At 39.6% G+C, this 97,694-nt stretch carries 86 protein-coding genes and 3 pseudogenes; 83 read left to right on the forward strand and 6 right to left on the reverse strand.

The features are described from left to right. The first annotated feature begins 262 nt into the window (after positions 1–262). From bshC to ftsZ, 19 genes and pseudogenes are all read left to right on the forward strand, one after another. The gene (gene bshC / locus BGM26_RS01760; protein WP_217038019.1) at positions 263–1,897 is read left to right on the forward strand and encodes a bacillithiol biosynthesis cysteine-adding enzyme BshC; all 1,635 of its coding nucleotides are present in this window, start codon (positions 263–265) and stop codon (positions 1,895–1,897) included. Positions 1,898–2,287: 390 nt separating this feature from the next. Further along, entirely contained in the window at positions 2,288–2,719 is a 432-nt protein-coding gene (mraZ, locus tag BGM26_RS01765; RefSeq protein ID WP_217038020.1) for a division/cell wall cluster transcriptional repressor MraZ, read from the forward strand. Between the two features lie 134 nt (positions 2,720–2,853). Further along, a complete protein-coding gene (rsmH, locus tag BGM26_RS01770) occupies positions 2,854–3,786 on the forward strand; it encodes a 16S rRNA (cytosine(1402)-N(4))-methyltransferase RsmH (protein ID WP_217038022.1) in 933 nt (310 codons plus the stop codon). Between the two features lie 229 nt (positions 3,787–4,015). After that, positions 4,016–4,381 carry a cell division protein FtsL gene (ftsL, locus tag BGM26_RS01775; RefSeq protein WP_217038023.1) on the forward strand — a complete coding sequence of 122 codons (366 nt, stop codon included), beginning with the start codon at positions 4,016–4,018 and terminating at the stop codon, positions 4,379–4,381. Beyond that, positions 4,381–6,618, forward strand: a complete 2,238-nt coding sequence (locus tag BGM26_RS01780) for a penicillin-binding protein (RefSeq protein ID WP_217038024.1) — start codon at positions 4,381–4,383, stop codon at positions 6,616–6,618. The genes ftsL and BGM26_RS01780 overlap by 1 nt, the downstream gene beginning before the upstream one ends. A gap of 119 nt (positions 6,619–6,737) precedes the next feature. Next, entirely contained in the window at positions 6,738–8,657 is a 1,920-nt protein-coding gene (locus BGM26_RS01785) for a stage V sporulation protein D (protein ID WP_217038026.1), read from the forward strand. A gap of 300 nt (positions 8,658–8,957) precedes the next feature. Then, positions 8,958–10,418, forward strand: coding sequence for a UDP-N-acetylmuramoyl-L-alanyl-D-glutamate--2,6-diaminopimelate ligase (locus BGM26_RS01790; protein WP_217038027.1), 1,461 nt, complete (start codon positions 8,958–8,960; stop codon positions 10,416–10,418). A 1-nt stretch (position 10,419) separates the two neighbouring features. Further along, a complete protein-coding gene (locus tag BGM26_RS01795; protein WP_217038028.1) occupies positions 10,420–10,881 on the forward strand; it encodes a hypothetical protein in 462 nt (153 codons plus the stop codon). Next, complete coding sequence (mraY, locus tag BGM26_RS01800) at positions 10,878–11,852, forward strand: phospho-N-acetylmuramoyl-pentapeptide-transferase (RefSeq protein ID WP_217038030.1); 975 nt, start codon at positions 10,878–10,880, stop codon at positions 11,850–11,852. Before BGM26_RS01795 ends, mraY begins: the two co-directional genes overlap by 4 nt. Beyond that, positions 11,853–13,205: a UDP-N-acetylmuramoyl-L-alanine--D-glutamate ligase gene (murD, locus tag BGM26_RS01805; protein ID WP_217038031.1), complete on the forward strand. Its 1,353-nt coding sequence runs from the start codon at positions 11,853–11,855 to the stop codon at positions 13,203–13,205. Positions 13,206–13,416: 211 nt separating this feature from the next. Continuing rightward, on the forward strand, positions 13,417–14,517 hold the full coding sequence (gene spoVE, locus BGM26_RS01810) for a stage V sporulation protein E (protein ID WP_217038032.1): 1,101 nt from the start codon (positions 13,417–13,419) through the stop codon (positions 14,515–14,517). 298 nt (positions 14,518–14,815) lie between these two features. After that, on the forward strand, positions 14,816–15,919 hold the full coding sequence (murG, locus tag BGM26_RS01815) for an undecaprenyldiphospho-muramoylpentapeptide beta-N-acetylglucosaminyltransferase (protein ID WP_217038034.1): 1,104 nt from the start codon (positions 14,816–14,818) through the stop codon (positions 15,917–15,919). Positions 15,920–15,983: 64 nt separating this feature from the next. After that, the gene (gene murB / locus BGM26_RS01820) at positions 15,984–16,892 is read left to right on the forward strand and encodes a UDP-N-acetylmuramate dehydrogenase (protein ID WP_217038035.1); all 909 of its coding nucleotides are present in this window, start codon (positions 15,984–15,986) and stop codon (positions 16,890–16,892) included. Between the two features lie 441 nt (positions 16,893–17,333). After that, a complete protein-coding gene (locus BGM26_RS01825) occupies positions 17,334–18,125 on the forward strand; it encodes a cell division protein FtsQ/DivIB (RefSeq protein WP_217038036.1) in 792 nt (263 codons plus the stop codon). Continuing rightward, positions 18,073–18,798: a DUF881 domain-containing protein gene (locus BGM26_RS01830; RefSeq protein ID WP_217040597.1), complete on the forward strand. Its 726-nt coding sequence runs from the start codon at positions 18,073–18,075 to the stop codon at positions 18,796–18,798. Before BGM26_RS01825 ends, BGM26_RS01830 begins: the two co-directional genes overlap by 53 nt. A gap of 307 nt (positions 18,799–19,105) precedes the next feature. Beyond that, positions 19,106–19,783, forward strand: a complete 678-nt coding sequence (locus BGM26_RS01835) for a DUF881 domain-containing protein (RefSeq protein ID WP_217040598.1) — start codon at positions 19,106–19,108, stop codon at positions 19,781–19,783. Next, positions 19,783–20,186, forward strand: a pseudogene (locus tag BGM26_RS01840) (small basic family protein). Before BGM26_RS01835 ends, BGM26_RS01840 begins: the two are co-directional and overlap by 1 nt. Before the next feature lie 121 nt (positions 20,187–20,307). Continuing rightward, the gene (ftsA, locus tag BGM26_RS01845) at positions 20,308–21,588 is read left to right on the forward strand and encodes a cell division protein FtsA (RefSeq protein ID WP_217038038.1); all 1,281 of its coding nucleotides are present in this window, start codon (positions 20,308–20,310) and stop codon (positions 21,586–21,588) included. A gap of 89 nt (positions 21,589–21,677) precedes the next feature. Next, complete coding sequence (gene ftsZ, locus BGM26_RS01850) at positions 21,678–22,817, forward strand: cell division protein FtsZ (RefSeq protein WP_217038040.1); 1,140 nt, start codon at positions 21,678–21,680, stop codon at positions 22,815–22,817. Positions 22,818–22,873: 56 nt separating this feature from the next. On the opposite strand, the gene hmpA is transcribed toward ftsZ, so the two are convergent. After that, complete coding sequence (gene hmpA / locus BGM26_RS01855) at positions 22,874–24,103, reverse strand: NO-inducible flavohemoprotein (protein WP_217038042.1); 1,230 nt, start codon at positions 24,101–24,103, stop codon at positions 22,874–22,876. A gap of 339 nt (positions 24,104–24,442) precedes the next feature. Here hmpA and spoIIGA point away from each other — a divergent pair, with 339 nt between their 5' ends. The 24 genes and pseudogenes from spoIIGA (at position 24,443) to pyrE (ending at position 49,378) form a co-directional block, all read left to right on the forward strand. After that, entirely contained in the window at positions 24,443–25,387 is a 945-nt protein-coding gene (spoIIGA, locus tag BGM26_RS01860) for a sigma-E processing peptidase SpoIIGA (protein WP_217038044.1), read from the forward strand. Between the two features lie 81 nt (positions 25,388–25,468). Beyond that, positions 25,469–26,188, forward strand: coding sequence for an RNA polymerase sporulation sigma factor SigE (sigE, locus tag BGM26_RS01865; RefSeq protein ID WP_217038045.1), 720 nt, complete (start codon positions 25,469–25,471; stop codon positions 26,186–26,188). A 340-nt stretch (positions 26,189–26,528) separates the two neighbouring features. After that, the gene (gene sigG / locus BGM26_RS01870; protein WP_057769688.1) at positions 26,529–27,308 is read left to right on the forward strand and encodes an RNA polymerase sporulation sigma factor SigG; all 780 of its coding nucleotides are present in this window, start codon (positions 26,529–26,531) and stop codon (positions 27,306–27,308) included. 378 nt (positions 27,309–27,686) lie between these two features. Then, positions 27,687–27,956 carry a YlmC/YmxH family sporulation protein gene (locus tag BGM26_RS01875; protein WP_217038046.1) on the forward strand — a complete coding sequence of 90 codons (270 nt, stop codon included), beginning with the start codon at positions 27,687–27,689 and terminating at the stop codon, positions 27,954–27,956. A gap of 70 nt (positions 27,957–28,026) precedes the next feature. Further along, positions 28,027–28,854 (forward strand): peptidoglycan editing factor PgeF, encoded by an 828-nt coding sequence (pgeF, locus tag BGM26_RS01880; RefSeq protein WP_217038047.1) that lies wholly within the window; start codon positions 28,027–28,029, stop codon positions 28,852–28,854. Then, positions 28,855–29,532, forward strand: a complete 678-nt coding sequence (locus BGM26_RS01885; protein WP_217038048.1) for a YggS family pyridoxal phosphate-dependent enzyme — start codon at positions 28,855–28,857, stop codon at positions 29,530–29,532. It abuts the gene before it with no gap. A gap of 14 nt (positions 29,533–29,546) precedes the next feature. Continuing rightward, positions 29,547–29,987, forward strand: coding sequence for a cell division protein SepF (locus tag BGM26_RS01890; protein ID WP_217038050.1), 441 nt, complete (start codon positions 29,547–29,549; stop codon positions 29,985–29,987). Between the two features lie 6 nt (positions 29,988–29,993). After that, entirely contained in the window at positions 29,994–30,257 is a 264-nt protein-coding gene (locus BGM26_RS01895; protein ID WP_217038051.1) for a YggT family protein, read from the forward strand. A gap of 55 nt (positions 30,258–30,312) precedes the next feature. Beyond that, complete coding sequence (locus tag BGM26_RS01900) at positions 30,313–31,083, forward strand: YlmH family RNA-binding protein (RefSeq protein WP_217038052.1); 771 nt, start codon at positions 30,313–30,315, stop codon at positions 31,081–31,083. Positions 31,084–31,259: 176 nt separating this feature from the next. Beyond that, positions 31,260–31,775: a DivIVA domain-containing protein gene (locus BGM26_RS01905; protein WP_217038053.1), complete on the forward strand. Its 516-nt coding sequence runs from the start codon at positions 31,260–31,262 to the stop codon at positions 31,773–31,775. Between the two features lie 411 nt (positions 31,776–32,186). Beyond that, a complete protein-coding gene (ileS, locus tag BGM26_RS01910; protein ID WP_217038054.1) occupies positions 32,187–34,958 on the forward strand; it encodes an isoleucine--tRNA ligase in 2,772 nt (923 codons plus the stop codon). Between the two features lie 166 nt (positions 34,959–35,124). Next, a complete protein-coding gene (locus BGM26_RS01915; RefSeq protein WP_217038055.1) occupies positions 35,125–35,412 on the forward strand; it encodes a hypothetical protein in 288 nt (95 codons plus the stop codon). Between the two features lie 372 nt (positions 35,413–35,784). Beyond that, positions 35,785–36,279, forward strand: coding sequence for a signal peptidase II (gene lspA / locus BGM26_RS01920; RefSeq protein WP_217038056.1), 495 nt, complete (start codon positions 35,785–35,787; stop codon positions 36,277–36,279). Next, positions 36,251–37,162, forward strand: coding sequence for an RluA family pseudouridine synthase (locus BGM26_RS01925; RefSeq protein ID WP_217038057.1), 912 nt, complete (start codon positions 36,251–36,253; stop codon positions 37,160–37,162). Before lspA ends, BGM26_RS01925 begins: the two co-directional genes overlap by 29 nt. Positions 37,163–37,607: 445 nt before the next feature. Next, complete coding sequence (gene pyrR, locus BGM26_RS01930) at positions 37,608–38,150, forward strand: bifunctional pyr operon transcriptional regulator/uracil phosphoribosyltransferase PyrR (RefSeq protein ID WP_217040599.1); 543 nt, start codon at positions 37,608–37,610, stop codon at positions 38,148–38,150. A 200-nt stretch (positions 38,151–38,350) separates the two neighbouring features. Continuing rightward, a complete protein-coding gene (locus BGM26_RS01935) occupies positions 38,351–39,661 on the forward strand; it encodes a solute carrier family 23 protein (RefSeq protein ID WP_217038058.1) in 1,311 nt (436 codons plus the stop codon). Positions 39,662–39,874: 213 nt separating this feature from the next. Further along, the gene (locus tag BGM26_RS01940) at positions 39,875–40,774 is read left to right on the forward strand and encodes an aspartate carbamoyltransferase catalytic subunit (protein WP_217038059.1); all 900 of its coding nucleotides are present in this window, start codon (positions 39,875–39,877) and stop codon (positions 40,772–40,774) included. Between the two features lie 3 nt (positions 40,775–40,777). Then, a complete protein-coding gene (locus tag BGM26_RS01945; protein WP_217038060.1) occupies positions 40,778–42,064 on the forward strand; it encodes a dihydroorotase in 1,287 nt (428 codons plus the stop codon). Continuing rightward, positions 42,061–43,167, forward strand: coding sequence for a carbamoyl phosphate synthase small subunit (locus BGM26_RS01950; protein ID WP_217038061.1), 1,107 nt, complete (start codon positions 42,061–42,063; stop codon positions 43,165–43,167). Before BGM26_RS01945 ends, BGM26_RS01950 begins: the two co-directional genes overlap by 4 nt. Then, positions 43,146–46,355 (forward strand): carbamoyl-phosphate synthase large subunit, encoded by a 3,210-nt coding sequence (carB, locus tag BGM26_RS01955; protein ID WP_217038062.1) that lies wholly within the window; start codon positions 43,146–43,148, stop codon positions 46,353–46,355. Before BGM26_RS01950 ends, carB begins: the two co-directional genes overlap by 22 nt. Beyond that, on the forward strand, positions 46,352–47,131 hold the full coding sequence (locus BGM26_RS01960) for a dihydroorotate dehydrogenase electron transfer subunit (RefSeq protein WP_217038064.1): 780 nt from the start codon (positions 46,352–46,354) through the stop codon (positions 47,129–47,131). Before carB ends, BGM26_RS01960 begins: the two co-directional genes overlap by 4 nt. Next, a pseudogene (locus BGM26_RS01965) lies at positions 47,128–48,070 on the forward strand (dihydroorotate dehydrogenase). The gene BGM26_RS01960 and the pseudogene BGM26_RS01965 overlap by 4 nt, the downstream one beginning before the upstream one ends. Further along, a complete protein-coding gene (pyrF, locus tag BGM26_RS01970; RefSeq protein WP_217040600.1) occupies positions 48,042–48,758 on the forward strand; it encodes an orotidine-5'-phosphate decarboxylase in 717 nt (238 codons plus the stop codon). The pseudogene BGM26_RS01965 and the gene pyrF overlap by 29 nt, the downstream one beginning before the upstream one ends. After that, positions 48,755–49,378, forward strand: coding sequence for an orotate phosphoribosyltransferase (gene pyrE, locus BGM26_RS01975; protein WP_217038067.1), 624 nt, complete (start codon positions 48,755–48,757; stop codon positions 49,376–49,378). The genes pyrF and pyrE overlap by 4 nt, the downstream gene beginning before the upstream one ends. Before the next feature lie 639 nt (positions 49,379–50,017). Here pyrE and BGM26_RS01980 read toward each other — a convergent pair. Beyond that, positions 50,018–50,338, reverse strand: coding sequence for a 2Fe-2S iron-sulfur cluster-binding protein (locus BGM26_RS01980; protein ID WP_217038068.1), 321 nt, complete (start codon positions 50,336–50,338; stop codon positions 50,018–50,020). 456 nt (positions 50,339–50,794) lie between these two features. Then, positions 50,795–50,959, reverse strand: a complete 165-nt coding sequence (locus BGM26_RS01985; RefSeq protein WP_217038069.1) for a hypothetical protein — start codon at positions 50,957–50,959, stop codon at positions 50,795–50,797. Positions 50,960–51,255: 296 nt separating this feature from the next. On the opposite strand from BGM26_RS01985, the gene BGM26_RS21320 reads away from it, so the two are divergent. The 6 genes from BGM26_RS21320 to rpiA all read left to right on the forward strand — a co-directional run bounded on the left by BGM26_RS21320 (position 51,256) and on the right by rpiA (position 54,642). Further along, a complete protein-coding gene (locus BGM26_RS21320) occupies positions 51,256–51,624 on the forward strand; it encodes a MarR family winged helix-turn-helix transcriptional regulator (protein ID WP_367949315.1) in 369 nt (122 codons plus the stop codon). Positions 51,625–51,839: 215 nt separating this feature from the next. After that, a complete protein-coding gene (locus tag BGM26_RS01995) occupies positions 51,840–52,436 on the forward strand; it encodes an NADPH-dependent FMN reductase (protein WP_217038071.1) in 597 nt (198 codons plus the stop codon). A 320-nt stretch (positions 52,437–52,756) separates the two neighbouring features. Continuing rightward, positions 52,757–53,269, forward strand: coding sequence for a peroxiredoxin family protein (locus BGM26_RS02000; protein WP_217038072.1), 513 nt, complete (start codon positions 52,757–52,759; stop codon positions 53,267–53,269). A 129-nt stretch (positions 53,270–53,398) separates the two neighbouring features. After that, the gene (locus tag BGM26_RS02005) at positions 53,399–53,488 is read left to right on the forward strand and encodes an NAD(P)H-dependent oxidoreductase (protein ID WP_217038073.1); all 90 of its coding nucleotides are present in this window, start codon (positions 53,399–53,401) and stop codon (positions 53,486–53,488) included. A 107-nt stretch (positions 53,489–53,595) separates the two neighbouring features. Further along, a complete protein-coding gene (locus tag BGM26_RS02010; protein WP_217038074.1) occupies positions 53,596–53,880 on the forward strand; it encodes a hypothetical protein in 285 nt (94 codons plus the stop codon). Positions 53,881–53,955: 75 nt separating this feature from the next. Continuing rightward, positions 53,956–54,642: a ribose-5-phosphate isomerase RpiA gene (rpiA, locus tag BGM26_RS02015; protein WP_217038075.1), complete on the forward strand. Its 687-nt coding sequence runs from the start codon at positions 53,956–53,958 to the stop codon at positions 54,640–54,642. A gap of 137 nt (positions 54,643–54,779) precedes the next feature. Here the strand turns inward: rpiA and BGM26_RS21325 are convergent. Both BGM26_RS21325 and BGM26_RS02020 read right to left on the reverse strand, forming a co-directional pair. Continuing rightward, positions 54,780–54,920, reverse strand: a pseudogene (locus BGM26_RS21325) (winged helix-turn-helix transcriptional regulator); the annotation flags it as partial. Positions 54,921–55,130: 210 nt separating this feature from the next. After that, positions 55,131–56,834: an Rqc2 family fibronectin-binding protein gene (locus tag BGM26_RS02020; protein WP_217038076.1), complete on the reverse strand. Its 1,704-nt coding sequence runs from the start codon at positions 56,832–56,834 to the stop codon at positions 55,131–55,133. A 199-nt stretch (positions 56,835–57,033) separates the two neighbouring features. Between BGM26_RS02020 and BGM26_RS02025 the strand changes: the two genes are divergently transcribed. The 17 genes from BGM26_RS02025 (at position 57,034) to spoVM (ending at position 75,347) form a co-directional block, all read left to right on the forward strand. Beyond that, on the forward strand, positions 57,034–59,712 hold the full coding sequence (locus tag BGM26_RS02025) for a calcium-translocating P-type ATPase, SERCA-type (RefSeq protein ID WP_217038077.1): 2,679 nt from the start codon (positions 57,034–57,036) through the stop codon (positions 59,710–59,712). A 352-nt stretch (positions 59,713–60,064) separates the two neighbouring features. Then, entirely contained in the window at positions 60,065–60,937 is an 873-nt protein-coding gene (locus BGM26_RS02030; RefSeq protein ID WP_217038078.1) for a YicC/YloC family endoribonuclease, read from the forward strand. Positions 60,938–61,003: 66 nt separating this feature from the next. After that, positions 61,004–61,267 carry an extracellular matrix/biofilm regulator RemA gene (remA, locus tag BGM26_RS02035; protein ID WP_217038079.1) on the forward strand — a complete coding sequence of 88 codons (264 nt, stop codon included), beginning with the start codon at positions 61,004–61,006 and terminating at the stop codon, positions 61,265–61,267. A gap of 9 nt (positions 61,268–61,276) precedes the next feature. After that, positions 61,277–61,891, forward strand: coding sequence for a guanylate kinase (gene gmk, locus BGM26_RS02040; protein ID WP_217040602.1), 615 nt, complete (start codon positions 61,277–61,279; stop codon positions 61,889–61,891). A 3-nt stretch (positions 61,892–61,894) separates the two neighbouring features. Continuing rightward, positions 61,895–62,116 (forward strand): DNA-directed RNA polymerase subunit omega, encoded by a 222-nt coding sequence (gene rpoZ, locus BGM26_RS02045; protein ID WP_217038080.1) that lies wholly within the window; start codon positions 61,895–61,897, stop codon positions 62,114–62,116. A gap of 126 nt (positions 62,117–62,242) precedes the next feature. Then, complete coding sequence (gene coaBC / locus BGM26_RS02050) at positions 62,243–63,451, forward strand: bifunctional phosphopantothenoylcysteine decarboxylase/phosphopantothenate--cysteine ligase CoaBC (protein ID WP_217038081.1); 1,209 nt, start codon at positions 62,243–62,245, stop codon at positions 63,449–63,451. After that, a complete protein-coding gene (gene priA, locus BGM26_RS02055; protein WP_217038082.1) occupies positions 63,448–65,862 on the forward strand; it encodes a primosomal protein N' in 2,415 nt (804 codons plus the stop codon). Before coaBC ends, priA begins: the two co-directional genes overlap by 4 nt. A 73-nt stretch (positions 65,863–65,935) precedes the next feature. Beyond that, positions 65,936–66,421 carry a peptide deformylase gene (gene def / locus BGM26_RS02060; RefSeq protein WP_217038083.1) on the forward strand — a complete coding sequence of 162 codons (486 nt, stop codon included), beginning with the start codon at positions 65,936–65,938 and terminating at the stop codon, positions 66,419–66,421. Next, positions 66,418–67,362 (forward strand): methionyl-tRNA formyltransferase, encoded by a 945-nt coding sequence (gene fmt, locus BGM26_RS02065; RefSeq protein ID WP_217038084.1) that lies wholly within the window; start codon positions 66,418–66,420, stop codon positions 67,360–67,362. The genes def and fmt overlap by 4 nt, the downstream gene beginning before the upstream one ends. 2 nt (positions 67,363–67,364) lie before the next feature. Continuing rightward, positions 67,365–68,711: a 16S rRNA (cytosine(967)-C(5))-methyltransferase RsmB gene (rsmB, locus tag BGM26_RS02070; RefSeq protein WP_217038085.1), complete on the forward strand. Its 1,347-nt coding sequence runs from the start codon at positions 67,365–67,367 to the stop codon at positions 68,709–68,711. Positions 68,712–68,714: 3 nt separating this feature from the next. Next, the gene (gene rlmN, locus BGM26_RS02075) at positions 68,715–69,800 is read left to right on the forward strand and encodes a dual-specificity RNA methyltransferase RlmN (protein WP_217038087.1); all 1,086 of its coding nucleotides are present in this window, start codon (positions 68,715–68,717) and stop codon (positions 69,798–69,800) included. A gap of 4 nt (positions 69,801–69,804) precedes the next feature. Next, positions 69,805–70,566: a Stp1/IreP family PP2C-type Ser/Thr phosphatase gene (locus BGM26_RS02080; RefSeq protein ID WP_217038088.1), complete on the forward strand. Its 762-nt coding sequence runs from the start codon at positions 69,805–69,807 to the stop codon at positions 70,564–70,566. After that, positions 70,560–72,515 carry a Stk1 family PASTA domain-containing Ser/Thr kinase gene (pknB, locus tag BGM26_RS02085; protein WP_217038089.1) on the forward strand — a complete coding sequence of 652 codons (1,956 nt, stop codon included), beginning with the start codon at positions 70,560–70,562 and terminating at the stop codon, positions 72,513–72,515. The genes BGM26_RS02080 and pknB overlap by 7 nt, the downstream gene beginning before the upstream one ends. 203 nt (positions 72,516–72,718) lie before the next feature. Beyond that, positions 72,719–73,600 (forward strand): ribosome small subunit-dependent GTPase A, encoded by an 882-nt coding sequence (gene rsgA / locus BGM26_RS02090; RefSeq protein ID WP_217038091.1) that lies wholly within the window; start codon positions 72,719–72,721, stop codon positions 73,598–73,600. Positions 73,601–73,602: 2 nt separating this feature from the next. Next, positions 73,603–74,253, forward strand: a complete 651-nt coding sequence (gene rpe, locus BGM26_RS02095) for a ribulose-phosphate 3-epimerase (protein ID WP_217038092.1) — start codon at positions 73,603–73,605, stop codon at positions 74,251–74,253. A 265-nt stretch (positions 74,254–74,518) separates the two neighbouring features. Continuing rightward, positions 74,519–75,166, forward strand: a complete 648-nt coding sequence (locus BGM26_RS02100) for a thiamine diphosphokinase (protein ID WP_217038093.1) — start codon at positions 74,519–74,521, stop codon at positions 75,164–75,166. Between the two features lie 100 nt (positions 75,167–75,266). Then, positions 75,267–75,347, forward strand: a complete 81-nt coding sequence (gene spoVM / locus BGM26_RS02105; RefSeq protein WP_213128698.1) for a stage V sporulation protein SpoVM — start codon at positions 75,267–75,269, stop codon at positions 75,345–75,347. 104 nt (positions 75,348–75,451) lie between these two features. Here the strand turns inward: spoVM and rpmB are convergent, their stop codons facing one another. Next, positions 75,452–75,640 carry a 50S ribosomal protein L28 gene (gene rpmB / locus BGM26_RS02110; RefSeq protein WP_217038094.1) on the reverse strand — a complete coding sequence of 63 codons (189 nt, stop codon included), beginning with the start codon at positions 75,638–75,640 and terminating at the stop codon, positions 75,452–75,454. 375 nt (positions 75,641–76,015) lie between these two features. Here rpmB and BGM26_RS02115 point away from each other — a divergent pair, with 375 nt between their 5' ends. The 17 genes from BGM26_RS02115 (at position 76,016) to smc (ending at position 97,664) form a co-directional block, all read left to right on the forward strand. Continuing rightward, a complete protein-coding gene (locus tag BGM26_RS02115; protein WP_217038095.1) occupies positions 76,016–76,378 on the forward strand; it encodes an Asp23/Gls24 family envelope stress response protein in 363 nt (120 codons plus the stop codon). Positions 76,379–76,394: 16 nt separating this feature from the next. Then, complete coding sequence (locus BGM26_RS02120; RefSeq protein ID WP_217038096.1) at positions 76,395–78,068, forward strand: DAK2 domain-containing protein; 1,674 nt, start codon at positions 76,395–76,397, stop codon at positions 78,066–78,068. A 201-nt stretch (positions 78,069–78,269) separates the two neighbouring features. Further along, positions 78,270–79,868 carry an ATP-binding protein gene (locus tag BGM26_RS02125; protein ID WP_254118919.1) on the forward strand — a complete coding sequence of 533 codons (1,599 nt, stop codon included), beginning with the start codon at positions 78,270–78,272 and terminating at the stop codon, positions 79,866–79,868. Continuing rightward, complete coding sequence (locus BGM26_RS02130) at positions 79,840–80,508, forward strand: response regulator (RefSeq protein ID WP_217038097.1); 669 nt, start codon at positions 79,840–79,842, stop codon at positions 80,506–80,508. The genes BGM26_RS02125 and BGM26_RS02130 overlap by 29 nt, the downstream gene beginning before the upstream one ends. A 216-nt stretch (positions 80,509–80,724) precedes the next feature. Then, positions 80,725–81,768 carry a DctP family TRAP transporter solute-binding subunit gene (locus tag BGM26_RS02135; protein WP_254118921.1) on the forward strand — a complete coding sequence of 348 codons (1,044 nt, stop codon included), beginning with the start codon at positions 80,725–80,727 and terminating at the stop codon, positions 81,766–81,768. A gap of 108 nt (positions 81,769–81,876) precedes the next feature. Then, on the forward strand, positions 81,877–82,920 hold the full coding sequence (locus BGM26_RS02140; RefSeq protein ID WP_217038098.1) for a DctP family TRAP transporter solute-binding subunit: 1,044 nt from the start codon (positions 81,877–81,879) through the stop codon (positions 82,918–82,920). Positions 82,921–83,017: 97 nt separating this feature from the next. Continuing rightward, a complete protein-coding gene (locus BGM26_RS02145; protein WP_217038099.1) occupies positions 83,018–83,515 on the forward strand; it encodes a TRAP transporter small permease in 498 nt (165 codons plus the stop codon). After that, the gene (locus tag BGM26_RS02150) at positions 83,496–84,767 is read left to right on the forward strand and encodes a TRAP transporter large permease (RefSeq protein ID WP_217038100.1); all 1,272 of its coding nucleotides are present in this window, start codon (positions 83,496–83,498) and stop codon (positions 84,765–84,767) included. Before BGM26_RS02145 ends, BGM26_RS02150 begins: the two co-directional genes overlap by 20 nt. 522 nt (positions 84,768–85,289) lie before the next feature. Continuing rightward, positions 85,290–86,195, forward strand: a complete 906-nt coding sequence (locus tag BGM26_RS02155) for a nuclease-related domain-containing protein (protein ID WP_217038101.1) — start codon at positions 85,290–85,292, stop codon at positions 86,193–86,195. Positions 86,196–86,836: 641 nt separating this feature from the next. Next, positions 86,837–88,885 carry an ATP-dependent DNA helicase RecG gene (gene recG, locus BGM26_RS02160; RefSeq protein ID WP_217040605.1) on the forward strand — a complete coding sequence of 683 codons (2,049 nt, stop codon included), beginning with the start codon at positions 86,837–86,839 and terminating at the stop codon, positions 88,883–88,885. A gap of 116 nt (positions 88,886–89,001) precedes the next feature. Continuing rightward, entirely contained in the window at positions 89,002–89,601 is a 600-nt protein-coding gene (gene fapR, locus BGM26_RS02165; RefSeq protein ID WP_217038102.1) for a transcription factor FapR, read from the forward strand. Beyond that, positions 89,585–90,595, forward strand: coding sequence for a phosphate acyltransferase PlsX (gene plsX / locus BGM26_RS02170; RefSeq protein WP_217038103.1), 1,011 nt, complete (start codon positions 89,585–89,587; stop codon positions 90,593–90,595). Before fapR ends, plsX begins: the two co-directional genes overlap by 17 nt. Before the next feature lie 226 nt (positions 90,596–90,821). Further along, complete coding sequence (gene fabD / locus BGM26_RS02175; RefSeq protein WP_217038104.1) at positions 90,822–91,769, forward strand: ACP S-malonyltransferase; 948 nt, start codon at positions 90,822–90,824, stop codon at positions 91,767–91,769. Beyond that, positions 91,766–92,509: a 3-oxoacyl-[acyl-carrier-protein] reductase gene (gene fabG / locus BGM26_RS02180; protein ID WP_217038105.1), complete on the forward strand. Its 744-nt coding sequence runs from the start codon at positions 91,766–91,768 to the stop codon at positions 92,507–92,509. The genes fabD and fabG overlap by 4 nt, the downstream gene beginning before the upstream one ends. Positions 92,510–92,793: 284 nt before the next feature. Continuing rightward, positions 92,794–93,027: an acyl carrier protein gene (locus BGM26_RS02185; protein ID WP_217038106.1), complete on the forward strand. Its 234-nt coding sequence runs from the start codon at positions 92,794–92,796 to the stop codon at positions 93,025–93,027. Positions 93,028–93,312: 285 nt separating this feature from the next. Beyond that, positions 93,313–94,065 carry a ribonuclease III gene (rnc, locus tag BGM26_RS02190; RefSeq protein ID WP_217038107.1) on the forward strand — a complete coding sequence of 251 codons (753 nt, stop codon included), beginning with the start codon at positions 93,313–93,315 and terminating at the stop codon, positions 94,063–94,065. A gap of 32 nt (positions 94,066–94,097) precedes the next feature. Then, complete coding sequence (gene smc / locus BGM26_RS02195) at positions 94,098–97,664, forward strand: chromosome segregation protein SMC (protein ID WP_217038109.1); 3,567 nt, start codon at positions 94,098–94,100, stop codon at positions 97,662–97,664. Positions 97,665–97,694 lie beyond the last annotated feature (30 nt).

Raw genomic sequence — 97,694 nt, forward strand, 5'->3', positions numbered from 1 at the left:
AGCGGAAATCAACGGGCAAACTTTGAAGGCTAAAAACAACAATATATGCGAAAACAGCCTTTCATTAAATTAATCGACCAAGCTAAGGTGAAAATCTGGGCGCAAATACGCTAATACGAATTTGATTGGTGAGGAAGATAAGCAAAGTTTTTTTCTTTTCATTTCTGACAATGCTATACTCAGATGGTGAAACATAACATGTTGGGGTTATCCATATATCGATTAGTATATGAAAATTGGTGACAAGAAAGGAAGTTCTTAAATGGAGATGTTAAATCTCTCATTGCCGGCAACAAACCGGTTTGCAACAGAATACATGGCACAAACTGAGGACATTCAGCGCTATTTCCATTATCGCTATAATGATATTGTAGAATATAAAAATCGGCTAGATGAATTGAAAGACCGTTCATTCATGAGAAAAGAACTAGCTGCACATATTGAACAGTTTATGGCGGGATTTCCAACTTCTGAGAAAGTTTTAGGATCTCTAGAAAAATTGAAAAAGGAAAATAGTGCCGTTATCATTGGTGGGCAGCAGGCTGGGATATTAACTGGCCCATTGTATACAATCCATAAAATCATTTCCATCATCGCACTTGCAAAACAGAAAGAAGAAGAACTGAATATTCCGGTCGTTCCTGTTTTCTGGATTGCCGGCGAAGATCATGATTATCAAGAAGTGAATCATGTATATATCGAAAAAGATCATAAACTAGAAAAAAGAGTTTATCCGGAAAAGGTTCTTGATAAAAGGATGGTATCAAATGTCCAAATCGACCGTGAGGTATGTTTAAATTGGGCTGAAGAGATTATTGAATCGTTTGGAGAAACCGCACACACGAAGGAATTGCATCAAGTTATGAAGAAGGCAATTTCGGAATCGAAATCATTTGTTGATTTATTTGCTTATATTATCATGTATTTGTTTAAAGATTCCGGGTTGCTGATTATCGATTCTGGTGACGAGAAAATACGCACAATTGAGAAGGAATTTTTTATAAAGCAAATGAAAAGCTTTAAAGAAATTACGAAAGGCGTAAAACGCCAGCAGGATGAACTTGCGCATGCCGGCTATTCAAATACGATTGAAATAAGTGACAAGGCCGTCAATCTTTTTTATTATGATGAAGATAATAAAGAAAGAGTCCTTCTTGAATATGACGATGATAAAAAATTGTTTATTGGAAAGGATGGCTTCTTTCAATTTTCTTGGGAACAAATGTCTGAAATTGCAGGCGAATTTCCCGAAAAACTAAGTAATAATGTTGTGACGAGGCCGTTGATGCAGGAATGGCTTTTTCCAACGCTTGCTTTCATAGCGGGACCAGGGGAAATTGCATACTGGGCTGAACTTAAGCAAGTATTTGAAATGTTTGGGCTTAAAATGCCGCCGATCGTTCCCCGATTAAATATGACTTTTCTGGACCGATCAATTGAAACAGACATGAATGAGCTTGAGCTTAATTTGCAAGAAACGTTAACTTTTGGGACTGAAAAGACAAAGGAAGAGTTTATTCAATCATTAAAAGATCAAAACCTTGAAAGCCTGTTCCGAAAAACAAAGCAGGACCTTTTTCAAAATTACCGTTTGATCGAAGAATATATGAAACAAGAAGACAAAGGGCTTGTTCCTTTATTTGAGAAAAATGAAGAATTATTATTAAAACAAATCGAGTTTTTGAAATCTAAATTAGAAAACTCCGTGCAAATGAAACACGAAGTGGTTATTCGCAAATATGATCGGGTTGGAAATGCCCTTCGGCCAAATGGGGCTCCCCAAGAAAGAATTGCAAACGGCTTATTTTACCTGAATCAATATGGGTTGAATTTTATGAATGAGTTGCTCAAATGTTCTTTTAGCTTTGATGGGACTCATAAGGTAATTAAAATCTAACTTTTTTAAAACGAAGCTGTTTTCGTAAAGTTAGTAGCTTTTATAATGTGAATTTTTATTTTATAATCTGAGTTGATTGGAGCGGAAATCAACGGGCAAACTTTGAAGGCTATAACAACAATATAAACAAAAACAGCCTTAAACAATGAATTTAACTGTGAAATCTCAACAAAAAAAGACTTTATCCTTAATGGGATGAAGTCTTTTTTTGTTGAAGAAAAGAGATGTAATCAACACCATGCTAGCTTTTGTTGGGAAAAGACGAATGAAAAAAAGAAGTTTTTATCCTAAAAGTGAAGGATTTTTAATCCAGTGCGAGAATTAGTAAAAACATGTGGAGGAAAGTGGGGGATTGTGGTACATTGAAGTAGGAAAGTGGGGTTAGTGGGTATGTTCATGGGGGAGTACCATCATAACGTTGATAATAAGGGCCGTTTGATCGTGCCGGCTAAGTTCCGTGACAATTTAGGCGAAAACTTTGTATTGACGCGTGGACTAGATCAATGTTTGTTTGGCTACCCAATGAGTGAGTGGACACTGCTTGAAGAAAAGCTAAAAGGTTTGCCGCTCACGAAAAAAGACGCCCGTGCATTTACCCGATTTTTCTTTTCAGGTGCAACAGAATGTGAAATCGATAAGCAAGGAAGAATAAATATTGCTTCCCCGCTTCAACAATATGCAAAATTGGAAAAAGAGTGTGTCGTCTTAGGTGTTTCGAATCGCATTGAAATCTGGAGCAAACATCTTTGGGAAGATTATTTTGCAGAATCAGAGGGCTCTTTTGCTGATATTGCGGAAAATATGATTGGGTTCGATATTTAAATGAAATGTGGAAAGCATACATTTCAAGGGAGCATCAAGGTGAGAACAAGAAATAGTAATAAAAGGAGTTGGCTATCTCGCCAATTATCTCCAATCTCTCATCACGTCTCCCACCTTTAGAAAGGTGGACAACTATGTTTGAACATACAACAGTATTGTTAAAAGAAACGGTTGATGGCTTGAATATTAATCCTGACGGTGTATATGTAGATTGTACGCTAGGCGGAGCCGGACACAGTGAGTTAATCTTGTCTAGGCTATCGGATAAAGGGAAGCTCTATGCCTTCGATCAAGATGATACAGCGATTGCACATGCAAAAGTAAAGCTTTCACAATATGGAGACAGAATTACAATTATTAAGAGTAATTTTCAATATCTTCAGGAAGAATTGGAAAAATTGGGTGTAAATAAAGTGGATGGCATATTGTATGACTTAGGTGTATCTTCTCCCCAATTAGATACCCCGGAACGCGGCTTTAGTTATCATAATGATGCACCACTTGATATGAGAATGGATACAGAGGCGCACATTTCTGCCTATGATGTCGTGAACAATTGGAGTTTTGCTGATTTAGTGAAAATTTTCTTTCGATATGGGGAAGAAAAGTTCTCCAAGCAAATCGCAAGAAAAATTGAAGCGACGAGAGCTGTTGCTCCAATTGAAACTACAGGTCAGCTTGTTGAACTCATAAAGGAAGTTATTCCGGCCCCTGCAAGAAGAAAGGGCGGTCATCCTGCAAAAAGAGTCTTTCAGGCAATCCGAATTGCGGTAAATGATGAGCTTGGTGTATTCGAGAAATCATTGCAGCAGGCAATTGATATCTTAAATCCTGGCGGAAGAATCAGTGTCATTACTTTCCATTCCCTTGAGGACAGGATATGTAAAGTTGCATTTAAAAAAGCAAGCGAGACACCAAACCTTCCCCATGGCTTGCCTGTTATTCCTGATGAGTACAAACCGATTATTAAATTAATAACGAGGAAGCCAATACTTCCATCTGACAAGGAGCTTGAACATAATAACCGCGCAAGATCCGCAAAATTAAGGGTTGCAGAAAAAATATAAATTAACTTTATTCAGCAGAAGTCTCTAAACGATATAAGTGACGATATGAATACAAACAAGTATCCAATTAAGTGGCGGTTCAAAGCTCGGCTGAATAAAGTTAAGCCTAAGGCGGGCCTTTAGATTTTTCAAAGGAATTTATCGAGCAAGCTAAGGTAAAAATCTGGGCGTAAATACGCCAAGGCGAATTTAATATAAAAGCGAAAACGCAAACACAGGAGGGGTAATGATGGGAAATCTAGCACGGAAGCTACAGCAAGAGCAACAGCACGAACAAAAAAAACAAATGGTTCAAGCACCAAAAAAAGCAACGGAAAGAAATCCTTGGCTTTCTCCTGGGGAAAAACTTATCGGTTTAGTTTTTTCGGGAATGGTTTGTTTCGGAGCCGTTCATATTGTTTCGAACCAAGCAGCTATTTATGAAATGAATAAAGATATTCAGGATACAAAAGTAGCTATTCAGGAGCAGAATAAAGCAAATAGCGATCTTGAAATGCAAGTAAGTGAACTAAGTACATATGAACGTATTTGGGACAAAGCAAGAGCGCTGGGGCTTACATTAAATGAAAATAACGTTAAGGTTGTGCAAGATTAATGTTAAAAAAACAGCCGAATATTAATTTTGGAGCAGCGATATTATTTGTAATATTTTGCCTGCTCTTTTTTGTCTTACTTTTTCGCTTTGTTTCTATCCAAATGACAGGCGAGGTTAAAGGACAAGTTCTCGCTGCAAAAGCTCAGCAAAAGTATGAAAAAGAAAAAGTTATCGAAGCAAAACGGGGAACCATTTATGACCGAAATGGCGAGGTGATTGCTGAGGATACAAACACTTACAAACTCGTTGCTATTTTGGATGAAAAGATGACAAATAACCCCAAAAAGCCAAAGCATGTCGTCGATCCAGAAGAAACTGCAAGGGAACTTGCTAAGGTTATAGATATGAAAGAATCGGAGATTTATAGAAACTTAACGAAGGTAAACCCAGAAAAGAATGAGAAGCCTTTTCAAGTAGAATTTGGTAAAGCGGGGCGGGATCTATCCAATCAAACGAAGCGAGAGATAGAGGAATTGAAGCTGCCAGGAATTACATTTATCAGAGATTCCAAACGGTTTTATCCGAATGGGGTTTTTGCATCCCATTTAGTAGGGTATGTTGAGAAGAAAGAAAATGTGGAAGGTAAAACGGATACTGTTGGCATGCTTGGGCTTGAACAAAGCCTAAACGAGGCACTAACAGGAAAAAACGGAAAGTTCAATTATGAAAGCGATATTTGGGGTTATTTACTATCAGATGGAAAGGAGAAAGTTACCCCTGCAATCAATGGGCAGGAAATTTACTTGACCATCGATAAGAAAATTCAAACATTCCTTGAAGATTCGATGAATAAAGTGGATAAAGAATATCAGCCGGAGAAAATGGTTGCAGTCGTGGCAGATCCGAAAACAGGGGATATTCTTGCAATGGCCCAAAGGCCCTCTTTCCATCCAAAAACGAAGGAAGGGATTGAGCGAACCTGGCATAACGAAGTGATAGAGAACTCCTTTGAACCGGGATCAACAATGAAAATATTCACATTAGCCGCGGCGATTGAAGAAGGTGTCTTTAATCCAAATGAATGGTTCAAGTCGGGGCAATATGCTGTTGATTCAAAGTCGAGACCCGTTCGTGACTGGAACGAAGGCCGGGGATGGGGTTCAATCACCTTTTTAGAAGGAGTCCAGCGTTCATCGAATGTTGCTTTTGCGAAGCTTGTAAAGGAAAAGCTTGGTTTTGATAGCTTTGGAGAATATCTGACAAAATTTAGACTTGACCAGCCAACAGGGATTGAATTACCGCATGAAACGGGTGGCAAAATCGTATATAATTGGCCATTGGAAAAAATCACGACTGGCTTTGGGCAGGGTTCCGCCATTACGCCGATTCAGCAAATCCAAGCAGCCACAGCAATTGCTAATGATGGAAAAATGATGAAACCCCATGTGATCAAAAAAATAGTAGATCCGAATGAAAATGGGTCGGTAAAGATTACAAAACCAGAAGTAGTCAGCAGTCCGATTTCAGCAAATACGGCAAAACAAGTGAGAGATATTTTGGAAACCGTAGTCTCCTCACCAAAGGGGACGGGGCAACATTATAAAATTGAAGGGTATGAAGTGGCAGGGAAAACCGGAACAGCGCAAATTCCTAATCCAAGAGGAGGTTATTTAGTAGGGCGTAATAACTATGTCTTTTCCTTTTTGGGGATGGCTCCAAAGGATGATCCTAAATTAATCATTTATGTAGCTGTTCAACAGCCGAAAATGGATATTCATACAAATGGATCAGATCCGGTTTCGAAAATTTTCAACCCTGTAATGAAGAGTAGTCTTCAATATTTGAATATCGAGCCCATTCAACAAACGAAAGCCCAATTTGGAAAAGTTCCTAATGTCATTGGCATGACTTCGGAGGATGCTATAAAAAAATTAAATAGCGAAGGTTTCAATCCGATCATTGTCGGTCAGGGAAATAAAGTGGCTAGTCAACTCCCAGGGGATAACGCCAGCTTGCTTGCAGGGGAAAGGGTAGTTATTCGAACGGATGGAAAATTAACGATACCTGATATGACTGGATGGTCGTTAAGGGACGTAATGAAGATTGCGAAAGTGGGCAACCTGCAATTAAATTCGGTTGGCAGTGGCTATGTAATCAAACAAAACTTAAAGCCTGGTCCTTCCATTAGTGAAGGAGAATATTTAATTGTTGAATTAGAGGAGCCCGTTCAAAAATTCATAAATGGGGAGGAGCAATTAGAAGACGACCAAGAAGAAGTAATCGAAGTGCAGGATTAGTTTTTTTCTATTGTCTAGCACGTCTCCAATAAGTATGCGAACTCCGCTTTTCTTATTCTATTCAAAAAGGTACAAGCATATATTGAAACGAGCCATAATCTAAGGAGGTTCGTTCGTACATGCGTGTTTCAAATGTAACTGTAAGAAAACGGTTGACGGTAGCTTTAATAGTAGGCATTCTCATTTTTTTTATAATTGATTTTCGACTTGGATATGTCCAATTTTTCTTAGGAACTGCCCTGACCGATGGGGCGAAGGAATTATGGAGCAGGGATATCCCTTTTGAACCTGAAAGAGGGCAAATTGTTGATCGGAATGGTGTTCCACTAGCAACGAATGTCAGCGCCCCTACCGTATATGTCGTGCCAAGACAGATAAAAGATGCTGAAGATGCAGCGGTGAAACTAGCTGCTGTCCTGAATACGTCTAAAGAACAAGTTTACAAGGAGATTACTCAAAAAGAAAAAGATGTAAGGCTAACAAAAGGCAGAAAAATTTCTCATGAAAAGGCGAAGGAAATCAGAGCATTGGAAATAGATGGTGTCTATATTGGTGAAGATTCAAAGCGTCATTATCCCTTCGGTAACTATCTGTCACATGTGCTCGGATTTGCCGGAATTGATAACCAAGGCCTAATGGGACTGGAACTATTTTATGATAAAGAACTAAACGGTAAAAAAGGCTCTGTCAAGTTTTATGCAAATGCAAAAGGTGAGCGGATGAATGATATGGCTGATGATTATGATCCGCCTGAGGATGGGATGGATTTAAAGCTAACAATTGATTCGAAGGTCCAGACCATTATTGAACGTGAAATGGATATTGCCGAAGCAACCTATCATCCAGATGGGATTATTGCGATTGCTATGAACCCCAATAATGGCGAAATTTTAGGGATGTCAAGCAAGCCTGATTTCGATCCCGCCAACTTTAGAAATGTTTCTCCAGATATTTATAATCGGAATCTCCCGATTTGGAGTACGTTCGAACCTGGATCTACGTTTAAAATCATCACATTGGCAGCTGCGCTTGAAGAAGGAAAGGTTGATCTGAAGAAGGATCATTTTCATGACGCTGGATATGTCAAAGTCGGCGGTGCGAGATTAAGATGCTGGAAAAGGGGCGGACATGGGAGTCAGTCATTCCTAGAAGTTGTGCAAAATTCCTGTAACCCGGGTTTCGTTGAACTAGGTGAAAGATTAGGAAAAGAAACCCTATTTAAATACATTCGTGATTTTGGTTTTGGGGAAAAGACAGGTATCGATCTTCAAGGTGAAGCATCAGGGATTTTGTTTAAACTTGATCGTGTCGGCCCTGTTGAACAGGCGACAACTGCTTTTGGCCAGGGAGTTTCTGTGACACCTATTCAACAGGTTGCTGCCCTATCTGCAGCAGTAAATGGCGGAACATTGTATACCCCATATGTCGCAAAGGAACTAATTGATCCTAGAACTGGTGAAATTGTCATGAGAAAAGCACCTACCGCTAAACGGAAAGTTATATCTAAAGAAACATCGGAACAAATTAGATATGCACTCGAAAGTGTCGTTGCTCAAGGAACGGGCGGGAAGGCCTTTATTGACGGTTACCGTGTCGGTGGAAAGACTGGGACAGCACAAAAAGCACAAGGTGGAAGATATCTCGAAAATAACCACGTCGTATCATTTATCGGGTTTGCCCCAGCAGATGATCCACAGCTTGTCGTCTATGTAGCCGTAGATAATCCAAAAGGAACCGTTCAATTTGGGGGAGTTGTTGCTGCACCAATCGTCGGCAATATTATGGAAGACAGCTTGCGGGCAATGGGTGTAAAACCGAGGAAAAACCAAATCGAGAAAAAACTGACTTGGCCGGATGTTCCTATGATTGAAGTTCCTGATTTAGTGGGTATTTCGAAACAGGAACTTGGTGAATTATTTATTAATTTAAAAATTGATGCAAGTGGTAATGGAGATAAAGTGGTAAAGCAAACACCTCAACCGGGAATAAAGTTAAAAGAAGGATCAACAATTAGGCTTTATTTCGATAAAAAGGACTAACGAAGTTAATAAGGTAATTTGCAATATTTTAGTATTGGGCGGCATATTGCAAACGCCGCCCTTCTCATGTTGGTTGAAGTTACCATCGCTGGTGGAGGAAGGCGGACTAAAACCGCGACGTCTGCCCTAGCACGTTCTGTTGTCAAAAAATCCACATTGTGAAAGTTTCGATTTATAAAACAAATGGCGAAAAATCAGCTTTTCATGTAAAATGAAAATCGCGATGAAATTGGCTGTTTCTCTTATTTTGCAAAACGAATGTTTGGGAATAGTTTTGTTTTAATGAAGGGGATGAATGAAATGAAATTACATACGCTATTACATCAACTGCAGCCATACATGGCGTATACCGGGGAAAATCCTGACATCTCTTCAATTGAAAACGATAGTCGCAACGTCCAGCTAGGCAGCTTGTTTATTTGTATAAAAGGCTTTACCGTTGATGGTCATGACTTTGCTGCATCAGCTGTTACCCATGGTGCAGCAGCGGTAATTTCTGAAAAAGAATTGGCATTGCCTGTCCCTGTAATTGTCGTCCAAAATACGAGGCGGGCAATGGCTGTTTTAGCGGATGCTTTTTTCGGACAGCCGAGTCATAAACTCCACCTGATCGGAATTACCGGTACGAATGGAAAAACAACGACAAGCCATTTAATTGAAAAGATTCTCTCTGATGCCGGCAGAAAGACAGGACTGATCGGTACAATGTATACGAAAATTGGCGAAAAAAGCTATGAGGTGAAAAACACAACTCCAGAAAGCTTGACACTTCAGCGCATCTTTAAACAGATGGTCGATGTGGGCGTTGAATCAACGGTAATGGAGGTTTCTTCCCATGCTTTAGATGAAGGAAGGGTTCACGGATGTGATTTCAATCTTGCAGTATTCACTAATTTAACGCAGGATCATTTGGATTATCATAAAACAATGGACGAATATCGAATAGCCAAAGGTCTTTTATTTTCCCAGCTTGGTAGTGCCTTTTCATATACTATGCCGAAATATGCGATCATAAATGTGGATGATTTAGCATCTCAGGCGTATATAAAGGCAACAGCCGTCCATGTCTTAACATACGGAATTGATAATCAAGCGGACCTTCAAGCTATCAATATTCAAATGACAGCGACAGGAACATCCTTTGATTTATTGAGCCCATTCGGCAAATACAAAGTATCGCTGCAGCTGATAGGAAAATTCAGTGTATATAATGTATTGGCTGCAATCGGGGCAGGGATTGCCTCAGGACTCCCGATCGAACAAATCATTCAATCCATTGAAGAAGTGAGGGGTGTTTCCGGCCGGTTTGAAACGGTGGATGCCGGACAGAACTTTTCCGTTATCGTCGATTATTCACATACCCCTGATAGTTTAGAAAATGCGTTAAAGACAGTTAACCAATTTGCGAAAAAGCGTGTTTTCACCATTGTAGGCTGTGGCGGGGACAGAGACCGTTCCAAAAGGCCTCTAATGGCTGAAATTGCCTGCCGGCTTAGCACGGATCCAATTTTCACTTCAGATAATCCAAGAAGTGAAGATCCAATCCAGATTTTAAAAGATATGGAAGATGGCGCTAAAGGAAAAAGCTACAAGATAATTCTTGACCGTAAAGAGGCAATTCATTATGCCGTTAACACAGCCGGTAAAGACGATGTCATTCTAATTGCAGGCAAAGGTCATGAAACATACCAGCTAATCGGGAATCGAATATTTGATTTTGATGACCGTCTTGTTGCAAAAGAGGCGATAGAGGAGCGATAAAATGTTTTTAACGTATGGTGATTTAGCGAAACTGTTTCCGAATGTGAAAGGAATACAGGATCATGAGCTGTTTTTTCATACGGTAGCGACGAATTCAGCTATGCCCCAGCCAAAAGGGATTTTTATTCCTTTCGAAGGGAATTCCGGGGAGATGGAAGAAGCCATAGAAAATGGAGCGATTGCTGCATTGTGGAAGGAAGGGAAGAATATCCCTAGGTATACGCCTAATCATTTCCCAATATTTTTTACAAATGACTTATTGAAAGGCTTAAAGGACATGATGGAACTATATACAGAAAAAATCAATCAAGAAAAAACATTACTAAAAGAAGTGACGAATTTCCTTTTTATAGATGAAATGCGTCTGAAAGAAAATCAATCAACATATGATATTGCTGTGATGGCAGAAAAAATAAACGCGATTTCTGAAAAGCTCCAGCAAGGAAGGGAGGGGGCAAAATGATGGAGAAAGTTATCTTTTTCACAATATTAATGGGTTTTTTAATTACTGTTTTACTTTCTCCTTTATTTATTCCCTTCTTAAGGAGATTGAAATTTGGCCAGAGCATTCGGGAAGAAGGGCCGCAATCACATTTGAAGAAATCCGGTACTCCGACAATGGGGGGAATTATGATCCTTCTATCCATAACGGTTACCACACTCGTTATGACAGGAAAGTTTTCGGAACCGACTGTAAAGACTTATATGCTGCTTTTAGTTACCCTTGGATTTGGATTCCTCGGATTCCTCGATGATTTTATTAAAGTCGCGCTGAAGAGAAATCTAGGGTTAACTTCTATACAAAAGCTGATCGGGCAAGTCATTATTTCTGTTATTTTTTATTTTATTTTCCAGCAAAGTGACTTTTCGACTGAAATTCATATTCCACTGACTTCATATTCCTTTGATTTAGGATGGACGTATGTCTTTTTTATCATTTTTTGGCTTGTTGGGTTTTCAAATGCAGTTAACCTTACCGATGGGTTAGATGGCCTTTTATCGGGAACAGCTGCTATCGCTTTTGGAGCATTTGCTGTATTAGCATGGAATCTGTCACAATTTGAAATATCGATCTTTTCCGTTGCTGTTTCAGGTGCGGTTCTAGGCTTCCTTGTCTTTAATGCCCACCCTGCAAAAGTGTTCATGGGTGATACAGGCTCGCTTGCATTAGGAGGAGCCATTGCTACCATTGCGATTCTTACTAAGCTTGAAATCATATTAATTATTATAGGTGGCGTATTTGTCATCGAAACGCTTTCTGTTATTTTACAGGTGATTTCCTTTAAAACAACGGGAAAAAGAATCTTCCGAATGAGTCCATTACACCACCACTATGAATTAGTAGGCTGGTCGGAATGGCGAGTAGTTGTCACGTTTTGGACGATTGGCTTGCTATGTGCGATTCTTGGAATCTATATCGAGGTGTGGATGTAATTGAAACAGATCAAACACTATCGTCATAAAAAAGTATTAGTATTGGGATTGGCAAAAAGCGGAGTGGGTGCTGCGGCACTCTTACATAAGTTAGATGCATTTGTTACAGTTAATGATTATAAACCCCTGTCGGAAAATCCTGAGGCACAGGGTCTTCTTGAGTCTGGGATCACTGTCATTTGCGGGGAACATCCAATTGAGCTGCTGGATGAAGGTTTTGAATTAATCGTAAAGAATCCTGGAATATCCTACCAAAACCCGATGATTAAAAGGGCAATGGAAAAAGGGATTCCTGTCATAACAGAGGTCGAGCTTGCCTATGAAATATCGGAAGCGCCTTTTATAGCGATTACCGGTACGAACGGAAAAACGACAACAACGACACTAATTTTTGAGATGTTAAGAATCGGCGGGAAGCTGCCTCTTATTGCAGGAAATATCGGTATGGTTGCTTCCGAAGTCGCCCAGGAAGCAACTGAAGAAAACACAATTGTGATTGAACTGTCATCTTTTCAACTAATGGGGATTACTGAATTTAAACCGGGAATAGCAATCTTAACGAATCTTTATGATGCCCATCTTGATTATCATGGGACAAGAAAAGAATACGTTCAAGCGAAAGCAAATATTACAAAAAATCAAACCGAAACTGAATTTTTTATTGTCAATGCTGAGCAAGAGGAAGTGCTGGCGATTGCCAATGCTTCAAATGCGCAGACCATTCCTTTCTCAACGAAAAGGGAACTAGATAGAGGTGCTTTTGTTAAGGACGGCTGGATTTATTTTAATAATGAACAAGTGATTGCGACGAAAGACATCGAATTGCCCGGGTCTCATAATCTGGAAAATATATTATCAGCTGTCGTAGCTGCTAAGCTGTCCGGGGTCGAAAATGATGCAATTTTCAAAGTGCTGAATACATTCACAGGAGTTAAGCATCGTCTTCAGTTCGTGTGTGAGCGCGAAGGTAGAAAGTTTTATAATGATTCGAAAGCAACGAATATATTGGCCACCCAAAATGCCATTACAGCCTTTAAGGAGCCCATTATCTTACTGGCAGGGGGCTTAGATCGCGGGAATGGATTTGATGAGCTTATTCCGTATCTGAATAATGTAAAGGCAGTTGTAACCTTTGGTCAAACAGCCGAAAAAATAGAACAGACAGCCATACGTGCAGGAATAAAAACAATCAAGCGTGTCGATAATGTGGAAATAGCCGTTCCCGCAGCCTTCGAGTTGTCCGAAAAAGGTGACGTCATTTTGTTATCACCTGCTTGTGCCAGCTGGGACCAATATAAAACTTTTGAGGTCAGGGGAGACATTTTTATACAAGCGGTGCATAAGCTTAAGTGAGGGCTTGTCAGGTTTAGATGAAACTGTTTTCGTAAAATATTGTTGCTTTTTAAACATCGTTAACACATCGAGAGTTTTTGTTCAACTTGAGGCGAGAGGTGAGAGGTGGAATTGGAAGCAATCGGCGAGAAGCCGAATCCTAGATTTAAGTTCCACCTGTTCAGCTATAAGCAACTGCAAGCCCTAATTCTTGCATTCGAGGTGTGTTGCTTTGCCGACAAAAAGAACGACTCCCGATCTTATATTAGTAATTATTGTTTTGATGTTGCTTACTGTAGGATTAACAATGGTATACAGTGCAAGCGCTATATGGGCGGAATATAAATTCAATGATTCCTTTTTCTTTGCCAAAAGGCAGATGCTTTTTGCGGCAGTAGGTATTTTCGCCATGTTTTTCATCATGAATATCGATTATTGGACTTGGAAGACATGGGCAAAGGTAATCATCATTATCTGCTTCGTTTTATTGCTGTTAGTACTTATACCTGGAATTGGTAACGTGCGAAACGGGTCTAGGAGCTGGATAGGTGTCGGGGCTTTTTCGATTCAGCCATCAGAATTTATGAAACTTGCAATGATTGCCTTTTTGGCAAAGTTCCTGTCCGAGCGGCAAAAGCTGATCACTTCCTTTAAAAAAGGAGTTGTTCCGTCTTTAGGAATTGTTTTTTTAGCCTTCGGATTAATCATGTGCCAACCGGATTTAGGTACGGGCACTGTTATGGTTGGCACAAGTGTCGTTATGATTTTTATCTCTGGTGCGAGAATTAGACATTTCCTTTTTCTTGGGCTTCTAGGTCTTTTAGGCTTTGCGGCTCTTGTCCTGTCTGCTCCGTACAGGATTAAACGAATTACGTCCTTCTTAGATCCATGGGAAGATCCATTAGGAAGCGGATTTCAAATCATCCAGTCTTTATATGCGATCGGGCCAGGGGGATTATTTGGATTAGGACTCGGTCAAAGCAGACAGAAATTCTTTTATCTTCCTGAGCCGCAAACGGATTTTATTTTTGCTATTTTATCTGAAGAACTTGGGTTTATCGGGGGTTCATTCGTTATTCTTTTGTTTGCGCTTTTACTGTGGAGAGGAATTAGGATTGCTCTAGGTGCGCCGGATCTTTTCGGAAGTTTATTAGCAGTTGGGATCGTTGCCATGATTGCTATTCAGGTAATGATTAATATCGGAGTTGTCACAGGTCTAATGCCTGTTACAGGGATTACACTGCCGTTTATTAGTTATGGAGGTTCCTCCTTAACCCTTATGCTCATGGCAATAGGGGTGCTTCTGAATATTAGCCGTTATTCCCGTTACTAATTTGGCTTTATATAGCCTAGTTCTTTTTTTTCTCCGTCTTTGCCTTCCAAGGCTCGCCAATCGGCGAGTTTTTCTAATTACGGGGTAAAAAAACATCTTTTCGTTCACTAATAGGTAATATTTACAAAAAAAGCAATGATCTTTATTACATTTCCATGTCAATACGTTATCTGTTTCTACTCATTTGTTTTTATATAGTAGAATAGGATAAAGAGTTGAAGTGAATTTTTTCACACCTAATTTCCTTTAAACAAAAACAGAACACAAAAATAATTACACTCTTCTATGAGGTGGAAAAATGAAAATAGTTGTAAGCGGTGGCGGGACCGGCGGCCATATTTATCCGGCCCTTGCCCTTATTAGAGAAATAAAGAAAGAAACAAAGGATGCAGAGTTTTTATACATTGGGACTGAGCAAGGATTGGAAAGTCAAATTGTTACAAGGGAAAACATCCCTTTTAAATCAATACATATTACAGGCTTTAAAAGAAAGCTCTCCTTAGAAAATATAAAAACCGTCTACCGGTTCTTGAAAGGTGTTAATAGAAGTAAAAAAATGCTCAAGGAATTTAAGGCAGATGTTGTCATTGGAACAGGAGGATATGTTTGCGGCCCGGTCGTTTATGCGGCTGCCAAGCTAGGCATCCCTACGATTATCCATGAGCAAAATAGTGTGCCAGGATTGACGAATAAATTTCTTAGTAAATATGTAGACAAGATTGCTGTTTGTTTTGATGAAGCGATTCAATTCTTCCCCGCAGAAAAAGTTGTTTTAACAGGGAATCCCCGAGCTTCTGAAGTTCTTGGACAGGATGGAATAAAAGGCAGATTTTCTGTAGGGTTAAAAACGAATAATCCAGTCGTTTTAATTTTTGGAGGAAGCAGGGGAGCTAAACCCATCAATGAAGCAGTCTTAAAGTCCTTAACCGAATTGGGCGAAAAACCGTACCAAGTTTTATATGTAACAGGGGATGCCCACTATGAAGAAGTTAAGAAAGAAGTGGAATTAATCGGCAGCCCGGGAAATGTCGTAATTAAACCGTTTATTCATAATATGCCTGAAGTCCTTGCAGGAATAGATTTGACTGTGGCTCGTGCAGGTGCGACGACATTAGCCGAATTAACTTCTCTCGGAATTCCGAGCATCCTTATCCCGAGTCCGTATGTGACAAATAACCATCAGGAGAAAAATGCGAGGGCATTAAGTGACCATGGTGCAGCGGAACTTTTATTAGAAAAAGAGTTGACAGGCAAAAAATTGATTGATCAAATGGATCAAATATTAATGGATGAAGATAAATTAACGAAAATGAAAATGGCTGCAAGGGAACTCGGTATTCCAGACGCGGCAAAAAGGCTTTTTCACTTGATGGAAGAACTCGTGAAGACAAAAGGGAAGTAGCCCAATTGAAATAACTGCATAACATAGTAACAACTCTAAATTCATCCTAGAAAGGGAGGTATTTATGAACGAATTAATATTTAAGCTCAGAGAATTAAACATTGGCCAAGTGAAGGAAAATGAACTATTAGCTAATCATACTACTATGAAAATTGGCGGGCCCGCCGATTTGTTTATAGAGCCTTCTTCAATCGAAAATATAAAAAAAACAATGGAGCTTATTCACGAATATAACGTGGAGTGGACAGCGATTGGTAGAGGTTCAAATTTACTTGTTTCAGATAAAGGAATTGCTGGCGCGGTCATCAAACTTGGTTCAGGCTTGTCTGAAGTAGAAGTAAATGGAACAGAAGTAAAAGTTGGGGCAGGTTACTCATTAATAAGCCTTTCCACACAAATAAGCAGAAAAGGATTGTCAGGTCTGGAATTTGCAAGCGGAATCCCTGGTTCCGTAGGCGGTGCTGTTTACATGAATGCCGGCGCACACGGGTCTGACATCTCAAAAATATTAACAAAAGTCCTCGTCTTATTTGAAGATGGAAACGTGGAGTGGCTTTCGAATGAGGAAATGTCATTCTCCTACAGAACGTCCGTGCTTCAAAATAAACGCCCCGGTGTAGTAATCGAAGCTGTTTTTCAGTTAGAGGCTGGCGATAAGGACATTATTTTTGCGGCTATGCAAAAAAACAAGGACTATCGGAAAGAGACACAGCCGTGGAATTTCCCTTGTGCGGGCAGCATATTTAGAAACCCGCTGCCAAATTATGCCGGAAAACTGATTGAGGATGCAGGATTAAAAGGGTATTCCATAGGTGGAGCGAAAATATCTGACATGCATGGAAACTTTATCGTCAATACGGGAAATGCTAAAGCAGAGGATGTCTTAGCATTGATTCAGCATGTCAAGGATACAATTCGTGATCTGTACAACATAAAAATTGAAACAGAAGTGGAAATAATCGGTCGAAAGTAACGGGAAATAATCCTCACTTGATCCATTTGTTGTGATATAATTACTCATTAGAAATGAATAAATCCTTGAAAAAATGATAATAAAAGGCATAAACATACGCTGTTTTGTTTTCTCATTATCCTTTAGGAAATTCCGAAGAATAATGAGTGAGGAAAAATAGAAAAAGCCGGCTTATTTAATCAAAGTATGAAGGGTTTTCTGAAGTTTGAAAGCTTTAACTTTATTCAGCAGAAGTCTTCCACTTTTATAAGTGGCGAGATGAATGTAAAAGGGTATCCAATTCAGTGGGGGTTCAAACTCCGGCGGATGTCTCAGATTTTTTAAAGAAATTTATCGAGCAAGCTAAGGTAAAAATCTGGGCGCAAATACGCCAAGGCGAATTTGATAGGTTCAGGCGCCGATAAGCAGGCGCCTTACGCTTTTCGTGTGAGGTGAATTTGAATGGAAAAAGGAAAGGTCGTCTCCCTAGAGGATCGAATTCCTAAACTAAAACAGCAAAGGCGAAAAAAGGCGAATCGAAGGCTTATTCTTTTGTTGCTTTTCTTTTTCTCGCTTATCGCCTTTGTTATTTATTTTCAATCACCGTTAAGTCATATTAATAAAATTAATGTTACAGGAAACTCTATTTACAGTTATGACGAATTGATTGCAATAAGCGGTCTTAATGAAAAGACGAATGTTTGGAAGGTTGAAGACAAGGCTATCGAGGGGAAGCTTATAAAGTTACCTGAGATAAAAACGGCTAAGGTTCAAATTACCTTGCCGAATACGGTTACCATTACTTTAGAGGAATACAAACGAATAGCCTACATAATGAAAGAGAAAAGTTATTTGCCTGTAATTGAGAACGGAAAAATCCTAAATGATGATAAGATTTCTGGGATTCCTGCGAATGCACCTATCCTTATTGGTTTCTCACAAGGAAATGTCCTTAATGGGATGATTAAGGAACTCGAGATTTTGCGAGAAGAGGTCCTAAATTCAATTTCAGAAATCCACCATACGCCCAAAAACACAGATGCTTTTCATTTAACCCTTTTTATGAATGATGGTTATGAGGTAAGTGCAACGGTTAGAAGTTTTTCAGAAAAAATGGCGCATTATCCTTCAATCGTCAGTCAATTAGATCCCGAAAAAAAGGGAATTATTGACTTGGAAGTCGGCTCTTATTTTAAAGCTTATGAGCAGGAGGGAGCTGATAAGATTGAAGAAGAAAAAGAGAGTGAAGGGTAACCATGTCATTTTTTCACTGGTTTTTCTTGTTCTTGGCTATATGATTGCTTTTTCCTATCATCTTACACAAAGTGAAAAATCAACAGTGACTGGAAAACAGTGGGAAAGGGACTTGGAGCTTCGTAATCAATTAGTTTCACTTGAGGAAAAAAACCGCTTATTACAGAGTGAATTAAATGCCAAACGAGAAAGAGTGCAGGAAATTGAAAAAGAATTGTCCCAGGAAGCGCAAATTTATTTTAATCTTGCTGAAGATGCGGAGAAATTCAGAATGTATCTTGGAAAAATTAAAGTAAAAGGACAAGGTGTAGAAGTGACACTTACTGATGGGGCGTATAATCCCAATGAAAAAAATATTAATAATTATATCGTTCACGAACACCATGTGTTTAAAGTGATAAATGAGCTGTATATCTCGGGGGCGCAAGCGGTAGCAATTAACGGGCAAAGATTATCCCATAATTCGTATATTCTCTGTAACGGGCCAGTGATCGAAGTCGATGGCTATCAGCATCCGGCTCCATTTGTTATCACTGCGATAGGGGATGCGGATGTCTTAGCTGCTGCTCTAAACTTAACAGGCGGTGTCAAGGATTCATTAGTAAATGAAAATATTCAGTTCGCCCTTGAGAAGAAAACTGAAATTTCCATCGATCCTTTACTAGGGAGCTAGTGATAAGTCTAACTTTATTCAGCAGAAGTCTTCACTTCTATATGTGGCGAGATGAATGCAAAAGGGTATCCAACTCAGTGGGGGTTCAACCCCCGGCTGAATAAAGTTAAGCCTCCGGCGGATGCCTCAGATTTTTAAAGGAATTTATCGAGCAAGCTAAGGAAAAAATCTGGGCGCAAATACGCCAAGGCGAATTGATTTCGAACATTTCCTACATCGTCCACTAAGTTTGGAAAGTAAGGTGAAAAACGTGGACAGTAATAAAAAAAATATTAGCTTTACACTTATCACTATCGTTATTGGTTTTATGGTTGCCATTCAATTCCAAACGGTGAAAGAGCCGGTTGTCCGCGATACACGGGATACATGGCAGCTTAGGGAGGATGTCCTAAAAGAAAATGAACTTCAATTAAAATTAATTCGTGAAGTTCGTTCGAATGAAGAGAAGATCGCTAAATATGAAACAGAGCTTAAACAAAGCAAAGAACAGGTTTTGCGGGATACATTGGAGGAGTTGAAAGCAGAAGCGGGGCTAAGTGAAGTGAAGGGATATGGCATTATTTTATCAATTGAGCCTGTTATGGAGGAACTCCTGATTGGAGAATCAGTTTCCTCTGTCTCTCCAGATTTATTAAAAAGACTTGTAAATGAGCTGAATATGTATGATGCACAGCATATATCAATCGATAACCAGCGAATTATTAATACGACCGTTATTCGGGATATAAACAATGTAACAAAAATTGACGGTCATTCTCTTACCCGCTTGCCATTTGAAATAAAGGTCATAGCTGAAAATGGGCAAGAAGCAGAAAAACTTTATAATCGGATGCAAGTGTCGAAATCGGCAGATGAATTTTTTGTGGACAACCTTCGGGTAAATATAATTAAACCGGAGGGAACTATTTCAATTCCCGCCTATCAGAATCCAATCAGGATTCGTGATATGGAGCCTGTGAAACCTGAAAAAGGAGGCAATTCATAATGTGGCTTCCAATATTGGGGTTAATCATAGGAGTTATACTTGGGTTTCTTACGGAAATTAAAGTCCCTGATGAATACTCGAACTATCTGTCAATTGCTGTCCTTGCAGCGCTTGATACACTTTTCGGCGGGATCCGTGCCCAGCTTCAAAATATCTATGATGAAAAAGTCTTTGTATCAGGTTTCTTTTTCAATATTTTACTTGCAGCAAGTTTGGCTTTTCTAGGTGTCCATCTTGGTGTAGACTTATATTTAGCGGCAGTTTTTGCATTTGGGGTTCGACTATTTCAAAATATTGCGGTTATTAGAAGAATCCTTTTGACGAAATGGTCATCAAGCCGTGAAAAAATAGAAAAAAAGTAATTTTTTATAAAGGGAAATTATTAGTTTTGACGAATATTTAATACATCTAATACAAATTAAAATGAATAAAAGAAAAGCTGTAACGCCTGTCGAGTGCTACAGCTAGCTAAAATGGAGTTTTAGTTGATCAAATGAAGGAATTGCTAAAGGAGGTGCCAAAGAATGAACAGCAATGAAATATATGTTAGTCTTGACATCGGTACATCCAGTGTAAAAGTAATCATTGGGGAAATGGTCAACGACTCTTTAAATATTATTGGTGTTGGCAGCGTGAAGTCAGAAGGCTTACGAAAGGGATCGATCGTAGATATAGATGAAACCGTTCATTCAATAAGAAAGGCAATTGAACAGGCTGAAAGAATGATAGGAATGGAAATTACCAATGTGATAGTAGGCATTACTGGCAATCATGTGATGCTGCAACCTTCACATGGTGTTGTAGCCGTTTCTAGCGAAAATAGGGAAATAACGGATGACGATGTTGCAAGAGTCATAGATGCAGCCCAAGTAGTTTCTATCCCGCCGGAAAGAGATATTATCGATGTCATTCCAAAGCAGTTCATTGTCGATGGATTAGATGAAATTAATGATCCTCGTGGGATGATTGGAGTACGTCTTGAAATGGAAGGCACGATTATTACGGGGTCGAAAACCATTCTACATAATACATTACGCTGCGTTGAGCGTGCTGGCCTGGAAATTCTTGATATTACACTGCAGCCGTTAGCTGCTGGTGCTTATGCTTTATCAAAAGATGAAAAAAATCTTGGCGTGGCCCTTATAGACATTGGCGGAGGTTCGACGACAATTGCCTTGTTTGAACAGGGATTTTTGAAAGCAACAAGTGTCCTTCCAGTAGGAGGCGACCATATTACGAAGGATCTTTCGATCGGCCTTCGCACATCCACAGAGGACGCAGAAAAAATTAAAGTAAAATATGGGTATGCTTTTTATGATCATGCCTCTGAAGATGAAGTTTTCAGTGTTCCGATTATCGGGAGTGATCAACATCAGCAGTTCAACCAATTGGAAATATCTGATATTATTGAGGCGCGAATGGAAGAAATCTTTGATCTCATCCAAAATGAGGTGAAACGCCTAGGTGCGCACGACTTGCCTGGTGGCTTTGTCCTTACAGGCGGGGTTGCCAATACACAGGGAATTCTTGAATTAGCCCAGGTGATCTTTCAAAACCGGGTCCGAATCGCAATCCCAGATTACATTGGCGTTCGGGAGCCCCAATTTGCTACAGCTGTCGGGTTAATTAAATTTGCTTACAAAAATGCAAAGATTCAAGGAAGAAAATTACCAGCACCTGTAAGCGTGCCAGAAAAAGAAAAGCGCGTTCAAAAACAACCGCAACCAAAAACAAAGCCGGAAAAACAACCGGAGGAAAAAATAACATCAAGAGTTAAGAAGTTCCTCGGATACTTTTTCGAATAGCTAGGTTTGGAATAGAGGCATTTATATTTTAAAAAGCGAATCGAAATAATGGTGTTCTTTGGAATATCGACGAATTAGGAGGATTTGTCATGTTGGAATTTGATACTAATTTAGATTCATTAGCAACGATAAAAGTCATCGGCGTTGGCGGCGGCGGTAATAACGCGGTAAACCGTATGATTGAGCATGGTGTAAAGGGTGTTGAATTTATTGCAGTCAATACGGATGCACAAGCATTAAACCTTTCTAAAGCAGAGGTGAAAATGCAAATCGGCGGCAAGCTTACTCGCGGACTTGGTGCGGGTGCTAATCCTGAAGTAGGAAAAAAAGCAGCTGAAGAAAGTAAAGAACAGCTTGAAGAAGCATTAAGAGGAGCCGATATGGTGTTTGTCACTGCAGGGATGGGTGGTGGAACCGGAACAGGTGCAGCACCTGTTATTGCCCAGATTGCCCGTGACTTAGGAGCGCTGACTGTTGGCGTTGTTACTCGCCCGTTCACATTTGAAGGCCGGAAACGCGCAACACAGGCTGCAGGCGGGATTTCCTCCATGAAAGAGGCAGTGGATACTTTAATCGTTATCCCTAATGACCGTTTATTAGAAATTGTTGATAAAAGTACACCAATGCTTGAAGCTTTCCGTGAAGCGGACAATGTTCTTCGCCAAGGTGTTCAAGGGATCTCGGATTTAATCGCTGTACCTGGGCTTATCAATCTTGATTTTGCCGATGTAAAAACGATCATGTCTAGTAAAGGTTCAGCACTTATGGGTATAGGGGTAGCTACAGGTGAAAACCGCGCGGCAGAAGCAGCGAAGAAGGCAATCTCCTCTCCACTTTTAGAAACTTCTATTGATGGAGCACAAGGTGTATTAATGAATATTACTGGCGGATCAAACTTGAGCCTGTACGAGGTTCAAGAGGCCGCAGATATTGTAGCAACAGCATCTGATCAAGACGTTAACATGATCTTTGGTTCCGTTATCAATGAGAACTTAAACGATGAAATTGTCGTTACGGTTATTGCGACTGGATTTAATGATGAAGTAGTAGTTCAGCCGAAACCAACCAGACCTGCATTTGGACAACCAAAACCGGCTACAAGTACTATTAAGCGTGAGCAGAAGAGAGAAGAAATTCCACAGGAACCAATGAGAAGCACTCATACACAACAGTCTGAGGATGCATTAGATATACCTACATTTTTACGAAATCGAAATCGCAGACGTTAATATGAAAAAGAAAAAAGCATGCCAGTATAAACTGACATGCTTTTTTCTTTTTCTAGTTAGACAGTTTGCGGTTCATTTAAATCCATTGCTGGACCAAAAAATTCATAACGGATATTTTCTTTTTGAAAGCCTGCTTCTATTAAGGCTTCATACATCACCTGCATAAAGACAACTGGTCCACACATATAAACAATGGAATCTTTATTATTAACGACCTGTTTTAGCCAATCCGCAGTTATATAGCCTTCTTTATCATAGCATTTTCCTTCTTTATCAAGCTCTGTCGGTTTTTCATAACAAATAAAACTGTTGATATATTCGTTATTAGCCTCAATTTGCTTCACCTCTTCTGAAAAAGCGTGAACACTCCCGTTGATGGCTGCATGGATAAATACTGTTTTTTGTTTTTTATCAGCTAGATGATGGAGCATGCTAAGCATCGGCGTAATTCCAACCCCTCCACTGAGTAAGAGTACTGGCTTTTCTGCATTGTTTTCAAAAATAAATTCCCCGGCTGGTGCACTGATTTCAATTGTATCGCCAGCCTTAAGTTGGCTATGCAAATAGGTTGATACAATTCCTGCCGGTTTATTATTTAGACCATCTTCTCGCTTCACGGAGATCCGGTAATATTTTTTATTTGGAGACTCTGACAGGCTGTATTGACGAATATGTGTGTATTGCTCGCCAGGGATATTGTTTAGCTTTATGCTGATATATTGACCAGGAATAAATTCTGCAATCTCTTTTCCATCTGCCGGTGTGAAGTAAAAAGATGTAATTACATCGCTTTCTTCGACAATTTTTTCTACGATGAAACTTCTGAAGTCCTCCCAGCCGCCGGACGTATTTCCTGCTTCCTCATAAAAACTTTTTTCCACATTGATAAAAGCATCAGCAATCATTCCATATGCTTTTGCCCAAGCTTCAATGATTTCGTCAGTTGCTGCATCCTTTAATACGGCTTTAATGGCTAAAAGTAAATGCTCTCCAACGATCGGATAGTGTTCAGGCTTAATTCCTAATGAGCGATGCTTGTGGGCAATTTGCTTAACAACTGGGAGTATCATTTCTAGTTGGTCTATATATTTGGCAGCAGCATAAACAGAGTTCGCTAAAGCTTTTTGCTGTCGGCCTTGTTTTTGGTTTGCATGATTAAAAATATTTAGTAATTCGGGATGATTGTTGAACATTAACTCGTAAAATGTCTTAGTAATTGTTTCTCCATGCTGTTCTAATACGGGAACAGTGCTTTTAATAATCTCAATTGTTTTTTGATCCAACATATCTAAAAACCCCTTTTCTTTATTTTCACTGTAATTATAGGTGATTAATAAAATAGATTTAGTGATATAAATCACACATAGAATAGAGTAGTCACATTTTCAACGTAAAATAAGATAAATATAGACAAAATCCGAAAGGAAAAGTGAAAATTTCTGTAGTTTCTATTACAGGAAGTGACACACTTCATCTAGTGATGTAAGCTATACTTTTTTTAACAGAATGATAGGAGAAAGAATTAATATGAATGAATAAGAAATTAATTAAAGTAATTCAGTAAACAACTTTTCATTTAAAAAAGTGCTTTTGTGACGAGGTCTCATCTAAAGGGAGGAAAATGTTTGGAGGTCTATTTAGATATTATTTGGGCTCTAAATTTTTTATTTGACAGCCTCCTACTTTATTTGACGGCCATTATTTTAAAGAGAGAAATTCGGCTTTGGAGGCTTTTTACAGGGGGCTTGATAGGCTCGGTTATTATATTATTATCGGTTACACCAATTAGTATTTATTCGGGACATCCGATAATCAAATTAGTAATTTCTATTTTGATGGTGATAACAGCATTTGGCTTTAAACGCTTTCGTTATTTTCTGAATGGACTGATGACTTTTTATTTAACGACTTTTTTAATCGGCGGGTCATTGATTGGTGTCCATTATTTTATAAAATTTGATTTTCAGCTTTCTTCTTCTGTTTTTCTAGCGAGTGTGAAAGGGTTTGGTGATCCGATTAGCTGGCTGTTTGTCCTTCTTGGATTCCCGATTGCCTGGCATTTATCGAAACGGAATATGGAAGGAATTGAAATGACGAAAATACAGTATGATTCTCTAATTAATGTCATCGTCGCGATAAATGGAGTGTCTTACCAGTTTAAAGGGCTGATTGATAGCGGAAATCAGCTATATGACCCAATCACAAAAATGCCTGTTATGTTTGTATCAATAAAAAATAGAACAGCAGATTTTCCGGAGGGCTTAGTGAAATTTGCTCAAAGTCCAGAAAAGATTATCCTCGGGAATGAACCGATATCACCTGATTGGGAACATCTCATGCGAGTTATTCCGTGTAAAGTTGTTGGACAAGAACACCAGCTAATCATTGCGATAAAACCTGATCGGATCGTCTTGGAGGGTGATGATGGGCTTTATGAAGTAGAGAGGGGACTCGTATCATTTTCGACCCAGCAGCTTTCTTCAGACGATGCCTTCCAGTGTATTGTTCACCCGAAAATGATGACAGGTACAAGAAAAGCGCAAGCCGCAGGGCAGGTAAAGCATGCATAACATCTCAAACTTTTGATGGGAATTCCAGGTAGCGTGAATTTTACACCATTTGCATAACACTTTTAAGAGGGAGGGCATTTTATGAAAAACTTAAAGCTTCGCTTATCGTACTATTGGTATAAATTATTAATTAAACTAGGGCTTAAAACGGATGAAGTATATTATATCGGTGGAAGCGAAGCGCTGCCTCCTCCTCTTAGTAAAGAAGAAGAGGAGATTTTGTTAGAAAAGCTGCCCAACGGCGACAAGGCAGCAAGATCCATTTTGATTGAAAGAAACTTAAGGTTAGTTGTTTATATTGCCCGAAAGTTCGAAAATACGGGTATCAATATTGAGGATTTGATCAGTATTGGCACAATTGGGCTGATAAAGGCAGTGAATACATTCAATCCCGAGAAGAAAATTAAACTGGCTACATATGCCTCCAGGTGTATTGAGAATGAAATCTTAATGTATTTAAGAAGAAATAACAAAATTCGCTCAGAAGTCTCTTTTGACGAGCCTTTAAATATTGATTGGGATGGCAATGAGTTATTGCTCTCAGACGTACTAGGTACTGAAGAGGATATTATTACAAAGGATCTTGAGGCGAATGTAGATAAGAAGCTGCTTTCCAAAGCTTTGCATCAACTGTCTGAACGAGAAAAGCAGATTATGGAGCTGCGCTTTGGCTTAGGAACAGGAGAAGAAAAAACTCAGAAAGACGTAGCGGATATGCTTGGTATCTCGCAGTCCTATATTTCGCGATTAGAAAAAAGAATAATAAAAAGGCTTCAAAAGGAATTTAATAAAATGGTTTAACATTTCTATTGCAGGAATTGTTTTTGTAACAATGTAAATCATATCGAAAAGGTAAAACGGTCATGGAAGTTGTTTATTCGTGCCCAAAAACGCTTCGAATGGGAGAAGGCGGTCACCATAAGTGGCCCAACTATATATTATTAAGTAACTGTTTTTTAGAAATGAGCCTTTTAAAAAACGTGATTAAAAATTTTTATCAAAAAAAGCAGCCGAAAAAAGCTTGTTTCTATCGTGTTTTTACCTGATTACTTGTCCGAGATAACATTTTGTAAATGCATATTTTTCCCTCTCAAGGAAATACTGTTTTTTGTACAGCAGCTCCTGTGAGGAGGGAAAAGGATTGACTCGAAATAAAGTAGAAATTTGCGGTGTTGATACTTCAAAGCTTCCAGTTTTAAAAAACGAAGAAATGAGAGAGCTCTTCAAGCAAATGCATAAGGGGGATATAACCGCTAGGGAAAAACTCGTCAATGGGAATTTGCGTCTTGTTCTTAGTGTTATTCAACGTTTTAATAACAGGGGCGAATTTGTTGACGACCTATTCCAGGTCGGCTGTATCGGTCTGATGAAATCTATTGATAATTTTGATTTAAGTCAAAACGTGAAGTTTTCCACCTACGCTGTCCCCATGATTATTGGCGAGATAAGAAGATATTTACGTGACAATAACCCGATTCGGGTCTCTCGCTCATTAAGGGATATCGCCTATAAGGCATTGCAAGTGAGAGAACGCTTGATGAGTAAGACATCGAGAGAGCCGACAGCGGCGGAAATCGCTAAAGAACTTGATGTTCCTCATGAAGAAATTGTTTTTGCTTTAGATGCCATTCAGGACCCTGTTTCCTTATTCGAACCCATTTACAATGATGGGGGAGATCCGATTTATGTTATGGATCAATTAAGTGATGAAAAAAATAAAGATATTCAATGGATTGAAGAGATAGCATTAAAAGAGGGAATGAGAAGATTAAATGAGCGGGAGAAGCTGATATTAAGGAAACGCTTTTTCCAGGGGAAAACCCAAATGGAGGTTGCAGAGGAAATTGGTATTTCCCAGGCACAAGTATCTAGACTTGAAAAAGCCGCAATCAAACAAATGAATAAAAATATTCAAAGCTAAAGCCGCCAATTTGGTGGCTTTAGCTTTTTTAAAAAAGGCTGTTTTCGTAATCTTTGTAGCTTTATGGGTTGGATTTATATATAAATCTGAGTTGATTGGAGCGAAGGGCACTTGACTCCTGGGGGAATAGAGGGAGCGGGAGACCCCACAGGCGTTTACGCCGAGGAGGCTCCCGTCCCTCCCCGCGGAAAGCAAGTGCCCGCAGCGGAAATCAACGGGCAAAATATTAAAGCCAAAAACAACAATATATGCGAAAACAGCCTTAAAAAATAATATAACTTCCTAACCTGTCAAAATAAAATAAAGGTATAAGATACCAATATTTCATTCCATTCATTCATATATTTAAGTAGAACCAAATGGCGGGAGGAAGGCATGATGATAAAAATTTCTGAGTTTCAGCTTAAAGATGTTGTAAATGTCGCAAACGGGAAAAAGCTTGGGAATATTGGGGATTTTGATATAAATATTCAGACAGGGAGAATTGATGCGATTGTTATTGGCGGAACAGGAAGGGTTTTAGGCTTTTTTGGCCGTGATGATGATATTGTCATTCCATGGAGAAATATCTTGAAAGTTGGTGAAGATGTTATTCTCGTTCGCCATAATGATTCCAATCTGTTGAAAGATGTCGAGGAAGTAACGTAATTATGCTTTTACCACTGTGAAGAGGCTATTCGTTATGGTAAACTATAGAAAAATGACAAGAGGTTTTTTTATGGAACCATTTATTCTAAAAAATAGCGAGTATTTTGTCATAAAGGAATGGGCTGAGAAGTTCCATGGCTTAACAGCTGGCTTTACAAGTAAGAATGGTGGCTGCAGCCAGGAGCCTTTTTCAACGATGAATGTTGGGTTACATGTGAACGATTCATTTGAGACTGTTAGCCAAAATCGTAAACGAATGGCCAATTTACTGGATTTTCCGCTTGATAGTTGGATTGGAGCCGAACAAACGCATGAGGTTCACATTGAAAAAGTATCATTAGACAGTGCAGGAAAAGGCTCTCTTCTATACGATGAATCTTTTAAAGGAACCGACGGTTTTTTTACATTTGAAAAGGGAATTTTATTAACTCTATGTTATGCTGATTGTGTTCCACTGTTTTTCTGTCATGAGGCGACGGGCGCAATAGGGGCCGCGCATGCTGGCTGGAAGGGAACTGTATATGGGATAGCTAGGGAAATGGTACAGTTATATCAGCGGGAAGGCATGGACGAAAAAGGGATTCACGTCATCATTGGACCCTCGATATGCGAAAAATGTTATATTGTTGATGATCGCGTCATCTCTTTAGTTGAAAATAAACTAGAAGATATCGAAAATAAGCCATATAATCAAGTAGGAGATAATCAATTCCATCTTGATTTAAAACAATTGAATAAAGAAATCCTTTTAAAAGCAGGCATCATGGAAAAAAACATGAAAGTATCAAATTTATGTACCAGCTGCGATACCGATCATTTTTTCTCCCATCGGAGAGATAAGGGGAAGACAGGAAGAATGATGAGTTTTATCGGCTGGAAGGAGGATTTGCAGACTTAAATGAAAGTAGAAAAAAATCTTGAAAAAATTCGAATGCAAATTCGAGAGGCTTGCGAAAAGTCTGATCGAAGCGTTGAAGACATAAAGATTATTGCAGTTACGAAATACGTCACGACAAATCGAGCATTAGAAGCACTTGAAGCAGGCGTTACCCATTTAGGCGAAAATCGTGATGACGGCCTTTTAGAGAAATGGGAAGTATTAAAGGACAAGCCGACATGGCATTTTATCGGTTCGCTACAAACGAGAAAAGTCAAAAATATAATTGATAAGGTTGACTATATCCATTCATTGGACAGGATTTCTCTCGCTAAAGAAATTGATAAACGTGCCGAGAACCCAATAAATTGTTTCATCCAAGTAAATGTTTCCGGGGAAGAATCAAAGCAAGGAATGCCGCCGGAAAAAGTCAGCGAATTTGTATCTAGTCTGGGCGAGTTGTCGAATATAAAGATTGCTGGACTTATGACGATGGCTCCGTATACTTCTGAAGAAAACGTTCTGCGTTCTTGTTTTCGTAAGCTTAATGCTTTACAGAAAGAAATACAGCAAATGGGGCTAGACTATGCTCCGTGCACAGAGCTTTCAATGGGGATGTCGAATGACTTTCGAATTGCGATCGAAGAAGGGGCCACAATGGTGCGGATTGGCACAGCTTTAGTAGGTGAAGAGGAGTAGGAGGTTGAAAAGAAATGAGTTTAAAATCAAAATTTAAAACCTTTTTCTTTCTTGATGATGAAAACGACTATAAGGAAGAGGAAATCATCGAAGAAGAAACAGAGCCAATCAAACAGACACAAAAACAACCGACTCAAAAAAACAATATTGTTAGCCTCCAAAGTATCCAAAAGGCATCCAAAATGGTCTTAGTGGAACCCCGTGTTTATGCTGAGGCTCAAGATATCGCTGATCATCTAAAAAATCGACGTGCTGTCGTCGTGAATCTACAAAGAATTGAAAAGGATCAGGCTAAACGAATTGTCGATTTTTTAAGCGGCACAGTTTATGCTATAGGCGGGGATATTCAAAAAGTCGGGACAGATATATTTCTATGCACGCCCGACAATATTGAGGTATCTGGGAATATTTCGCAAATAATGCAAGAACATGAATTTGAAAATTCGAGGTGGTAACTTTAAATGGATATTTTATTTATCATTTTATTAAAATTAATTTCCTATTACTCATGGGCATTAATTATTTACATACTTTTGTCTTGGTTTCCGAATGCTAGGGGATCGGCCATCGGCCAGTTTTTAGCCCGAATATGTGAGCCATATTTAGAACCGTTCCGAAAAATTATTCCACCCCTTGGTATGATCGATATCTCACCAATTGTTGCCATATTAGTTCTTCGATTTGCATCAGATGGATTAGTGGCGTTGTTCAGATGGATTGCTTAATTTATTTAAAAAACGGGCTTAATATAGGCCCCTTTTTGTTTAAAGGGGATTTATTATGACGATTTATCAGCATTTTCGTCCCGAAGAAAAGGAATTTATTGATCAAGTTCTTAACTGGAAGGACACAGTTGAGGCTACATATGCACCAAAGCTAACCGATTTTTTAGATCCACGGGAACAGGAAATAGTAAAAACGATTATTGGCAATCAAGACGTGAAATTGAAGATGTTTGGCGGTTCTCTTACGGCTGAAAGGCAACGTGCCTTTATTTTTCCAGATTATTATCAATGTGAGGAAGAGGACTTTGGGATTTGCCTTTTTGAAGTAGATTATCCTAAAAAATTTATCACGCTCGAACATCCTCAGGTCCTTGGGAGCTTAATGTCTCTAGGATTAAAAAGAGGAAAATTCGGTGATATCCTATTTCAAGAAGACAGAATTCAGTTTTTCGTTTCACAAGATATTGAAGACTACATAAGTATGCAATTAGAATCAATTGGAAAAGCAACCGTAACGCTTAGAAAACAGCCATTGAAGAATGTTATTCAGGCGGGTGAAATTTGGCAGGAAATGTCGATAACAACGTCAGCCCTTCGCTTGGATACTGTCATTTCGGCGATTTACAATTTGTCGAGGCAAAAATCGCAAGTTTATATTCAACAAGGAATCGTAAAGGCAAACTGGACGATGATTGAAAATCCAGCTTTTGAATGTAAAGAGGGCGACATCATTTCAGTCAGAGGCCATGGCCGTTCGAAAATCATGGCCCTTGAGGGTAAAACTAAAAAAGATAAATGGAAAATAACTGCAGGGAGACAAAAATAATTTGTAATGGTGCAGGATTTTGATGCAAGTTGTCGAATTGTTGTTTATAAGATTTATGAAATTGGAATAGAGGTATTGAATCAGAGTACATAAATAAGGAAATTGGCGGGAAGCCGGTTTCCTCCAATCTGACCTCACACCCCTAGCACTGACACTGATTTTGGGAGGTGGCCACGATGCCATTAACACCGTTAGATATTCATAACAAAGAATTCAGTAAAGGATTCCGCGGCTATGATGAAGATGAAGTAAATGAATTTCTTGACCAAGTAATTAAAGATTATGAGATTATTATTCGTGAGAAAAAAGAATTAGAAGAAAGACTAAATGATCAGAATGAGCGAATTGGCCATTTTACCACCATTGAAGAAACGTTAAATAAGTCCATCGTAGTGGCTCAAGAAGCAGCTGAAGAAGTAAGACGAAATGCGCAAAAAGAAGCGAAGCTCATCGTCAGAGAAGCTGAGAAAAATGCTGATCGTATTGTGAATGAGTCTCTATCCAAGGCAAGAAAAATCGCACTTGAAATCGAAGAGTTAAAAAAGCAGTCTAAAGTGTTCAGAACTCGATTTAAAATGCTGGTTGAGGCACAGCTCGATTTACTGAACAATGATGACTGGGATCATTTGCTAGAATATCAGCTTGATGCAACAGAATTAAAATCTGTACACGAAGAAGATTCATTGGCTTGACGAAAGCCAAGTTAATCGCATATAATTTTAAACAAAGTAAATTTTATGATTATTAACTGTGAGAGGGACAGTACAATTTTTCAAAGCTTATACGCAGTGTGTTTTTTAAAGAACAATCTGCAAGCGAGCCGGGGGCGGTGAAAGCCCGGAATAAGCGGAAAGTTGGAAAATCACCCTTGAGTTCCGTGTCGAACATCCTTCCTGGATTTATAGGCTTCGGCGAATCATTCACGTTACGAATGTTCTAAGCGGATGGAAAGAACATGCTTTCTGTCTACAAGGGTGGTACCGCGGGAGATAAACCTTCTCGTCCCTTTCTGGGATGAGGGGTTTTTTTGTTTTTCGGGTGTTTTAACCCGCACCGAAGTTGGTAATCATGATGCTAATCAATAGTAACGGGAGGAATATGTAATGGATTACAAAGATACTTTATTAATGCCGCAAACGGAATTTCCTATGCGCGGAAACTTACCGAAGCGTGAGCCTGAAATTCAGGAAAAATGGGAAGAAATGAATATTTATGAGAAGGTGCAAGAACGTACGAAAGGACGCCCGATGTTTATTTTGCATGATGGCCCTCCTTATGCAAACGGCGATATTCATATGGGGCATGCGTTAAATAAAATTTTGAAGGACATGATCGTCCGGAGTCGGTCGATGAGCGGCTTCAATTCGCCATATGTTCCTGGCTGGGACACGCACGGCCTTCCAATTGAGCAAGCATTGACGAATAAAGGGGTAAAACGAAAAGAGATGACGGTTGCAGAGTTCCGTAAGTTGTGTGAAGAATATGCTTACGAACAAATTGACAGCCAGCGCTCACAATTTAAACGCCTAGGTGTTCGAGCAGATTGGGAAAATCCTTATGTCACGTTAAAGCCAGAATATGAAGCACAGCAAATTAAAGTCTTTGGTGAAATGGCGAAAAAGGGCTATATTTACAAAGGTTTAAAGCCTGTATATTGGTCCCCATCGTCTGAATCAGCATTAGCTGAAGCAGAAATTGAATATAAAGATAAAAAATCTCCATCCATTTATGTTGGTTTTAAAGTGAAGGACGGAAATGGTGTACTTGAAACAGGGACACAAATTGTCATCTGGACAACAACTCCATGGACAATTCCAGCAAACCTAGGGATTGCTGTTCATCCAGATCTCACTTATGTCGTCGTTGAAGAGAACGGCCGAAAATATCTTGTTGCCGAAGATTTATTGGCTGCAGTGACAAAAGAGGTAGAGTGGAAAAATCCAAGCGTCGTTCAAAAATTAAAAGGGACTGAACTTGAAAGGATTGTTGCAGAACATCCGTTATACGGCCGTGATTCTCTAGTTGTGCTTGGTGAGCATGTTACGACTGACGCGGGTACGGGTTGTGTTCATACAGCTCCAGGACATGGGGAAGACGATTTCTATGTCGGAAATAAATATGGTCTTGGCGTATTATGTCCTGTCGATGACCGTGGTCATATGACAAAAGAGGCAGAAGGGTTTGAAGGTCTTTTCTATGATGCTGCCAATAAGCCGATCACAGAAAAGCTTGAGGAAGCAGGCGCATTATTAAACCTTGCGTTCATCACTCACTCTTACCCGCATGATTGGAGAACAAAGAAACCGGTGATTTACCGTGCGACTGCGCAATGGTTTGCATCGATTAAAGATTTCCGCAATGAGCTATTAGACGCTGTTAAAGAAACAAAATGGATTCCAGCATGGGGTGAAACACGTCTCTTTAATATGGTTCGTGACCGTGGAGACTGGTGTATTTCTCGTCAGCGTGTGTGGGGGGTTCCAATTCCAGTATTTTTTGCTGAAAATGGCGAACCGATTATCACAGACGAAACAATTGATTATGTATCTAATTTGTTCCGTGAACATGGTTCAAACATCTGGTTTGAAAAAGAAGCAAATGAATTGCTTCCAGAAGGCTTCACTCATCCAGGAAGTCCGAATGGCAAGTTTACGAAGGAAACCGATATTATGGACGTTTGGTTTGATTCAGGGTCTTCCCATCAGGCAGTTCTTTTAGAACGCGATGATCTGCAAAGACCGGCTGATCTGTATTTAGAAGGTTCTGACCAATATCGTGGCTGGTTCAACTCTTCACTTTCTACTGCTGTAGCCGTTACTGGGAAAGCTCCATATAAAGGCGTTCTAAGCCACGGTTTTGCTTTAGACGGTGAAGGAAGAAAAATGAGTAAGTCGATCGGAAATGTTGTCGTGCCTGCTAAAGTTATGAACCAGCTAGGAGCAGATATCTTGAGATTATGGGTGGCATCAGTTGACTACCAGGCTGATGTCCGGGTTTCTGATCCGATTCTAAAGCAAGTTGCTGAAGTATACCGGAAAATCCGTAATACATTCCGTTTCTTGCTTGGTAACTTGGCTGATTTCGATCCGGCTTCAGATGCGGTTGCATATGAAAACCTGCGTGAAGTTGATCAGTTTATGCTTGTAAAATTAAATAAATTAATTAAAAATGTCCGTGAAGCATATGATAATTATGAATTTGCTGGCATCTATCATGCAGTAAACAATTTCTGTACTTTAGACTTAAGTGCGTTCTATCTGGATTTTGCAAAAGATGTCCTTTATATTGAAGCAAAAGACAATGCTGAGCGCCGTGCGATCCAAACCGTTCTTTATGAAAGCTTGATTACATTAACAAAATTAGTTGCACCAATTCTTTCGCATACAGCTGATGAAGTTTGGAACTTTATTCCTTCTGTTACGGAAGAAAGTGTACAATTAACGGATTTCCCTGAATACAAGGAACTTCCAAATGCGAAAAAACTTGAAGAAAAATGGACGTCTTTCATGAAGCTGCGTGATGATGTATTAAAAGCATTAGAAGAGGCACGTAATGAAAAGGTTATTGGAAAATCGCTCACTGCGAAAGTAACCATGTATGTAAACGATAATGTGAAAGAACTGCTTGATTCCATCAATGAGAATTTAAAACAGCTCTTTATTATTTCTGGCTTTGAAGTAGCTGGAAAGTATGAGGATGCACCTGAAAATGCAATTAAATTTGAAAATACGGCGATTGTCGTTTCAAAAGCGGAAGGTGAAACTTGTGAACGCTGCTGGATCGTAACTCCAGAAGTTGGTCAGGTTGAAGAATTTGAAACATTATGTCCTCGTTGTGCTGATGTTGTAAATAATCATTACAGCCATCTTGTTTAATCTCGTTTATTAAATGTCTGCCCCCTGTTTTTTAAACAGGGGGATTTATATTTTATAGATACTTCCACCAACGTTAATTGTTGTTCCCTTTGTTAAATCTTTACCTGACTTTTTAAAAAAGCTTGCGGAGATAATAGAAGGAAACAACATGAACGGAGGAGCAGACATGGATGCAATAGAAAAAAAGCTCTATTCAGAACTCCGTAAAACAAGGCAGGAATTATTAGAAAAATTAACAGATGATAACGCCTCGTCTCTCATTAAGCCAATGATTAAAGATGAGTTAGCAGATATTGAATACACGCTAAAAAAAATGGACGAGGGGCTTTTTGGCATATGTGAAATTTCCGGAGAAGTGATGCCCGAGGAACTCTTAAATATTATACCGACTTTAAAATCAATGGATGATTGCAGCAAACTTGATTATTTCTATCGCAAATCGCTTTTTTCGTAAGGTTGTTTTCATAAAGTTTGTTGCTTTTATCATGTGATTTTTATTTAATAATCTGAGTTGATTGGAGCGGAGGGCACTTGACTCCTCGAAAATGCTGTCGCATTTCCTTCGTGCGTGGGCAAATTCAAGGATGTAAGTTCAATGTCCTGCGGGAAAAGAGGGAACGGGAGACCCCGCAGGCGATAACGCCGAGGAGGCTCCCGTCCCTCCCCGCGGAAAGCAAGTGCCCGCAGTGGAAATCAACGGGCAAACTTTGTAGTCCAAAACAACAATATATGTGAAAACAGCCTTTCGTAATAAGCATGACTGTCGTTTTTAAGCAAGATGTGCTAAAATGCAAAGGTAATTAAATGAATTTTGGGGGTTACCTTCGTGTTTTTTTACATAATTGCATTGTTTGTCATTGCTCTTGACCAATTTACGAAGTGGCTGATCATAAAGAACTTTGAATTAGGCGAGAGTGTCAAAGTGATTGAAGATTTTCTTTATATTACTTCCCATCGAAACCGTGGAGCCGCATGGGGAATATTAGAAGGACAAATGTGGTTTTTCTATGTAATCACAGTCATTGTAATCATCGGAATCGTATATTACATTCAAAAAGCGGCGAAAGGAAAATGGCTTTTAGGTGTCTCATTAGGATTGATGCTTGGCGGGGCGATTGGAAACTTTATCGACCGATTATACCGAAAAGAAGTCGTTGATTTTATTAACACATATATTTTTGGCTATGATTTTCCAGTTTTTAATATTGCCGACTCTGCATTAGTCATCGGTGTAGCAATGCTCATGGGGCAAATGCTGCTAGAAGAGAGAGAGACAAAGAAGGAGAAATCTCATGGAGAAAATGGAACACATAATTCTTGAAGATCAAGTAAGTGAACGAATTGACAAGGTTCTATCAACGGTCAATAAAGATTGGTCGAGAACACAGGTCCAGCAGTGGATCAAAGACGGACATGTTCTCGTGAACGGCCAAAAAATAAAAACAAATTATAAATGCAGCACGAACGACAAGATTGAAATCATTATCCCGGAACCAGAGGAATTAGATGTTGTTCCAGAAGAAATGAATTTAGATATTTATTATGAAGATCAGGATGTCCTCGTGGTTAATAAACCAAAAGGGATGGTTGTACACCCTGCACCTGGTCATACGACCGGAACACTCGTTAATGGGTTAATGGCACATTGTAAAGATCTATCTGGAATCAATGGTGTAATGAGACCCGGAATCGTTCATCGCATTGATAAGGATACATCCGGCTTGTTAATGGTAGCGAAAAATGATCTGGCTCATGAAAGCCTTGTTAATCAATTAGTGAATAAAACAGTAACGAGGAAATATCGAGCGGTTGTTCATGGAGTTATTCCACATGATTATGGAACGATTGAGGCGCCGATTGGCCGCGATCAGAAAGATAGGCAAAGCATGACAGTAGCGGATAATGGGAAGCATGCTGTCACCCATTTTCATGTTCTTGACCGGTTTAAAGATTTCACATTTGTCGAATGTCAATTGGAAACAGGGAGAACGCATCAAATCCGTGTGCATATGAAATACATCGGATACCCACTCGCGGGAGACCCGAAATATGGACCAAGAAAAACGCTTGATATTGGTGGGCAAGCTCTACATGCGGGGATTCTCGGATTTGTACATCCGAGAACGGGAGAATACATGGAATTTGAAGCTTCGTTGCCTGCAGATTTTGAGCATTTAATCGAACAGCTAAAAAATAATCATTGACAAGAAATTGCGTGTACGATAAGATTATCTCAGTTGAATAAGTCCTTTAATACAGTCCCGTGAGGCTGAGAAGGAAACGGATAAAGAATCAAGGGGAAAGTATACCCTTATTCTTTAAAGAACGAATCGTTTACCCTCTTGCCTATCGGTGAGAGGGTTTTTTTATAGGCTGTTTGCGTAAAGTTTGTTGCTTTTATAATGTGATTTTTATTTAATAATCTGAGTTGATTGAAGCGGAGGGCACTTGACTCCTACGGGAATAGAGGGAACGGGAGACCCCACAGGCGGTAACGCCGAGGAGGCTCCCGTCACTCCCCGCGGAAAGCAAGTGCCCGCAGCGGAAATCAACGGGCAAACTTTGAAGGCTAAAACAACAATTTTTGCGAAAACAGCCTTTTTAAAAGAAATTATTGCTTTTGACGAAAAATCTGTTGAGGTGATGAAAATGCCGCAAAAAGCAATCGTCCTTGATGAACAGGCTGTCCGAAGAGCGTTGACAAGGATTGCTCATGAAATCATTGAGAAAAATAAAGGAATCGAAGGCTGTATACTCGTAGGAATCCGAACAAGAGGAATATATATAGCTGAACGGCTTGCTGAACGAATTGAACAAATTGAAGGAGCAAAAGTTACGGTTGGAGAGTTGGATATTACATTATATCGGGACGACCTAACAAAAAAAACAATAAATCAAGAGCCGCTTGTAAAAGGGTCAGATATTCCTAAAGACATTACCGACCAAAAGGTAATTTTAGTAGACGATGTTCTTTATACAGGAAGAACGGTAAGAGCAGCCCTTGACGCGCTCATCGATATCGGCAGACCATCTTCCATACAACTGGCAGTCCTTGTTGACCGAGGTCATCGGGAATTGCCGATTAGAGCAGATTTTGTTGGAAAAAACATTCCGACATCAAGCTCAGAGAAAATTGTTGTTGAGCTTAAAGAAGTAGACGAATTAGATCAAGTGAGTATTTTTGAAAAATAAATAAGCCCTTTTAAAAGGAGTCCAGAGAGGCTGCCAAAGGGGGAAGATAGCTAAGCGATTGGTTGCTTTGCTGTGCTCTTATACCCTCTTTGTGCCTTTTAAACGAAGAGGGTATTTTTATTTAACATGTGAAAGAATAAAGAAAGGGAATTGTGCAGCGCCGATCGTTTTGCACCTTTCCTACAGGGGGAGAACTTAGGATGAACAAACCTATATTAGATATTAAAGATGTGCCATCACCAGTTCATTGGGTGACATTGAGTTTACAGCATTTATTCGCCATGTTTGGAGCAACCATTCTAGTCCCATACTTAGTCGGATTAAGCCCGGCGATTGCCTTAATTTCAAGCGGGTTAGGCACTCTCGCTTTTCTCATCATTACTAAATGGCAGGTTCCAGCCTATCTCGGCTCATCATTTGCCTTTATTGCTCCGATTATTGCGGCTAAAGCTGCGGGTGGCCCTGGAGCAGCGATGATCGGAACCTTTATGGCAGGATTAGTGTACGGAATTGTTGCCCTAATCATAAAAAAGGCAGGTTACCGTTGGATCATGAATCTGCTTCCTCCTATCGTTGTTGGTCCTGTCATTATCGTTATCGGACTTGCATTAGCTGGAACTGCAGTGAATATGGCAATGAATTATGACCCAGTAACGAAGGAATACAGTTTATTGCATTTCTCGGTCGCTCTCGTAACGCTGGCGGCAACGATTATCTTCTCGATTTATTTACGAGGAATGCTCGGAATGGTGCCGATACTAGGCGGAATTATTATTGGGTATCTCTATGCATTATTAGTTGGTGTCGTCGATTTTTCAGGTGTGGCAAAGGCCGGATGGATAGAGAAACCGGATTTTCTGATCCCTTTTGTACATTACGATGTGAACGTAACCTTATCTATCGCTCTACTGATGGTTCCAGTAGCGGTTGTAACCTTGTCTGAGCATATCGGTCATCAGCTTGTACTTAGTAAAGTAGTTGGCCGCGATTATATTAAGGAGCCTGGCTTGCACCGCTCAATTCTCGGAGATGGCATGGCAACAATGATTTCTGCATTAATCGGCGGGCCACCGAAAACAACATATGGAGAAAATATCGGTGTTCTAGCGATTACAAGAGTTTATAGTGTATATGTTCTCGCGGGTGCAGCGGTGATCGCAACGATATTCGGATTCATTGGCAAAATCACCGCTTTAATTGGTTCGATTCCTGTTTCGGTAATGGGCGGTGTCTCCATCTTATTGTTCGGAATAATCGCCTCTTCAGGTTTGCGAATGTTAGTAGATAGCAAAATTGATTTTGGCGACAAACGTAATTTAGTCATCTCATCAGTCATCCTTGTCATTGGCGTTGGCGGTGCTTTTATCAAAGTATCAGATGAGTTTCAGTTGCAAGGGATGGCGCTGGCGGCAATTTGCGGCGTGTTATTAAATCTGATATTGCCTGGCAGAGAAGATGTTAAGGATGATTTGTTTGAAATAGAAGCGGACCGGAAAGATGGTGTGGCTTAATTCCTTTTAAAGAAGTCCAGAGAGGCTTGTAAGGGTGTTGAAAGCAAAAGGGTTTAAGGAGAGGTATACTCTTTGCCAAGTTTGCTCTTCAACTCTTCAACACCCTGACAAAAGTCAGGGTGTTTGTTTCGGAAGAAATGAGATCAAAATGAAAGCTATAATATATATGACTAAACATAATTTCATTAGAAAATAAAAAAAGGTGGCTAAAAGATGAACCATTTACTAACTACTTCAGATTTATCCAATGACGAGATAAATAAGATTCTGGCGGATGCCCAACACTTTATTAATGGCGAGACATGGTCACCCGGAAAAAAAGTATTTGTTACAAACCTGTTTTTTGAAAATAGTACGCGGACGAAATGCAGTTTTGAAGTAGCAGAGAGAAGGCTAGGGCTTGATGTTATTCCATTTGAGGTAAGTACTTCAAGTGTATCAAAAGGTGAAACATTATATGACACGGTGAAAACACTTGAAGCAATTGGAGTGGAATCAGTCATTATTCGCCATAACCAAGATCGGTACTTCGATGAACTCGTAGGGAAAGTCGATCTTCCAATTATTAATGCCGGAGATGGCTGTGGTCACCATCCGACGCAATCCTTGCTCGATTTACTAACCATCAAGCAGGAATTCGGTTCCTTTAACGAGCTAAAGGTTGCCATTATCGGCGATATTAAACATAGCCGTGTAGCGAGGTCAAATGCCGCTGCACTAGTCAAACTTGGTGCGAATGTTGTTTTCTCAGGACCGAAAGAGTGGTTTGATGAAGAAAGTTTTGAAAATGGCTCTTATGAAGAGGTTGATTCAGCGATAGAAACAGCTGATGTTGTCATGCTGCTTCGAATTCAGCACGAGCGCCATGACCAAAAGGGAACGCAAACAGTGGAAGAATACCACCAAGCATTTGGTCTGACAGAGGATAGAGAGAAAAAAATGAAGCCTCGAAGCATCATTATGCATCCAGCACCAGTAAATCGAAACGTCGAGATTGCAGACAGCTTAGTTGAATGTGAACGTTCAAGAATTTTTAAACAAATGCAAAATGGAGTTTATATTCGGATGGCAGTATTAAAAAGAGCGTTAGAACAATCAAATGGGGGATGGTAGGAAATGACAATTATTATCAAAAATGGATATATGCTGACAATCGATGGTACACGCAAAAAAGCAGATGTTTATATAAATAACGGGAAAATCGTGGAAATTGCTGAGAATATGACAACTGAAGCAAATGAAACGATCGACGCCAATGGATTGCTTATTGCTCCAGGCTTTATTGATCTCCATATCCATTTGCGCGAGCCAGGCGGCGAAAAGAAAGAAACAATTGAGACAGGAACGTTGTCTGCCGCAAAAGGAGGGTTTACAACCGTTGCGGCTATGCCAAATACGAGACCTGTTCCTGATACAAAAGAACAATTGCAGTGGCTTAATAAACGGATTGAAGAAACAGCTGCTGTCCGCGTTCTCCCATATGCATCCATTACGATTCGCGAATTAGGCGAGGAATTAACAGATTTTACTGCTTTAAAAGAAGCTGGCGCTTTTGCGTTTACAGATGATGGAGTCGGTGTCCAATCAGCGGCGATGATGCTCAAAGCAATGAAGAAAGCAGCTGAAATTAATATGCCGATTGTCGCTCATTGTGAAGAAAACACCCTTATAAACAAAGGATCTGTGCATGAAGGTAATTTTTCAAAAGAGAATGGGCTTAATGGGATTCCCTCTGTTTGTGAGTCCGTTCATATCGCTAGAGATGTACTGTTAGCAGAAGCGGCCGATTGCCATTATCATGTGTGTCATATAAGTACAAAAGAGTCGGTAAGAGTTGTCCGTGATGCAAAGCGAGCAGGAATCAAAGTTACAGCAGAGGTAACTCCCCATCATCTCTTATTATGTGAGGAAGACATCCCTGGGCTTGATGCCAATTATAAGATGAACCCTCCTTTAAGAGGCTCAGCAGATAGGGATGCGCTGATTGAGGGGATTCTTGATGGCACGATCGATTTTATCGCAACAGATCATGCGCCGCATTTAGCCACGGAAAAAGCTGAAGGTATGCAATTGGCTCCATTTGGAATTGTTGGATTGGAAACAGCTTTCCCTCTTCTTTACACTCATTTTGTTGAAAAAGGAATTTTCTCATTAAAACAGTTAATTGACTTTTTAACTATAAAGCCAGCAGAAGCATTCGGTCTCTCTTCTGGGAAAATAGAAGTTGGTGCAGCAGCTGATTTAGTTTTAATAGATTTAAATAAGGAAGAAGAAATTAATCCGGAACAATTTTTATCAAAGGGTAAAAACACGCCATTTGCAGGCTGGGAATGTAAAGGATGGCCAGTCTTAACGATGGTAAATGGAAAAATTGCTTGGAGCAAAGGGAGTGTTCTGGTATGAAAAAACAGTTGATTTTAGAAGACGGGACCATTTTTATCGGGGAAAGCTTCGGTAGTGATACAAATACGATTGGTGAAGTCGTTTTCAATACCGGGATGACCGGATATCAGGAGATTTTAACTGACCCTGCCTGCTGTGGCCAAATCGTCATCATGACATATCCGCTCATTGGAAATTACGGCATTAATAGAGATGATTTTGAATCGATCAATCCAAGCATTGGGGGAATCATCGTCAAGGAAGCGGCTGATTATCCATCTAACTGGAGAAACGAAATGATACTCCATGATTATTGTCAAATTAAAAATATCCCCGGGATTGCGGGGATTGATACGAGGAAACTGACAAGAATGATCCGAAACCATGGAACATTAAAAGGAGCCATTTGCAGTATTGAAGAAGATGTAGAGACAATCGTGGAAAAACTTCGGGCAACGGAGCTTAGAACTGATCAAGTCAAACAAGTGTCAACAAAAAGTGCTTATCCGAGTCCTGGACGGGGAAGAAGAGTGGTTTTAGTAGACTTTGGCATGAAGCATGGTATTTTAAGAGAGTTAAACAATCGTGATTGTGATGTGATTGTTGTTCCTTATCACACTTCTGCACAGGAAATATTGAACTTAAGTCCGGACGGTGTCATGCTTTCGAATGGGCCTGGAGATCCGAAATCCGTACTTGAAGCAGTAGATATGATTAATGGTCTATTAGGAAAAGTGCCAATCTTCGGAATTTGCCTCGGCCAGTTGTTATTCGCCCTTGCATGTGGGGCCGATACAGAAAAAATGAAGTTCGGTCATCGTGGAAACAGCCATCCGGTTAAAGATTTAAAGACAGGCAGGATCGTGCTTACTTCACAAAATCATGGATTTGTAGTTAAAGAGACTTCTATTGATGAAACAAGACTTGAAGTGACACATATTGCTTTAAACGATGGAACAATTGAAGGGTTGAAGCATAAAGATGTTCCTGCATTTTCTGTGCAATTCCACCCCGAGGCTTCTCCAGGTTCTGAAGATGCCAATGGTGTATTAGAACAATTTTTGCAAATGATTGAATCTGAGAAACAGGAAGGTGCTTACAAATGCCAAAGCGTACAGATATAAAAAGTATTTTAGTAATTGGTTCAGGTCCTATTGTCATAGGGCAGGCAGCAGAATTTGATTATGCTGGCACTCAAGCCTGTGTTGCTTTGAAGGAAGAAGGGTATCGTGTTATTCTTATCAACTCCAACCCTGCCACGATTATGACGGATACTGAAATTGCTGATGCCGTATATATTGAGCCTCTCACTTTAGAATTTGTAAGCCGCATCATCCGAAAGGAAAGGCCGGATGCGCTCCTTCCTTCATTAGGCGGACAAACCGGGCTTAACCTCGCTGTTGAGCTAGCTAATTCAGGCGTGCTTGATGAATGTGGGGTTGAAATTTTAGGAACAAAGCTTTCAGCGATTGAACAAGCGGAGGATCGTGATCTCTTCAGAAGCTTAATGAATGAGCTTGGGGAACCAGTACCAGATAGCGAAATTATCCATACGCTCGAAGAAGCTTTTACGTTCGTTAATCGAATAGGCTACCCAGTTATTGTTCGTCCTGCTTTTACACTCGGAGGAACGGGTGGTGGTATTTGTAACAATGAAGAAGAGTTAATTGAGATTGTAAAAAGTGGATTAAAAAGCAGCCCAGTCACCCAATGTTTGTTAGAAAAAAGCATAGCTGGATATAAAGAGATTGAATACGAAGTGATGAGGGACTCTAACGATAATGCGATCGTCGTTTGTCATATGGAAAACGTCGATCCTGTGGGGATTCATACAGGAGATTCGATCGTTGTGGCACCATGTCAGACACTCACTGATCGGGAAGTTCAGATGTTAAGAAATACCTCATTAAAAATCATCCGTGCACTTGAAATCGAAGGCGGATGTAATGTTCAGCTCGCATTGGATCCATACAGCTTCAACTACTACATTATTGAGGTGAACCCTCGGGTAAGCCGTTCATCGGCATTAGCCTCAAAAGCTACAGGCTATCCCATTGCTAAGTTAGCAGCAAAAATAGCTGTCGGATTAACTTTAGATGAAATGATGAATCCTGTCACAGGAAAAACATATGCTTGCATGGAGCCAACAATCGATTATATCGTGACAAAAATCCCGCGCTGGCCATTTGATAAATTTGAATCAGCAAATAGATTACTAGGAACGCAGATGAAAGCAACTGGCGAAGTAATGGCCATGGGCCGTACATTTGAAGAATCGTTATTGAAAGCAGTACGCTCACTTGAAGCAGATGTTTATCATCTAGGTTTCAAAGATGTAGAACATATAGATGCTGAACTGATTGAAAAGAGAATCAGAAAAGCCGGAGATGAGCGTTTATTCTTTATTGGCGAAGCACTTAGACAGGGAATTAGGATTGAGACGATTCATGAATGGAGCCAGATTAACCTGTTTTTCCTTCATAAGATGGAAAAGATCGTTTCGTTTGAAAATGAAATTGCCAAAAATCCATTCCATTATGAAATTGCAAAGAAAGCAAAGGAAATGGGATTTGCCGATATTGTCATTGCTGGCTTCTGGAATACGACAGAAGTAGAAGTGTACAACTGGAGAAAAGAAAATGGCCTTGTGCCAGTTTATAAAATGGTTGATACATGTGCGGCTGAATTCGAGTCAGAAACCCCTTATTACTATGGTACGTATGAAGATGAAAACGAATCAATTGTTTCAGATCGGAAAAGTGTCGTTGTCCTAGGTTCGGGTCCGATCCGAATTGGGCAGGGAGTTGAGTTCGATTATGCGACAGTACACTCTGTCTGGGCGATTAAAGAAGCTGGCTATGAAGCAATTATTATCAACAATAACCCAGAAACGGTATCGACAGATTTCAGCATTTCCGATAAGCTGTATTTCGAACCATTAACAATTGAAGATGTCATGCATATCATTGACCTGGAACAGCCCGAAGGTGTCGTTGTTCAGTTTGGCGGTCAGACAGCAATAAACCTGGCTGACAAACTTGTTGAAAGAGGCGTGAAAATTCTTGGAACTTCGCTCGAAGATCTCGATCGATCAGAAAACAGGGATAAATTTGAACAAGCTTTATCGGAGTTAAATATTCCTCAGCCAAAAGGAAAGACAGCCCTTTCGATTGAGGAAGCTGTAAACATCGCAAACTCAATTGGTTATCCAGTTCTCGTGCGTCCCTCCTATGTCCTTGGCGGCAGAGCGATGGAAATTGTATATAAGGAAGCTGAGCTTCTTCATTATATGAAGAATGCAGTGAAAATTAATCCAGAGCATCCAGTGTTAATTGACCGTTACCTGACTGGAAAAGAAATTGAAGTAGATGCAATCTCTGATGGTGAAACCGTGGTAATCCCTGGCATTATGGAACATATTGAAAGAGCAGGCGTACACTCTGGAGACTCCATCGCTGTCTACCCGCCGCAAAGTATTTCGGCAGCAGTGAAAGAAAAACTGATTGACTACACGGAAAGACTTGCTAAAGGATTGGGCATCATCGGCTTATTAAACATTCAATATGTTGTAGCAAATGAGGAAGTATATGTAATTGAAGTGAATCCGCGTTCAAGTCGGACAGTCCCTTTCTTAAGTAAAATTACAAATATACCGATGGCAAATGTCGCGACAAAGGTCATTTTAGGTCAATCACTGAAGCAGCAAGGCTACTATACAGGTCTTGCACCGGAAAAAAGCGGTGTTTTTGTAAAAGTCCCAGTCTTTTCATTCGCTAAATTAAAGCGCGTTGATATTACTCTAGGGCCGGAAATGAAGTCTACCGGTGAAGTAATGGGAAAAGATACGACTTTAGAAAAAGCATTATATAAAGGACTAGTAGCTTCCGGGATGAAAATCCATAAGTTTGGCACGGTTCTGATGACGGTTGCTGATAAAGATAAGGAAGAAGCAATTCAACTTGCAAAGCGGTTCGTATCAATCGGATACAGATTAATGGCAACAAACGGAACTGCTCAGTTGCTGCAATCAGAAGGTATTCCTGTCAAAGTAGTAGACAAAATTGGTTCAGAAGGGCCCAATCTTTTGGATGACATTCGAAATGGGGAAGCCCAGATTGTCATCAATACATTTTCAAAAGGGAAGCAGCCTGCCAGGGACGGCTTCCGAATTCGTCGGGAATCGGTTGAAAATGGTGTTCCATGCCTGACTTCACTTGATACAGCTGCTGCCATTTTGCAAGTGCTCGAGTCGATGAATTTTTCGGCGGATGCGATGGCTAAAGCTGAAATCCAGGAGGCGGTCCTTTCGTGATCAAAAAGGAATTATGTAAAATTATCTCGCAACAAGAAATTGCTGAACATATTTTTGAGCTCACCCTTCAAGGTGAGCTTGTTCATGAAATGAAAGAACCGGGTCAATTTGTTCATTTAAAGGTTTCCGATAGTCTTGATCCGCTTCTAAGAAGGCCGATTAGTATTGCAAATATTGATAAAGAGCAAAATCAATTTACGATGATTTATCGTGCTGAAGGGAAAGGAACGGCTTTGCTTTCAGAAAAATTGGCCGGCGATTTTGTTGATGTGTTAGGTCCATTGGGAAATGGGTTTCCGGTGGAAGAGGCTAAAAAGGGGGAAACTGCCCTTCTAGTTGGTGGGGGGATTGGTGTACCGCCGTTATACGAATTATCACAGCAACTTATAAAACAAGGAGTAAAGGTGATTCACGTACTTGGCTTCCAATCAGAAAGTGTCGCTTTCTATGAAACGGCTTTTTCACAACTTGGTGAAACCTATGTGGCAACGGTAGATGGTAGTTTTGGTACAAAAGGGTTTGTGACAAATGTGATTGAAAATGAAAAACTTGAATTTGACATCCTTTATACTTGTGGTCCGACACCGATGCTGAAAGCACTTGAAAGTGGATATAAACATAAAAAAGTTTATCTTTCCTTGGAAGAGCGGATGGGCTGCGGCATAGGGGCGTGCTTTGCATGTGTTTGCCATACAGGTGATGATCCAGATGGCTTCACATATAAAAAAGTGTGCAGTGATGGACCAGTCTTTAAAGCGGGGGAGGTCGTATTATGAGTGCATTACAAATAAGTCTGCCTGGATTAGAATTAAAAAATCCGATTATGCCGGCATCAGGCTGTTTTGGCTTTGGGAGAGAATTCAGCCAGCTATTTGATCTTAGCTTACTAGGTGCAATTATGATCAAAGCAACAACATATGAACCGCGGTTTGGAAATCCGACTCCCCGTGTAGCGGAAACTTCTGCAGGGATGTTAAATGCTATTGGGCTGCAAAATCCCGGTTTAGAAAAAGTGGTCAATGAAGAGCTTCGCTGGCTAGAACAATTCGATGTTCCGATAATTGCAAACGTAGCAGGTTCGTTAGAAGAAGATTATGTGGCGGTTGCTAAAGAGATTTCTAAAGCGAAGAACGTACATGCTCTTGAATTAAATATCTCCTGCCCGAATGTTAAGACCGGGGGAATTGCCTTTGGTACAAATCCAGAAGTTGCAAAAAACCTTACGAAACAAGTTAAGGAAGTTTCCAAGGTTCCGGTATATGTAAAATTGTCGCCAAACGTAACCAATATTGTCGAAATGGCAAAAGCGGTAGAAGACGGCGGTGCAGACGGTTTAACAATGATTAACACCCTTCTAGGCATGAGACTCGATTTAAAAACAGCTCAGCCGATTTTAGCTAATAAGACAGGCGGCCTTTCCGGCCCTGCCATTAAGCCGGTTGCCATCCGAATGATCCATGAAGTCAGCCAACAAGTTTCCTTGCCGATTATCGGAATGGGCGGTGTTCAATCAGCGGAAGACGTCATTGAATATTTTTACGCAGGTGCAAGTGCTGTGGCAGTCGGGACAGCGAACTTTGTAGATCCGTTTATTTGCCCGCGAATCATTGACGTATTGCCAGAGTTGTTAAGAAGTTTAGGCTTTGAGCATATTTCTGAATGTACGGGAAGGAGCTGGAAGTAATGGTGAAAAACTCACTCATCATCGCGCTTGATTTTGCCGGAAAAGATGAAGTTATTAAGTTTTTAGATCAATTTAATGATGAAAAGCTTTTCTTGAAGGTAGGAATGGAACTTTTTTATCAGGAAGGCCCCAAAATTATTTATGAAATAAAAGAAAGAGGCCATGATATTTTCCTCGACTTAAAGCTTCATGATATCCCGAACACAGTGAAAAGCGCCATGAAAGGTCTTGCCCGTTTGGAATGCGATCTTGTCAATGTGCATGCCGCTGGAGGAAAAGAAATGATGGCTGCTGCGCTTGAAGGCTTAGAAGCTGGGACATCTTCTGGTAGGACTAGACCTGCTTGTATAGCTGTCACTCAGTTAACAAGCACATCGGAAGAGCAAATGAAATTGGAGCAGCTCATCAACGCTCCATTGAAAGATTCCGTTCTTCATTATGCTTCTTTAGCGAATGCCGCAGGCCTAGATGGTGTTGTGTGTTCAAGTTATGAAGCAAGGGAGATTTGTGATTTACTAGGTGATTCTTTCTTAACTGTCGCACCAGGGATACGGATGAAATCAGATGACGTTCAGGATCAGAAGCGTGTGGCTACTCCTGAATTTGCAAAATCAGAAGGTGTTTCAGCCATTGTTGTCGGGCGTTCGATTACAAGATCTGAAAACCCGGCTGAACAGTATGATAAGTTTTTACAATCATGGGGGGGACTGCATCAATGAATCGTAAAATTGCCGAAAGATTATTAGAAATAAAAGCTGTCGCATTAAAGCCAAATGACCCTTTTACATGGGCATCCGGTATTCGTTCACCGATTTATTGTGATAACCGCCTGACATTGTCATACCCTGTCATCCGAAAAGAGATTGCTAACGGATTAAAGGAAACGATTGAAGAAAAGTTCCCTGGGACAGAAATAATTGCAGGGACAGCTACAGCGGGAATCCCTCACGCTGCTTGGGTAAGTGATTTAATGGGCTTGCCAATGTGTTACGTCCGCTCCAAGCCAAAAGGCCATGGCAAAGGTAATCAAATTGAAGGAAAAGCAGACGCAGGCCAGAAAGTTGTCGTAGTGGAAGACCTAATTTCAACTGGAGGAAGCGCGATAACAGCTGTTGAGGCATTGAGGAAAGCAGGCTGCGAAGTATTAGGTGTCGTAGCAATCTTTACATACCAGCTGGAAAAAGGAAAAGAATTATTGGAGGAAGCTAATATTGCTGCATATTCACTGTCAGATTTTGAAACCCTGTCGCAAATTGCTAAAGAAAAGGGTTATATTAAAGAGGAAGATATGAAAAAGCTTGCCGAATGGAGAATCAATCCGTCTGATTGGGGAAAGTGAAAAATAACATTAAAAAAGATAAGCCAAGTCTACCGGGGGACGACTTAGGTAAAAAGTACATATAAAAACAACAAAATCACCTCGAGATAGCTTGTATATTTGCAACCAGAAAACACCTGCTCAGGTGTTTTTGTTTTAGATTACTTTTTTGGCAATCAAAAACTCACTTACGATAATAGCAGATTGTGGAAACTGTAATCCTAATTGCCAAGCCCCAATTCCTTTTAAACGATAGTCAACGACCAGCCACTCATTAATTAAGAGAGTGGGTTCTTTACACTCATAACTAATATTTAACAATGTTTGAAGCTCAAACATCAAAAGTCGAATAAATACTGGTAGACAAACTTAAAAAGGGGAGGTGTGTCTCCGTGAATCATGTAAATTGCAATTTTTCACCGATGAAGCAAACTTTAAAAGAGGATATACGCCAATTAATAACGACACTACAAAATAACCAATGTTCTTCCTCTTTCAGACGGCAATCCAAGGTCCCTCCCTTTTTGCTGGATTTTTTCCTCTCTTGATAGTGGTATACAAAAAAGGAGGGGAATGATCAGAATCCCCTCCTATCTAAAATGGTTTTTTAGCGAATAGTTATTAATGCACCAATTGTTCAAAGAGGTAAAATCTAAAGTCTTAGTCAGCTGGTCTTGGACCGGCATCGATACCAGAACTTTCGACTGTCATGATCGGACGAACGGTTACGTCTCCATTTACAAGAATTTGGCATGATAAACGTAACTGATCATCAATGCCTTTTTCCGCAAAGGCGTTCTTTTCTTTATTCGTTACCTCATTATAATCACCGGCTAGAACTTCTACTCTGCAGGTTGTACATCTCGCCATCCCTCCGCAGCGATGGAGAATATTTACACCGTTATCTTCTAGGGCTAAAACTAATTTTTTACCCTCTTCTACTTCAAATGTTCCTTCTCCTACAACAGTTACATTTGCCATTTTATTACCTCCTCATTTGATATGATAAAGAAAAAGGTCATTAACATATTATCGCCTTACTAAGCAAATTTTAAAAATCCTCATATTCGATCGAACTTAAGAGAAAAGCAAGCTATTTTCTTTCATTTGATTGCACTCGTAGTTCAAGCAAAAGAGCAATCAGGCTAATAAATCCCAATTGCTCTTTTTTCATATTATTGATTAACCTGTTTAACCAAATTAGCAAGTCAAGTGTTTACCTTAATATTTTACGGATGCTTCTACATCCACTCCATATCGCCTTTTTGGTCAACATTAGTTACAAACGATTTTTCCCGACAAAGTAGCGGATATGTGGAAAATCCTAGCTAAGTCAAAAGTTCATTTTTGAAATAAAGACATGTGCAAAATTGACTAATCCTATTTATAAGACTAATAAGAACCATCACGGTAATAGCCACCATAACCATGATGGTACTAATAGCCACCATAACCATGATGGTACTGATAACCGCCATAACCATGATGGTATGGATAACCGCCATAACCATGATGGTACGGGTAACCTCCGTAACCCATACCGTAACCAGGAAAGCCGCCATAACCCATGCCGTAGCCATAACCTCCAAATTGTCTTTCCATTTTCTATCTCCTCCTCAAATTGTTTCAAAATTAGTGTATGTGTCCATGTTCAAAGATGTATAGGTACTCGCCTATTTGTAAATGTATTATTAGTTCTGATTTTATTTATTGGTAGCAAAGAATTTTCAAGGAGTTGACAATTGAAAATAAATATATTAATATTATCTCGAGTTAGAGATAAATAATTTTATGATATTTTAAATAAAGATAATAAAGGGGGCCTTGTTATAGAAGAGCATTTATCGTTTGATTCTTTTGTCACCTTAATAAAGGCTTCAAAATCTGTACAAGAAAAAATCAAACATGATTTAAGTAAATATAGCCTCAGCCCTACTGAATTTTCTGTGTTAGATGTACTTTATCTAAAAGGAAAGCAAACGGTTCAGCAGATTTGTAATTCCGTTCTGCTAGCTAGTGGTTCCATGACATATGTTATCGATAAATTAGAACAAAAAGGTTTACTGCAGAGATGTGATTGCCGTGAAGATCGAAGAGTTGTCCATGTGGTTATTACAGGTCAGGGAAATCTCTTAATGAATAAGGTTTTTCCAGAGTATCAAAAGCTAATACAAGATATTTTTGAAAATATAAGCGCTGAAGAGAAAAAAACGATGAAAAGCGTCTTAGAAAGAATTGGTCATACCGCAAAAATACTGACTAGATAAGAATATCAATTAACAAGTAAGAACTATTTTTCATTTTAATATCTCATGTTCGAGATTCTCAAAAGACAGATGAATAGTTCATAAAGAATTTTGAAAAGCTAGTAAAAAAACGGAGCTGTCTGTAAATCTGAAGGAATTCACAATTCCAACTTAAAGGAGTTGGTGCATTCATAAAATTTATTAGTAAAGACATAATATTATAGGTGGTGCAGGGAATGGGTTTTTTAAACAGATTATTTGGTGGATCTAATAATAAGGAGGAAAATACAATGACTAAATTAAATATCGGAATTATCTTAGGAAGCACTCGTCAAGGGCGTGTAAGCCCACAAGTAGGAGAATGGGTAAAAGGCATTGCTGACAAACGTGGAGACGCAAATTATGAAATCGTAGATATTGCAGACTTCAATCTGCCATTTTTAGGAACAACGGATGGTCAAGAACCAGGAATTGCAGCCTGGAATGAAAAACTTGCTAACTTAGATGGATTCGTATTCATCGTTCAAGAATACAATCACAGCATTACAGGAGCATTAAAAAATGCACTTGATTTTGCTCGTGAAGCTTGGAACAATAAAGCAGCAGGTATCGTAAGCTATGGTTCAACTGGTGGTGCTCGTGCAGCTGAACATTTACGTGGCATCATGGGAGAATTATTGATTGCTGATGTTCGCACGCATCCAACATTGTCACTATTTACTGATTTTGAAAACATGTCTGTTTTCAAACCAGCTGATTTACACCTTAATAATGTCAATGATATGCTTGACCAAGTTAACTCTTGGAGCGGTGCATTAAAAACTATTCGCTAACAAACATATTAAATGGGAGGGGATGATGATCATGCCCTTCCTTTTTTTATTAGTATTCAAAAATGGTGAAAAACTCGCATTTGCATAGTGCGTATGCTAAAACTCCAGAGCTGTTAGAGACTTCTTAATAAATCTATAAAGGCAAAAAAGCTAATGCTTTTAGAATTCCAGATTTTGTATTTGTAGTTGTAGTTGAATCTTTACAGTAGGTTGGTTATGTAATTTATCTTACATATTTAATTCAAAATACAAAATAATATAAAGGTGTTACTAACCTGTATAAGGGTTAATATGACCTTCAATATTCGAGGAGGATAAGTATGTCTGCATTTAATTTAGGGGACAAAGTACCTGATTTCATTCTTCCAGCAGTTAATGGTAAAGAATTCTCTTTTGTATCACATCAAAACCAGCATAAAAGTTGGCATCTCATTATCTTTTTCAGAGGATCATGGTGCCCTGTTTGTGTTCATGACTTAAATGAGCTTGAAGAAAGCAAAAGTTTTTTTGCAGGTAAGAATGTACATCTTATTACAATCTCAACCGATCAGTTGGAAAATTTAAAGAAGATGGTTGATGATCACAACCTAACTTTTACTGTCTTAGCGGATGAAGATTTAAAGACATTGAAAGCATATGATGTTTTTTATCATGGAGAAGAGGCTCCATATGAGGATCATGGCACGCATGGAGAACCAGCTTATTTCCTCGTTGATGAAAATGGACAGCTTCTATATCAACAAAGACAAACAAGTCCATTTGGGCGCCCATCATCTACTGAACTTCGCAAGATCGTCCAGTATATTAGAAAAAACTTAAAGATAAATCAATAATAATAATAAAAGAGCAGGACACTTGTGTTAAGCCGTTCTCTTTGGATGTGCCCTTAAAGAAATATAAACTATTAAAGCAGTAGGTTTCATAATATCAGATATTTCATAAATATCCAGAGGGCAATATCCATGAAAATCGCAGCAATTATTGGCAGCAAACGTAAAGAATCTTACAATAAAAAGCTTACTGCTTTTATTCTTGGATCGAGTGATGAATAATTTTGTTGAATGGATTGAAAAAAATAAATTGTTATAAAATTACAATCAGCTTGTAGAGAAAGAGGTATTTTTTTCTACAAGCATTTTTTTTATTTGTTAGTGGATATTTGATTATTTCATTCGAATGGATATTGAAAGAAACAGATACTGAAAGCTTATTTGCAATTAAAAATAATGTGGTAAGAGAATCAACGAAAGAACTAATCGGGGACTGGCTCATAGAGACTTATTCCTTTAAACGAGTAATTGCTGAATTATTCGATCAAAATAAAACGGTTTATCAAACAGAAAAAGAGGCTACTGATTGTTTAGGAACTAAGGAGTTCTTAAAAAATTTACTTCTATTGAAAACTGAAGACATACAAAATGCTTCTGTTGAACAGTATAGCTAAAGATGCACCTTTTTCTAGGGAAAAAAGGTGCGGGATAATAAATTTGGTCCAATCTAACAAAAAGTAGGGGTAAGGATGAATGAAAAACAAATCGTAGGTGAAAAGGCTGTTGAGTATGTAAAGGATGGTATGGTGGTGGGGCTCGGAACAGGATCTACTGTTTTTTTCACTATCAAAAAGCTCGGGGAATTAGTGAAAGATGGATTTACAATTAAAGGAATTCCCACTTCGGTTCAAACTGAAAAAATGGCAAAGGAATTTGGTATTCCACTTACTACTTTGGAGAAAGTCGATTACATTGATGTTGCTATTGATGGCGCCGATGAAGTAAATCCTAGTTTGGACTTGATAAAAGGAGGTGGTGGAGCGCTTCTAAGAGAGAAAATAATCGCAGGTGCTGCAGATAAGTTTATTGTCATCGCAGACTCTTCTAAAATGGTTGATAAGTTAGGATCGTTTCGAGTTCCTTTGGAAGTAGTTAGGTTCGGTCATACAACGACCAGAGACCATATTCGTAAACTTGGTGGTACCCCTGAAATTCGTCAAATAGATGGAACACTGTTTATTACAGATAATGGTAATTTTATCTATGATAGTGCTTTTCCAAATATTATTTATCCTGATAAACTGGAACAAAGCCTGAATATGATACCTGGTGTCATCGAAAACGGATTGTTTGTTAGGATGGCAAGCATGGTGATCACTTTTGACCGCAATCTGGGTGTAGTTACTAAAATGAGAAATCAAGATCTAAAAACATGACTTGTATCAAATATTTAAGAGGCGTCCCGAGCAATATGCCTATCACTTTGCTTGGGACGCCCCTTTAGTATGACGAAAAATTCGATATATAAAAAAGAACCTTTTCATAAAATAGCTAAGAAAAGATTCCTCCAATTTTATAACCACTTTTCAGCCCAAATTTCAATTGTTTGAAGTGCTTTGCCCAATTCAGTTCCCTTTTTGGTTTAGGAATATTCTGTCCTGACAGGACGGTCGGTAATAACATTCCGAATCACAATTCCACAATCTTCAAGTTCATATCCTAACAACTGGTGCTGAGGTAGTGAATCAGCGTCCAATTTTTTCTGAATTATACGGAGAACGCTACGTAGACCAAGATGTACTAAAAAGGGGACTACTGGCTAGTTTCTTCGCCGTTGTAGCCCCTTTTTCAAAACCCGTTTTTTCTACCAAAACAAATCAGGCAAGCAAAGGCTGCTCCCCTTGTTCTTTTTGAAAATCCCCTATCATTGTTTAAGTGCGAGGACGGTTTCCTCATTAGGTGTAACATAAACAGTCTGTTGATTGTCATAAATAACAAATCCAGGCTTTGCCCCGCTAGGTTTTTTTACATGCCGGACTTGAGTAAAGTCGACAGGCACAGAGCCGGATGTTCGTGCTTTGCTGAAATAGGCTGCTAGTGTTGCTGCTTCAAGAATGATTTTGTCTGTTGGTTCTTTGCTGCGGATGAGAACGTGGGAACCAGGAATATCCTTCGTGTGAAGCCATATTTCATCTCGTGCTGCGAGTTTATTTGTTAAGTAATCATTTTGTTTATTGTTTTTACCAACCAAAATTTCAGTTCCATCTGAAGCAGTATAACGATCAAGAATCGGCTTGACGTTTTGCGATTTTTTATTTTTTCGTTTTTGCCGCTCTTTTAAGTATTTGCCCTCAATGAGCTCTTCTCTAATTTCTTCAATATCTTTCGGTGAAGCCGTTTCGACCTGCTGGAGTAAAGTTTCAAAATAGGTAAGCTCTTCTTCCGCTTTTCCGATTTGCTCTTTTACAATCTCGACGGCATTTTTTGCTTTTTGATATTTCGTAAAATATTTCTGTGCGTTTTGTGATGGTGTCTTTTGAGGATCTAAAGGAATAGTGACCATCTCACCATTATAATAATTCAAAACTTCGATTTCTTTGAGCCCTTTATGAATGGCGTAAATATTCGATGTAATCAGCTCGCCATTTAGTTGGTGAATATCGGCGTTCTCTGCTTCCCGTAAAGTCGCTTGCAGTTTTGCAATTTTCTTTTCATTTTTTTCTTTTTCATTAATGATAAAGCGTTCCATGTCACTTGATTGCTGTTTTACGCGATCCCGTTCTGCTTTTCCAAAATAAAAGCGGTCAAGCATTTCGCTAAGAGAAGCAAACGCTTTAGCATTACCTTGCAAATGCTCCAATGGGAAGAGATAGAAATTTTCTCTTTGTTCACTAATTGTGATAGATGGACTAATACGATGATTCTTTAATAATTGGATTAAAGATAAAAATGTTTTAGGCAATGTCGTGCGATTGGCCAGACCCGCATGAAAGATGATTTCCTTTGCAAACAGTGGAGAAAGCCCCGCAAATCCCGCTACTAACTGCTTATCAAGCTTCCCGCTGTTAAAATCAATGCGCCTTAATACTTCTTCCTCATCTGCTTCAAACGGATTATTTTTATCCTGCTGGGGAGGCAAAATATATTCCTGTCCCGGTAAAATGGCGCGATGGCTGTTGACGGCGAATGAAACGTGTTTGATGCTGTCTAAGATGATGTTTCTTGATTTATCAACCAATGTTATGTTGCTGTGCCGCCCCATAATTTCTACAATTAATTGTTTATAAGAAATATCACCAATTTCATTTCTTCCTTTAACTTCAAAAATGATAATTCTGTCCAATCCGACCTGCCGAATTTCTTCAAGAAAGAAGCCTTCCAAATGCTTTCTTAACAGCATACAAAACATCGGCGGTTCAGATGGGTTATCATGTGCCTCATTTGTAAGCTGTACTCTTGCATAGCTGGGATGAACGGAGAGCAGCAGCTTATGATTTTTGCCGTTCGCTCGCACGACCAAAATAATTTCATTTTGATAAGGCTGATGGATTTTACTGATTCTTCCCCCTTTTAACGCTTGGGTAAGCTCTTCCGTCATGGCCCTTGTAAATAAACCATCAAATGACATAGGGAACATCCTTTTCTATTTATTAGTAAATGCGTTTTTATCTACATATCATAGCATTTTTTAGGACGAGGCTGAATAAGCTGTCTTTAGAGTGAGATAGGGACAACTATGCTTCACTTTAATTTTAGCATAAGAAGCAGGACGGTTCGCTAATGGCGGATTCTCTTTAAAAGGAAAAAGGAGGAAGTGTGATGTCCGGATGAAATTTCATGAAATGAATACAAAAGAGGTTGAGCAGGCCCTGAATACAGATGTGCAGGCAGGTTTAACTGAAGATGATGTAAAAAAACGCAGAAAACAATATGGCTATAATGAGCTGGAAGAAGGAGAAAAGCAATCGGCTTTACTCTTATTTTTTAGTCAATTTAAAGATTTCATGGTCCTTGTCTTATTAGCGGCAACCCTTCTATCAGGGTTGCTTGGTGAATACATTGATGCTGTTGCGATTATCGCAATTGTGATTATTAACGGTTTACTCGGCTTTTTTCAAGAAAGAAAAGCTGAAAGATCCTTACATGCCTTAAAAGAACTTTCTGCACCGCAAGTAAGTGTTTTAAGAGATGGAGAATGGACAAAAATCCCCTCTAAAGAAGTGGTTGTCGGAGACCTGCTTAAATTCACAAGCGGGGACCGGATTGGTGCCGATGTAAGAATCATCGAATCAAATAGTCTTGAGGTGGAAGAGTCAGCGTTAACAGGTGAATCATTGCCTGTTCAAAAAACAACCGGCTCATTAAAAACAGGAAACATCGGCATTGGCGACATGGAAAATATGGCATTTATGAGTACGTTAGTAACCCGGGGCAGCGGAATGGGTGTCGTAGTTGCAATTGGGATGAAGACAGCGATGGGACAAATCGCCGATTTATTGCAAAATGCTGAAACAATGACCACTCCTTTACAACGCAGACTAGAGCAATTGGGGAAAATTCTCATTTCGGCTGCATTGTTATTAACGATCTTAGTAGTTGTTGTAGGTGTGCTTCAAGGCCATGATATGTATACGATGTTCCTTGCAGGCGTTTCCTTAGCGGTTGCCGCGATCCCGGAAGGATTGCCAGCCATCGTAACTGTCGCTTTGTCTCTTGGTGTCCAAAGAATGATCAAGAAAAAAGCGATTGTTCGTAAGCTGCCTGCGGTTGAAACGCTTGGCTGTGCGTCCGTTATTTGTTCGGACAAAACGGGCACGATGACGCAAAATAAAATGACTGTCACGCATATTTGGAGCGGTGGCAATGAGTGGCAGGTAGACGGGATTGGCTATGAACCGCAAGGTAATTTTTATCAAAATAATAATCGATTCGAACCTTCAAATGATAAGGCCCTACAGCAGCTGCTTATGTTTGGGATGCTTTGCAACCATGCAGAGGTAAAACAAAAAAACAGCGAATTTATTATAGATGGGGATCCAACAGAAGGTGCTCTCCTTGTTGCCGCAATGAAAGCCGGCTTTAAACGCAACAGCCTTCTGAATAAATATCAAATCATTAATGAATTCCCATTTGATTCTGCCAGAAAAATGATGAGTGTCGTCGTCAAGGATCAACATGGGAAGCAATTTATTGTCACGAAAGGGGCGCCAGATGTTTTAGCAGGCGTTTGCTCATCGATTCTATGGGATGGAAGGCGGCAAATATTATCACGAGAAATGGCGGGGCATATTCAAGGAGCCATTGAGGATCTAGCCTCCCAAGCTTTAAGAACAATTGCGATTGGTTTTAAAGAAATACCCGCTAAAACCTTTCTATTAGATGAAAAAGAGGCGGAAAAGGGGCTAACGTTCATTGGTCTTCAAGGAATGATAGATCCTCCTCGACCTGAAGTGAAGGAAGCTGTAAAAGAATGTAAAGAGGCTGGAATCAAAACAATCATGATTACAGGTGATCATGTTATAACAGCAAAAGCAATTGCGAAGCAGCTGGGGATCTTAACAAGTACATCTAAAGTATTGGATGGAAAAGCTCTTTCCGAAATGCAAGTTGATGACCTTGAAGAGGTTGTAGACGATGTATCTGTTTTTGCTCGTGTTTCTCCCGAGGATAAATTAAAAATTGTGAAAGCTTTGCAAAATAAAGGTCATATCGTGGCAATGACCGGGGACGGAGTGAATGATGCCCCGGCGATCAAAGCTGCAGATATTGGCGTAGCGATGGGCATTACAGGAACGGATGTTGCTAAAGAAGCTTCAGCTCTCGTCCTCCTTGATGATAATTTTGCTACGATTAAATCAGCTATCACTGAAGGCAGAAATATTTACGAGAATATTAGAAAGTTTATTAGATATTTGCTTGCATCCAATGTTGGTGAAATTCTCGTGATGCTATTTGCGATGCTGCTTGGCATGCCTCTTCCATTAGTTCCGATCCAAATCCTCTGGGTAAATCTCGTAACTGACGGATTACCTGCCATGGCCCTAGGACTTGATCAGCCTGAGGAAGATGTTATGAAACGGAAGCCAAGGAGTCCAAAGGAGGGCGTATTTGCAAGGGGACTTGGCTGGAAGGTTGTTTCGAGAGGATTTTTAATCGGATTAGTAACTTTGTTAGCGTTTATTTTTGCCTATAAAGCACATCCGGACGAACTTGTTTACGCGCAAACTGTCGCTTTTTCTACTTTAGTAATGGCTCAGCTTATCCATGTGTTTGATTGCCGCAGTGAGAAGTCAGTTTTTGCAAGAAACCCTTTCGGAAACAAGTATTTAGTTTGGGCGGTCATTTCGTCTTTACTGTTATTGTTTGTTGTTATTTATTATCAGCCGCTTCAGCCAATTTTCCATACGGTGCCGGTTGAATTACATGACTGGTTTATGATAACAGGTTTTGCGTCCGTGCCAACTTTTTTACTTGCAGGTTCATTTTTGGCAAGAAAAAGAAAATAATTTATGGTATAATCCAAAAGGTAGTAGAGAAGTGCTCTATTACCTTTTCTTTTTGCATACATTCCCCATCTTTTATGGTAAAATACCAACTAATTGCTTATAATGGAATTTTACATATTTACTTTATTCAGCAGAAGTCTCTAAACGATATAAGTAGCGAGATAATGCAAATAGGTATCCAATTTAGTGGGAGTCAAACCCCGTTGAATAAAGTTAAGCCTTCGGCGGATGCCACAGATTTTTTAAAGGAATTTATCGAGCAGGCTCGATAAAAATATGGGCGCAAATACGCCAAGGCGAATTTGATTAATGTGTTGTAAATGACATTTCTTCATGTTAGGGATGTGTTTGGATGGTCGAAAGTATGACTGGGTTTGGCAGTAGTAAAAAGGAATCTGGATCGTTTTCAGCTTTAGTTGAAATTAGAACGGTGAACCATCGTTTTTCCGAATACCAGATTAGAATGCCAAGGCAGCTTTTACGAATAGAAGATAAAATGAAAAAAAAGCTTGGTCAATATATTCAAAGAGGAAGAATCGAAGTATATGTAACAGTGGAAGGCGAAGGAATGATGAATCGCCAGATCCGTGTTGATTGGGCGCTTTTAGATGAATATGTTCAATCCGTCAAGAGAATAAAAGACAAGTATTCTATCCGAAATGAAATGACCTTCCAAGACGTAATGCGAGAAGAACTTATCGCCATTGAAGAAAAAGAGACCGCTAATGAAGAAATTGAAAGAATTGTCCTTTCTGCTCTTAATGAGGCGTGTGTTCAATTGAAGCAAATGCGAATAATGGAGGGTGGAGAGCTCGAAAAAGATGTAAATCATCATCTTAATCGTTTAAGTATGCGGGCTGCTGAATTAAGAGTTTATGCGAAGGAAGTAGTTCGGCACTATCAAGAACGGCTAACAAAACGAATGACAGATTTTTTGAATGGTCAATTGGATGAAGCGCGGATTCTTACAGAAGTAGCCATTTTTGCAGATAAAGCAGATATTAACGAAGAGCTGACGAGACTTCAAAGCCACATCAAGCAATTTGTTATCACACTTCAAGGAAAAGAACCGATTGGGAGAAAACTAGACTTTTTACTTCAGGAAATGAACCGGGAAGTGAATACAATTGGTTCGAAGGCTAATGATTCAAAAGTAGCATCCGAAGTGGTGGAGATGAAAAGCTTACTGGAGAAAATGAAAGAACAGGTTCAGAATATAGAATAGCAGGGGCAGTAGTTTAGAATAAGGCTTTCGGGGCCAAAATATATAACTGAAGCTTGGAGGACCAAGATGTCAATTAAATTAATTAATATTGGCTTTGGCAATATTGTCTCCGCCAATCGAATCATCTCAATTGTCAGTCCCGAATCAGCACCTATAAAAAGAATTATCCAGGATGCCCGTGACCGCGGTTCGTTAATTGATGCGACATATGGCAGACGGACAAGGGCTGTCATAGTAATGGACAGTGACCATGTTATCCTTTCAGCAGTGCAGCCGGAAACGGTGGCACACCGCCTAAATGACAAGGATGAAATTATTGATGAAGGGTAGGATCGTTTGATGCAGGAAAAAGGCTTATTAATTGTTTTATCCGGCCCTTCCGGTGTTGGTAAAGGGACAGTAAGGAAAGAAATCTTTTCGCAAGCTAATACATCTTTTGAATATTCTATTTCGATGACGACAAGAACTCCGAGAGAAGGAGAAGTTGATGGCATCGATTATTTCTTTAAATCCCGAGAGGAATTCGAAAATTTGATCGAGCAAGATAAACTGCTTGAATACGCCGAATTCGTTGGGAATTACTATGGCACACCTGTAGACTACGTAAAAGAGACACTTGAAAAAGGTAAAGACGTCTTCCTTGAAATTGAAGTTCAAGGGGCTCGCCAAGTAAGGGAAAAGTTTCCTGATGGCTTATTTATTTTCCTTGTACCGCCAAGCCTCTCTGAACTAAAGAACAGGATCGTTACAAGGGGTACTGAAACTGAAGATGTGATTAATAACCGAATGAGTGTGGCTAAGGAAGAAATTGAAATGATGCACTTATACGACTATGTCGTGGAAAATGATCAAATTGAACTTGCCTGCGAAAGAATTAAAGCAATTGTCGTTGCTGAACACTGCCGCAGAGAACGGGTTGAACCAAGATATATTAACATGCTGGAGGTAGATTAACCGATGCTTTATCCTTCTATTGACTCATTAATGACAAAAATTGATTCAAAATATTCCCTTGTTTCAGTTGCTGCAAAACGGGCGCGTAAGATGCAAGAAAACGCCAAGCCACTTATTGATAAATATGTTTCCCATAAGAATGTTGGCAAAGCACTCGAGGAAATCAATGCGGATCATCTTCATTACCGCCTCGGGGAAAAGCAAGGGGAAGATAAGTACGAATAAACCAAAAATAACAACCTTTAAACAGGTTGTTATTTTTGTTTTCATTTCCAGTTTTAATAGATGAAATAATAATATTCTTCTTGCATAATAAAAGATATAATTTCAGAAATGGATGGGGGTCCAATGATGCTGAACGGGAAAAAAATACTATTATGTGTGACAGGTGGAATTGCTGTATATAAAGCAGCGGCGTTAACAAGTAAGCTTACCCAGGCCGGAGCAGATGTGAAGGTGATTTTAAGTGAATCTGCAGGGGAATTTGTTACTCCTTTAACTTTTCAGGCTTTGTCTAGGAATGATGTGTATACTGATACATTTGATGAAAAAGATTCAAAAGTGATTGCCCATATTGACCTCGCGGATTGGGCTGATTTAATTTTAATTGCACCTGCTACCGCCAATGTGATCGGGAAGCTTGCGAACGGAATTGCTGACAATATGATCACAACGACACTATTGGCTGCTACAGGACCTATTTGGATCGCCCCAGCAATGAATGTCCATATGTACAGCCATCCGGCTGTTCTTAAAAACATCGAAACACTTCATGGCTTCGGTTATCAATTTATTGAACCTGGGGAAGGATATCTTGCCTGCGGATATGTTGGGAAAGGCCGTCTTGAGGAGCCAGAAAAAATAACGGAAAATATTGCGGGTTTTTTTAGCCATAGCGGTCCGGAATTATCAGGAAAAAAGGTAGTCATTACTGCCGGCCCAACGAGAGAAAAAATTGACCCTGTCAGATATATTACGAATCATTCTTCAGGGAAAATGGGCTATTCCATTGCGGAGGAAGCGACGCGGAAAGGAGCTGAAGTGATTCTTATTTCAGGTCCGGTTTCTTTGCCGCCGCCTGCGGGAGTCCGTCTCATAAAAGTTGAAAGTGCAGAAGATATGTACAATGCGGTCATGAAGGAATACACGACAGCTGATATCGTCATTAAAACAGCAGCTGTTGCTGATTACCGGCCGAAAGTAAGTTACAGCCATAAGGTGAAAAAACAGCCTGGTGAAGAAGTTTTAGAGCTTGAAAGAACGAAAGACATTTTATATGAACTCGGCAAGAGCAAGAAAGAGCAAATCTTAATTGGTTTTGCAGCTGAAACGGATCATGTCGCTGAGTATGCGAAAGGAAAGCTAATCAAAAAAAATGCCGATATGATTGTCGCTAACAATGTGGGAACAGCTGGCGCTGGATTCGGAACTGATACGAATATCGTTACATTTTTCAAACGTGATGGAACTTCAGTGGAACTGCCGCTAATGTCAAAAAAGGCAGTTGCTTTGAAAATACTTGAAGAAGCTTTTCAATTGTTAAGGGATGAAACAAAATGAACATTGCCAGTATTATTGTAGATGTACCGGCGAAGCAAACGGACCGGGCATTTGATTACTTAATCCCAGATCATTTAATCGGTGTGATCGAACCGGGCATGAGGGTGGTTGTGCCATTTGGACCAAGGAAAATTCAGGGGTTTGTAACAGCGCTAAAAGACAAATCAGATTTTGCTAAATTAAAAGAGCTAATTGAACCAATGGATTTAACGCCAGTGCTGAATCAGGAGCTTCTTTCCCTAGGGAACTGGCTGACAGAAAAAACACTCTGCTATAAAATCTCTGCCTTCCAAGTCATGCTTCCTGCTGCTCTAAAGGCGAAATATGAAAAAAAACTTAAATTAACCGGGATTGTGAATGAAGGGGAAATGCCTGCTGAGATTCAAAGGATGTTCGAAAATCAAGACCTCATTTCCTGGGAAGAAGCGGTGAAGATGGGTTCGATTTCCCTTTTGCAAAAGGAAACGGCTAAAGGGAGCATCGAAATCATTTATGATGTAAAAGAGCGGGTGAAAAAGAAAAAACTAAAACATATTTTTTTAAATATGAGTAAAGAAGAACTGGCTTCACAAAAAGATCAGTTGCCTTCCCAAGCAGCGAAGCAGAAGAAGGTCATTGATTATTTCCTTCAAACAGATAGCCCTGTGGAGCTTCGTCTACTTTTGTCCCATTTGGGTGTTTCATCGTCTGTTATTAATGGATTAATCCAAAAGGGCATCCTAAACCAGAAGGAAATGGAAGTGTACCGTGATCCGTTTGAAGAAAGAAATTTTGCAAGAACTGATCCGCTCCCGCTTACGGAGGAACAAACGAATGCGATAACGCCCGTTCTTCATTCATTGGACGAAAAGAAGCATCAGATCTTTTTGTTGTACGGGGTAACAGGAAGCGGAAAGACGGAAGTCTATCTTCAATCCATTCAAAAAGTCCTCCAAGAAGGAAAAGAAGCGATTGTTCTTGTCCCGGAAATATCATTGACACCGCAAATGGTCAAACGGTTTAAAGGAAGATTCGGGGATCAAGTGGCTGTCATGCATAGCGGTCTTTCTGCAGGCGAAAAATATGATGAATGGCGAAAAATCCAAAGAAAAGAAGTAAAAGTCGTTGTCGGAGCGCGATCGGCTATTTTTGCCCCTTTTGAAAATCTCGGAATTATTATTATTGATGAGGAACATGAGACAAGTTATAAACAAGAGGAGAATCCTCGCTATCATGCGCGCGATGTAGCGATTGAAAGAGCATATCAGCATCGTTGTCCTGTTGTCCTCGGCAGTGCAACCCCGTCTCTTGAATCATTTGCAAGGGCACAAAAAGGCGTATACAAGCTGCTTTCATTGCCGAAAAGGATGAATAATCAGGCCTTGCCTGCAGTCGAAATTGTTGATATGCGGGAAGAATTGCGTGATGGAAATCGCTCAATGTTTTCACGATCACTGCTTGAAAAAATAAAGGATAGATTGGAAAAAAAGGAACAGATCGTTTTATTCCTTAATAAAAGAGGCCATTCGTCCTTTGTCATGTGCAGGGACTGCGGATATGTTGTAAACTGTCCAAATTGTGATATCTCATTGACATACCATCGGTTTAATCAACAAATGAAATGCCATTATTGTGGATACGAAGCTTCGGTTCCAGACAAATGCCCTGAATGTAACAGTGAGCATATTCGCTATTTTGGAACAGGGACACAAAAGGTAGAAGAAGAGATCATCAAAATCCTGCCTGAAGCAAAGGTTATTCGAATGGATGTGGACACGACAAGCCGCAAAGGTTCACATGAAAGGCTACTGGATCAATTCCAGGAAGGAAATGCTGATATCCTCCTCGGGACACAGATGATTGCTAAAGGACTCGATTTTCCGAACATTACCCTTGTGGGGGTATTATCCGCAGACACGATGCTCCATTTACCCGATTTCCGCTCTTCTGAGAAAACGTTCCAATTATTAACCCAAGTAAGCGGGCGAGCAGGCAGACATGAACTGGCAGGAGAGGTCATTATCCAGACGTATACACCCGAACATTATAGTATTGAGCTAGCAGGTGATCAGGACTTTGACCGTTTTTATGAAAGAGAAATGATGATGCGGAAAATTCATAAGTATCCTCCATTTTATTATGTCTCACTCATAACCGTCAGTCATGAAGAATTAATGAAGGCCGTATCAGTTACAGAAAAAATTACAGCCTATATTGGTTCCCGGCTATCAAAGGATGCGATTTGTTTAGGTCCTGTAGCTTCTCCCATTCCTAGGATCAATAATAGATATCGCTATCAATGTTTGATAAAATACAAACGAGAACCAGAACTAGGCCGCTCGTTAAAAAAAATGCTCGATCATTATCAGCAAGAAACAGCATTAGGCGATCTGCAAATTTCGGTGGATGTCAATCCATATATTCTAATGTAGATCAATCTGTTATGAACGTTGAGAATATGGGCGAAAATAGACTAAAGAATAAAGAGAAAGTGGAGGAAATGTTTTGGCAGTTAGAAAAATTATCACTTATCCCGCTGAGATTTTAGAGGTACAGTGTCAGCCTGTTACCTTTTTTGATAAAAAGCTTACTAAACTTTTAAATGATATGTACGATACGATGCTTGAATTTGATGGTGTAGGGCTTGCGGCACCACAGATTGGTCTTGATAAACAAATTGCGATTGTTGATATAGATGATGAAAATGGAACCATCGAATTGATTAATCCTGAAATACTCGAAACGAAGGGCGAACAACTCGGCCCTGAAGGATGTTTAAGTTTTCCTGGTTTGTATGGGGAAGTCATCAGACCTGACTATGTAAAAATAAAAGCCCAGGACAGAAAAGGGAAATATTATACACTTGAAGCAGAGGGCTTTTTAGCAAGAGCGATTTTACATGAAATTGACCATCTGCAAGGTGTTCTTTTTACATCAAAAGTGACGAGATATTTGGACGAAGAAGAGTTAGAAGGGTTGGAAGTTGAATGACGAAAATAGTATTTATGGGGACCCCGGATTTCTCCGTTCCTGTTTTGCAGCAAATCTTAAATGATGGCTATGAAGTGATCGGAGTAGTTACACAACCTGACCGTCCGGTTGGGCGTAAGCGGGTATTAACGCCTCCACCTGTTAAAGTTGAAGCTGAAAAGCACGGGATTCCTGTTTTTCAGCCAGAGAAAATTCGGCAGCCTGAAGAATTAGAGAAAATCCTTGCCTTGAATCCAGAATTAATAGTCACTGCTGCTTTTGGACAAATTTTACCTAATGAATTGCTGGAAGCTCCTAAATACGGATGTATTAATGTGCATGCCTCTTTGCTCCCGGAACTTAGAGGCGGGGCGCCGATCCATTATTCGATCATCCAAGGAAAAGAAAAAACGGGTATTACAATCATGTATATGGCTGAAAAGCTTGATGCAGGAGATATTCTGACCCAGGTGGAAGTTCCAATTGCGGAAACAGATACAGTCGGTACTTTGCATGATAAATTAAGCAAGGCTGGTTCGAATCTTCTATCAGAAACGTTACCAAAACTGTTGAACGGTGAATTGGAGCCTATTCCACAAAAGGATGAGGATGCTACTTTTGCTTCTAATATAAGAAGAGAACAAGAAAAAATCGACTGGACGAAGACCGGAGAGGAAATCTACAACCATATTCGCGGTTTAAATCCATGGCCTGTTGCTTATACAACATTGGACGGAACGGCAGTAAAGGTATGGGAATCAGAAAAAATAAAAACCGTTTTAAAAGAGGCCCCAGGCACAATCATAAATTTGGAGGCTGACGCCCTTGTTGTGTCCACAGGAAACGAAACGGCGATTAAAATAATCGAGCTTCAACCATCTGGAAAGAAAAAAATGACGGCTGAGCAATTTTTAAGAGGGGCTGGATCTCAAATGGAGATCGGCACTCAATTAGGGAGATAGCAATGAGCAAAAAGAAAAACGTCCGGGAAACGGCAATGGACCTACTGGAGTCCGTTGAAAAGAACCAATCGTACAGCAACCTGCTTCTAAATAACGCGATCAACAAAAATAATATTAATCCGAAAGATATCGGTCTGTTGACAGAATTAACATATGGTACACTGCAACGGAAAATGAGTCTTGACTACTTTTTGCAGCCATTTCTAAAAGGGAATAAAAAGATAGAAAGCTGGGTTATGCAATTATTGAGGCTTACGCTTTACCAAATGGTTTATTTGGATAAAATTCCTGATCGCGCTGCTATTTACGAGGCTGTTGAAATCGCTAAAAGCCGCGGCCATAAGGGGATTTCGGGAATGGTAAACGGCGTTTTGCGGAACATTCAAAGACAAGGGCTTCCATCACTGGAAGAAATAAAAGAACCTTCTGAGAGGCTGGCTATTGAAACAAGTCATCCATTATGGCTTGTGAAAAGATGGGTCGAACAGCTTGGTTTTGAAAAAACGAAACAAATGTGTGAAATTAATTTAACAGCTCCTTTACAGACAGCAAGAGTGAATTTCACGAAAACAACGAGGGAGGAATGTTTATCCCTTCTTACGGAAGAAGGCTTTCATGTTGAACCGAGCAAGGTGATTCCAGAAGCCATCAAATGTTACCGTGGAAATCTTGCAAACTCAAATGCATTTAAAGATGGCTTAATCACCATTCAAGATGAAAGCTCCATGCTTGTTGCTTATGCCTTAGGGGTGGCAGAAAATGAAAAGGTATTGGATGCATGCGCAGCACCTGGCGGAAAGTCTACTCATATTGCTGAAAAGCTGCAAAATACTGGACAAGTTGTTTCCCTTGACTTGCACGAACATAAAATAAAGCTGATAAATGATAATGCTGGGAGGCTTGACTTATCTAATATTCAAACCAGTGCACTTGATAGCAGAAAGGTTCAGGAGCATTTTGAAAAAGAGTCATTTGACCGGATCTTATTAGATGCTCCGTGCTCAGGGCTTGGGGTTATGAGAAGAAAGCCAGATATGAAATATACGAAAAATGAAGTAGATTTGTCACAACTGCACAACATCCAGAAAAACTTGTTAAAAGCCGTTTCCCCTTTATTGAAAAAAGGTGGTATTCTAGTTTATAGTACTTGTACGATTGATATGGAAGAGAATCAACATGTAGTCGCATCATTTTTAGCCGAAAACACGGATTATGAAGGGGATACTTCAGTTAAGGAACGAATGCCTGAGATGATTCGTCCGTTTGTAAAAAAGTATGATCTTCAATTATTGCCACAAGATATCGGCTCCGATGGCTTTTATATAGCCTGTTTAAGAAAGAAGGTATAAGGTATGGAACCAACAACTGCTAAGAAAGAAACAATAACAGATCAAAAACCGTCCATTTATTCTTTACAACTTAATGAGCTAAAGGACTGGTTAAAAGAGAATGATGAAAAGGCGTTCCGTGCAGAGCAGATTTTTGACTGGTTGTATACGAAAAGAGTTGCATCCTTTGATGAAATGACCAATTTGTCAAAAGGGATGAGAGATAAATTAGCTTCGACCTTTACATTAACGACCTTAAAAACACTTATTCAACAGCAATCTTCAGACGGAACGATTAAATTCTTGTTTGAGCTTCATGATGGGTATTCCATTGAAACAGTTTTAATGAGGCACGAATATGGAAATTCTGTTTGTGTAACAACTCAGGTTGGCTGTAGAATCGGTTGTACATTTTGTGCATCCACGCTAGGCGGATTAAAACGTAATTTAGAGGCAGGAGAAATTGTGGCGCAGGTCGTAAAAGTACAACAGGCACTTGATGAAACAGATGAGCGCGTCAGCTCGATTGTTATCATGGGAATTGGAGAGCCGTTTGACAACTATGATCAAATGCTATCCTTCCTGAAAATTGTTAATCATGACAAAGGATTGAATATAGGTGCCCGCCACATCACTGTTTCGACAAGCGGAATCATTCCAAAAATTTATCAATTTGCGGATGAGAATATGCAAATCAACTTTGCGCTCTCCCTTCATGCGCCAAATTCGGAGCTAAGGAGCCGACTCATGCCGATTAACCGCGCCTATAAACTGCCTGATCTCATGGATGCCATTCGCTACTATGTAAATAAAACCGGCAGACGTGTCAGCTTTGAATATGGTTTATTTGGCAATGTCAATGACCAAGTAGAGCATGCAGAGGAATTAGCTAAGTTAGTAAAAGGGATAAAATGCCATATTAACTTAATTCCCGTTAATTATGTTCCAGAAAGAGATTATGTTCGAACACCAAAAGAGCAAATTTTTAAGTTTGAAAAAACATTAAAAAATCACGGCATAAATGTAACCATTCGCAGGGAGCAGGGGCATGACATTGATGCAGCATGTGGACAACTTCGTGCAAAGGAGAGAAAAGAAGAGACGAGGTGACAAGATGAAAGCTGTTTTTAAAACAGACCGAGGCAGAGTTCGACAGCATAATGAAGATAGTGGCGGAGTTTTTATTAACCGCAGCGGCCAGCGCCTTGCCATTGTAGCAGATGGCATGGGCGGGCACCGTGCGGGTGATGTTGCAAGTGAAATGACGTTAGCAAATTTGAAGATGCTGTGGGGAAATACAGAAGAAATCCAAAAAGCTGATGAAGCAGAAGAATGGCTGAAATTAAACATTGCCAAGGTGAATGAAATTTTATTTGAGCATTCGAAAACTTTTTCCGAATGTGAGGGTATGGGTACAACCGTTGTAGCTGTCATTTGTACAGACCGTTTTTCAACTGTAGCCAGTGTTGGCGATAGCCGCTGCTATATTCTAAATGAAACTGGATTCCAGCAATTAACGGAGGATCATTCCCTTGTTAACGAATTAGTCCGTTCCGGGCAAATTTCGAAGGAAGATGCAGAACATCACCCGATGAAAAATGTTGTGTTAAGAGCATTGGGGACTGAAGAGACAGTCGTTATGGATATAAAAACGATTATATTCGAAGACGACGACATATTACTATTATGCTCCGATGGTCTGTCAAATAAAGTCAATGAAATGGAAATGCTGGGTATTCTAAAAAGTGATAAAAGTCTAGATGAGAAGGCTGCTAAACTTATCGATTTGGCCAATGATCATGGCGGAGAAGATAATATCACTCTGATAATTGTCGAGTTCTTAGATGGCAGTGAGTCTGGTGATGAACAATGCTAATAGGTAAAAGACTTAGCGGGCGTTACAAAATTCTTGAAATCATTGGCGGCGGTGGGATGGCCAATGTTTATTTAGCTCATGATATGATTCTTGACCGGGATGTAGCTGTTAAGATGCTGCGTCTTGATTTTGCCAATGACGATGAATTTATTCGCCGCTTTCACCGAGAAGCCCAGTCAGCAACAAGTCTTGCCCATCCTAATATTGTCAGTATTTACGATGTTGGTGAAGAAGATTCTATTTATTACATTGTAATGGAATATGTGGCCGGTCAAACATTAAAGCAATACATACAGAAAAATAGCCCAGTTCGGATGGATGAAGCTATTGATATTATGAGACAACTGACATCGGCTATTTCACATGCCCATCAGAATCATATTATTCATCGTGATATCAAGCCCCACAATATATTAATTGATCACCATGGAAATGTGAAAATCACCGATTTTGGGATTGCAATGGCATTGAGTGCGACAAGCATTACGCAGACAAACTCGGTGTTAGGTTCTGTGCATTATTTGTCTCCTGAACAGGCAAGGGGCGGAATGGCTAATCGGAAGTCTGACATCTATTCATTGGGAATTGTCATGTTCGAGCTGCTAACGGGAAGATTGCCATTTTCAGGGGAATCAGCAGTATCGATTGCGCTCAAACATTTACAATCTGAGACTCCATCTTTACGGCGTTGGAACCCTTCGATCCCTCAAAGCGTCGAAAATATTGTTTTTAAAGCGACAGCAAAGGATCCTTTTCATCGTTATGATAGCGTAGAGGAAATGGAAGATGATTTAGGGACGGCATTGGACCCCGATCGAATAAATGAAGGGAAATTTTGGGTTCCAATTGATGCTGATGCCACGAAAGCAATTCCAGTCATAACAGAAGATCGTCCTTATGCGAACATGGATGAGACCCTTGTTCATGGGAAAGATGGAACAAACGGCCATAATAATCTAGAATCGAAGCCAGTGAAAGATAAGAAAAAACGCAAAAAATGGCCTATCATTTTAGTTTCTGTCTTTTTGAGTCTTCTCATACTTGGTGTTCTTACAGTTACGGTCCTACCGGATTTGTTATCACCAAAAGACCTTGAAATTCCAGATGTATCAGGAAAGGGAATTGAGGCGGCCGTTACACAGCTCAAAGCTGCCGGCTTTATTGTTAGTGATCCGAAAAAGATATATGATGCTGACATTGACGAAGGTCTTGTCATAAAAACGGATCCTAAAGCTGGGAAAATCGTAAAAGAAGGAACAAACATTGAGATTTATGAAAGTTTAGGCAAGGAAAAGTTCGCGTTGGACGATTATCGGGGACAACTTTACGATGACGTCGAGAAACAACTGTCAGGCCACTTTAAGAATATCACGAAAATAGAAGTTAATAACGAAAACGAATCCACTGGAACGATTCTTGATCAAAACATCAAACAAGGAGAAGTTATACCAGAGGAAACAGAATTAGAGTTTACTGTTAGTTTGGGACCAAAGCCGATTACTTTAAAAGATTTAAAAGAATATAATGTAAAGGGTTTACAGGAATATGAAGAATCGACCGGATTGGTAATCGATATGTCGATGGAAGACTATTCTGATGATATTCCCAAAGAGCATGTGATCTCTCAAAATCCTTTGCCTGGAGCAGTCTTGTCAAGGGGCAACATCGTTAAAGTTGTATTGTCAAAAGGAAAAAAAGAAATTCCGCCTAAAGTAGTCCCTGTGGAAATAAATATTCCGTATGATCCCACAAAAGAGGGACAGCCTCAGGAAGTCCAAATATATATTGAAGATATGAATCATAGCTTGACAGAACTTTATGATACACTTTACATTACAGAAAACAAGAAGATAAGTATTGAATTATTGATTCCATTTGGACAAAAGGGTGGTTATAAACTGGTACAAGATAGTAATGTGATTGATTATCAGACAGTACCATATCAGTAATAAACAAAATCGATATGGATTTTGAAAGTTAGCGTAAATTATGAAAAATATTTGATTGAAACAACCAAACTAACTTAATAAGGCGGTTTGAATAGAGCTACGCTTAATTAAATATTTTATGCTGATGTCGTCAATTTTTTAACAAAATTGGCTTCTCAAGTTAAGTTAAGTGAAGCTCCCACCTTTTTGTAAGGAGTGTTGCTATGCCTGAGGGCAAGATTATTAAAGCGTTAAGCGGCTTTTATTATGTATTGAGCGATAGTGAAACCGTTCAATGCCGCGGACGGGGGGTTTTTCGGAAAAATAAGGTAACTCCACTTGTCGGTGACGAAGTTGTTTTTCAAGCTGAGAATAATAAGGAAGGCTATATTTTAGAAGTGAAAGACCGCAAGAATGAACTCGTTCGGCCGCCAATTGCCAATGTAGATCAGGCTATTCTTGTCTTTTCTGCGGTCGAACCTGATTTTAGCACAGCCCTTCTAGACCGTTTTCTTGTGTTGGTGGAATTTAATCATATTAAGCCGGTCATTTGCGTCACGAAAATGGATTTAACAAATGATGCGCAACATAATGAAATAGTAGCCTATGCGGAAGATTACCGAAAGGCAGGTTACGATGTTTTGTTAACTTCTTCGGAAACGGAGGAGGGCATAAAAGATTTATATCCATACTTAGAAGGGGAAATATCTGTTTTTGCTGGACAATCAGGTGTCGGAAAATCAACTCTTCTTAATGCGCTTAGACCTGATTTAGAACTTAAAACAAACGATATTTCTTCCCATCTTGGCCGTGGGAAGCATACAACAAGACATGTCGAACTAATTAAAGTCGGAGAGGGCCTAGTAGCTGATACGCCTGGGTTTAGTTCACTTGAATTTATGGATATAGAAGTGGAGGATCTCAACGTCTGTTTTCCTGAAATTCAAAGCAAAAGTGAAGACTGTAAATTCAGGGGATGCCTGCACATCGCAGAGCCAAAATGTGCGGTTAAAGCTTCCGTAGATAATGAAGAAATCCCACTGTATCGATACGAGCACTATAAGACATTTTTGCAGGAAATAAAAGAGAGAAAGCCGAGGTACTAATTATGGTAAAGATTGCACCTTCGATATTATCCGCCGATTTTTCCAAGCTGGGAGAAGAAATAAAGGATGTGGAAAAAGGAGGAGCGGATTATATTCATGTGGATGTAATGGATGGGCATTTTGTTCCTAATATTACCATTGGTCCTTTAATTGTCGAAGCTATCCGTCCAGTGACAAAGCTTCCTTTGGATGTTCATCTGATGATCGATAATCCGGACCAATATATTGAGGCGTTTGTTAAAGCAGGTGCCGATTATATTACGGTTCACGTAGAAGCTTGCCGCCATTTGCATCGAACGATCCATTTCATCAAGTCATTTGGAATAAAAGCAGGTGTCGTGTTAAACCCGGCAACTCCGGTTCATACAATAGAGAATATTTTAGAGGACATCGATATGGTTTTACTTATGACAGTAAACCCTGGCTTTGGCGGCCAAGAATTTATTCATTCCGTACTTCCGAAAATTTCTGCAGTTAAAGAAATGGCGGACTCAAAAGGGCTTAATATTGAAATCGAAGTGGATGGCGGTGTGAATGAAGAAACGGCGAAGCTATGTATTGAGGCGGGAGCGAACGTTCTTGTAGCCGGTTCTGCTGTGTACAATCAAAAAGACCGCGCAAAGGCAATTGCTGCAATAAGAGGGTCCAAATAATATATTAAAATTAGAAGTCAGCTGGTGAACGGCTGGCTTCTTATAGCTTTTGGCTATGTTAAAGCTCAATGTTGATTTTTGCACTTTGTTGATTGGAGCGGAAGGTGCGTAGACTCCTGCGGGAGTAGCGGGATAGGTGAGACCCCGAAGGCGCAGTGCGCCGAGGAGGCTCACCGCCCGCCCCGCGGAAAGCGAAGCGCCTGGAGTGGAAATCAGCAGGCAAGTTTAACAAAGCCTAACTTTTAATAAAATTAGGGTGAATAAGATGATAATAAATATACTTGCTGGCGGTCCAGAAGAACTTTTACCGGATCTTAAAGATTATTATTCGGAGACTGATATTTGGATTGGTGTTGATAAAGGTGTCCTTACTCTCATGTCCAATGGAATTATACCATCAATGGCATTTGGTGATTTCGATTCGGTCACAGAGGAAGAGATGACCATGATTGAGGAGAATGTGAAGGAATTAAACCGATTTAAACCTATAAAGGATGAAACGGACATGGAGCTTGCTTTGAATTTTGCCTTGGAACAAAGTCCGGAATTAATTCGATTATTTGGGGCAACCGGGGGAAGACTTGACCATTTGTTTGCCAATATTCAACTGCTTGTAAAACCAACCTTAAACCGGGATTTCGTTCAGGTGGAAATGATTGATCAAAAAAACATCGTCTATTTGAAGCCACCAGGGAGTTATTCGATAAAAAGAAATTCAACATTAAAATACATTTCATTTGTTCCAATTACTATGGAGGTCTGCGGTCTAACGCTGCAAGGCTTTAAATATCCCTTAAAAGATTGTCATATTCCGTTAGGATCTACCTTATGTATTAGTAATGAACTTATTAATGATTATGGTAATTTTTCATTTTCCGAAGGCATAATAATGGTTGTAAGGAGTAATGATTAAAATGAAAATCATGAGTACTTATCTTTATTATTTGAATAAGATGGTAAGGGTGAATGAAGTAAAGCTGGATGCGCAAGACTCGTGAGGAGGGACACGAATAATGAGATTTTATACCATTAAACTGCCAAGATTTTTAGGTGGTATTGTTCGCGCTATGTTAGGAACATTCAAAAAAGATTAAATAAATACATGAAAAGAAGGAGCACCCACTATGGGTGCTTTATTTTTTGATAAAGGAAATAAAAATAATAAAAGGACATCCAAAATGGATGTCCTTACACTTTATTAAACGCGTTCTACTTTACCTGATTTTAGCGCTCTTGCAGAAACCCAAACACGCTTAGGCTTACCGTCTACAAGAATACGTACTTTTTGAAGGTTAGCACCCCAAGTACGCTTGTTAGCGTTCAATGCATGGGAACGTGCGTTACCTGTTGTTGTTTTTTTACCAGTTACTACACATTTACGTGGCATATTCATTTCCCTCCTTATTACAAAAGCTGAAGCTGATTTTCATGCTTACATTTGCCATGTCAGATGATCAATCTAATTCTATGAGAAAAACAGCAGAACTGCTTTTCGCACATTAAAAGATACTTTAATAATTTATCATACAACCTTCTTGATTGCAATAGAAACAATAGTCTTTCAAGAAAATTTCCTTGACATAGCCTATAGTCTGATAAGCTATAATAAAGAAGGGAGAGTTTGACTTTCAAAAAAATAGTGCCTATAGTAAAATGTTCATTATAAGATAGGAAGTTTATGTTCTTTTTAGTTAGGAAAATTTCAAAATCCGGGTGCCTTCGCTTTTCTTATCTGGAAAAATTTCCAAAGGGGGAATAAATCATGTCTATCGAACTACAAACAAAATTCGGGCAAATTGATATCTCGAATGATGTTATTGCAACGATTGCCGGCGGAGCAGCAGTTGACTGTTATGGGATTGTTGGAATGGCCTCAAAAAATCAGATTAAAGACGGCCTGACAGATATTTTGCGGAAGGAAAATTTTACCCGTGGGGTTATCGTTCGCCAAGAAAACGATGAAGTACATATTGATATGTATATAATTGTAAGTTATGGAACGAAAATTTCTGAGATTGCCCACAACGTGCAATCAAAAGTAAAATACACGCTGGATAAAACAGTAGGACTTGCTGTTGACTCGGTGAATATTTACGTTCAGGGCGTTCGTGTAACGAGCCCGTAGTGAGGAGGAAAGACTTGTGTCAATAAAAGCTTTAGATGGAAAACGTTTTGCGGAAATGGTTATCCAGGGGGCAAACTATTTATCCTTGAATGCCAAGTATGTAGATGCGCTAAACGTTTTTCCTGTTCCTGATGGCGACACAGGAACAAACATGAATTTGTCAATTACTTCCGGTGCGAAGGAAGTGAAAAATAATGTGCAGGAGCATATTGGAAAAGTGGGAGCAGCCCTTTCTAAAGGCCTACTTATGGGCGCGCGAGGGAATTCAGGCGTTATTTTGTCGCAGCTATTCCGAGGTTTCTCAAAAGCGATCGAGCAAAAAGCAACGATTAACGGACATGAATTTGCGGCAGCACTTCATTCAGGGGTTGAAACGGCCTATAAGGCAGTGATGAAGCCTGTTGAAGGGACAATACTAACGGTTGCAAAGGATTCAGCTAATAAAGCTGTTCAAATAGCTACAAATGAAGAAAATATAATTACCATTATGGAAGAAGTAGTGAGAGAAGCAAAAGCTTCCCTTGACAGAACACCTGACTTACTGCCGGTGCTTAAAGAAGTAGGTGTTGTCGACAGCGGGGGTCAAGGGCTTGTTTTTGTTTATGAGGGCTTCCTTGCTGAATTAAAAGGCGAAAAGCTTCCTGATAGTCCATCAGCCCTTCCGAAAATGGAAGAGCTTGTAAGTGCGGAACACCATAAAAATGTTCATAGCTTTATGAATACTGAGGATATTGAGTATGGCTATTGTACAGAATTTATGGTGAAATTCGAAAGTGATAAGCTTTCAGAAAAACCGTTTTCAGAAGAAACCTTTCGCCAAGACTTAAGTAAATACGGTGATTCATTATTAGTAATCGCTGATGAAGAGCTTGTTAAAGTACATATCCATTCCGAGCAGCCAGGCGATTGTTTATCATATGGCCAGCGCTACGGAACCCTGATTAATATGAAGATTGAAAATATGCGCGAGCAGCATTCGAACTTAGTTGATACTCCGCTCGTTTCTGAAACTGGAAATAGAACGAAGAAACAACTTGAATACGGGATTATCACGGTTTCAATGGGCAGCGGCATTGCCGATTTATTTCGCAGCATCGGAGCACATGCAGTCATTGAAGGCGGTCAAACAATGAATCCAAGTACGGAAGATATTGTGAAGGCAATGAATGAAATCAATGCGAAGAAAATTATTATTCTGCCTAATAATAAAAATATCATTATGGCTGCTCAGCAAGCGGCTGAGATGACTGATTACGAAGCCATTGTCATTCCATCGAAAACAGTCCCTCAAGGAATGTCTGCGTTACTTGCGTTTAATCCAGGTACAGGATTAGCACAGAATGAGGCAGGAATGACAGAAGCATTACAGCATGTGAAAACTGGCCAAATCACCTTCGCTGTTCGTGATACAAGTATTGATGGTCTTGAAATCGAAAAAGATGATTTCATGGGAATTGCCGAAGGTAAAATTATTGTTAAAAACAAAGATAAAGTCCAGTCTGCCAAAGACTTGCTTGCGAAAATGATCGATGAAGATTCAGAAATCTTAACCATTCTAAAGGGTGAAGATGCTTCTGAAGATGATGTAGAAGCCATTGCCAGCTTTATTGCTGAAGAATTCGATGATATTGAAATTGAAGTGCATGATGGGAAACAGCCATTGTACGCATTCATTTTTGCGATTGAATAAAACACTTGGTATCAGCTTGTAATTAATACGATATTCATTAGAGGATATATAAGATATATCCTCTTTTTTGTGAAGGAAATGGGGACAGGGCTACGTCAACTTATTAAGTAAAACCAATCTGCTAGAATTTGTTGAAGTGGAAAATGGCCTCTTCGGTAGTTTATTAGAGGAGTTCTATAGTAAAGAGGTGATAGATGGATTATGACCAGAATTTCTTTGCGCGTGAAAATGTTTATCTTCTCATTTATTCTCGTTGTTTTCTCGGTCGTAACGAGCGGCTGGATTATGATACACAATATTTCAGGTGCTTTTGAAAAGGAATTGGGTGCGCGGGCGATTGCGATTGCGCGTACAGTGGCGCAGCTGCCAGACATCAAAAGCCATGTGGGGGAAAATGGCGGTTCTGTCATTATTCAGCCAATCGCAGAAAGAGTTCGATTAGCAACAGATGTTGATTATATTGTTGTCTTTGATATGAATCGGTTACGTTATTCCCATCCTTCAGAGAGTAAGCTAGGAACGACATTTGAAGGGGGCGACGAACAGGCAGCATTATCCGAACACGAATATATTTCGAAAGCCCAGGGGGTGTTAGGGTACGCCATTCGCGCTTTTGTTCCGATTATGAATGAGGAAGGTGTAAGGCAGGTTGGGGTTGTTACTGTTGGTATTTTGTCCCCGACCATTCATAGTTTAGTTGTTGAATACCGTGATGATATGTTCTTTTCTTTGTTTTGGGGTTTATTGATTGGTTTTATTGGTTCCCTTTTTATTGCGAATCATTTAAAAAAGCAAACGCTAAACCTTGAACCATACGAAATTGCTCGTCTTGTTGAGGAGCGTTCCAGTATGATGCAGGCGATGGATATTGGTATTTTAGCGACCGACGAAAAAGCAAACATTATTTTTATGAATCGTTTGGCTAAGCAGTACACGAAATTTCATGGTCACACAGTCACGGTTAGTGAGATGTTTCCCGATACTTGGCTTGCAAAGGAATCTCAAGGAAGCAAGGAAGTCATTTACCGCCCCTTACTGTGCCATGGCATCATGTATTTAGTGAGGATTTATCCAATTAATGTTCAAGATCGGCCTGTCGGCTCCCTTATCATGATGACGGATCGGAAAGAAGCCCATATGCTTGCAGAAGAATTAACGGGAATAAAAACCCTTGTTGATGCATTGCGTGCCCAAAATCATGAGTATATGAATAAATTGCATAGTATTGCTGGCTTAATCCAGCTAGAACGGACAGAGGATGCATTAAACTTGATTGTCGACGAAATTTCTGATGAACAAGATGTTGTTCAGTTTTTAAAAGATAATATGGCTGATTATTCCGTGTTAGGACTTTTACTCGGGAAAAGATCACGCGCGAAGGAACTCGGCGTCGCACTCATTATTGATGAAGAATCGTTTTTGGCGGAAATTGTGAATGGATTTTCTAGTGGAGACCTTGTTACAATTATTGGGAATTTAATTGATAATGCAATGGATGCGTGTTCGAAACTAGATGAACGGACTGTGACCTTCTTTATTCAAGGAGATACTGAATTTTTATTTATAGAAGTTCAAGATAGCGGGCTTGGCCTGCCAGAACAGCCAGAAAGAATTTTTGAATACGGTTTCAGCACAAAGGCGAAAGAAGGAAGGGGAATCGGATTGGCGCTAGTTAAACAAATTGTCGAAGCAAACAAGGGTGAAATTTCATTATCTTCAAATTCTGATTCAGGCACGACAATTGCTGTAAAAGTGGGGGAGGTGCATGGAAATGCCGAAGATTTCCGTTTTTATTGTTGAGGATGATCCGATGGTGCTGGAAGTAAATAAAGGTTTTCTGGAAAAGATGACCAGCTTCACTTTAATTGGAATGTCAGCCAATGGAAAAGATGCATTAACGCAAATAATAAAGCTAAAACCTAATCTTGTGTTGCTGGATATGTATTTGCCGGATATTTCAGGATTGGAGATTTTGGTCGAACTACGAGCAAAACGGGTTCCTTGTGACATTATTATGATTACAGCGGCTCGAGACGCTGTAACTATTAAGGAAGTCATGCGTTTAGGTGCGGTTGATTATATGGTGAAACCTTTCCGGTTTGATCGGTTTAAAAAGTCTCTTGAAGACTATTATAAAATGACAAAAAAAATAAGCGGACTTGAACATTTGAGGCAGGAAGATATTGATGAATGGTTAGGCAGTTCCGGCAGCGCAGAAGAGCTACCAAAAGGATTGAACGAACTGACAATGAAACAAGTTTTACTTGGTTTAGTTGGAGAAGAAATTCCAATCACCGCGGAACAATTAGCGCAAAATGTGGGGATGGCAAGGGTAACAGTAAGAAAATATTTAGATTTTCTGGCCAGCAAGGAAAAAGTTTATATTGAGATGAAATATGGGAATGTGGGGAGGCCAACTAAGTTTTATTCCCTGAAATAAAAAATATAAAAATAAGTATAGGTCCACCCAAGGCCATTTTTGTTCCTATTAATACGCTGTGCAGAAGATAGTAGCCCTTAAATGTTTTGCAAAAATAAAGGATAAAAAGCAGAGACCAAAAAGACCAAAATGTTCAATATTTTCTTAATGTTGAATTTAATCAAAAAGTATATAAAATAACAATAATCAGATTATCTATTAATTTGGAGGATTCAATTGTACCTAAATAATATTTGCAAACGGAATACTATCCTATTTATCTGGGGGCTACTTCTCGTTTTCTTATTTGGCTGTCAATCGACCGGTTATCCGATGGATTTTGAGCAATTAAGTGAAGAAGAGCGAATTGTTATTCGTTTTTCCCATGTTGTTGGTGAGGAAACACCGAAAGGATTAGCTGCTCGTAAGTTTGCTCAGTTGTTGAAAGAACGTAGCAATAACTATGTAGAGGTACAAGTATTTCCCAATGGTTTCCTTTATAAAGATGGCGAAGAATTGGAAGCGCTTTTACAAGGCGATGTTCAGATGATTGCGCCGGCGACGTCAAAAGTGACTTCCCTCATTCCTGAATGGTCTGTCATCGATTTGCCGTTTGCCTTCGATTCATATCAAGAAGTTCATGATTATTTAGCAGGACCGATTGGCCAAGAGCTTGCCGCGGAATTTGATAACGAAGGACTCCTTATGTTAGGAATGTGGGATAATGGCTTCAAACAGATGAGTAATCGCTCATATCCGATTTATCGTCCCGACGATCTCGAACAGTTAAAGATGAGAATTATGCCAAGCGATATTATTTATCGGCAATTTTCACTTTCTGGAGCGGTACCAAAGGAACTCGATTTTAATAATGTGTTTCACCACTTGGAAAATGGGGATATTGACGGACAGGAAAACACGCTGTCCAATATTACAAGCAAAAATCTTCATTTGCTGCAAAACTACTTAACGGTTAGCAACCATGGCTATTTAGGCTATGTATTATTAATGAACAAACAATTTTGGGACGGGCTTCCCGACAACGTACAAAAGCTCATACTGGATACGTTAGAAGAGGTGAATGAATGGGAGAGGGAGACCGCTCACAATTTAAATGCTAAGAAACTAGCTGAATTGGAATCTTGCGACTGTATCAACATCTACCATCTTACAACTGAAGAACGCCAAACATGGGAAAGAGCTTTTAAACCGGTTTATGACTTTTACGCAGAGCGGTTTGGAGCTGAATATATAGATTCACTTCCAAAATTCAGGAAGTAATCCTGATTTTTTACATGAATAAAAGGGGCGTGAGAATACTAGTTTTTATATGGTGAATTTCATGTAAGCGAAGTAATAATTTAGCAAATTAATAGGGGGGAAATTAGAATGAGAAAAATGCTTTTGATTAGTATTATTAGTTTGTTTGCGCTGATTGCAGCAGCATGTTCAGGCGGAAGTAGTGAAAGTACTGGAGGCTCGGAAGAGAAAAAACCAGCCGCAGAAACGAAACCAATTGTGATTAAATTTTCACACGTTACAGCAATTGATAGTGTAAAAGGGAAAGCAGCTGATCGCTTTGCCGAGTTAGTCGCAGAGAAAACAGACGGAAAAGTAAAAGTAGAAGTATATCCGTCCTCTCAATTATACGGAGATAACGATGAATTAGATGCACTTGTTTCTGGAAATGTTCATATGATCGCTCCATCTGTAACAAAAATGGTTAAATTGGATCCACGTTGGCAGTATGTTGATATGCCTTTCTTATTTGAAAATCAAGAGCATGCACACAAGTTTTTCGAAAGTGATGTTGCAAAAACTTTATTAAATAGTGATCAATTAGCAGCTAATGATATCATGGGCCTAGCATTTTGGGAAAATGGATTCAAGCATTTTACAAATAATAAACACCCATTACAAAAACCTGCCGATTTTGCTGGGCTTAAATTCCGTGCACAAGCAGGAAAAGTGTTAGAGGCACAATTCAATGCTCTTGGTGCTGGTAGCGCGACGATTGCTTTCGGTGAAACTTACGCTGCCTTACAACAAGGAACTGTTGATGGACAAGAAAATACTTACAACAATATTGATACTCAAAAATATCAAGAAGTACAGAAATATATGTCTCTAAGCCAACATGGTCGCTTAGACTATGCGATTTTTGTTAACAAGCCATTCTGGGCCAAAATGCCGGAAGATATCCGTGCACAAGTAGAGGAAGCACTGAAAGAAGCAACAGAACTTGAATGGAAACTGGCAACAGACGAAAATGCGGCAAGTTTAGAAAATATTAAAAACTCCGGAAAAATTGAAGTTCTTGACTTGACTGATGAAGAGCGCGCTGCTTTGGCAGAAGCTTTACAACCTGTATACGATGAGTTCAGTAAAACAATTACTCCTGAACTCATCGATGGCATTCGTGGTCTAAAGTAAGCACTCTCGGGTGTCGATCTGAATTTTGATCGACACTTGTGCATTTTTACGAGCAGAGCGTGTACTTAATTATCAGGACAAAGAAGGAGTGCGATAAATGAAGAGCTTGAAAAAGTTTTGGGATTTATTTGAGGAAATTTCAGCGGGAACGTTCTTTTTCGCGGGAATTACGCTCATATTTTATGGTGTATTAATGCGATATGTCTTTAACGAGCCAAAAGCTTGGGTTGAAGAAGTCGTTAGATACGTGATTATTTGGGGAACGTTTCTCGGATTTGGTGTTGCACTAAGGCATAACCATCATATTCAAGTTGATATTGTTTATGACAAGCTTTCAAGACGCGGTAAACGTCTTGTTGATTTTTTCGCAACGTCAGTAAGTATTTTGTTTTGCGCTGCTTTTACGTATTACGGCCTTATTCTCGTTGAGAACAGATTTAACTCAGGGATGGTTTCCCTCGATGTTGGCATTCCAATGTGGATCGTATATTTGATTTTACCGATTTCTGGAACTTTATTTTTAATACGTTTTATCGAACGGCTGGTTAATTTGCTGCGAGGAAAGGAGGAGCAATATGATAATCCTATTACTTAGTATTTTCTTCGTATTAATGGTACTTAGAGTACCGATTGCCATTAGTCTCGCCTTATCAACAATGGTTGTTCTCGTGCAAAGTGACTTTAACATGACCATGGTACCGCAAAGAGTATTTACAGCGCTCGATTCGTTTCCGATGATGGCAATTCCGGGCTTCGTGCTCGCAGGTGTATTACTTGCCCGCGGCGGAATTTCAAAATATTTAATCCAAGCATTGAGAGCATGGGTTGGACATTTGCCAGGAGGTTTATCTGTTGTTACGATCCTTGCTTGTATGATTTTTGCCGCTATTTCTGGTTCAAGTCCAGCGACAGCAGCCGCAATTGGATCGATTATGATCCCGGCGATGGTGAATGCCGGTTACGATAAAAAGTACTCAATGGGACTCGTTGCGGCCGCAGGAACACTAGGGATCCTCATTCCACCAAGTATTCCCTTAATTATCTACGGGATAACGGCTGAGGAATCAATTGGAAAGCTGTTTATGGCTGGTGTCATTCCTGGTCTATTTCTCGGAGGAGTTCTCATTGTGTCAGCTATTTTTTATGCAAAGCGAAACGGTTATGGAAAAGGGGAAAAAGTTTCTTGGGAGGAAAGGGGCAAAAGCTCGCTAAAAGCGATTTGGGGCGCTTTTTTACCAGTGCTTATTCTTGGCAGTATATATAGTGGGGTCGTCACACCGACTGAATCAGCTGTTATTGCAGTGTTCTATGGAATTATTGTCTCTGCATTTATTTATAAAGAGCTTCACTGGAAAGACGTTCGACCGATTATTGTTGAATCACTTAATATAACGGCAATGATTTTCTTAATTATTGGAGCAGCCAGCCTGTTTGGACTTTATCTAACGAACGCGCAAATCCCTCAACAGATAGGTGCATGGATTGCTGACAGTGATGTGAATAAATGGACATTCATGATTATTGTAAATATTCTATTCTTTATTATGGGTATGTTCTTGGAAGCTGTTTCAATCATTCTCATTACGCTGCCTATTTTGCTTCCAATGCTCAAGCATTTTGATATCAATTTAATTCATTTTGCAATCATTATGACAATTAATATGGAATTAGGTATGATTACACCACCAGTAGGCTTGAACTTATTTGTCGTAAGCGGCATAGCCAAAGAAAAACTCGGTGCAGTAGTTAGGGGTGTAATCCCTTTTATCTTCCTGATGATTTTAGTGCTTATTGTTGTCGTAATATTCCCGCAACTCTCGCTCTGGCTACCTGAACGAATGCAATAACTTAATTAGGCGTGAAATAAATAAAACAAAAGTGCTTGATATTATGTGCGACCTATGAAAGACATACTGATTGTATAAAAAATAGGGAGTCTTCCTCAAATTTTTAGAGAGTTTAGTGTTATAACTTACTCAATAAGACATTCGGGGAGGTACTCCTTTTTTTTGAAAAAAATAGGCAAAACCATTAAGCGGTAAGATCATAAGAAACGATGGTGAAGAGACACATTATTTAACTCGACTTAAGAGTTAGCCTTTTTGTAAAAAATATACCTTCCTATTAAGACTCGTGCTTCTTATTAACAAGTTCTTGTGCAAATTGATTTAAAGTTTATCGATAAATCTTTGGGTTGTATCTCTGCTAATGATAAGTGGATCGTCTACTTGGGATAAATAGCACGATATGCAACATACACTTGTTTTTTCAAAAGGTTACTAAAATATTCATTATGTTTTGATTATTATATTGAATTTTTTATTAAAATAGAATTGAAGTTTAGAATAGTAAGAAAGGATGATTTAAAAATGGCTTATAGGTCTCGGACTGAACCATGGAAATTAACCATTCTAAGATTGTTAAAAACACGAATGACTTTGTCAGAAAAAGACAGCCAGCACTACTTAAGTCTTAAAAAAGGTTATGAGGGAGAGGTAATGTTTGATGCATTGATAGAAAATCTTCAGTGTGATTGTTATATTTTAAATGATTTGCTATTCAAGATTAATAACTCAATGTTTCAAATTGACACCTTGATTATTGCTTCAGAAAAAGTCTATTTTTATGAAGTGAAAAATTATGTAGGAGATTATTACTGCGACTCAAATCAGTTATACAAAGTGCCTAGGTCTGAATATAATAACCCACTTCACCAATTGAACCGAAGCGAATCCCTGCTTCGTCAATTGCTCCAAGATATAGGAGTTACTCTCCCAATTGAAGCCAAAGTAGTTTTTATCAATCCCGAGTTCACCTTATACCAAGCTCCCCTCGACAAACCTTTTATTTTTCCAACACAGGTCAAGAGATATTTGAAAAAATTAGATGCGACGCCGTCAAAATTAACTGAATATCACATGAAGCTAGCTGATAAGCTTATTTCTCTTCATACCGAGGAAAATCCTTATACTTTATTACCGCCTTATAATTATGAGCAGCTGAGAAAAGGAATTACCTGCAAAGCCTGTAGCTCATTTTTAATTTCTGTTCAAGGACATTATTGTGTTTGTAGCGATTGTGGGCAGGAACAGCTGGTCACAGATGCTGTTTTGCGTAGCGTGAAGGAATATTTACTCCTCTTTCCTAGGGGGAAAATCACTACTAATATTATTTATGATTGGTCTGGCGGAGTGAAAGATAAAAGAACAATTAGAAGGGTGTTATTAAAAAAATTTAAAAAAATTGGAACTCATCTAGGGACCTACTATGAGTGAGTAAAACAAGATGCTGGCATTCAAGCGCTGTCCAAAGTCAAAATGTCGTAAAAGGTGAAAAGACGGACACTTCAAGGGGAATCAAGCGTTAGAATGTCCGTTAAGGGAGAAAAGACGGACACTTCCAGAGGAATCAAGTGTTAAAATGTCCGTCAACGATGAAAAGACGGACATTTCAAGAGGAATCAAGCGTTAAAATGTCCGTCAACGATGAAAAGACGGACACTTCCAGAGGAATCGAGCGTTAAAATGTCCGTCAACGGTGAAAAGACGGACACTTCCAAAGGAATCAAGCGTCAAAATGTCCGTTAACGGAGAAAAATACGAGCCTGCCCTGTTGCTAGGATAGTAATGCAAAAGGGATGAGGCATTTTTTGTAATTTTCAACATTGGACAGGCAGTGGACAATAATCTTGAAAAATATGATAGGATGAGTATATGTGTTCTAGTATGCTGTCTCCTTCGAGAGTATAGAAAGGCAAAAGAGACTAAAAAGGCCATGAATGAAGGATGTTTATAAGAAATTAATATTCAAATTTATAAAAAATATAAAATCTACTAGTAACTGTGAAAGGGGGTTCGGCGGCTAGTCCAAAAGGTGAAGCTTTAGGAGCGTGGATCTTTGGCAGTCCGCTAAAAACGTGAATCATAATCTAACTCAGTCTATTACTGCCATTAAAGGAATCGGTTCAGAAACAGCAGAAGCTCTAGCTGAAATGAATATTTTAACCGTCAAAGATTTATTAGAGTATTTCCCGTTTCGTTATGAAGATTACCGGATGCGGGATTTAGCAGATGTGAAGCACGAAGAGAGAGTAACGGTTGAAGGGAAGGTTCATGGTGAGCCTTCTCTTGTCTACTATGGAAAGAAACGATCGCGGTTAACCGTAAGAGTGCTTGTCGAAAGATATCTTATCCAAGTCGTTTTATTTAACCAGCCTTATGTTAAAAGTAAAATTGCTATAAATGAAACAGTCACGGTGACAGGGAAATGGGATCAGCACCGTCAGACGATTACAGCGAATGAAATACATATCGGTTCATATTCTAAAGCTAAGGATTTCGAACCGGTATACGCTGTGAAGGGGAAAATAACCGTAAAAGGATTAAGACGTTTTATTAATCTCGCATTCTCGCAATTTGGGGGCTGCATTGAAGAAACATTACCGGATCGATACTTAACAGAATATAAGCTAATGAACCGGTTGACCGCTTTAAGGATCATGCATTTTCCGACAGACCAGCAGGAGCTTAAGCCGGCGAGAAGGCGGTTCGTCTATGAAGAGTTCTTTTATTTTCAATTGAAAATGCAGGCTCTGAGAAAGATCGAAAGAGAGCAGTCAAAAGGGATTAGTCAATCGTATCATCTCGAAAAGCTTAAAGCATTCATTCATTCTCTGCCATTTACATTAACAGCTGCCCAAAAGCGGGTCGTAAATGAAATCCTTTCCGACATGAAATCACCCTACAGGATGAATCGGCTTTTGCAAGGGGATGTAGGATCGGGAAAAACAGCGGTAGCGGCAATCGCCCTCTATGCAAGCAGGACAGCTGGCTTTCAAGGGGCACTTATGGTTCCGACGGAAATTTTGGCCGAACAGCATGCAGAATCATTGAAATCAATGCTTGAACCTTTTCAAATCCGCTGCGAGCTCCTGACCAGCTCTGTGAAAGGCAAACGACGAAGGGAACTATTACAATTGTTAAAAGAAGGAGAAATCGATGTTTTAATCGGTACCCATGCTTTAATCCAAGACGAAGTTGAGTTTCATAATCTTGGCCTTGTGATAACAGATGAGCAGCACCGTTTCGGGGTTGAACAGCGAAGAGTTTTGAGGGAAAAAGGTGAAAGCCCTGATGTGCTGTTTATGACAGCCACCCCGATTCCGAGAACCCTTGCCATTACTGTTTTTGGCGAAATGGATGTGTCAATCATTGATGAAATGCCTGCAGGAAGAAAATCAATTGAAACCTATTGGGCAAAGCCCGACATGCTTGATAGAGTTCTCGGATTTGTGGAAAAGGAATTGGCAGCCGGCCATCAAGCATACGTGATTTGTCCCCTCATTGAAGAATCCGATAAACTTGATGTCCAGAATGCGATCGATGTTCACAGCACATTGACCCATTATTTTAATGGACGTCACCAAGCTGGATTGATGCATGGTAGGCTGACATCAGATGAAAAAGAGACAGTTATGAAGGCTTTCAGTGGAAACGAACTTCAAGTTCTCGTTTCGACAACGGTTGTTGAGGTTGGAGTAAATGTTCCGAATGCGACCATGATGGTCATTTATGATGCGGAGAGATTTGGCCTTGCCCAGCTGCACCAGCTAAGGGGAAGGGTCGGTAGAGGAAGCGAGCAATCCTATTGTATACTCCTGGCCGATCCAAAGTCAGAAGTCGGGAAAGAGCGCATGAAAATCATGACTGAAACAAATGATGGCTTTATCCTTAGTGAAAAGGATCTGGAACTAAGAGGCCCCGGGGATTTCTTTGGAAAAAAACAAAGCGGGCTTCCTGAATTCAAGGTTGCAGATATGGTTCATGACTACAGGGCATTAGAGACGGCGAGGAATGATACAGCACAGCTCATTCAGACAAATGAATTTTGGCATTCCCCTGAATATCTGCATTTAAGAAATTATTTAAAGGACTCAGGTGTTTTAGAAGGGGAAAAGCTTGATTAATTTAAAGTATGAGAATTGTCTAGATCCGGCGCCTCCGCTTTTCTGCTTGCAATCTGTTTTTTAAAATCATATACTACTATTAGTACCTAGTCTTAATATCTCGGACGGTGTGATAAATGCGAAGAAATAAAAAAGAACGGCAAGCTTTATTGAAGGAGACAATAAAGGAAAATCCTTTTATTACAGATGAAGACCTTGCTGAAAAATTTTTAGTCAGTGTGCAAACGATTCGGCTGGACAGGCTTGAATTATCCATACCGGAATTGCGTGAACGGATTAAACATGTTGCAGAGAAAAAATTTGATAATGAAGTGCGATCATTGCCGATCGAAGAGATCATTGGCGAGATTATTGATATAGAACTGGACAAAACAGCGATTTCTATTTTAGATATAAAAGAAGAGCATGTATTTAAGCGCAACCAAATTGCCCGTGGACATCACCTATTTGCTCAGGCTAATTCATTAGCGGTTGCTTTAATAAATGACGAGCTTGCATTGACAGCGAAAGCGAATATTAAATTTACCAGTTCAGTGAAAGAAAATGAAAGAGTCATTGCCAAAGCAAAGGTTGTGCAAATGGATACGGATAAAGGCAGGACGATTGTGGAAGTAGCTAGTTTTGTTAACAATGAGTTAGTCTTTAAAGGTGAGTTTGATATGTATCGCTCAAAAAAATCAATAAAGGATGAATATGAGCATGATAGTAGCAGTTGATGCAATGGGAGGCGATCATGCTCCTAAAGAAATCGTTCTTGGAGCAATGAAAGCTGTTGCTGAATTCAAGGATATTTACATAAAGCTCGTTGGCGATGAGCGAAAAATTAATGAACATTTAACAAGCAGTGAAAGAATTGAAATTATACATACGGATGAGGTTATTTTACCAACCGATGAGCCTGTAAGAGCTGTGCGGAGGAAGAAGAATGCCTCCATGGTTCTTGCTGCACAGCAAGTAGCGGAAGGGAAGGCAGATGCCTGTATTTCGGCTGGAAACACCGGTGCACTTATGGCAGCCGGACTTTTTGTAGTCGGGCGGATTGAAGGGATCGAACGTCCAGCGCTTTCTCCGACCTTGCCAACAATTGGCGGCGAAGGATTTCTGCTACTTGACGTAGGCGCAAACGTGGATGCTAAGCCTGAACACCTGCTCCAATATGCAATTATGGGTTCGATTTATGCGGAAAAAGTCCGTGGAGTTTCAAACCCAAGAGTAGGTCTTCTGAACATTGGCACAGAAGAGAAAAAAGGGAATGAGCTCACGAAAAATTCATTTGAACTTTTACAGCAGGCAGATATTAATTTTATCGGAAATGTAGAAGCACGTGATTTGCTTGAAGGTGCAGCTGACGTAGTTGTTACTGACGGATTTACCGGCAATATGGTATTAAAAACGATTGAGGGCACCGCGCTTTCCGTTTTTAAAATGCTAAAAAGTGCTTTGACAAGCAGCTTTAAAAGTAAGATGGCGGCTGCTGTTTTAAAGCCTGATTTAGTCCAACTGAAATCCAAAATGGATTACTCGGAATATGGCGGCGCAGGTTTGTTTGGTTTGAAGGCACCTGTCATTAAGGCACACGGCTCTTCTGATGCAAATGCAATATATAATGCAGTTCGGCAAACACGAAATATGGTTGAAAACAACGTTTCGAATACGATAAAAGCGGCTATTGAAAAAGAAGCTGAGAAAAAGTTTTATTCGGAAAAATGATTGTTCAGCAGAAGTCTCCTACTTCTATAAGTGGTGAGATTAATGCAAATAGGTATCCAATTCAGTGGGGGTTCAACCTCTGGCTGAATAAAGTTAAGCCTTCGGCGGATGCCTCAGATTTTTTAATGGAATTTATCGAGTAAGCTTGATAAAAAATTTGGGCGCAAATACGCCAAGGCGAATTTGATTTATCTAGAAAGTTTGATTCAAACAAGGAGGAGACTATATGGGTAAAATCGCATTTTTATTTCCAGGCCAAGGGTCTCAAACAGTCGGGATGGGAAAAACATTAGCTGAAGCTGATGAAAGGGTAAAGTCATTTTTTGATAAAGCGGACGAAAAACTGGATTTTCCTCTTTCAAAGCTTATTTTTGAAGGTCCGCAGGAAGAATTGACATTGACTACAAATGCACAGCCTGCCTTATTAACAACAAGTATGGCTATTTTAGCGTTTTTTAAACAGTCAGGGATTAATCCTGATTATGTTGCCGGTCATAGCCTTGGCGAATATACTGCTCTAGTTGCTGCAGGCGCATTTTCCTTTGAGGATGGTGTTTACGCTGTCCGAAAAAGAGGAGAATTGATGGAAGAAGCCGTTCCAAACGGGGAAGGCACGATGGCGGCCGTATTGGGTCTTGATCGAGACAAGCTGCGTGCTGTTACGGATGAGGTTACAAAAGAAGGAAATTCAGTGCAGCTCGCAAACTTAAACTGCCCTGGCCAAATTGTTATTTCAGGCTCGAGAAAAGGGGTAGAAATTGCCTCGGAAAAAGCAAAAGCAGCAGGGGCCAAACGTGTTCTTCCTTTAGATGTTAGCGGCCCATTCCATTCAGAGCTTATGAAACCAGCTGCTGAAAAGTTCAAAAATGTACTTAATGATATTGAAGTAAACGATGCACAGACACCAGTTATTGCTAACGTAACTGCTTCAGAAATGGCATCTTCGAATGAAATTAAAGAGAGATTGATCGAACAATTATATTCTCCAGTTCTTTGGGAGGATTCTGTACAAAAGATGATTGATTTAGGCGTGGATACCTTTATAGAAATTGGACCAGGGAAGGTCCTGTCTGGCCTTGTGAAGAAAGTGAATCGATCAGTCAAAACGTATTCGGTTTCAGATGAAGAAACATGTAATTCAGTGATTGAGGCTTTGAAGGAGGAAATACGATGAAGTTAGAAGGAAAAACAGCCCTTGTAACAGGTGCTTCACGTGGGATTGGCAGGGAAATTGCTCTTGAACTAGCAAGGCAAGGTGCTAATGTCGCGGTGAATTATTCCGGAAGTGAAGAGAGAGCAAACCAAGTGGTTGATGAAATCAAAGCACTAGGAAGAGAAGCGTTTGCGGTCCGATGTGATGTTTCAAATGGTGAATCGGTTGCTAGCATGGTAAAGGAAACAATCGATACATTTGGTAAACTTGATATTCTTGTTAATAATGCCGGAATAACAAAAGACAACTTATTGATGAGAATGAAAGAAGATGAATGGGATGATGTCATTAATATCAACCTTAAAGGTGTCTTCTTATGTACAAAAGCAGTATCTAGGCAAATGATGAAACAGCGAAGCGGACGTATTATCAATATATCATCGATCGTCGGCACGAGTGGAAACCCCGGTCAAGCAAATTACGTTGCTGCTAAATCCGGTGTGATTGGGCTGACAAAAACAACTGCTATGGAACTTGCTTCACGCGGAATAACCGTTAATGCGATTGCACCAGGATTTATCACGACGGATATGACAGATAAGCTAAGTGAAGAAGTAAAAGATCAGATGTTAAAACAAATTCCATTAGCTCAATTTGGGGAGCCGTCTGATATCGCGAACGCTGTTGTTTTCCTTGCATCTGATGACAGCCGCTATATGACAGGGCAAACCCTCCATGTAAACGGCGGAATGTTTATGTGATTAGAATTTAGAGGTGGGAATTGTAAAAATCGGCATTCACCGATAGTCTTTATATAAGGCTGTTAACGTAAACTTTTTTGCTATATTAGTGTGATTTTATATATAAATCAACGGGCAAACTTTTAAAGCCAAAAATAACAAACTATGCGAAAAGAGCCTTATATAAAAATGCCATCTCCTAATAATAGAGCAAATTGAAATGACATGTAATAAAAATTATTGATAAACTAAGTTTATTAATTACGGAAAATACTCTATAATGTCTTGAGGGGAGGTGAATACGCATGGCAGATGTTTTAGAACGTGTAACGAAGATCATTGTTGACCGTCTTGGTGTTGAAGAATCTGAAGTTAAATTAGAAGCTTCTTTCAAAGATGATCTTGGCGCTGATTCCCTTGATGTTGTTGAATTAGTAATGGAATTAGAAGATGAGTTCGATATGGAAATCTCTGACGATGATGCTGAAAAAATCGCTTCAGTCGGTGACGCTGTAACTTACATACAAGCTAAGCAATAATCGATGAGATCCTATTAAACTTTTACAGTGAGGGTTTTTAACCCTCACTGCACATGATTTTTGGTATTTCCTGTCCGTTATTACCTGCTTTCTTACCAGGTAGTTACGGACAGTAAATACTTCAGTGAAAAGCTCCGTTCAAAGACGGGGCTTTCTTCTATGAAAAAGTGGCTGTTACAGCCAAGTTTTTTTAATCAGCGAAGTAGCCCTTAAAGCTTCTTTGCGTTTTTTATTTTTATTACGTAAACTTATATTTGATTGAAACTTTAACTAGGGTGAGGCTATATGAATATGAACGGAAAAGATAGAGAAAAAAGGATATCTCGCACGATCGATAAGCAATTTAAAGACTTTCAAAAAAAGATTGGGATCGAATTTCAAAATGAAAAACTCCTAAAACAGGCATTCACCCATTCATCCTATGTGAATGAGCATCGCAGAAAACCGAATGAAGATAATGAAAGACTTGAATTTTTAGGGGATGCTGTCCTGGAGTTAACGGTCTCACAGTTCTTGTTTATTAAATATCCGATGATGAGTGAAGGGGAATTAACGAAATTAAGGGCTGCGATTGTTTGTGAGCCGTCCCTCGTTTCATTTGCCAATGAATTATCCTTTGGCGATCTTGTGCTGCTAGGAAAGGGTGAAGAAATGACAGGTGGAAGGGAAAGGCCTGCACTGCTTGCAGATGTCTTTGAAGCATTCATTGGCTCCTTATATTTGGATCAAGGCCTAGATACAGCTGTCAGTTTCCTAAAAAAGGTTGTATTTCCAAAAATTGATGCAGGAGCCTTTTCTCATTTGATGGATTATAAAAGTCAGCTACAAGAGCTGGTTCAGCGTGACGGTGCAGGTTTAATTGAATATAAAATTCTACAGGAAAAAGGTCCTGCACATAACCGGGAATTTGTTTCAAGAGTTTCGATGAATGGCAAGGAATTAGGTACAGGCACCGGACGTTCGAAAAAAGAAGCAGAGCAGCATGCTGCCCATATGGCCCTAAAGGTTTTGACAAACAAGATTCAGAACGAACGCTGAAATAAAAGATAAGAGATTAGGGGGAGCAGCAGTTGTTTTTAAAACGGTTGGATGTACTTGGCTTTAAATCGTTTGCAGAAAGAATCATGGTTGATTTTGTACCGGGTGTCACTGCTGTTGTTGGTCCGAATGGAAGCGGGAAAAGTAATATTACCGATGCAATCCGTTGGGTTTTGGGGGAACAATCCGCCAAATCACTTAGGGGAGCAAAAATGGAGGATATTATTTTTTCCGGCAGTGATTCAAGAAAATCATTAAACTTTGCAGAAGTTACGCTTACTTTAGATAATGAAGATCAATTTTTGCCTATTGAATATAATGAGGTTAGTGTGACACGGCGCGTATACCGGTCAGGAGAAAGCGAATTTTTAATTAATAAGCAAACATGCAGGCTAAAAGACATCGTTGATTTATTTATGGATTCCGGACTAGGAAGAGAGGCTTTTTCGATCATTAGCCAAGGAAGAGTCGAGGAAATCCTGAATAGTAAAGCTGAAGAACGCAGGACGATTTTTGAAGAAGCGGCCGGAGTGCTTAAATATAAAACAAGAAAGAAAAAGGCTGAAGGAAAACTAACGGAAACGCAGGACAATTTAAACCGGGTGAACGATATCGTCTACGAACTTGAAAGCCAGGTTGAGCCATTAAATATGCAGGCGTCGATTGCGAAGGATTATTTAGAGCAAAAAGCTGAGCTCGAAAAAATTGAGGTAGCATTAACTGTCTTTGAAATTGAGGAGTTGCATGCGGAATGGGAACAGCTTACGAATGAGCTCGATCTGCATAAAAAAGACGAAATTCAGCTTTCCGCAAATCTGCAAGGCAAAGAGGCTAAAATCGAAGAACTAAGGGACCATGCATCCGCATTAGATGAATCGATCAATGATTTGCAAAGCGTACTGCTTCATGCAAGTGAAGAGCTTGAAAAACTGGAAGGCAGAAAAGAAGTCTTAAAGGAAAGAAAGAAAAATGCTTCGCAAAATAAAGATCAGCTTCAAAAAAGCCTTGAAGAACATACGGAAAAAAAGCTAGCCCTGGATACCCAGAAAGCCAGTCAATTTACTATTCAAGAGCAATTAGAAAAAGAAGCTCTCAAGCTGCAAAATGAATTAAAGGAAAAACAGGGTCAGCTCAAGCTGCTTAGCGAAAACACTGAACAGAAGATCGAATCGCTTAAAAGTGATTATATTGAAATGCTCAATATGCAAGCCGCCTCCAAAAACGAGCTGCAAAACATTGACCAGCAGCTTAATCAGCTAGGAATGCGGAACTTAAGGCTTGAACAGGAAAATGAAAATTCACTTCAGGAGCGTAAAAAACTAGCTGAAAAAAAACAAAAAATCATGGCTCAGATTGTATCTATGCAAAAAGAATTGGAAGATCAGGTCCATCTTTTTCGCGATGAGCAAAGGAAGCTGGAATCTGTTAAAAATAACTACCAAAAGCAAGAAAAGACACTTTACCAAGCGTATCAATACTTGCAGCAGGCAAAATCAAGACAAGAAATGCTTGAAGAAATGGAAGATGATTTTTCTGGATTTTTCCAAGGCGTCAAAGAGGTCTTGAAGGCTAGAGGAGAAAAGCTTCAAGGCATTGAAGGTGCTGTTGCTGAATTAATTCAAGTTCCTAAGCAGTATGAAGCCGCGATCGAAACGGCATTAGGCGGAGCTATGCAGCATATCATCGTTAAAACTGAACAGGATGGAAGAAATGCCATTCAATATTTGAAGAAAAAATCTTTTGGCAGGGCTACCTTCCTACCTTTAAATATAATCAAGGGTAAAAGCTTAGGCTCCGGTCAGCTTCAATCTGTTCAACAACATCCTTCATTTGTCGGCGAAGCCGCAAAATTAATTCGTTTTGATGCCAAATATAAGGAAACAATGAGTAATCTGCTTGGCAATGTAATCATTACGAAGGATTTAAAAGGCGCGAATGAAATGGCAAAGCTCCTACAATACCGTGTAAGACTTGTTACTCTTGATGGAGATGTTGTCAATCCAGGCGGATCAATGACAGGTGGAGCGCTCAAACAAAAATCCTCTTCCATTTTAAGCAGAAAAGGCGAACTGGAAGAATTGAAAGCTAGAATTGCTGATATGGAGGCAAAAACAGCCCATTTAGAACAACAAGTAAAAACGCTAAAAATCGATATTCAAACAATGGAAGGACGTATAGACAATCTTAGAAAAGTGGGAGAAGATGTTCGCCTGAAGGAACAGGGCGCGAAAGGTGATCTTCGTGAAGTGGAATTTGAGGAGAAAACCTTGAATGAAAGGCTTTCACTTTATGATATGGATCAGGCCCAATTTTTTGAAGACAAAGAGAGGCTGGCAGAAAGGAAGTCAGAGTTGCAGATTTTACTATCAGACTATCAGTCAAAAATTGCTTCCTTCGATCAGGAAATTGCGCTGCTGACAGAAAGGAAAAATACGATACAAATCTCTAAAGAAACCCTGTCTGCAGAGATCAATGATTTAAAGGTCAGCTTTGCCTCAAAAAGCGAGCAATTGAACGCAGCAAAAGATAAATATGAAGTCCTTCAAGCTGAATCGGCAGCCAACATGGAAAAGCTGGAGACGATTAAAGAGGATCTTGGCCTTTTATCATCGGAAATGACGAATAGTTTTTCCGGTGAACAGCAATTAGAAGAAGCTGCGAGAAGAAAGCTTCAGGATAAAACGGAAACAGTCGGTTTAATTTCCTCAAGAAGGGAAGAGCGCATGAAGCTGCAAACCGTTCTTGAAGATTTAGAACTGGAAACAAAAGAGCTGAAACGTCAGCATAAAGGATTAATCGGCGGTTTGAAGGATGAGGAAGTAAAGCTGAATCGTCTTGATGTCGAGCTTGAAAATCGCTTGAACCATCTAAGGGAAGAATATTTGCTGAGCTTTGAAGGGGCTAAAGAGGAGTTTCCATTAGGAATCCCAGTTGATGAAGCAAGGAAAAAGGTAAAACTCATAAAGCTAGCCATCGAAGAATTAGGTACCGTCAATCTTGGTGCCATTGAGGAATATGAACGCGTATCTGAACGATATGAATTTCTCCTTGAGCAAAAGAATGACCTTCAAGAAGCGAAGGAAACATTATTCCAGGTCATTGATGAAATGGACATAGAAATGACAAGGCGTTTTGAACAAACATTTAAGGGGATCCGCGCTCATTTCGAATCTGTTTTTCAGTCATTATTTGGCGGGGGAAGAGCTGATCTGCGCCTTACAGATCCAGAGGATTTGTTGAATACAGGCGTTGAGATTGTTGCCCAGCCACCAGGGAAAAAGCTTCAAAACCTAGGGTTATTATCAGGAGGAGAGAGAGCTCTTACTGCGATTGCGCTCCTATTCTCGATTTTGAAGGTCCGTCCCGTACCATTCTGTATTCTTGATGAAGTGGAAGCCGCTTTAGATGAAGCAAATGTATTTCGTTTCAGTCAATACTTAAAAAAATACAGTTCAGAGACTCAATTTATTGTCATTACACATCGAAAAGTGACGATGGAAGAGGCTGACGTTTTATACGGAGTGACGATGCAGGAGTCAGGTGTGTCGAAATTAGTTTCTGTTCGACTGGAGGAGACGAAGGAATTAGTTGGAAAATAAAGTGGGCTTTTGACTGACCTGATGTTTTTA

It is taken from the genome of Bacillus sp. FJAT-29790 (genome assembly GCF_019039215.1).
In the GTDB taxonomy this organism is placed as follows: Bacteria; Bacillota; Bacilli; order Bacillales; family Cytobacillaceae; genus Cytobacillus.

What these genes read in the sequence shown, in the direction of transcription:
- bshC (WP_217038019.1), top strand. Translation starts at nt 263, where the DNA reads ATGGAGATGTTAAATCTCTCATTGCCGGCAACAAACCGGTTTGCAACA.
- mraZ (WP_217038020.1), top strand. Translation starts at nt 2,288, where the DNA reads ATGTTCATGGGGGAGTACCATCATAACGTTGATAATAAGGGCCGTTTG.
- rsmH (WP_217038022.1), top strand. Translation starts at nt 2,854, where the DNA reads ATGTTTGAACATACAACAGTATTGTTAAAAGAAACGGTTGATGGCTTG.
- ftsL (WP_217038023.1), top strand. Translation starts at nt 4,016, where the DNA reads ATGGGAAATCTAGCACGGAAGCTACAGCAAGAGCAACAGCACGAACAA.
- BGM26_RS01780 (WP_217038024.1), top strand. Translation starts at nt 4,381, where the DNA reads ATGTTAAAAAAACAGCCGAATATTAATTTTGGAGCAGCGATATTATTT.
- BGM26_RS01785 (WP_217038026.1), top strand. Translation starts at nt 6,738, where the DNA reads ATGCGTGTTTCAAATGTAACTGTAAGAAAACGGTTGACGGTAGCTTTA.
- BGM26_RS01790 (WP_217038027.1), top strand. Translation starts at nt 8,958, where the DNA reads ATGAAATTACATACGCTATTACATCAACTGCAGCCATACATGGCGTAT.
- BGM26_RS01795 (WP_217038028.1), top strand. Translation starts at nt 10,420, where the DNA reads ATGTTTTTAACGTATGGTGATTTAGCGAAACTGTTTCCGAATGTGAAA.
- mraY (WP_217038030.1), top strand. Translation starts at nt 10,878, where the DNA reads ATGATGGAGAAAGTTATCTTTTTCACAATATTAATGGGTTTTTTAATT.
- murG (WP_217038034.1), top strand. Translation starts at nt 14,816, where the DNA reads ATGAAAATAGTTGTAAGCGGTGGCGGGACCGGCGGCCATATTTATCCG.
- murB (WP_217038035.1), top strand. Translation starts at nt 15,984, where the DNA reads ATGAACGAATTAATATTTAAGCTCAGAGAATTAAACATTGGCCAAGTG.
- BGM26_RS01825 (WP_217038036.1), top strand. Translation starts at nt 17,334, where the DNA reads ATGGAAAAAGGAAAGGTCGTCTCCCTAGAGGATCGAATTCCTAAACTA.
- BGM26_RS01830 (WP_217040597.1), top strand. Translation starts at nt 18,073, where the DNA reads ATGAGCAGGAGGGAGCTGATAAGATTGAAGAAGAAAAAGAGAGTGAAG.
- BGM26_RS01835 (WP_217040598.1), top strand. Translation starts at nt 19,106, where the DNA reads ATGGTTGCCATTCAATTCCAAACGGTGAAAGAGCCGGTTGTCCGCGAT.
- ftsA (WP_217038038.1), top strand. Translation starts at nt 20,308, where the DNA reads ATGAACAGCAATGAAATATATGTTAGTCTTGACATCGGTACATCCAGT.
- ftsZ (WP_217038040.1), top strand. Translation starts at nt 21,678, where the DNA reads ATGTTGGAATTTGATACTAATTTAGATTCATTAGCAACGATAAAAGTC.
- hmpA (WP_217038042.1), bottom strand. Translation starts at nt 24,103, where the DNA reads ATGTTGGATCAAAAAACAATTGAGATTATTAAAAGCACTGTTCCCGTA.
- sigE (WP_217038045.1), top strand. Translation starts at nt 25,469, where the DNA reads ATGAAAAACTTAAAGCTTCGCTTATCGTACTATTGGTATAAATTATTA.
- BGM26_RS01875 (WP_217038046.1), top strand. Translation starts at nt 27,687, where the DNA reads ATGATAAAAATTTCTGAGTTTCAGCTTAAAGATGTTGTAAATGTCGCA.
- pgeF (WP_217038047.1), top strand. Translation starts at nt 28,027, where the DNA reads ATGGAACCATTTATTCTAAAAAATAGCGAGTATTTTGTCATAAAGGAA.
- BGM26_RS01885 (WP_217038048.1), top strand. Translation starts at nt 28,855, where the DNA reads ATGAAAGTAGAAAAAAATCTTGAAAAAATTCGAATGCAAATTCGAGAG.
- BGM26_RS01890 (WP_217038050.1), top strand. Translation starts at nt 29,547, where the DNA reads ATGAGTTTAAAATCAAAATTTAAAACCTTTTTCTTTCTTGATGATGAA.
- BGM26_RS01895 (WP_217038051.1), top strand. Translation starts at nt 29,994, where the DNA reads ATGGATATTTTATTTATCATTTTATTAAAATTAATTTCCTATTACTCA.
- BGM26_RS01900 (WP_217038052.1), top strand. Translation starts at nt 30,313, where the DNA reads ATGACGATTTATCAGCATTTTCGTCCCGAAGAAAAGGAATTTATTGAT.
- BGM26_RS01905 (WP_217038053.1), top strand. Translation starts at nt 31,260, where the DNA reads ATGCCATTAACACCGTTAGATATTCATAACAAAGAATTCAGTAAAGGA.
- ileS (WP_217038054.1), top strand. Translation starts at nt 32,187, where the DNA reads ATGGATTACAAAGATACTTTATTAATGCCGCAAACGGAATTTCCTATG.
- BGM26_RS01915 (WP_217038055.1), top strand. Translation starts at nt 35,125, where the DNA reads ATGGATGCAATAGAAAAAAAGCTCTATTCAGAACTCCGTAAAACAAGG.
- BGM26_RS01925 (WP_217038057.1), top strand. Translation starts at nt 36,251, where the DNA reads ATGGAGAAAATGGAACACATAATTCTTGAAGATCAAGTAAGTGAACGA.
- pyrR (WP_217040599.1), top strand. Translation starts at nt 37,608, where the DNA reads ATGCCGCAAAAAGCAATCGTCCTTGATGAACAGGCTGTCCGAAGAGCG.
- BGM26_RS01935 (WP_217038058.1), top strand. Translation starts at nt 38,351, where the DNA reads ATGAACAAACCTATATTAGATATTAAAGATGTGCCATCACCAGTTCAT.
- BGM26_RS01940 (WP_217038059.1), top strand. Translation starts at nt 39,875, where the DNA reads ATGAACCATTTACTAACTACTTCAGATTTATCCAATGACGAGATAAAT.
- BGM26_RS01945 (WP_217038060.1), top strand. Translation starts at nt 40,778, where the DNA reads ATGACAATTATTATCAAAAATGGATATATGCTGACAATCGATGGTACA.
- BGM26_RS01950 (WP_217038061.1), top strand. Translation starts at nt 42,061, where the DNA reads ATGAAAAAACAGTTGATTTTAGAAGACGGGACCATTTTTATCGGGGAA.
- carB (WP_217038062.1), top strand. Translation starts at nt 43,146, where the DNA reads ATGCCAAAGCGTACAGATATAAAAAGTATTTTAGTAATTGGTTCAGGT.
- pyrE (WP_217038067.1), top strand. Translation starts at nt 48,755, where the DNA reads ATGAATCGTAAAATTGCCGAAAGATTATTAGAAATAAAAGCTGTCGCA.
- BGM26_RS01980 (WP_217038068.1), bottom strand. Translation starts at nt 50,338, where the DNA reads ATGGCAAATGTAACTGTTGTAGGAGAAGGAACATTTGAAGTAGAAGAG.
- BGM26_RS01985 (WP_217038069.1), bottom strand. Translation starts at nt 50,959, where the DNA reads ATGGAAAGACAATTTGGAGGTTATGGCTACGGCATGGGTTATGGCGGC.
- BGM26_RS01995 (WP_217038071.1), top strand. Translation starts at nt 51,840, where the DNA reads ATGGGTTTTTTAAACAGATTATTTGGTGGATCTAATAATAAGGAGGAA.
- BGM26_RS02000 (WP_217038072.1), top strand. Translation starts at nt 52,757, where the DNA reads ATGTCTGCATTTAATTTAGGGGACAAAGTACCTGATTTCATTCTTCCA.
- BGM26_RS02005 (WP_217038073.1), top strand. Translation starts at nt 53,399, where the DNA reads ATGAAAATCGCAGCAATTATTGGCAGCAAACGTAAAGAATCTTACAAT.
- rpiA (WP_217038075.1), top strand. Translation starts at nt 53,956, where the DNA reads ATGAATGAAAAACAAATCGTAGGTGAAAAGGCTGTTGAGTATGTAAAG.
- BGM26_RS02020 (WP_217038076.1), bottom strand. Translation starts at nt 56,834, where the DNA reads ATGTCATTTGATGGTTTATTTACAAGGGCCATGACGGAAGAGCTTACC.
- BGM26_RS02025 (WP_217038077.1), top strand. Translation starts at nt 57,034, where the DNA reads ATGAAATTTCATGAAATGAATACAAAAGAGGTTGAGCAGGCCCTGAAT.
- BGM26_RS02030 (WP_217038078.1), top strand. Translation starts at nt 60,065, where the DNA reads ATGGTCGAAAGTATGACTGGGTTTGGCAGTAGTAAAAAGGAATCTGGA.
- remA (WP_217038079.1), top strand. Translation starts at nt 61,004, where the DNA reads ATGTCAATTAAATTAATTAATATTGGCTTTGGCAATATTGTCTCCGCC.
- gmk (WP_217040602.1), top strand. Translation starts at nt 61,277, where the DNA reads ATGCAGGAAAAAGGCTTATTAATTGTTTTATCCGGCCCTTCCGGTGTT.
- rpoZ (WP_217038080.1), top strand. Translation starts at nt 61,895, where the DNA reads ATGCTTTATCCTTCTATTGACTCATTAATGACAAAAATTGATTCAAAA.
- coaBC (WP_217038081.1), top strand. Translation starts at nt 62,243, where the DNA reads ATGCTGAACGGGAAAAAAATACTATTATGTGTGACAGGTGGAATTGCT.
- priA (WP_217038082.1), top strand. Translation starts at nt 63,448, where the DNA reads ATGAACATTGCCAGTATTATTGTAGATGTACCGGCGAAGCAAACGGAC.
- fmt (WP_217038084.1), top strand. Translation starts at nt 66,418, where the DNA reads ATGACGAAAATAGTATTTATGGGGACCCCGGATTTCTCCGTTCCTGTT.
- rsmB (WP_217038085.1), top strand. Translation starts at nt 67,365, where the DNA reads ATGAGCAAAAAGAAAAACGTCCGGGAAACGGCAATGGACCTACTGGAG.
- rlmN (WP_217038087.1), top strand. Translation starts at nt 68,715, where the DNA reads ATGGAACCAACAACTGCTAAGAAAGAAACAATAACAGATCAAAAACCG.
- BGM26_RS02080 (WP_217038088.1), top strand. Translation starts at nt 69,805, where the DNA reads ATGAAAGCTGTTTTTAAAACAGACCGAGGCAGAGTTCGACAGCATAAT.
- pknB (WP_217038089.1), top strand. Translation starts at nt 70,560, where the DNA reads ATGCTAATAGGTAAAAGACTTAGCGGGCGTTACAAAATTCTTGAAATC.
- rsgA (WP_217038091.1), top strand. Translation starts at nt 72,719, where the DNA reads ATGCCTGAGGGCAAGATTATTAAAGCGTTAAGCGGCTTTTATTATGTA.
- rpe (WP_217038092.1), top strand. Translation starts at nt 73,603, where the DNA reads ATGGTAAAGATTGCACCTTCGATATTATCCGCCGATTTTTCCAAGCTG.
- BGM26_RS02100 (WP_217038093.1), top strand. Translation starts at nt 74,519, where the DNA reads ATGATAATAAATATACTTGCTGGCGGTCCAGAAGAACTTTTACCGGAT.
- spoVM (WP_213128698.1), top strand. Translation starts at nt 75,267, where the DNA reads ATGAGATTTTATACCATTAAACTGCCAAGATTTTTAGGTGGTATTGTT.
- rpmB (WP_217038094.1), bottom strand. Translation starts at nt 75,640, where the DNA reads ATGCCACGTAAATGTGTAGTAACTGGTAAAAAAACAACAACAGGTAAC.
- BGM26_RS02115 (WP_217038095.1), top strand. Translation starts at nt 76,016, where the DNA reads ATGTCTATCGAACTACAAACAAAATTCGGGCAAATTGATATCTCGAAT.
- BGM26_RS02125 (WP_254118919.1), top strand. Translation starts at nt 78,270, where the DNA reads ATGACCAGAATTTCTTTGCGCGTGAAAATGTTTATCTTCTCATTTATT.
- BGM26_RS02130 (WP_217038097.1), top strand. Translation starts at nt 79,840, where the DNA reads ATGCCGAAGATTTCCGTTTTTATTGTTGAGGATGATCCGATGGTGCTG.
- BGM26_RS02140 (WP_217038098.1), top strand. Translation starts at nt 81,877, where the DNA reads ATGAGAAAAATGCTTTTGATTAGTATTATTAGTTTGTTTGCGCTGATT.
- BGM26_RS02145 (WP_217038099.1), top strand. Translation starts at nt 83,018, where the DNA reads ATGAAGAGCTTGAAAAAGTTTTGGGATTTATTTGAGGAAATTTCAGCG.
- BGM26_RS02150 (WP_217038100.1), top strand. Translation starts at nt 83,496, where the DNA reads ATGATAATCCTATTACTTAGTATTTTCTTCGTATTAATGGTACTTAGA.
- BGM26_RS02155 (WP_217038101.1), top strand. Translation starts at nt 85,290, where the DNA reads ATGGCTTATAGGTCTCGGACTGAACCATGGAAATTAACCATTCTAAGA.
- fapR (WP_217038102.1), top strand. Translation starts at nt 89,002, where the DNA reads ATGCGAAGAAATAAAAAAGAACGGCAAGCTTTATTGAAGGAGACAATA.
- plsX (WP_217038103.1), top strand. Translation starts at nt 89,585, where the DNA reads ATGATAGTAGCAGTTGATGCAATGGGAGGCGATCATGCTCCTAAAGAA.
- fabD (WP_217038104.1), top strand. Translation starts at nt 90,822, where the DNA reads ATGGGTAAAATCGCATTTTTATTTCCAGGCCAAGGGTCTCAAACAGTC.
- fabG (WP_217038105.1), top strand. Translation starts at nt 91,766, where the DNA reads ATGAAGTTAGAAGGAAAAACAGCCCTTGTAACAGGTGCTTCACGTGGG.
- BGM26_RS02185 (WP_217038106.1), top strand. Translation starts at nt 92,794, where the DNA reads ATGGCAGATGTTTTAGAACGTGTAACGAAGATCATTGTTGACCGTCTT.
- rnc (WP_217038107.1), top strand. Translation starts at nt 93,313, where the DNA reads ATGAATATGAACGGAAAAGATAGAGAAAAAAGGATATCTCGCACGATC.